A 113,587-nucleotide genomic window follows, 5' to 3' on the forward strand; every position below is an offset into this window, starting at 1 on the left:
TCAAAAATGAAACGAAATATCGATTGGGAAGATCTTCGACTGTTCCTGGCGGTCGCGAAAGCAGGCGGCCTTGCCGGAGCGGCTGACAAGACCGGCGTCAGTTCCGCAACGCTCGGCCGCCGGGTTGCCGCTCTGGAGAAAAGCCTCGACGTTCGCCTTGTGGAGCGCGAGGCGCGAGGTTACCAGCTGACCGCTGCCGCACATGATCTCCTGCGCTACCTGGAAGACATGGACCAGACCGCCCGCAGCATCGATGCGTGGAAAGAAGGAGAAGGCCTGCGCCGGAGGATCCGGATATCGGCGGGAGACTGGACCGCGCGGCTGCTCATCGACAACCTGTCGTCCTTCTGGACCCCTGACGCCGGCTGGCTGCCGGAAATCCTTGCGGATCTCAGAAACCGGGACATTGCCCGCCGGCAGATCGATATCGGTATCCGCAACAGCCGGCCAAAACAGGCCTGGTTGGCAGGACAGAAGGTTGGAAAGGTCCAATATGCCGCCTATCAGGCTGCAAAGGTTGCAAAGGGTGCAGGGCTTGGTTGGGTCGGGCTGGTGGAAGACGATGCCCATTCGCCGACGGGCCTCTGGTTGAAGGAGAACCATGGCACTGATGCGGTAATCACCGTCAACAAGGCCTCGCTTGCTCTTTCACTCGTACGAAAAGGCAATGCCCGCATGCTGTTGCCGACCTTTGTCGGCGATGCCTATCCCGATCTGATGCGCATCGAAGGCCCGTTTGACACCATGGAAACCGAGCGGTGGCTGGTCATGCATCAGGACGAGCGTCATGAACCAACAGTTCGCCAGGCCGTATCCGCTCTCACGAAGTTCTTGAAACAGAACCCGATTTTGTCTTCGTTCTCCTGAATAATTCACAGAACAGTGAAAGCAGAAATGGGTGAAAGCCTGGCTCCTTGAATCAATTTTAACGAAGCTCCATATTTAATCATGAAAGGAACCGGTTGGTTCCGGTCCGGATGCCTTGAAAGGGTCCGGGCGCAAGGTCGCTTCGACAAGGACTTTGAGGATGTCACGCATGTCAGCGTTTTCTAGCCCGTTCATGCTCGGGTTCGACGATATCGAGCGCGTGCTCGATCGCGTCTCCAAGGCCGCCAACGACGGTTATCCGCCCTATAACATCGAGAGACTTCCGAAAACAGAAGATCAAGGCGATGTCATTCGGATCACCCTGGCGGTGGCAGGGTTCACACGAGAGCAGCTTGAAGTCTCGGTAGAAGAGAGTCAGCTGGTCATCCGGGGTCGTCAGGTAGACGACAAGACCCGGCAGTATCTGCATCGCGGCATTGCCGCCCGTCAGTTCCAGCGGGCCTTTGTCCTGGCCGAGGGGATCGAGATCCTCGGAGCCGACTTGAAAGATGGGCTCCTGTCCATCGACCTGGCACGCCCGGAACCGGAGCGTGTCATCAGAAAAATAGAAATCTCCAGCGGCGAATGAACGCTCGTCGGCCAACATATGGAGAATGACTGATGCAAAACCCCAATAGCCCGTCATGGGCAGACCGCACGCTACTTTCCGAATTCATGTCGGTCGATGAACTGACCGAACTGGGCACCGGAGATGTCGCCTACATCAAGCCGATCAAGGCCCGGGATCTGAAGGAAATGTTTCCGGATGTCCCGCCGCTGCACGACAACATGACGCTTTACGCGCTTCTCAACGCGGACGGTACGCCGATCCTGCTGGCAGACAGCCGCGAAGCTGCCGTTGCCAATGCCTTTGAAGCAGAACTGGAAATGGCGTCACTGCACTGACGTCAACTGACAAGACTGCGAAACGAATGCGACACCGGCCATCTGGCCGGTGTTTTGTTTTTGAGGCCCTGTATTGAGCGGGCACCGGTTTCACTGCTTCACAGGTGAGCGCTTCCAAATGGTGAAGCTCGGGGCCTTTGGTTATCGAATGAAGGTATTCCCCACAAACGAAACGCCCGCAGAAGCAGGACTTCTGCGGGCGCTCTTGTGTCGGGCAGGAGGCCGGCGCCTGATCAGGTGAGGGCCGGTTCCCGGGTTTCGGCCTTTGCCTTGGCTGCAGGTTCACCGCCATCTGCGGGAGGTGTCTTCGGTCGTTCGGACGGTCCGGTGGAGGAGGTCGCAGGCGGTTTGCGCCAGGGCTGGCTCTTGTACCAGCCAGCCACATAGGCAACGGCAATCAGCGCCAGGAAACCGAGCAGGTTCGACAGGATCTGCGGAAGCCATTCGCCGCGGCCCCAGACCATGTCGCGCAGGATGCCCGCAGCCTGGGCAATGACCAGGCTTGCCATGAACACGGGCAGTGACTGCTGTCCGACCTTCTGGACAACGCGCACGAAGCGGCCCCAGATCTCGCCATGTCCGAGAAGGCGTCTGCCGTGCTCGCCCGCGGCAACCCAGGCCAGATAGGCAAGGGCAAGGAAGTGCAGGTAGCGGAACAGGCCGAATTCCGTCTTGATCCAGAGCGGCTTGATGATCTCGCGGATTTCGCGGGCCCAGACCAGGTTCAGGTGATTTTCCTGATAGGCGCGGAAGTAGGCGAAGGGAACCGTGGCAACAAGCACCACCGCGCAAAGCACGATCAACGTCTTGCTGACGGGAGGTGCCGGTATCCAGCCGCGCATGAACGCAAAGCCGGTGAAGAACAGCATTTGCCAGGCGAAGGGATTGAAGAACCATTCCCGGTCCGACCAGGGCTCGGCCGGCAGGCTCAGAAGGTCGAACTGGGCAGCCAGCCACAGGCCGATCGACAATGCGAAAGCGCCCGGCACGGAATAGCGGGCGACAAGCATGATCGCCGGGATCAGCGACAGGATCACCACATACATCGGCAGAATGTCGAAGTAGTTTGGCACCCAGGTCATCGTCAGCAAGCCGGGCAGGGCCATTTCGGCGTTGTCATAGAGATGCAGGAGGTTGAGCGAGGCGACATAATTTTCTTCCAGGCCGCAGCACTCAGCCAGGTAACCGCTGTTCTGAAGCATGACAAGGCCGACGGCGAGGACCAGGAACTGGCCGATATGCGCCCAGTACACCTGCCACATGCGGTGCAGGATGCGTGCTGCCCCCATGCCCCAGCCATGAACGTCGAAGATCTTGCCGAAGGCGAGCGCGGAGGCCATGCCCGAACAGAAGACGAAGATTTCAGTCGCATCGGAAAACCCGAACCGGGCGGGAATCCAGAGCGTCCACCAGTTCCAGGGCAGGTGGGCAACGTAGATAATGAACATTCCAAGGCCGCGGAAGAAATCTAACCGCGGATCGCGTGGGCGTTTCGTTTGTGTGTGAGCGTTCACGTTGGGTCCAGAGATAATTGGTCAGTCGAGTGCCGGCAGTGGGTCAGACCGAGCCGGTGGCCCTGAGTTTTTGGTCTTCCATCACTCGGTGGGCGCGGTGCATTTTGTCGCATATTTCAAGACGTTGTTCGGCGAATCTGTCCAGTGCACCGCGTTTGTGCGTCCGGCTGTTGAGCAGCCGTTCCGCATCTTCCGGCATGCCTGCCCGCAGGGCTGCATCGATTGTGATTCGCTCGAAGACATCGCGCTGAGCGTGCGAGCCGCCGACCATGTATAGATTGTCTCTCGCCGAGTCCAGCAGGGCAAAGGCGGAGGCATAATTGCCCTTCCGGTACTGTTCCAGGCCGAGGCCGGTCGGCAGTCCGGTTTCCGCGGTGATCCGGCCAAGATCCGTTTCGGTTTGCGCCCGTTCCTTCAGTCCGGTCAGCAACCGCTCGGCACCCATGCGGCGGCCACCGTTCAATAGGGCCAGCAGGTAATGCAGGTCGGCGAAGACATTGCAGCCGTCTTCGGCGCGCTTGTCGGACAAAAGTGCCAGCTCGTCCCAGCGAGGGCCGGTATCGACCCCTTCAAGCTCCAGGCGAACAAGCAGCGAGGCCGCATTGGAAATGTCGCGGTAGTCGTCGGTCTTGTCCTTGCGGATGTCGGTGTCATAGAGCGCAAGTGCCTTGTCGGCCTGGCCCTGGTCCAGATACATCAACGCCAGGTGCCACCAAACGTGATAGCCGAAGTTGTTGCAGTGGGCCCAGCCTTCCGGCTGTGTTTCCAGCCAGCCGGCCCCTTCTTCGGAGCGACCGGTCATGTCGTGCACATGGGCGACGGCGTGAAGGCCCCAGGCATCATCGCGGGCAAATTCCAGTCCCTTGCGGCCGGCAGCTTCTGCCAGGCGGTAGTCGCCGGTTTCTTCCAGAGAAAACGCCCGGCAGCCAAGCATGTAGCCATAGGCCGGGTGGGTTTCGCCATAGGCCGCATGCACCCGCTCGATCGACTGGCGCATGCCCGTGGCATCGCCCAGCACGAAGCGGATCGCGTGAACCAGTTTCATGATCAGGGCATCTTCGGGAACCGTCACCAGCACGGTATCTAGAAGGTCGGCAGATCTTGTGGGATATCCCTGCAACCAGGATCCGAGGGCGTCGACCACGGCAAGTTCGCGTGCCGTGACCGGCGTATGCTGGACCGAGGTTCTGGCAATCGCCAGGCATTCCTGTGCCGTCGCGGTCAGTTCCTTTCGGCCAAGCAGCAGGCAGAAAATCCCGCGTGCTGCATGCCCAAGCGCGAAGTCCGGCGCCAGGGCGAGGCATGTCTCGAGATGTTGGGGAGTAGTCCTGCCATGCGCCAGAAAGGCTTTCACGGTCTCGTTCCAGGCGGTCAAGGCTTCCTTGTCCGACAGGGTAAGCTCATATCCGAATTGATCAGTTAGACGCATAACAGGCCTTTTTGTTTCTCATTCCGGTCCTCTGAAACCGGGTCCCGCCAACTGCGGCTGTAAATGGCCGGATGGCTGAATTTCCTATCCAAAATCCGCAGGCGGCACTTGAACTGCAAAACACAAAAAGGTGTTGGCAATGTGTAGGTGAAGAAAAGATACCTTCGTTGCGAAATTAAGGCGGGAAGTGCAAGTCTTCGTATCGGGGTTTTAAAGTCGGATCTGCGCGGGAGCAGGAACACATGGCCTTGGCCATCGGGAAAACTCAAGCAGCCGTCGTCGCCATTGCGGGCGGCCTTCTGGCCATGGTCGCACTGGGGGCCTATGGCGAAGCCGGACCGCGCCAGGCCGTGGCGGTCCTGATCGGCGGTCTCGCAGGCCTGTCGCTCTATCATGCAAGCTTTGGTTTCACGGCCGCATGGCGACGGATCGTCACCGAAAAACGCGGCGGTGGGCTCAGGGCGCAATTCGTTCTCATTCTTCTGACCAGCGCGGTTTCCTTTCCCCTGATTGCCTGGGGGCATGCGCTTGGCTGGCCCACGGGCGGCTTCGTCTTTCCCTTCGGGGTGGCGGCTGCCTTCGGTGCCTTCCTGTTCGGTCTCGGCATGCAACTGGGCGGCGGCTGTGGATCCGGCACGCTGTTTACCGCCGGTGGCGGCTCCACCCGCATGATGATTACCCTGGCGTGCTTTGTCCTCGGGTCAGTGGCTGCCACGGCGCATCTGCATCTCTGGGGCCGCTTGCCCAAATTGCCGCCGATGTCCCTCATCCGGGAATTCGGTCCGCATGGCGCTTTTCTTCTGACCGCGCTCATCCTCGGCCTGTTGGCAATTGCAACCATCATCATAGAGCGGCGCGCTCATGGCTCGATTGCCCAACCGAAGCCGACAGTTTCGTTTCTCAGTGGTCCCTGGTCCCCCATGCTGGGTGCGGTGATGCTGGCGATCGTCGGCATTGCCACATTCGTGGTGATTGGACGTCCCTGGGGCATCACCTCTGCCTTTGCGCTTTGGGGCGGCAAGCTTTTTCACGCGGCAGGCGTGCCGGTGGACAGCTGGCCCTACTGGACCTGGCAGCGCGGAGCTTTGGAAAACCCCGTGCTGCGCGACACGACCTCCGTCATGGACTTCGGCATCATTCTGGGTGCAATGGCGGCAGCGGGCCTCGCCGGACGCTTTGCTCCGGTCTGGCGTCTGAACCGCCGCGACGTGCTGACGGCGATCGCGGGCGGGTTGATGATGGGCTACGGCGCCCGCCTGGCGTATGGCTGCAATATCGGTGCTTACCTGGGCGGTCTGGCGTCGGGCTCGCTGCACGGCTGGCTGTGGCTGGTCTTTGGCTTCCTCGGCAGTCTTGCCGGAACCCGCGTGCGCTTGCGGCTTGGCATGGACTGAAGACGTCCTGAAGCACACCGCATTGTGACGCGTTCGTGAGGCAGGCCCCGCTAGAGTGCGCGGCATTGCAACATCGCCTGCGGGAGAAAGAAGATGCGTCTGTTTGCCCTGGTTGTCGTCACAAGCCTGTTTGCCGTCGGATTGGCCAGAGCGGACAGCCTGACCGATCGCGAAGGCTGGCAGGTCCTGCCCACGACCAAAAGTTACCCCGCGCTGGTTGATGATCTCAAAAGTGCGATCGAGGGAGAAGGCATGTTGCTGGTAACCCAGGCCAGTGCCTCGGACGGTGCGAAGGGCAGGGGAATTACCATTCCCGGCAACCGCATCATTGGCGTCTATCGCAATGATTATGCCGTCCGGATGCTGGAAGCCTCTGTTGCCGCGGGTATCGAAGCACCGATCCGGTTCTATGTCACCGAAAACACCGACGGCACCGCAACGCTTTCCTGGAAAACGCCCGGTTTTGTCTTCGCACCCTACATGGACGAGGGCGGCCCGGCCTTGCAAGAACTTGCAAGGGAACTCGATCAGGTCTTCACATCTATCGCCGACAAGGCTGTTGCCGCACAGTGACAGTCCTGTGAATTGCGTAATCGATTGGCAACCACGCCTTGTTTTTGGGCTTGTGAAACTGTCTGGGCGACCCCACACTCTTAGTGTGTTCAACAACTGAAAGGAGGTGTGCCCATGTCTAATGAGTATCGGTGCGTGGCCCAAGTGTCTGGGCGGAATCGAACGGTGCTGGAGCAGCCTCTGGTAGTGAGAGATTTCGCTGGGATCTGATCCGGGACTTGTGTCACGTCGATCTCATGGGAGGGCCGCTAGCGCGGCCCTCTTTTGTTTTTGAAGCCTCGTTGGCCTGTTGAGGGCCTACCTCGTTCCATATTTCAGACGGTCATCCCGGACGCAGCGCAGCGGAGATCCGGGATCTTGGGGGCTGGACAGCCGACCGGCGTCCTGACGGAACTCAGATCAGGCCGACAGACTTGCGTACATCCTCGTCGCGCAGCGAGCAATCCACACCCCGGTAGGCATCGCCCGCGGGCGTGCACAGCCAGCAGATGGCTTCACCGACCCAACTGGCCGGAATATGTACCGACGGATCCAGCTGGCTGACCGGGTTCAGTCCGGAGGCCTTGATATCGACCTGCATCTGCGTTGCGACCGTGCCCGGGCTGAGGCCGACGATGCGCAGGCCCTTGTCACCGAATTCCTTGTCCGCACAGCGGGTGAGGGAAAGCGCAGCCGCCTTGGAAGCACAGTAATGGCTCCAGCCTTCCAGCGCACTGACCGCAGCTCCCGAGCTGATGTTGACAACGGTACCGACACCCTTGGCCAGCATATGCGGCGCCACGGCACGCAGGCCGTAGTAGACGCCCTTCACATTGATATCGATGACCTTGCCCCACTCCGCCGGATCACTGTCCTCGATCCGGGAGATCGGTTCGATCACGCCGGCATTGTTCACCAGGATGTCGAGGCCACCATAGGTGTCGATGGCCGTCTGTACTGCCTTGACCACCTCGTCATAATCCGCGACGTCGCAAACGACTGCCGTCGCATCGCGGCCTTCCGCGCGGATTTCGCCGGCGATGCGTTCGATATCCGTGCCGGAGCGTGCCGCCAGAAGGACCTTGGCACCATATTTCGCCAGGCTGCGGGCGGCAGCTTCTCCAATGCCTCGGCTCGCGCCTGTCACCAGGGCAACTTGTCCCGACAAATCAAACATGTAACGTTCCCGTTCTGGATGGGCCTTTACGGCCTCTGGACCTGCCGGTATTCGCGGACGTTCGCACAAACGCCGGAATGCGGGCGGGTTCTGACAAAGGTTCGAGCGTCCTGCATTCAGCGGAATTCAGGAGGCTCTGGTTGATCGACAGCGGACATTAGTGCGGTCGGCCGTGAGAATAAACAGCTTGTTTGCAACAGCATCGTGCGGCATCTGCACGAATGATCCAGCCAGCGCGCACAGCGTATGCCGGTCAGTTCGCAAGGAAACAGGGGAAGCCGATGGCGGACACGAAGCGGAGTTTGCAGACGATCCTGCGCCAGCTCTATTTTGGCGACACGGTCGGGTCGCGGGCCTTCCGGTATGCGCTTTTGCTGTTCGACCTGGTCACCATCGGTTATTTCATCGTCTCGTCGATGATTGACAAGGACCGCATCCATCATGAGCTGGATTATGCGATCGCCGCGGTTCTTGCGCTCGACTATGTTGCGCGTCTGATCGCCGAAAGACGGCGGACCAAATACCTCTTCAGCTTCACATCGCTTGCTGATCTTGTGGTGATCGTCTCTCTGGTCGCTCCGGCCTTCTTCGAGAATTTCGCCTTCCTGCGCGTTGTGCGCATGCTGCGGCTGATGCGCTCCTATCACCTGCTCAAGGAGCTGCGTCAGGCGTCGAAATGGTTCCGCCGCAACGAGGAGATTTTTCAGTCGGGCATCAACCTGATCGTCTTCATTTTTGTCGTGACGGCCCTGGTCTTCGTGGTCGAGAACGACCGCAACGCCAACATCAACAACTATCTCGACGCGCTCTATTTCACCGTAACCACGCTGACGACAACCGGCTTCGGCGACATCACCATGACCGACAGCGTCGGCCGGCTGATGACGGTGGTGATCATGATCTTCGGCGTCGCCCTGTTCCTGCGACTGGTGCAGACGATCTTCCGCCCGGCCAAGGTCAATCTGTCGTGCCCCGATTGCGGTCTCAACAGGCACGATCCGGATGCGGTGCACTGCAAGCATTGTGGCCGAATTCTAAATATTCCGACTGAAGGCACATGGGACTAGCCACCTTGCAGGCCTTAAGCCCTCTCGCCGATTTGTGAAGACGAACCGCTGGACAAACGCTGTCCGGGAGCCATCCTTACCGGCGGAGCGGGGCAATGGTTTTTACCGTGCAAGGAGCACTTCATGTCATTGGCGACAGTTACCGGTTTTTCCAGACGCCTCGGCCTGCTGGCGGGCATCGTGGTTCTGGCTCTGGGCGCGTTCGGCGCACCATTGCAGGCGGCAGGCACCGCGGCCTGCGGCGAGGAAAAACCCTGCGACGTCACGAACGGCGAATATTTCATCCACCTGCCGGAGAACCGGCCGGCCGACAAGCCTCTGGGTGCAATCTTCTTCCTGCATGGCCATCGCGGCAAGGCGATCAACGAGATCCGCAACCAGAGCTTCCGCAAGATGGCGGACGATCTGGGTGTTGCCTTCGTTGCGGTTCAGGGCATGAACGGCACCTGGTCTTTCCCGACAGCGCCGCGCAACCTGCGGAACGAACCGGCGTTCTTCGACAGCGTCCTTCAGGATCTGTCCGACCGCTTCGGCATCGACCGAAGCCGCACCATGCTGTCCGGCTTTTCTTCCGGCGGTTTCATGACCTGGTACATGGCCTGCGAGGATTCCGGCATGTTTGCAGGATATGCGCCGATTGCGGGCGCCTTCTGGGAACCTTTGCCGCAGTCCTGCGTGACGGAGACCCCCTATCTTTTCCACGTGCATGGCACGTCGGACACGGTTGTGCCGCTCGAGGGACGCTGGCTTGGCGGGGGCAAGTGGAAACAGGGGGACGTTTTCAAGAGTTTCGACGTCTGGCGCCGCAAGGACGGTCTCTCTGAAACCGCGCCGAAGACCCATACCGAAGGCAACCTCACCTGTGAAACCTGGCAGCCGAAACACGGCTTCCTGGAGCTTTGCCTCCACGACGGTGGCCACAGCGTGAGCGCCAGCTGGATCAAACGCGCCTGGAACGAGCTTGCCGAGATGAAGGGCTGGACGACCTAGGCAAGAACGAGGCGTGCGCTGAGCCAAGTTGGATTTCAAGGCATGACGAACTGGATGGGGGCACCAAAGATGGTTGGATATTCATAGGGTTGGAAACTGACCTGCCGCAAGAAAACCCTCTCCGTCGTCCTCCCGGGCGAGCACCGCGAGACCCGGGGTCTGCTCGTTTCCAGGGCATCAATTGTCTCGCAACCGCTTCTCCTGGCGCTTAGGTGCGTTGATCCCGACACTCCCTTTGCCCGGTCTGGGCCATTCCTCTGCCTGCCAGACGTTCTTTTCCGAACGCCCCTCCTTCCCGTTTTCTAACGAGAAAGTGAGGCGGCTTGTCCGGGGGGCTGATGCTGGCTTGTTGACGGCGCCCATCAGCCTGTGGCCTTTACCGGGAAACGTCATTTTGAAGGTGAGCCTTGTCCCAGCCGTCTCCTGCCGCATCCGGCGCCTTGTCCGGCCTTGTTGTCCTCGACCTTTCCCGCATTCTCGCCGGACCGACCTGCACCCAGATCCTGGGCGATCTCGGTGCGGAGGTGATCAAGATCGAACGGCCGGGCCGGGGGGACGACACGCGCGGTTGGGGACCGCCCTTCCTGAAAGATGGTGAGGGCAGGGAGACCGGCGAAAGCGCCTATTACCTTTCCTCCAATCGCAACAAGGCGTCCGTCGCCATTGATCTCGCCAGCCCCGAAGGGCAGCGGCTGATTGCCGATCTGGCGGCAAAGGCCGACATCCTGGTGGAGAACTTCAAGGTCGGCGACCTGAAGCGGCGTGGGCTTGACTATGACACGCTGAAGGTCCGCAACCCGCGCCTGATATATTGTTCCATAACCGGCTTCGGGCAGACCGGCCCCTACGCGCAGCGGGCAGGATATGATTTCCTGATCCAGGGCATGGGCGGGATCATGTCGCTGACAGGCTTTGCGGATGAGGATGGCGGTACGGAAACCAAATGCGGCGTCGGCATCGCCGACGTCATGTGCGGGATGTATGCGACCGTCTCCATCCTCGCTGCACTCAACCACCGCAACAGCACCGGAGAAGGTCAGTCCATCGATATCTCGCTGCTGGATGCCCAGGTTTCCTGGCTGATCAACCAGGGTGTGGCCTATCTTACCTCCGGCAAGGTGCCGGGCCGCCTCGGCAACGGCCATCCCACCATCGTTCCCTACGAGACGTTTCCGGCAAGCGACCAGTCCTTCATTCTGGCGGTTGGCAATGACAGCCAGTTCCGCAAGTTCTGCAAGGTTGCCGGTGCGCCGGAACTGGCCGAAGATCCGCGTTATGCTAGGAATGCCGACCGGGTGCGCAACCGTGCGGAGCTGGTCCCGAAGATCCGCCGTCTGACAATCGAGAAGGCCGCGGCAGAGTGGATTGCCGAGCTTGAAGCTGAAGGCGTTCCCTGCGGCCCGGTGAACGATCTGGAACAGGTTTTTGCCGATCCGCAGGTGCTGGCGCGCCAGATGCGCATCACCCTGCCGCATCCGCTTGGCGGCGAAGTCGACCTGATCGGCTCGCCCATCAACCTGGAAAAGACGCCGGTTGCCTACCGCAGCGCGCCACCGCTTGTGGGAGCGGATACTGCGGATGTTCTGACCCGTCTGCTCGGACTTGGTGCAGACACCCTTTCCGATCTTGCCGGCAGAGGCATTCTCGACCTCGGCCCAACCCCGCCAGACACGGCGACTGAAGGACACAGCAGCAAATGACCACCGGTGCGGATATCATCGCAGGCAAACTTCAGGCGGCAGGCTGCCGTCACGCCTTCGGCATTCCGGGCGGCGAGGTGCTAGCCCTCATGCAGGCGCTGAACGAGGCGGGCCTCAACTTCGTGCTGGTGAAGCACGAGAATGCGGGTGGCTTCATGGCCGAAGGCGGCTGGCATGCCGACGGCGCGCCAGGCGTGCTTCTGGCAACGCTCGGGCCGGGAGCGGCCAATGCGGTCAACGTCGTTGCCAATGCCTGGCAGGACCGGGTGCCGCTGATCTTCCTCACCGGGTGTGTCGACCAGGGAGAGGCGGAAAGCTACACCCACCAGGTGTTCGATCATCAACAGTTGCTGCGCCCCATCGTCAAGGCCAGCTTCTCTGCTCGCCTGGGGGCGCTGGACGTGATGATGGAAAAGGCACTGGCCATTGCGCTCGACGGCCAGCCTGGCCCGGTGCACATCGACGTACCGATCCGTGTTGCCGAGGGGGACACACAGGAAGCCTGGAGCCGTGTGTTCCAGTCTTCACCGGTCGCAACCGCACCGGTGCCCGGCCCGGATCTCGACACTGCGCTGGACCTTTTCAGAAAGGCCGAACGGCCGATTGCGATCGCCGGTGTCGATGCCGTCAACGAGGCAGCTTCGGCTGCAATTTCCGAATTCTGCGAAGCGTTTCAAATCCCCCTTGTCACCAGCTACAAGGGCAAGGGCCTGCTCGACGAAAACAATCCGCTTGCCCTTGGCGGAGCCGGCCTCTCACCCAAGGCCGATGGCCTGCTGCTGCCGCTCATCAACAAGAGCGACTGCATTCTGCTGCTCGGCTACGACCCCATCGAGATGCGCATCAACTGGCGCAATCCGTGGGATGCCGACGCGCCTGTGGTCGATATCACCCCGGTGCTGCGCACCCATGGCATGCACAGCGTGCGATCAACGCTGCGCAGTGCCGTGCAGCCGGCGCTGGATCTATTGGGCGCTGCGCGCCAGCCGGCAAAGCCCTCCTGGCCGGAAGGCGAACCCGCCGCCGTCCGGGCCGAGCTGGACAAGGCCTTCGCACCAGAAGCGTCCGGCTGGGGCCCGGGCACGGTCTTCCACACGCTGCGCGCGGCCTTGCCGGCCGACACGGTGGCAACTGCCGACAGCGGTGCTCACCGCATTCTTGTCAGCCAGATCTGGCGCTGTCCGATGCCTCGTCAGATGCTGCAGTCTTCCGCGCTCTGCACCATGGGCTGCGCCGTGCCGCTGGCCATGGGCCACCGCGTGGTCGAAGGGGCATCCCCTGTGATTGCCTTTGTTGGCGACGCAGGTCTGGAAATGTGCCTTGGTGAACTTTCCACCCTGCGTGACCTCAAGATACCCGTCATCATCTGTGTGCTGGTCGACACAAGCCTGTCGCTGATCGAGTTGAAGCAGCGCTCCAGCCAGCGCCCGAATGTGGGTGTGGATTTCGGCGAAACGGATTTCCCGGCCGTCGCCAGGGCCTATGGCGGCCACGGTGTGTGGGTGGAGGATGCAGAAACTTTGCACCGTGAGGCCGAGGACGCGCTCGCCCGCGAAGGTTTCACCCTGCTGGCCTGCCGGATTGAGCGGCGGGCATATGACGGGACGTTTTAGAGAGGGCTAGACCTAGCTGAGATTTGCGCAATGTCTCTGGACGTCACGATTTGATTAGCCAGTGGAAGGCATCCCGGAGAAAGGCCTGGCCGTTTTCGGACACCGGGGTGCCGTGCGCGATCAGAACCCTCTTGCTGGGCCAGTCCAAGATTTGCCGCACGGCAAACCGGGCGGCATCCCGGTTCGTGAAAGCGAGCCGGAATTTCCGTGGAACGGAAGGCGTTTGCCTTGTCATCAGGTCGAGGCGGGCTACCAGGGCACGCCATCCCTTGAACCAGCCCGGTGAAAACTGCTGCAGCAGATCCGCGAAGATAGCCGTGCCACTGGCCCGGTGGAACAATACGGCTTCGCTGGTAATCTGGTTCCCTGGAACCACCACGACATCAATCTCTGCCTGCCAGCCGGGCACCGTGATGCCGGCGAGTTCGCCAGCGAAGACAAGATCCGGGCGCTTTTTACGCAGACCCGGTGGTGCGAGAATTGCGGCGTCGGGATAGGCCTGCTGCCATTCGGCAAGGAAGGTGTCATGCAGACTGTTCGGCGGAACGATGTAGCGGACCGTGCCGAGCGCATCGACGGCAGAACCGAGCTCCGGAGAAAAGGCAACGGGCGACCAGACGACTAACCCTTCGCTGGAAAGGCGGATGATCACCATGCGCGTGGGATAGTGAAATCCGGCAGCGGCTCTCACCGTCGGGCCTTCCGCAATCCAGATTTCCGGTCCGAATTCCTCGAGCATCGCCTGGCTCCATTATTTACACGAGTATAAAATTACACTAGAGTATAAAAATGACAAGTCTGAAACGCACCGAGCGCTCGCGCGTACTCATCCTCGATGCTGCGGAAATCGCGTTTCGCGAACTTGGGTTCGAAGGGGCTACGGTTCATGTGATTGCCGAGCGCGCAGGGCTGACGCGCAAGACCGTCTATAATCTCTTCGGGTCGAAGGAAGACATTGCTCTCAGCCTCATAGCGCGGGTGGAAGCCCGGGACACAGACTATCGTGACCGCATGGCCGAGGGGCAGCATGCGGTAACGTTGCTCGAAGCGGTGTTGATAGACAGTGCCCATTGGTGCATGGCCAACCCCGCAGTGGCGCGGCTTGCACTGGTGCCGGTTCAAAGACCTTCCCTCGAGCCACCGTCAGACCGCCCCTCGTTTCAGGGGCTCGTGCGGGACATCCTGGCTCTCGGCCAGGCCCAGGGGCTGATCCGCAAGGATGAAGGGCCGGAATTCATGGCCCTGATCATACTGGGTGTCTATGGACAGGCCATGCTGAACGGTTTGCAGGCCGGCGTGGTTCCAGAGGCAGACATTCGCAAGATTGTGCGTCTTGTGGTGGAGGGCATTGGCGGAGTGACTGCCTGATGCATCCATGTGTAGCGACGCTGCCATTATTACCTAGTTCGCTAGCCTCCACGACGGGGCGAATTTTAATCAGTCTGGCAAGAAACCCTTAACCATCGAGCCTGAAACCGCCTGCCAAGCATTGTTACCCACTATCGGTGGTCGTGGGTGTCACACAATTTCCCCTATTCGCTGTGTCTGATTCACTTTCCGTGGGATGAGGAGTGATTGATGACGGAGAAGCGTGCCAGAACTGGCTACCCCTCTTTGGTGGTGGCCATATGTGGTTTTGTTGCACTTGGAGGTGTAATCGCGGTGCTCAGTGCCTGGTCGTTCGTCGGCCAGCGGCTGAAGGAAAGCCGCGACGCTGCACTTGCTGAAGCCGTCTCGGTCAGGGCCAGGGGCGTTGGGCTCGATTTTGCCCGTGAACTACACCAGGATTGGCGCAATCTTCGGCTTGTTGCGGTTGAGATGACAGGGCGCGGCGAGCCTGCCGTCAGAACAGCATTGGATCTGATCGTCGCCGAAAAGGAGCGTATCTCCTGGGCCGGTCTAGCGTCGGTCGATGGAAAGGTCCTGACGGCCTCGTCCGGCATGCTGGAAGGCGCCGATGTTTCTTCTCGTCCGTGGTTCACGAACGGCCTTGGCGGAGATTTCGCCGGGGATGTTCATCCGGCCGTTCTTCTGGCGGAGCTGCTACCTCCCATCGGAAACGAGCCGAGGCGCTTTCTCGATATGGCAACGCCTGTAACGGATGAGTTCGGGTCGGTCGAAGGGGTGTTGGCCTTCCATATCAATCACCACTGGGTCGAGCAGTATCTGTCTGAAACCGCCCATTCCATGGGGCTGGATGTCTATGTGATCGATCGGACAGGGAACATTGTTGCACGAACAGATGGCCTTTCCGAGCCGATCGACAAGCTGCAGAGTTTTCGGTCCGCAATGACCGGTGCCCGGCAAACCGGGGTGGAGAAATGGCCGGATGGCGCAACTTACTTCACGACAGTGATCCCGGTGCTCGGCTATGCGGACCTGCCCGCATTCGGCTGGAGCATGATCGCGCGCATCAATAACACTGCGCACCCCATCGGCGAATTCACGAACCTTTTCATCGTCTACTTCGTGACCCTCGGCATCGTCCTTGCCGCTCTTACGGCCTTGTTCATCCTGATTTTCGTTCGCCCTTTTCGCAAACTGGCAAAAACCGCCAGGGCTGTCATGCGCGGTGAGGACATCTACCCCTATGAAGCAAGGACCACGGCGGAAGCGAGCGTGCTGAGCGCTGCTGTCGCGCGGTTACAAAACAAGATGCAGCCGTAAGATCTTGTGCTGTCAGCGCTGTGGCGCTGACAGCCTTTGTGCAAGGTCACCAAGCAACGCGCGGTACCGGGTTTTGGTTACGCCCGGGGCTTCTCCCGTGGTGTAGAAGCGGCGTAGCAGGGCTTCATGCTGTTCCGGTTGCGGCTCCAGCAGGAGGCGGGCGCCGTCGTCGTCCGGCATCGTCACGATGGCATTGACGATGCCAACACCGTCGATTTCGATCCGGACCGGGGTATCGTCGGGTATCGACGCACCACGGATCCTGACGGAGTTCTGCGTCAATCCCACGATCCAGACTCGGGTTCTGCCAATGCCTGAATGAAGAATGGCCCGTTCGGGTTTGTCCTGGAAATGGATCTCGCGCCTGGGAAGTTCCACGCAGACAATCATCGTCACGCCGAGGACAATCAGGTTGTAGAACGTCCAGAACATGATCACGAGCTTGCCATCGCCTGCGTCATTATACGCAAAGTGGTCGGAGATGATGCCGAGCAGCAAGCCGATAATGGTCAGCAGGAAGAACGTGCCGAAGAGGCCAATCAAGCGCCACTGAACGACCACCCGGCTTCTGTCGCCGCCTTTTGCGGTCACTGAGAAGGGATGTCCCTTCGGAAAGAACAGTCCCGTGAAGGCGGCCCTGGTAATCGGCACTGCGCCGAGCAGCTGGCTGATGTCGTTGACGATCGGAACGACCAGGCCTCCGGACACAAAGTTCAAGGTGATCAGGATCCAGAGGTAATAGGTGCCGAAATAGCGCAGCACTTCCTGCAAGGTCGCATCGACAACCATGATGTTGAAGTACCAGTAGAGCAGCGGGTAAACGAGGATTGCGATCCGGAACGGAAAGTTCGTCGTCCAGTAAAGCACGCTGTCGATCACGCTCCATCGGTCGGCAAGCCCCAAGCGATTGTTGGAAAAGGGGCCGAACCGGCTGCGGGCGATCTGCATCATGCCGAGACACCATCTGGCGCGCTGGCTGATGTATTCCTTGAGACCTTCCGGTGCGAGGCCCTCGGAAAGGGCTTCATTCAGGTAGACCGTGTTGTAACCGGCGTCCTTCAGGCAAAGCGTCAGAAGGAAATCCTCTGTAATGCTTTCCGTCGAAAACCATCCGATTTTCTGAAGCGCGTTCCAGCGGATGACGGAAGAGGTTCCGCAACAAAAGGCAATGCCCCAGGCATCACGCGACGGCTGCAGGTAGTCGAAGAAAAAGCGTTGTTCGTCCGGATAGGATCGGCTGAGGCCGAGATTGTGCTGGATCGGATCCGAGTTGAAGAAATGTTGCGGCGTTTGAACCAGTCCAACCTTTTCATCCTTGAGAAGAGCGACCGTTCTTTTCAGGAAATTGCTGTGTGGAACGAAGTCTGCATCAAGGACGGCAATGAAACTGGGCGCTGTATCTTCTTCGGCCATTTGGCGAAGCGCATGGTTCATGTTGCCTGCCTTGGCCCCCGTGTTTTCGGGCCGGCTGACGTAGGTAACCCCTTGCGCAACACAGTAGTCCTTCAGCCAGTCGCGCCTGCTGTCATCAAGCACATGGACGCTGAAGTCCGGATAATCGAGGGCAAGTGCTCCAACGATCGTCCGTTCCAGAACGTCCCGCTCTTCGTTGTAGGTGGGAATGAGAACGGCCACCTTTGGAGCGGGCTCGGGTTCCCACCAGTCTTGCTGCCGGTCCGCCTCCTGCTTGCGGTCGCGGTGCCTCGACAAGATAAGAAATGCACTGAGCGAGGACAGGCACGCTGCGCATTCGATCGCGAAGAAGGACCAGCTTGCGAGGCAGTCGAAGGTCAGATCCAGCGGTGCGAGCGTGTAGGCGGCGCGCCAATACAGATACCGCGCTGTCAGCACGGCGCAGACTGCAAAGAGCAGGGCCCTATGCCAGGTTTTTTCCCGGGACAGAAGCAAAGGAACAAGCATTCCAAGCGCCAGCACCAGGTTGAGCTGCACGATGCTGGAAACGGTGTCGCTTAGGTAAAGGACCGGGAACATCTCAGAGCCAGAGGGTGCGCAGGAAATCGAGAGGTCTTGCTTCGAAGAAAACCCGGCCCGTCCTCCCGATCGCACAGGCAAGTGCCGGATCTTCGCGGATTGCGGGCACGACAAGCGTCACGTCGAAGCGCTGCAGGTGTCTTTCGCTGGGCGCAACGGCAAGGTTTCGGTAAATCGTCTCTGCCCCGGAACCGGCCAGACGCGTGATTGTACCCTCCAGAACCTTCTGGTCGTTGCTCACGCGAAACTTGGCAAGGTCTCCGATCTTGAGGCGGTTATAGACGGATTCAGCGACACTCAAGGTGATGATCGTGGAGGTGCAATTCACCAGGCGCATCAATGGCTCGCCTCGTTCAACCGTCTCGCCGTTTGCTGTCAGCACTTCCCAAACGGTTCCGTCGACGTTCGAAATGAGTTTCGAGGAGGCCAGCCGGTTCACTCTCAGCCGCTCGACATTGATGCGATTGTCCAAGGCCTTTGCCTTTTCCTTTTCCGCATTGAGCAAGGCCTGGTTTTCGGACTGGTCCAGTGTCAGTTCCGAAATGCGTTGTTCGGAGTAGGGAGCATCATTGTAACCATCGCCCAGAAACGTTCCGTCTTGTGCCGCCTGCAGTTCGATTTCGACAACGGCCGCCCGCTGGCGTGCACTTTCCAGATCCTGCGCTGCAACCCTTTGCGTCGCTCTGATCCGCTCGAAGGAGGCTGAAGCCTCCAGGCCGCGATCTGTCAGCTGTTTAGAGCGCTGGAAAGCCGCCTCCGCCTCATCCCCCCTGGCTTCGGCGGCACCGATTTCGAAGGTCAAGGCACGCAGCTCCGCTTGAAGCTGCAGGATCCGCTGCTGCTGATAGCGCTCCGATCTCGCCTGCAAATCACTGACGGACTGTTCGATCGCGGCTATCACGGTCGACAACCGGTCGACCTCGGCTGTCGCAAACGCCTTTTCGCGGATCATGTCGTTGAGGTAGATGTTGTCGACAAGGGGATCATCGATCGACCCCAGTTGTTCACCCTCCGCTACAGACGATCCAAGCAGCCGGTGCTCCAGCGTCAGTTGTCCGGCTGTCGGCGCCCGTACCGTTGTGAGCCTTGCATTGATAACCGCATCTGCGCTGGTGCCTGACAACTGCTCCCCTGCAATCACAAACCCCGCGGCGACGATGACCAGGCCTGCAAGCAACAATCTCAGAATCCGCATCTGACCTCTCAAATGAGTCTGTCGAGAATGAATGCCCCCAGCGCAAACTCCCGTATCGCGTGAAGCGTGTAAAGGGAGCTTCTTTGCATTAGTTAATATCCCGGGCCTGTGGAAAGAATACCAATCTATTCAAGCGACAAGGAGGCTTAGGCGAATTCGATCAAAGGTTGTAGAGGGAGGGAAATCGAAGCATTCCTGCATCCCGTGGCGCATGAGCGAGGCACGTCCTGATCCCGAAGGACAGTTTTGCAGACCCTTCAAGCCGACCTGACTTCACAGGTTTTCTGGCAATTGCAGCGGTTTAAGACGCAAGGCAATTCAAGCGTCAATTCATTGAGTATCGACTTCTTGTAATCAGCCCGCCCGTGCGGCGTTCCAATCCGCAAGGTGCCGCAGGATTGGCACCAGGGCGAGGCCATCGCGTGTCAATGAATAACCGGTTGCAACATGTGCCGATCGGGACACCAACCCATCTTTTTCAAGTTCGCGCATTGCTCGAACGAGCACTCGACGGCTTGCAAATTCTAGGCGGCGCTGAATGTCCGGTAGGCCGCTATCCTTCTCGGACAGTACAATCAGGATCGACGCTTTCCACTGTCCGCTCACGGTCTGGAGGCCGGCTGCAAGATCACACCATCCGTGGAGGTTCCCTCGGTTTCGCTCCTGGATCGTCGACCAGGTCCGGCGGGCTGTGTCAAAATTGTCAGACTGGTCCATGCGCGGGAAACTCCGATAGGTGTCTCCCGAAACATGGAGACCACGCGATGTCAGTACAAGTTTTCACCGGATTTCATCACTCTGCGATCCGCTCCCCGAACCTTCAGCGTTCTGTTTCCTTTTATGAGGAAATCGGTTTCCACCAGGTGCACGACTGGAGACTGCCGAGCTATGGCATCGATCGCGCGATAATGATGCAGGCACCTGATAGGAAAAGCTGGATTGAATTGTTCGACCTGAAGGCCGAGATCCCGATGCAAGGTGTTGGTGCGCAGCAGGGGCAAAAGGTTTCGACGGGTGCGCTCGCACACCTCTGCTTGAGCGTGACGGATCTTGATCAGGCTTGCGTGCGGATTGTCGAAGCCGGTGCGAGGCATCTGCACGGCCCGGAAGCACTGACACTGGGCCAACCCGAAGTGCGGGTTCGCAACGCAATCTTTGAAGGGCCGGCCGGCGAGATCATCGAACTCTTGCAGCCGGTCCGCTTCCCTGGCGACCAGCCGGCCTAGCGAAAATCAGAAATCTCAACGACAGCAATTTGCCCCGCGCGTGTGGACAGCGGGTCCGCCGCAGTTGACCCCCATGATGGTTCCGGCAATCCTTCATCCTGACGCGGGGATTTTCGCTGCGGTGAGGGGGAGATGTGCATGAGCCGGGAACGCATCACGGAAACAATCGCCTGGCAGTCGGCCGATCCGCATCTGACCGGCAATTTTGCGCCAATCGGCAGCGAGATCGATGCGGAGGGGCTGGAAGTGATCTCCGGGCGCATTCCGGAAGAACTGCTGGGAACATATATCCGCAACGGCCCCAACCCTCGCTATGAGCCCGTCTCCTACAATTATCCGCTGGAAGGCGACGGCATGTTGCACGCGATCCGCTTTGAAGGCGGAAAGGCGAGCTACCGCAATCGCTATGTGCGCACCCGCGGTTTCGAGATCGAGCATCAGGCAGGTCACGCGGTCTTCGGCGGCGTGATGACGCCGCGCCCTGTTGATCCTGCCTTGCTGGGGCCGGAGGACGATCCGGACAATCCTTTCAAGGCGTCCGCCTTCATTGGCGTGATGCAGCACGGCGGCCAGTTGCTCGCCCTTGGCGAGTGCGAACCGGCCTGGGAGATCGGCCCGGATCTGGAAACGCGCGGCCCCTGGACGGCAGGCACCGATGCGCCGATCCTTATGGGGGCACACAACAGGGTTCATCCGGTTACCGGCGATCTCTATGCCCTCAGTTACGACTTCGCCTCGCCCACGGTCACGCTGCATCACGTTGGCCGCGACGGCAAGCTGCGCCGAAGCTTCGACATCACCCTGGCAGCACCGAGCATGATCCACGACTTCGTGCTGACCGAGCGCCATCTGGTGCTGCTGATCGGCCCGCTGGTTTTCGACATGGAAGCGATGATGTCCGGCGGATCCATGCTGCAATGGAAGCCGGAGATGGGAACGCGCATTGCCGTGCAGCCGCTGGATGGTGGTGCTGTGACCTGGTACGAGGCCGAGCCGTTTTTCGTCTTCCACTTTGCCAACGGTTTCGAGCGCGGCAGCGACATCGTCATCGACTATGTGCGTCACCAGAAACTCTATCTTGGGTATGGCGAACCCAACACCCAGCCGCCGACACTTCAGCGCCTGGTGCTGGACACGGGAACGGGCCGGGTGCGTGAGCAGGCCTGGTTCGACAAGGTGGCGGAGTTCCCGAGGATCGATGACCGCAGGAATGCGCTTGCAGCACGCTATGTCTATTCCCCGACCCTGACCGACACGTTGACCGGCGGAAACGGCGCATCGGCGACATTCAACTGCCTGTTGCGGATCGATACGGAAACCGGGGACGTCAGCGCTCATGACTTCGGCAACCGCATCGCCGGTGAAGCTGTGTTCATTCCGCGTGGTGAGGCCGAAACCGCCGGCTGGCTGGCAACCTATCTCTATGATCCCGAAACGCAGACGAGTGAATTCGTGCTCCTGGACGCTGAAGGGGTCGGCGACGAACCGATCGTCCGACTGCGTCTGCCGCAACGGGTGCCGCAGGGCCTGCACGGAACCTGGGTCCCGGGCTAGGCGCGCGCGTCGAGGCCCGTTAATCCCGCCCCTTGTCCCAGGCCTTGAGCTGGTCTACGGCCCGTTTGGGGCCAAGGGTCAGGCGGTAGAAGTCGAAGAGACCCGGACGCACCGAGGCGAAAAAGTAATTGAAGTGAAGCGCAAAGAAGCGAAAGCGCAGGTGACGGAACCTCTTTGCGGTCATTCGGTCCGGAATGCACACGCTGTACCGTCTGGGTTCCGGCAACGTCTCGCCCGATGTGTTCTGCTGCGCATACCGCGCCACGGGCGTGGTGCGGCCACCGCAGAGCGGGTCATGCGGACCGTAAAGATCCGTCCAGTCGACACCGGACCGTGCCACCGCCGTCATGGCATCGCCAAAGCCGTCTTGCGCCCCGAACCCGCCGAGGCAATCGAACGCCGGTCCCATCGTGACAAAAGAGAAGCCGCCGGGGCGCCGAACGATGTCCGGCTGCCGGCGCAGGACAGCGGCAAGAATGTAGATCGCCACGAACGTGCCGCAGCTGTGCGACACGAACACCAGGTCGGTATCTTCGTCCGCTTCCGCGGCCGCGGCAACGATGAGGTCGGCGCTTTCTTCGATACGGGCGAGCATTTCGGGGTGGTTGTTCCGGGCAAGCCGGGCCATGAAGTGCCAACTGTTGACCAGGTACCGAAAGTAGGACTTGGGTTCCAGCCAGGTCATGAGCAGGTAAACCGCGAGCATCCACGCCGCGCTGCCTCCCAGCAAAACGGACCAGGCGATTTCTTCGGCATGGCTTTGCCGAACCGCTGCGCCCACATTGCGCAGAATGACCGGTGCCAGAAGAATGGGTGGCAGCAGGCTGGCCAGTAAATAGAGAAGCAGTCCTACGGGGGGATAAAGACAGAAGACCCCATGCGCCCAGTTGCTTTTCAATGCAGCCCGATATCCGCCCGCCTGGGCGATCATCATGAAGGACCGGATGGCATCTGCAATCGTGCGTGGCCAGGAGCGCCGAAAATCGGCCTTGATGACGTCCCGCCAGCCAAGCTGCACAAACGTTGTCTCGACACGGCTGTCCGGCCAGTCGACATGCCCGCTCCAACTGGCCGTGGTGCCGCCGGGATCAAGACCTTCGCTGAGCTGGGAAAGGGCACCGTTCATCTTCCGGATCTTCAGGAAGGTGTCGAACTCCTTGCGGAGCAACGGGAAGCAGTAACGGGCCGGACGCAAATCATAGCCAGGAAAATAGATCACCAGTCGGTTCAGGCGGTTCTTTATTTTTCTCTCCTGACAATACTGCTCGTTTAGCCGGTCTTTGCGAGCCGGCTATTATTCTTGTTCGGACAGGCTCCATCGACTTCCCCAGCCTGCGGATCCAGCATGCACCAAACGACATGGAGGCGGCACCTGGCAAGGTCTGTTCCCCTCTTTGCCCACTGGACTTTCGTTTCGCCGTCATTATGCTGCACCTGCGAAAAGAAACCCCGGGCGGGAAACGGGGTCGCGGGAGGATGAAACAGATGATCATCTGCCGGACGAAGGCGGAGATGCGCGAAGCCGTGCAAGGCTGGAAACGCGCGGGTGAAACCGTCGGGGTGGTGCCGACAATGGGCTATCTGCATGAGGGCCATCTCGGCCTCGTGCGCATGGCGCGGCAAAAGGCAGACCGCGTGGTTGCCACCATTTTCGTCAACCCCACCCAGTTTGGCGCCAATGAGGATCTGTCGAGCTATCCGCGTGATGAAGCGCGTGATCTGGCGCTTCTGGAGGCGGAAGGCCCCGACGCCGTGTTTCTGCCGAGCGTTGAGGAAATGTACGGCGCCGGCGGAGATACCTTCGTCGAGGTTCCGGGCCTCTCCGCCATTTTGCAGGGCGCTCTCAGACCCGGTCATTTCCGGGGTGTCTCTACGGTCGTCACCAAGCTCTTCAACATTGTCACGCCGGATTTCGCCGTTTTCGGCGAGAAAGACTATCAGCAGCTCACCTTGATCCGGCAGATGGTCCGTGATCTCGACATGCCGCTGGAAATCGTGCCGCACAAGACGGTGCGTGAGGAAGACGGGCTCGCGATGTCGTCGCGCAACGTTCGCCTGACTGCGGAGCACCGGGCCGACGCTGTCCAGCTCAGCCGGTCGCTCAGCGCTGCGGAGGAACTCGCGAAATCGGCCCCGGCAATTTCGGTGCTGGAAGCTGCTGTCCGCAAAAGCCTTGCCGAAGCGCCCTCGGGAAAGGTGGAAAGCGTCGACATCCGCGATGCGGAAACCCTTGAAGAGCTTTCCGGCATGCTTGACCGCCCGGCCGTGGTGCTGCTGGCCGTGCGCTTCGGCACCGTTCTCCTGATCGACCAGCGGGTGATTGCACCCGCCGCCTGATAATCCGTCTCAAGCCCCTTATCGAAAGGACGCCGCATGAGCACCCAAAAACCTGTTCGCCGCATCACTGCTCCGCAGATCACCCGCCGCAAGGGCGGAGACCCCATCGTCTCGCTGACCTCCTATCACGCGCATACGGCGGCCATCGTCGACAAATACGCCGATTTCATCCTGGTGGGCGACAGCCTCGGCATGGTCATGCACGGCATGGAATCCACCGTCGGCGTGTCGCTGGAACTGATGATCATGCATGGCAAGGCCGTGGTGCGCGGCACCAGCCGGGCGCTGGTAGTGGTCGATATGCCGTTTGGCACCTATGAGGAAAGCCCATCGGTGGCCTTCCGCAACGCTGCCCGCGTGATGAAGGAAACCCAGTGCGGGGCCGTAAAGCTTGAAGGCGGCGCCCGCATGGCCGAAACCATCCGCTTCCTGAGCGAGCGAGGCATTCCGGTGATGGCCCACATCGGTCTGACGCCGCAATCGGTCAACGTCATGGGCGGTTTCAAGACGCAAGGGCGCGACGAGGACAGCTGGGCCAGCCACGAGGAAGATGCAAGAGCCGTTGCCGAGGCGGGGGCTTTCGCGCTGGTTCTGGAAGGTATGGTCGAGCCGCTGGCGGCGAGGATCACCAAACAGATCGCGATACCGACCATCGGCATCGGAGCGTCCGCGGAGTGCGACGGTCAGATCCTGGTGCTGGAGGACATGCTCGGCCTTAATCCGACGCCCCCGAAATTCGTCAAGGTATATGGCAATCTCGGTGGCCAGATCGAGGCAGCGGTGAAAGCCTATTCGGAAGAGGTCAAGGACCGCAGCTTCCCCGGTGAGAGCGAGGTTTACCGGTAGAGGCCAGTTTCTCACCTCTCGGCTTGTCATCCCGGTCACAGTGAAACGGAGATCCGGGATCGTGGCGCCCGTGCCTTGCCCTTTGAGCGCATGCCCACGCCGTGCGCCGGTGGCTCTCCGATCCTGGCTCGGGCTGACGCTTGGCCGGGATGACGATGGAGAGGTTTGTTTTCCGGCGCTATGCGATGGAATGAAATTAACGCCCGATTTCCGGCTGCAATGAATTCTCGCCAGGCGTAAAGTCGGGTCATGCTTATGACCCGACCCAGTTTCGACACGCTCTATGAAGCGCTTCTGAACCGTGATCCGTCCTACGACGGACGCGTTTTTGTCTGTGTAGCTTCTACCGGAATTTTCTGCCGGCTTACCTGCCCGGCGCGCAAGCCGAAGCGGGAGAACTGCACCTTCCATGACACCGTGTCCGAATGTTTTGACGCCGGCTTCCGCCCTTGCAAGCGCTGCCGTCCGACCACGCCGGAGGCCACTGCCGACCCGGTGGTGAAACCGTTGATCGAGGCACTGGAAAAGCGTCCATCCTACCGCTGGGGCGAACCGGATCTCGTGCGCATGGGGTTCGACCCTTCAACGGTGCGCCGGGCCTTCAAGCGGCATTTCGGCATGACCTTTCTGGAAATGGCGCGCCAGCGGCGCCTGCAGGAAGGGTTCTCGACGCTAGCCGACGGCGGCAAGGTGATCGATGCGCAGATCACGGCCGGGTTCGACTCGCCGAGCGCGTTTCGCGAAGCCTTTGCCAGGATTCTTGGCCAGTCTCCCGGGGTCTTTTCCACCAAGCCCCTGCTTTTCGCCGACTGGGTGGCATCGCCGCTCGGTCCGCTGATTGCCGTCACCGACAGGACCCAGCTGCATCTGTTGGAATTTCTCGACCGAAAGGCCTTTCCGACAGAGTTCAGGAAGCTGCAGACCTACGCCAAGGGTGAGATCGGCTTTGGGCGAACGGAGGTCACCGACCAGATCCAGGGAGAACTCGATCGTTTCTTTGCCGGAACCGGCGGTCAATTCCAGACAAGGCTTGCTCTACACGGTTCTGCCTTCACGCGGGATGTCTGGCGCGAACTGCTGACCATTCCGCCTGGCGAGACACGCAGCTATTCCGAACTGGCAAGGGCGCTGGGGAGGCCGGAAGCTGTGCGGGCGGTTGCCCGGGCCAATGGCGCCAACCAACTGGCTCTCGTCGTGCCGTGCCACCGGGTCATCGGGGCGGACGGTTCCCTCACCGGGTATGGTGGGGGGCTCTGGCGCAAGCAACGCCTGATCGAACTGGAGCAGAGCTACCGGCAGACCCCTGCTGTTTGACGGTGCTCGCCTTGCCCTCGTTTTGGTTCGGCGTGTTAGCGGTCGAAGCGGACTGGCACCTGCATGTTCATGCGCGCAACACGAATATCACCCGGAAACTTGGGCATGGGCGAAGCCCTGCGCACCATGTCGAGCGCGGCCTGGTCCAGCACCGGGTGCCCGGAGGACCGGGTCACGCGAATGCCGGAAACAGCGCCGTTGGATGAAATCGTGAAGCCGACACTCACCGTTCCCTCCAGCCTCTGACGTTTCGCTTCACGGGGATAACGTTTTGCGCGGCGCAGTTTGGCCACAACCTTGCCCTGATAATTGGACGTTGCTTTGGTGCCGCCATCCTTGGTACGGGCATCCGCCCGGCCATTGGTGCTGGATTTCGCGCTCTGGCTGGTGACGCGTTCACCACCCTTTCGGGCGCTGGTTTCCGCACCCTTCCTCTGCGCTTTCACAACCTTCCTGGGTTTTTCCTGCTCTTCGATCTTGGGAGCTTCCGCATTTCGCACCGGTGGCCTGGGCTTGCGGTTCGGTGTCTGCGTGACCTCGGCCAGCGGATCGGCAACTGGCTGTTGCACTTCGGTTTGCGGGTCCACCGGCTGAACTGTCTCAACCGGTGCGGCTGGCTCCACCCGGTCAACTTCGACAGGTTTTTGCTCCGGTGCCGGCTCGACTGGGTCGACCGGCTTGACCGGTTCCGGTGTGACACTGCCTTGCAACGTTTCGGACGCCGTCGCCACCTCCGGCGTTGTCGCCGGCGCTTTCACCGGTGCCAATGAAGTAACGCCTGCGACCATCGGAACGGACGGAACAGGTTCTGAAGCTGGCGTGTCAGGCACTGCCTCGGCAACGGCCGGGCTTGGCTGCACCTCTACCGGTTTCACCGGCGTGCCGGACCGCACCTCGGGCTTTGCGGTGTTCACCTGTACGTCTTCGATTGGCTCTACGTCCGGCTTCACGTCCTCGACAGGCTGAGGATCGGCTACGGCATCCACTTGTGCTCCGGCTACAAGATCCTCGATGGACCCGATCACCGAAACGCCGCCGCCTTCAGAAGCTGCAATGGAGATCTCATTCGGATCTTTCGCGAAAAAGGCGGCGCCGGTGCCGTGCAGCACCAGAGAAAGGATGGCCCCGGCAGCCAGGAAACGCGCGAAACTCACTTTGAGCCTCTTCTTGTTATGAGCACGATGTCGGTGCGTCCGGCATCCTTCAGCTCGCGCAACACCTTTTCCAGGGCGTCCGCCTTCAGCGTGCCGTCCGCAGCCACCTTGATCGGGCCGTCTTTGCCGCCTGGCTCATCCTGCTGCGCAAGCCAGTCGGCAACGCCGACTTCGGCCTCTCCGGCAAAGGTGCGGCCTTGCGGGTCAACAATGAGTGCGCCGGTGGACCGGATGGTCTCGTCTTCCAGTATGTTCAGCGGCGGTTCGATTTTCCTGGCATCGTCCCGGGCAACCGACCCTGCAAACAGGAAGAAGATCAGCATCAGGAAAACGACGTTGATCAGCGGAATGGTGTTTTCCGGCGGTTCGCGGCGCTGTGGGGATTTCATGCGCATGAGGTCACCTATTGTCCCGTCACCAGAACGCTCTTCAGCCCGCTTCTGCGAACCTCGGACATGACATCAACCACGTCCTGGACGTTTGCATCCGGGCCGGACCAGATCGCGACGACACTGTTTTCCTTGAGCGCGGAAAACAGTTCCGCCATGTCCGCCTTCATCAGGGGGCGTCCATTCAGGTCCAGCTTTTCCGACGTGTGAATACGCAGGTAGGCGGGCCTTTGCGCCGCGCCGCCACCTTCAGCACCGCTGGAAATGTCCAGCGACTGGTACCGTGTGAAGCTGGACGCCAGCATGAAGAACAGCAGCAGCAGGAAGATGACGTCGATCAGCGAGGTCAGGCCGACGGGCTTGCGCCGCACTCTTGCTTTAAACTGCATGCCTCGTCTCCGAAGCCTCCAGGGCCACGATCCGGGCCGCACCGCGTTCGGCGATCGCCCCGGTGAAGAACGCCGTGACCAGCGCTTCCATCTCGGATTGCTCCGCCTCGATACGGCTGTCGAACCAGCCGACAATGGCCGACACGGGTATTGCGACCGAAAGACCGACGGCGGTCGTCAGCAAGGCTACCCAGATTCCACCGGCGAGAACGGAAGGGTCCACCGCCGCGCCGGCGCCCTGCATGGCCTGAAAGGCCTCGATCATGCCGAGTACGGTCCCCAGAAGGCCGATCAGCGGTGCTGTCTGCGCGATCATGTCGAGCGGGCGAAGGTATGCCCTCAGCGTGTTGATCCGCTGGATGCAGATCCGCTCGACGTCCTCTTTCAGAAGCTCGGTCCTGGTTTCGCTGCGAGCGCTGCCCTGCACGAGCTTCAGCATGATGTCGGCAACCACGGATTTTCCACCAGCCGCCATCGTTTTCGCTTCCTGAGGCCGGCCGTCCAGCCAAAGGTCCAGCGCCTTGCGGGCGATACCGAAACGGCCGACACCCAGATACAGGAACTGCAGCAGCTTGGCGGCAATCAGCGCTGCCGCCACCAGGGAAAGGGCAAGCAGGAACAACACCACCGGGCCGCCCTGATCGACGAGGCCGGTCAACGGAGACAGGAAGTGCGGCAGGGCCGCGGTAGGGACATCAGGCATTTTGATCACGCTTGGGTTTTCATCAGAGGATCAGGTCGATTTCCGACCGCGAGTCGATCCGCAGCAGCGGCAGGCAGTCCTGTTGGGCGGTGTCCTGAAGGTCACATGCGCGCACCTCGTTCACAAGGACGCGAGAGATGCCGGTACAGTCTCCCTTGGCAACGTCATATTGCCGGACACGCGTCTTCCCGGTGGGGAGATCGCCGAAGTCGATCGCCGCATAGCCGGAAACGCCGTCGGACGTGTCGAACATCACCAGGTCGAGGCCAAGGGCGTTTACGGGAGTTGGCAAGGTGTTGCGGATGACGAAGGTCAACCGGCAGGACCCGTTGACCGTCTCCGCATCGTTCAACTGGACGGAGATCGCTTCGCTTGTCTTGGAGGCGGTTTGGGACGCTGCCTGAGACGCCGATTGCGCATTGGCTGCGGCAGCAAACTGACTGCTCAGCATCAAGGCGAGCGCCACCGTCCGAACCGGCGCCGAAACCAAAGATCTCTTCATCCCTTCGCTCTCCCGTAGCAGCTCGCGGCCTGGCTCCGGAAAGGAACTTCGGCCGCGCGCCATTCGAGTTAAAGACTTGTCTCCAGGGCAGCACGTGGGTGGCATCGACGAAGCCGGATGGGGGTATCAATCCGCGAAAAGGGCTGTCCTGTCGGGACGCACGAAACGCACGATTGGCTTTCAGAGCTGCTGGAGATTTTTGAAGGCTGAGGCGGTCTGCGCGATCATCATCAAGACCGTCGCTGCCCTGGCTAATCGATCTTTACACCGAAAGCAGCGGGTGAGGGAACCGGTCTGGATTAAAAAAGTTGAATTTTTAATTCAGAATTTAAACAGGTCACCGGCGATGCCGGGACACAGACCATTTCAGCGCCTGCCTGGCGAGCCTGCAGGCCGCAGACTTGCCGTCCTGAAGTACCTTTCAGAGCACTCGTCAGAAGACTGGTAGATGAAGGTGGGTGGAATGGAGAGCGCTTGTGGGCGCAGCTAAACCCGATCGAAGCACGCAAGCCGCCAGTTCGCTGCTGACCCTTGGCGGATGAGCCGTTGCCAGTCGTCCGTTGCCATCGATCGCCGAAATGACAGAAAGCAAACCGAGTCTGTCTCTGTCGAGAGAAACGGCATTGCGGGAAGCGTCAATTCTCTTCTCGTTATACCCAAATTGAAAGAGAGTGGATTTACAGGTCACATTTAGAGTTTATCTTGCGGCGAACCAAAAATATTCGCCCAAATGGCTAGCCTTCAATCCGGATCGGTTTCCATTGGGCATATCAGCAAAGGGAGCGGCATGCCTCTGATCAATTACGTAACCCGGGTCCAGTTCGGTTTTGGCGAGCTTGCCACGTTGAAGGAGGAACTGGCGCTCGCCGGAATTTCGCGCCCGCTCGTAGTGACGGACAAGGGCGTGCGCGGGCTCGGATTTCTCGACAAGATTGAAGCCTTCCTCGGCGAGGAGCTGGCAGGCGTCTACGACGAGACCCCAGGCAACCCGAATGAGGCGGCCGTTCGTGTCGCGACTGACTTGTTCAAAGAGGTTGAAGCCGACGGAATTATCGCCATTGGTGGCGGATCGGCGATCGATCTTGCAAAGGCGGTTGCCATCCTCGCCGCACATGGCGGCGCCCTGACGACCTATGCGGTCATCGAGGGGGGCCTGCAAAAAATCACGGCCAAGACCTGGCCGACCATCGCCATTCCGACAACGTCAGGCACCGGTAGCGAAGTTGGACGCGGGGCGATTGTGATACTGGATGATGGCCGAAAAGTCGGCTTGCTGTCTCCATTCCTTGTTCCGAAAGCCGCGATTGTCGATCCGGAATTGACCATGACGCTGCCGCCCGTTTTGACTGCAGCCACTGGAATGGACGCGATCTCGCACTGCATCGAGACCTATCTTGCCCCGTCCTTCAATCCGCCGGCAGACGGCATCGCACTTGAAGGACTGCGCCGCGCCTGGGCGAATATCCGCAAGGCGACGGAAACACCGGATGACAAGGACGCCCGCGCCAACATGGCAATCGCCGCAACCATGGGCGCGATGGCCTTCCAAAAAGGGCTGGGCTGTGTGCACAGCCTCAGTCATGCGCTCGGCGGGCTCAATCCGAAACTGCACCACGGGACCTTGAACGCGGTGTTCATGCCTGCGGTTCTGGAATTCAACAAGGCGGCCCCGACATCCGTCAGCGAGAACAAGTATGCCCGGATGGCCGATGCCATGGGGCTGGCAACCGGTACGGATATCGGCGCGGCCATCAAGGAGATGACGGCGGCCATCGGGTTGCCCGTCAGCCTGTCGGAGCTGGGTGTTTCCGAAGATCTCTTCGACAGCATCATTCAGGGTGCATTGGCCGACCACAGCCACAAGACCAACCCTATTGACGCAACCGCCGACGACTATCTCAGGATGCTGCAAGCTTCTTATTGAAGGGACCGTCTCTGAAACTCCCTTGAGCGCTCTCCGGACCACAGCACCGCCCAGAATCGCCCAGAACCGATGTGTCGGTATTTATGGAAGCTGGCGGTCCGGAAAGCGTCCCTTGGCCGGACGTTCGGCAGACCCTTGACGTCGTCCTGGGAGCTGCCGTTAGGCTCGGGTCGAACGAAGGTCTATAACCAGGAAATGTATCGTCCGTCTGGTTGATAGATAAGTAAATGCGGTCGCTGCGTGAACAGGATACGATGGCCGGCGCAAGAGTAATGGATCTAAAACTTGAACCTTGCGCCGAGGACCGGGCCGTGAACGTCAAGGGCGTCGAGTCCGGCGACATCGTCGAACCGCCACCCGATATACCGGTAGCCTGCGAAAAGATCGACGTTCTTTATTTCATAGCCGATGGCACCAAACAGCTGCCATGTGACGTCCGACTGGCCGGTACCAATGTCGCCGTAATAGCCGACGGACCATCGGTCGGCGAATTTGGTTTCCCCGCGCAAACCAACAACGGCATCGATAACCTGTCCCTGGCCAGACGCGCTGGCATTGAAGTTGCCAAGCGAGAAATCGAGATCGGTATTCAGCCACAGGTAACGAAAGCCGCCGAAGCCGGCGATCGCTGTGCCTGGTGTGTCGATGATCTTGTATCCGAGAGCGTTGGTCGTGATGAAGCCCTGGATGGTCGCATCCAGTTTCGCGTCGAAAGTTCTTCTGACGATCTTCGCTGTTGTGGTCTTTGACCCTTCCAGGTTCATGTAGATCAGGTCGGAATAGACACCGAAGCGGCCCTTCTCGGCTGCGATTGACGTCATCACCGCAAAGCTCAGGTTCTTGATCACCTGGTTGAACGGCATGCTGATATCGTCGCCCGACGCGGTTTCTCCGCCAAGTCCTGCCATCCAGAAATAGGGAGTGACGCTGAAATTCCATCTGTCTTCCACGATTTGCGTGGGGGTAACCGTCGGCTCGGCCGCAAGGTCGGCAGCGGAGGCTGGACCTTGCAATGCAATCAGTGAAACCATGGCGACAGCGTAGGCAAAACGGGTCTTCAATTTTCTACCTTCTCACTTTGCATTCGAACCACGAAACGTCCTTTGGTTACGTCCAGCTTGATGAAGGTAATCGAGACAAGTCCTCGATTTAGTTTCAAGTCTTAAGAAAAAATTCTGAGCAGAAAGCGTGTCACATAGTTATCTCGCGCGCAAATATTACATCGTACGTAACGTTACGTAGTTTCTTCAGGCGTAAATCTGCGTATCTTAATGTTGCTTTTTCTCGTTTATTAAAACCTACGCAGGGGAAGGTGGGTTTCGGGAAGCGTTCCCAGCAGTTACGCGAAAAGTGACTGATCAGTTTCAGTGTGGGGGGAGGTGGAGATGCGTCCATTTAAAGGCTTGATGACGAGCGTTCTCGGATTTGCCCTTTTGCTCGGCATCACGGTGCAGGCAACTGCACAGTCGACGTCCGGCGCGCCGAATGCCACCACTACCCTCAACGGATTGCAGTTGCCACCACCTTCTCAACCATTCGGCGGCAAGATCGACACGCTTGCCGCAGATTCCACTCAGTGGTGGCCGGCGCGCGTTGTCCCGCCTGTCGAAGCACCTAATGTGCTTCTCATAATCACTGACGATTCCGGTTGGGGTATTCCAAGCACATTCGGTGGCGTCATTCCTCACCCGACTATGGATGCGCTTGCAGCGGACGGATTGAGCTTCACAAGCATTCACTCGACCTCGCTCTGTTCGCCTACGCGTGCCGCGCTCATCACAGGGCGCAACCATCACAATGTCGGCTTCGGCGTTATCTCGGAACAGTCGACGGGGTATCCCGGCTACAACAGCATCATCACCGAAGACAAAGCCACGGTGGGCAGGATCCTTCTCGACAACGGCTACAACACGTCGTGGTTCGGCAAGGACCACAACACGCCCGCCTTCGAGGCCAGCCAGAGCGGTCCCTTCGATCAATGGCCGACCGGCATGGGATTTGAATATTTCTATGGCTTTGTTGGCGGAGATGCCAACCAGTGGCAGCCGAACCTTTTCCGGAATACGACCCAGATCTATCCCTTCGATGGCAAACCCGGCTGGAACCTGATGACGGCGATGGCGGACGATGCTATCGACTGGATCACCCGGATGCACCAGATCAATCCGTCCAAGCCGTTTTTCGTCAAGTTCGCGCCCGGCGCCACCCATGCGCCCCATCACCCGACCAAGGAGTGGGTCGACAAGATCAGCGCCATGCATCTCTTCGATGATGGCTGGAACAAGCTCCAGGAAACAATCTTCGAAAACCAGAAGAACATGGGACTGTTTCCGAAAGATGCGAAAATCACGCCTTGGCCGATCGACCACATCAAGAACTGGGATCAGCTCACGGATGTCGAGAAGAAGCTCTTCATTCGCCAGGTCGATGTCTTTGCCGCCTATTCGGCCTATATGGACGATGAAATTGGCCGCGTCGTTCAGGCTCTGAAGGATATCGGCGAATACGAAAACACCCTGATCATCTACATCAACGGAGACAATGGCACGAGCGCCGAAGGCGGCCTGCTCGGCACGCCAAATGAAGTTGCCTATTTCAATGGCATCAATGCCATCCCCGCCGAAGAGCAGATGAAGTGGTACGACGTCTGGGGAACAGAAGCGACCTACAACCACATGGCTGTCGGCTGGACCTGGGCGTTCGACACGCCTTACCCCTGGATGAAACAGATCGCCTCGCAGCTCGGCGGCATCCGGCAGAACATGACAGTCACCTGGCCTGCGAAGATTACCGACAAGGGTGGAAGGCGCGATCAGTTCCTGCATGTGATCGACGTGGTGCCGACCATTCTCGACGTTGCCGGTATCGTTCCTCCGCAAACCGTCGACGGCATCACCCAGGCTCCGATGGACGGCAAAAGCTTTGCCTATCTGTTCGACAAGGCGAATGCCGGCGCACCTCCACCCCGTGACACCCAGTATTTCGAGATGTTCGGTCAGTGGGGCCTCTGGCAAGATGACTGGTTCCTTGCCACAAAGGTGAACCGCGCTCCCTGGGATGCTTTCGGCGCTGCCAATGAGGATCCCCTGAACAATCAGGTGTTCGAACTTTACAATCTCAAGACCGATCCGACGCAAACGACGGATATTGCCGCGGAGAACCCTGACAAAGTTCGGGACCTGAAGGAAACGTTCATCAGGGAAGCAACCAGATACCAGGTGTTTCCTCTTGATGCGTCGGTTGGCCCGCGCGTAGCGGCACCGCGTCCAAACATCACCGCGGGCCGTGACGAGTTCGTCTATACCCGCCCCATGACCGGATTGCCGCAGGGCGATTCACCGAGCATTCTCAACAGCTCCTACGCGATCACTGCCGAACTGACTGTTCCAGAAGGCGGCGCCGAAGGCATGATCCTGACATCGGGAGGCCGCTTTGCGGGCTACGGTTTCTATCTGCTGGACGGGAAACCCGTGTTCCTGTGGAACCTGGTTGATCTGGATAGGATCAAATGGGAAGGCAAGGAAGCACTCTCCCCGGGAAAACACACGCTTGAATTCGACTTCAAGTACGACGGATTGGGGGCTGGAACGCTTGCCTTCAACAACATGAGCGGGGTCGGCCGCTCCGGCACAGGCACGCTCAAGGTCGATGGCAAGGTGGTCGACACCAGGAAAATGGAAAAGACCATCCCGATCATCCTGCAATGGGATGAAGCGTTCGACATCGGCTCGGACACCCTGACCGGGGTGAATGACGCCGACTACAAGCCGCCATTCCCCCTGACCGCCAAACTCGACAAACTGACGATCAAGGTTGACCGGCCAAAGCTTTCCGAGGCGGACATTGCCAAGCTGAAGACGGCCACACAAAGAGCAAGCGATTGACCTTTGTGATGTGTGGACCTGTCGGCAGTCACTCTGGCGGGTGCCATGTGCGTGTGTATGGAAGTCGCGCCTAAAGAGACAGTTGGGGGCCAACAGGTAGTTAGGTTTCAACATCCCTCTATCGGGCCGCTGACATTCGGCTTGCAACCCCATGTTGAACCCAAGTGTTCTCCGAACGAACAAGGTTGGTCAAAGGAGAACAGAAATGGGAACTGTGCAATTTGATCCGAATGCATTGGCGTGCCCAGCTCGGAATGCGGGTCGAAAGGTTTGCGTCAAAAACCGTTGAAACAACGTCAGATCTGGGCAATCCGCTTCTTCCTCGATCGGGAGGAACGCATGATAGATCGTGCGTTGTTTGATCTTGCAATCGACAGCAAGCTGCGCGGCTGCGACCTCGTGACGATGAAGATTGGAACGCTCGTCACAGGAACCGAAATCCGATCCCGAGCGAGGGTCGTTCAGCAAAAGACCGGACGTCCGGTTCAATTCGAAATAACTCCAGATGTGACGGCGAGCTTGCTCGCGTGGCTCGAACGGCGCGGCGGATCGGTCGACGACTATGCCGTCCCTAGCTGAGTTGACCATACCGATCATTTGAGCACTCGCCAGTATGCTCGCCTGGTGGACGAATGGGTGACCGCAATTGGACTGCGCCGTGAAGACTACGGCACTCACTCGCTTCGGCGTACCAAGGCCGTGATGATCTACAAAGCGACCGGCAACCTTCGCGCCATACAAATCCTTTTGGGGCATACCAAGATCGAAAACACGGTCAAGTATCTGGGCGTAGACATCGAAGATGCACTGGAGTTAGCGGAACATACTGGGATTTGAAAACGTCCGGCCCCGCACACTGCGAGGTCGCGCACAACATGGTGATTTCCTATATTTGGAATGCCGCCTACCGGCAGATTGGACGTTCGACAGACCCTTGACGTCGTCCTGGGAGCTGCCGCTGCGTGTACTGGATACGATGGCCGGCGCAAGAGTTATGGATCTAAAACTTGAACCTTGCGCCGAGGACCGGGCCGTGAACGTCAAGTGCATCGAGTCCGGCGACATCGTCGAACCGCCACCCGATATACCGGTAGCCTGCGAAAAGATCGACGTTCTTTATTTCATAGCCGATGGCACCAAACAGCTGCCATGTGACGTCCGACTGGCCGGTACCAATGTCGCCGTAATAGCCGACGGACCATCGGTCGGCGAATTTGGTTTCCCCGCGCAAACCAACAACGGCATCGATAACCTGTCCCTGGCCAGACGCGCTGGCATTGAAGTTGCCAAGCGAGAAATCGAGATCGGTATTCAGCCACAGGTAACGAAAGCCGCCGAAGCCGGCGATCGCTGTGCCTGGTGTGTCGACGATCTTGTATCCGAGAGCGTTGGTCGTGATGAAGCCCTGGATGGTCGCATCCAGTTTCGCGTCGAAAGTTCTTCTGACGATCTTCGCTGTTGTGGTCTTTGACCCTTCCAGGTTCATGTAGATCAGGTCGGAATAAACACCGAAGCGGCCCTTTTCGGCTGCGATTGACGTCATCACCGCAAAGCTCAGGTTCTTGATCACCTGGTTGAATGGCATGCTGATATCGTCGCCCGACGCGGTTTCTCCGCCAAGTCCTGCCATCCAGAAATAGGGAGTGACGCTGAAATTCCATCTGTCTTCCACGATTTGCGTGGGTGTAACCGTCGGCTCGGCCGCAAGGTCGGCAGCGGAGGCTGGACCTTGCGATGCAATCAGTGAAAGCATAGCGACAGCGTAGGCAAAACGGGTCTTCAACATTTTACTTTCTCGCTTTGCAGGGTGGCAGTTTTCGGGTGGAAACCGCAAGTTCGTATCCTTGGAATGGATTACGCTGGCCGAAGGTCTCGTACAGCGGCAATCCTGACTTGGCCGCGGCCCGCAGCGAAGGTCAGGATTGGATGTGACGGGGCTAAAGTACGGTCATTGGATTGCTTCGATTTCTGTCGGCTGCCAGGACTTGTCGAAAAAGGCCGGCAATGGACTGTAGAGACGAAGGATCGTGAACCAACCTTTGTCCGGATCGGTTTGGATCCAGTTGCCGCGCTCCACGCCATCCGGCTGCTCTGGACCGAAATAGACCACCGTGCTGCCATCTTCCGCAGCCACAGCCGCCGGGCTCGGATAGGACTGGCTGCCGGCACGGGGATATTTCTGCGGCGTCTGCAACATCGAGCGGGTCTGATTGTCGTAAACCGTGAAGGACCAGAAGGCCGCGGCTGGAATCCCCTTCGGCAACGCGACCTTGTAGGTTTTGTTCCCGTCAAAGGGCTTGCCGCTGGAATCGACGAAAGCCATCAGATACTGCGAGCCGACTTCCGGAATGCGCATGATCATGCCCGGGCTGTCGAGCGTATAGGCGTAGTAGAATGCCGTGCGGCTGTCGAGCGTGCGCGCACCGGTCGGCGGGAAGGGCTTGAACATGCCGTCTTCAAACAGCGGTGGAGGCGTTTCAAAAAAGGCACCCCCTTCGAACAGCATGTTCCCCCAGTTTGAGCCTTCGTAATAGGCCCATTCAGGATGTTTCATGGCAAATTGCCATTGCAGGGCACGCCCGAAAGCCTGGCCTGTCTGAGCCGCATCCCCGAGGATCTTTTGCATCCGCTCGTCCGGCGCGAACGCCTTCCCGTGGACGATGCCGATGGCGGCGAGTTGCCCGGCGAGCTCCACATCGTAGCTCGTCGCCGGCTCGTTCTGGACATTCTCGTTGAGCAAGTCGAAGAACCCGGCGTCGCTCGGCGGAATGGTGTTGAAGGAGAGGCCACTGGCTTCGATGAACTTGGTTTCCGGGATCTTCGGCTCGCCGGCAAGCCGGACCTTACCCTCCAGCGCCTCGGCGATCGGCGTGCCGAAACTGCCCGGTTTGTAGGGATAGAACTTCAGGTTCTGCTTGATGTTATCGACTGCGGGTTTCGGGTCGTTGCCCCCGGCGATGAATGCCCTCATGGCATAGAGCACCGTGTTGGTCTTCGCGTGGGCGGTGAAATAGCCACCTTCAGGCAACGGTCCGTCATAGTCCGGCCCGACAATCAGGTATTTCCCACCAAGACCCCGGTCCGGCCCCGGCTTGCCGATATCGATCACCCACTGAAACCACATGTCGTTGAGCGCGCCGAGACCGTCCTTTGGCTGGTCGATGACCACCGGACCTTCTGAGAGGTCGAGATAGGCAAGATAGTAGACGGTGTCGGCATTTGCCGTCAGAAACAGGGACTCGGACCCCATCAACTCGGAGAATATGAGGACATCGCCGCTTCCGGCTCCGGCGCTCTCCATGCCCTTCTTGATCGCAAGAGCCGATGCGCCGCGGAAACTGTTGTTGTAAGCGTTGAGCGCGCGGGTGAAATCGATGGTATCGAATACGGTTTGAGCAGTCTTGTCGGTTGGGGTGCCCTTGTTGAATTCGAGTGTCCCGATACGCGTATCGACGGATTCGGGCGCCGACAGGGACTTGAGAACCTCAGATGGAACTTCCGCTGCTGCGATTCCTCCGGAGCCGAAGGAAACCGCAGTCAACAGGACTGCAGCAACCCTGTGTGCGATGGAAATCTGCATTTCATCCTCCAATAGAAATTCGACAGTCAGACAAGCTACGTCACATGCTTCAATTGACCTCGTCATTTCACGACAGACAGTTGAATTTGGACAATCACGCCTTGCCCATGTTCCTTTCGCGAAATTGGCTGGGTGTGACACCGGCCCACTGCCGGAAGGATCGCGAAAAATTGGACGTATCCTGAAAACCGACTTCCAGAGCGATGTCGTGAATTCGATTGCACGGATCTTCCAGCAGATGCAGCGTTTTTTCGAAACGGACCCGAGACAGAAGTTCGGAATAGTCATGATCACGCGCAGCGAGCCTGCGCTGCAGCGTACGCGGATGAACCCCCAGCGCAGCTGCCACTTCTTCCAGCCCACAACGGCCTTCCGGCAGGAATGTTGCGATGACCTGCCTTAAAGAGCCGAGAAAATCGCCACTTGGAACGCCTGCATCGAACGCCTCTTCATCCCGCGCGTTCGAACCGCAGGAATGTGGTTGACGCAAAGGCCTGCTAAGCAAGTTCTGCGAAAAAGAAAGACCATTAAACTTCGAATGACGAATTTCCGCGTCGCCAAATTCCTCACGAAGTGCAGATGCATTCTCGAGGTCATCGATCTTGACTATTTCGGGCTGCCAATGTCGCCCGGCTGCAAGTCGAATGACATCCCGCATCAACAGCAGTGCGCAGTCACGGGCATAGCGGCTGCCACAATCCGGTTTCTGCAGGTAGCTATGGAGAAAAAAGGCGAGATTGTTTCTATCGCGTTCCCACCAAATGCGTTCCGCGGAACTGTAGAGGGGAAACATCAAGTGAAACTTGCCCAAAGCATCGTGCAATGTCAGCGACCGTCGAACACTCCGGCCAAAGGCCCCCAAGCTCTCCACACCAATGTTTCTGCCAACAAGGATCCCGAAGTCCTGTTGGCCAATCTTTCTGGCCCCGCGAGCCAGAAACCTGTGTGCGAGATGCATCGGAACGAACGCTTCGCTATTTCTGCGCACGATTGACGACATCAATTCGCTATCGACACCCGTCTCGACTGTCGCACCTGCAGCTTCCAGAAACTCAACAAAAGGAAGATAGGCGCTACCTCGAACTTGCGGAATCGGCCCCATAAATTCCCCCCCCCCCCTGAGAAAACCGCCACACTATATTACGCTACGTAAGATGTGATTTCTATAAGTATTATTTTAGGTGACTGCGATCAGTGGTTGAGGTCGTGACCTTTGAAACAGGACGGCTGATTAAGAGAACCACCGCTCCCAAGCCGCCAGTCCGGTCGCGGCCCATTCCCGACACCTACCGATATGTATTAATTGCCGAACTCGTATTGTTGAGCGCTAAGCCAGCTGCCTGAACGCAGCTTCAGAATTCCTTCATCTTCGACGGATCGAACCCGTCAATGATGCTCTCTCAGTCAGGTCAGGAAGGCCTTGAGGCTGTTGAAGGTTTGCACAATGGTTCTTGGCGCCAGTTCTGCAAGAGGGGCGCCTTCAGCCTCAGGCTTGGAGATCCGGGTCTAGAACTGAACAATCTCATCCGCGTTCTGAAGCGGCCCCCGCCATCGAGCGAAAGCTGCACGTCCTGCGCTCAATGTTTGATGCGAGAAGGCGGAGAAACTCTCGCTCACAACTCACGTCTCAAACGCTAAGTGGCGATGATCCGAGTTGCAGCGAATTTTGTGCGGGATGAAATCAATCGGGACAAGCCGTGGAAAGATCGCCAAGTTGATGGGCTGGCAGACCTGGCAATAAAAAATTAGTAATTTCAATGTCTTGGAAAGAGAAATGGCGGACAGAGAGGGATTCGAACCCTCGATACGGTTGCCCGTATACACGCGTTCCAGGCGTGCGCCTTCAACCACTCGGCCACCTGTCCGTCGCAAGCGTCACCCGCTTGAGTGGGGCGCAATATACCCATGGCGCGATCAAGTGCAAGCACTTGAACAAGTTTTTTTTTCGGTGCCTGGCCGCTGTGGATTGTCGAGGGGTTGCGGGGCTTGGACGAGCTGCAAAAAACGGCTGTAACGTGCCATGCAGCCGGCAATGCCTGGACCGAAAAAATCTTTCCTGTCATGGCAGTACCAAGGCGGTTTGTCTGCGGCTGGAGGCTGGCCGGGCGCATGTATGGCCGCGCAGAATCAGCGTCTGGTGTTTTCGAAGGTCGAGAGACGTCTCGCCGACAAGATCATGGCACGGCTTGGTCTCTGTGCGGGAAGATAACCTCGCTTGGGGTTCGGCGTTGCGATAGGCCGGGGAGACGAGGCGGCCACGGTGTGACACAAGTCTGAGCAGGCGGCTTTGTGCTTGCGTATTGGGGAAATGCTGCACTGCAACTACCGCGCTACCTGAATTTATTTCGAAGCATTTGAAACGAAAGCACTTGCGAAAGCCGGGAACCAAAGTCACAAGAATGTGTTGAATATCAAATCTTGTTCCTGCGCGGGGTGATATTACCCTAAAGGAATGCTCAACATCCGGCGGCTAATATTTGAAGGCCTGACTGGAGCGAGCGCTCCGTTTAATATTTTGGCAAAGCTGAAAGCAAAGCGATGATCAGTGTTTTGAAGTTTTTATTCCGCATCCTCGGCTACGGCTTTGTCGCCGTCGCGATTATTGCCGGCATTTCTGATGCCAGTTCTTCCATTGCCCTGTCCGAAATCCGTCTGGCCCAACTTGGCCAGGTCTGGCAGAACCTGTCGCCTGCCTCTCTCGAAATGGCGGAAGCCCACATCGTGGCGTCTTTTGACCCGACGGTCTGGCAGACCCTGAAAGAGACTGTTCTGACCTGGCCGGTCTGGGCGGTCTTCGCTCCGATCGGCCTGGCGCTGCTTTGGCTGGGAGCCAAGCGCCGCAGCCAGCGTGCGCTTTACGCCTGACGCGGCTTCTTGCAGCACCAGACGAGGTGTCGCAAAACGGCAGTTTCAGCTCACACGCGAACACCGTTGCGTGACGGGCCTCTTGGAAAGCGGGCGCAGCTGCGCCACATTAGCTCCTGAAATAAGCCGACTGCTTCCCGGGATCCTCGAGAGGCTTTGTTGGCATGTGTGGGAGAAAGCCATGTCGTTCATGACGATGCTGACCAAGAAATTTTCGCTGCCGGCCAAGGACGAGGCCCTGCCGGGGCGGTCCGAGGCGATCCGGCCGGCTGAGCCGCATTTCGTCAATGGACGGCCACTCGCAGGCCCCTATCCGGACAACATGAAAACCCTTGTGGTCGGAATGGGCTGCTTCTGGGGCGCTGAACGCCTGTTCTGGCAGCTGCCCGGTGTCTATGTCACCGCGGTCGGCTACGCGGGCGGATATACGCCCAACCCGACCTACCATGAAACCTGCACCGGGCGCACGGGCCACACGGAAGTGGTCCTGGTCGTTTATGACCCGGCGGAGATTTCCCTCGAAGATCTTCTGAAGGTCTTCTGGGAAAATCACGACCCGACCCAGGGCATGCGCCAGGGCAATGATACCGGTACCCAGTATCGCTCGGCCGTCTACGTGAGCGAAGGCGACGACCTTGCCGGAGCCGAACAGTCGAGGCAAGCCTATCAGGCCGCCCTGAAGGCCGGTGGCGTGGCAAGCTCCATCACGACGGAAATCCGGGAGCTGGATACCTTCTATTTCGCCGAGGATTACCATCAGCAGTATCTGGCCAAGAACCCGGCCGGCTATTGCGGGATCGGCGGCACGGGCATCTCATGCCCGGTCGGGCTGGGCCAGACCGCCTGACGGCAGTCCGATCGCTAGCTTGGTTCCGGTTGAATTCAAGACGGGGCAGTGCCAGTGACGGCGCTGCCCCGTCTTTTTGCATTCTCCGGCGCCTGAAGCCGGCAGTGTTTCAACCGTTTCCCTGCCGAGGTTGGCCATATTGAAAGCCAGCTGGCGCGGGTCAAGAAAGTCAGGATCTAAATAAGTACAATTTCGTACATAGCTTATATCTTTCAATACTCTAGGGAAGTTTCAGGCTTTTTTAAATTTGCGCTGCGAGGATTGACCTGACGCATAGGCGTTTAAGGATCGACTTCGTGAGCCGTTCGGCAAAAATTTTTGCAACCGGATACTTCCTGGCCAGCTGCCTGTTGATGCTCGTCGGCTCGTTGATGCCAGCGCGCGAAGGGCCGGTCGCGGTATTCGCATGGCCCTGGGGTGAAAGCGCGGTCAGTGTCATCGCCAGATCGGGTGGCCCGGTACTGTTCGTCGGGGACAGAAGCTGGGTGGCGCTCACCGAAGCCGGTGAACAACAGTCCATCGCAAATCTTTACCGGTCAGGCGCCGGGTTTGTGGCGTCTTCCTTCATCGCGCAAGCCTGTGCGCGATTGAGCGGTGTCTCCCTGGAGCAGTTGAAATGAACGGTGTGGAAATGTCTCAAGCGGATCAGATGTCGGTTCAGCTTTCCGGTCTGGACCAGTTCCGGCAGAAGTTTGCGCGGATGCTGATCCATTTTATCTGGGTGAATGTCTTCCTGGTCATGGGAACGGCCTGGTGGGTAGGCTATGTTTCGCTCGTGGCGGTTTGCGGGGCAGCCTTGCTCCTGGGTGTTGCGGCCACCGGTACATGGATCAAGTTCGGAGCCGGCGTCGAAACGCGTCTTGCCACCTCCATGTCCCTTGCCGGGCTGGTTGCCCTGTTCGTGGCCGCTCTGGCGACGCCGGATGGCCAGATCACCTATCAGCTCGACGCGCATATGTATTTCTTCGCCGTTCTGGCGATCCTGGCCAGCTGGGTCGACTGGCGGGCGCTGGTTGCCTATGCAGCCGTCGTCGCCGTGCACCACCTTGTCCTGAATTTCGCCATGCCCTGGGCCGTTTTCCCCGGTGGGGCGGATTTCAGCCGCGTGGTCTTTCATGCGCTTGTCGTGGTTGCGGAAGTCGGCGCACTCTGGTGGATGACCGACAGCCTGGCACGAGCGTTTGCCGCTTCCGACAAGGCACGCGAGGAGGCAGAAGCCGCTCGCGCCCAGGCAATGGTGCTGCAGCACCGGACCGCTGAAAATGACGAAATGGAGCGCGCCAAGCAGAAGGTCATCAACGAACGCATCATGGCGTTTGAAAGTGATATCGCTGCCAAACTGGACGGTGTCGGCCTGAAGGTGCGCGAAATGCGGGATGCCGCAACCGAGCTGGGAACCGTTGCCGAAAACACCTCGTCGCGTGCAGGCTCCGTATCGGATGCGTCCGAAACGGCGTCCTCAAACGTGCAGATGGTTGCTTCCGCCGCAGAAGAGCTGTCGTCCTCGATCGCGGAGATTTCGCGCCAGGTCGAACAGACCACCGGCATCGTCAACCGGGCGACGGAAAATGCGCAAACCAGCAACAGCAAGGTCGCGGGCCTTGCGAATGCGGCCAATCGGATCGGCGAGGTCGTCACGCTGATCCAGGCGATTGCCGAACAGACCAACCTTCTGGCTCTCAACGCCACCATAGAGGCGGCCCGCGCGGGTGAAGCTGGCAGGGGCTTTGCGGTTGTTGCTGCCGAAGTGAAGGAACTGGCGACACAGACGTCCAAGGCAACGGAAGAAATCGGCGCCCAGATCGCGGCGATCCAGGCGGAAACCAAGGACGCGGTGGAATCCATCGGAGTGATTGCGACGACGATGGACGAGGTCAACAGCTATACGGCCGCCATCGCTGCCGCCGTTGGCGAACAAGGCGCGGCGACCCAGGAAATCTCGCGCAATGTGGCGGAAGCCGCGGACGGCACAGGACGGGTTGCAAACAACATCGACGGTGTGCGGGAATCTGTCGAACGCACCAGCCACTCGGTCGGTTCCATGGTCGAGGCGGCCGAAACCCTCGATCTGGAGACCCAGGACATGCGCCGGGCAATCACCGCCTTCCTGAAGGATGTCGCGGCCTGAGAGTACGGCCGCAACAGATCGTGATCTTCTGAAACCGGCGGCCAGTCCGCCGGTTTTTTCGTTCTTGGGGTGCTCTCCTGTCCTGCATGCTTGACCTGATGTCGCTTGAATGCCATGAGCCGCCCCTAACGAACCAGCGTAGCGAATGAAAACGTGCCACGCTGGCAGCATTCTTCACCCTTGCGGACACTGACGCCAAACGATGCCTGCATCCTCCTTCGCGCCCGGAACGGTCCTGCTGCTGGACCTGTTGAAGCAGCGGTCTGCGCTGTTGTTTGAGGCGCCGGATGAGGTGATCACTTGCTCCCGGCTCGAGGAGGTTCAGGGCTGCCTCGAACAGCTTGAGGCCGCCCAGACGGACGGGCGCCATGCGGCAGGCTACCTTGCCTATGAACTGGGTTTTGCCTTCGAGGAAAAGCTGCGGCAACGGTTTCATCAAACAGAAGAGCCGTTGCTCTGGTTCGGGCTGTATGGCGCGCCGGCGGAACTGGGTCTCGACGAAGCCAAAGCTATGCTGGAAAGCGTGGCTGGCGACGGCGAGGCTGCCATCGGCAAGCCGGAGTTCGATATGGACAGGGCCGCTTACGATACGGCCTTTGCCCGCGTCCGCGACCATCTGGCGAAGGGCGACATCTATCAGGTCAACCTGACCATGCGCGCGCGGTTCCGGCACCAGGGGGCTCCTGAACGGATCTTCCAGACCCTTCTGCGTCGCCAGCCGGTGGAATTTGCCGCTTTCCTGCGTCTTGAAGACCGGACGATCCTGTCTCTCTCGCCGGAACTTTTCCTGGAGCGACAGGGCACCTGCCTGCGGACCAAACCCATGAAGGGCACCGCGCCCCGAGGGCGTTACGCTTCCGAGGACGCCACGATTGCGCGCACGCTCTCAAGCGATCCCAAGCAGCGGTCCGAAAACACCATGATCGTCGACCTGATGCGCAATGACCTGTCGCGCATCGCCGACACCGGCACGGTCAAGGTGACCAGGCTGTGCGAGGTGGAGCGCTACCAAAGCCTTCACCAGATGACCTCGACGGTCGAAGCTGAAGTTCCTGATGACGTCGGCTTTGCACGCATCGCCGAACATCTCTTCCCCTGCGGTTCGATCACGGGGGCTCCGAAACTCAGCGCCATGCAGATTGCCCAGGATCTGGAAACCGGCCCGCGTGGCGTCTACACCGGTTCGATCGGCTATCTCGCGCCTGGAGGCGATTTCCGGCTGAATGTCGCCATCCGGACGCTGGTGCTGCGAAACGACGGCAGCGGCGAAGCCGGAAGCGGGTCCGGCGTGATCTTCGACAGTGGCGCGTCTCCCGAATACGACGAATGCGCCTTGAAACTGAGGTTCATGAGCGAGGACACGCCCGGCTTCGATCTGATCGAGACGCTGGCTTATCACCCGGGCGACGGCTATTTGCTTCTGGAACGGCACATGCAGCGCCTGCAGGCCTCATCTGCCTATTTCGGCTTTCCTTTCCGCGAAGAAGACGTGCGTGAGGAGCTTCTGCAGCATGTTCGCACCTTTGCCGGTTCCAGGCGTGTGCGGCTGTTGCTGTCGGCGGATGGCGGCATTTCGGTCACGTCGACGGATCTTCCGCCGGCCGGTCAGGAGGCCGTTTTCAATCTGGTGATTGCGCAAGAAACCACTTGGTCAACAGACAGGTTCCTGTTCCACAAGACCACCAACCGGGCCTTCTACGATGACACGCGCCAACGGTATCAGGCGGAAACCGGTTGCCAGGAGGTGCTGTTCCTGAACGAGAACGGCTATCTCACCGAGGGCAGCTACACCACTCTTTTCGTGAAACGGAACGGCAACTTGCAGACGCCTGCGCTTCGTCACGGGCTTCTCCCCGGCACCTTCCGGGCGGGGCTTCTGGAATGTGGTCTGGCAAGCGAGGCAGACCTTACGCTTCAGGATCTGCAAGAGGCCGAGGAAGTCTACGTCGGCAATTCCGTGCGCGGTCTGATACGCGCTCGCCTGCTTTCGGAACAAGCGAGTGGTTCGTGGCACATGGAAGCCGGGCAACACAATGAAACCACCCGCAAGGCAGGGTGATAACCGGTACGCTAAGAGAGCAGCGCTGACATCTCAGGCATTGTCCCAGGGAATGACTGTCAGCTCCGGCCAGAGGGCCTTCATCCGTGCTGCCTTTTCCGCATAGGTTTCCGGGTTCGGCTGTGTGTAATTGGGCACCAGCCGCATGCCGAACAGGTTGGCAAGGCCGAAAGGTGCATGCAACACCATGCGCCCGTCCTCTTCGAGCCGTGCCGCCACCGAATGGGTGCGCGAGGCATAGGTCGTCAGCGAATCCATGGCACAGTCGAGAGGGCGGTATGGCCTGCCGAAACGGCTCTCGTACCACAGGTGGACACGAGCCTGATTTCTTACTTCCAGAAGGCTCGCCAAGTCGGGCAGGGCCTGGTTGACCTTGCCGATAACATCGTCCTCAGCCTCATAGGATAGATCGGTTCCGTCGAAATAGATGATGTCGAAATCCTTGATGCCGTGCAGCAGGGGGCGGTTGGTGAGGACGTTCCAGACAGTCTGGTAGATACCGCCCGACACCAGCCAGGCATCAGGAAGGGCAAGGTTGCGGACGGTGGCCAGGATTTCCATTACATGAGGCACGGTCCTGAGGATCTGCTCAAGACCTGCCAGCCGCGTCTCCTCACTGGCGGCATAGGGATCGCCCAGCCTTGCGTCGCGTACATCCATCTGCAAATCGGCGGTCATTTCCGGATCCTCTTTTCGCGAAGGGGCAACCTATCCGATTCTCAACGTATCGCGAGCCGTGCATGATGGGGACCATGCACGCGAATGTGTCCTCCGCAGATATGCGCGCTACCGGATGAGGGGCACCGACTTGACATGAAGCAGGTAGGCGCCATCTCCTTCGGAGACGTTTGGTTTTTTCAGGAATTGCCGATGTACCTCTTGCCACGCACACAAATGATCGCCGCACTGGCCGCTTGCGGGGCGGTGCTTGTCACCGCTCTGCCATCCGCTGCCCAATCCGGACGGCCGAATTCCACCGCAATGTCCTGCGGACAGGTTCAGTCCATGATCAATCAGCGTGGGGCCGTCGTGCTCAGCACCGGGCGCTATACGTTCGACCGGTATGTGGCCAACCGGAGCTACTGCCAGCATGGCGAGGTCACGCGCCGGGACTACATTCCAACGAGGGACAATGCGAAATGCTACGTGCTTCGCTGTATCAATCCCCAACCCTGGCGGTATGACTGAGCCGTATCCGGGGTGGTTGCCCTCCCGGACTTCAACAGGAGACGTCATGTGAACCGACTTTCCAGAAACGTATGTTTCGGCTTCCTGGCGTTTACCTGGCTCGGGGTCACTGCCGCCGTAGAACCGGCCATGGCACAGGCCGGGCGTCCGGACACGCGTTCAATGACATGTGCCCAGGCTCAGGAACTGGTCAGGAAAAGTGGCAGCATCGTCCTGACGACCGGCCAGTCGACCTTTGACCGCTTCGTTGCAAACGGTAGCTATTGCCGGCCGCAAACGGGGCAGGTCCGTGCGAAATTTGCTCCCACGCGCGACAATCCGCAGTGCTCCGTCGGCTACAGGTGTTTCCAGAACCGGACGCAGCGATAAACGGGATCCTTCTGCAAAAACAGGATAAAGAGGCACAAGTCTTAACCGCCTTGCAGGCTTTTCTTGCTATTTCATGCGCGGACGGGGCAGCGCTGTGTTGCATTTGGAAACCGTTTCACAAATATGAAATACGGATTACCTACTGCTGGAAATCATAGCCATTTAATACATGACTTCGCCTGAATACTCAGGAAAGGCCTTGCGATGAACGAGAATAATACAAGAAAACAACTGTTAATTGCGAAGTCCACACTTCAGGCAGGCCTGTTTATGTGTGCGGCTCTTGTCCCTGTGCTGCAGGCGGAAGCGCAAACCAGGCGTCAGCCCGATACCACGCAACTGACCTGTGACCAGACGCAGGACCTGATCAAGAGATTCGGGGGCATCAATCTGAAATCAGGCCCTTACAAGTTCGACCGGTTTGTCGTCGGTCGGAACCAGTGTTTCTCGGGCCAGACGGTGCGGCCGACATTCGTGCCGACCAAGGACAACCCGAAATGTTCCGTCCTTGTCTGTGCAGAGATGGGGCAGGCCCGCCAGTAAAAAGGCCGCGCGATGGTGTTCGCGCAGCCCCTTTTTCCAGTCTTGCGAAACGCCGGTTCAGCCTCTCAGCGTGCCACCGGTTGCCTTCTCGACATTGGCAATGATCTTCTTTGCCACGGCGTCGATTTCCTCGTCCGTAAGGGTCTTCTGACGCGGCTGCAGTGTCACGTCGATGGCGACTGACTTCTGGCCCTCCGGCACACCCTGACCTTCGTAAATGTCGAATAGCGTGACATCGCTGATCAGCGTCTTTTCCGCGCCACGAGCCGCTTTGAGCAAGGCCTCGGCCGAAATGTCCTTGCCGACAAGGAACGCGAAGTCGCGTTGAACCGGCATGAGGCCACTGACATTGAGGGCACCCTTCGAACGGCCACCCTTGCCCTTGGGTTCGGGCAGCGCATCGAGGAAGATCTCGAATGCGACCAGCGGTCCTTCAATGTCGAGCAGCTGCAGCGTGCGCGGATGAACTTCGCCGAACACCGCCAGAACGTTTTTCGGGCCAAGCTTGAGACAACCGGACCGGCCCGGGTGGAACGTTGCCGGGGCATCTGCAGACACCATCAGTTTGTCTACCGGTGCGCCGATGGCCGCCAGCGCTGCTTCGGCGTCCGCCTTGGCGTCGAACACGTCAACGGCCTGGGAAACACCCGACCAGTGCCGGCCTGAACCCTGAAGCTTCGCAGACCCGCGGCGCACGCCGGTTGCGACCATCTTCTGGCCTTCCGGAGTATCGTTCTCGAACACCTGACCGACTTCGAACAGGGCGACGTTGCCATAGCCCCGGTCGGCATTGCGCTGTGCCGCCAGCAAAAGGCCGGGAAGCAGGCTCGGGCGCATGTCGGACATCTCGCTGGAAATCGGATTGGCCAGCGCAAGCGCAGCGCTGCCGCCACCGAAGAGTTCAGCGTGATCCTTGGCAATGAACGACCAGGTAACCGCTTCATTGAAGCCACGGGCGGCCAGTGCCCGGCGCGCCTTGTTGCGGCGGATCTGTCCGGTGGTCAGCACCTTCTGGCCGACGGTACCGGTGCGTGGCAGTGGTGTGAACGGAACACGCTCCAGACCGATGATGCGCACAACCTCTTCCACAAGGTCGGCCTTGCCTTCGATGTCCGGTCGCCAGCTGGGCGCGGCCACCTTGACCGTGTCACCGGCGCCGGAGATCCAGAAACCGAGCGACTTCAGGGTGACGTTTGCTTCAGCAGGCAGAACATCGACGCCGGACAGGCGCCTGATTTCCGAATAGGGGAAATCGATGATGTTGCTGGTATCCGGCACGGAACCGGCCTGCACCGTTTCGGACGGCTCGCCGCCGCACAGGTCCATGACCATGCGCGTGGCATATTCCAGACCCGGCATCATGTAGTTGGGATCGACACCACGTTCGAAACGATAGCGTGCGTCCGTATTGACGCCGAGCTTGCGCCCTGTGGCCGCAATGTCGTCCTCGTCCCAAAGGGCGGATTCGATCAGCACGTTGACAGTCTCTTCCGTGCAGCCGGAAGGCTCGCCACCCAGGATGCCACCGAGACTTTCAACGCCGTTGTCGTCGGAAATGACGCAGATCGTGTCATCGAGCTCGTAGCTCTTGCCATTGAGGCCGTCGATCTTCTCGCCCTGCTTGCCGCGGCGGACAACCAGATTGCCGTGAACCTTGTCGGCGTCGAACACGTGCAGCGGCCGGCCCTGATCGAAGGTGATGTAGTTGGTCATGTCGACGAGGGCGTTGATCGGACGCAAGCCGATGGCGGTCAGGCGGTCCTGCAGCCATTTCGGCGAGGGACCGTTCTTCACGCCCTTGACCAGGCGCAGGCCGAAGGCCTTGCACATCGGCTTGGTGTCGCCGAAATCGAGCGTCACGTCGACCGGGCAGGGGAAGCTGCCGCGAACCTGTTCGTTGCTGCGTTCCTTCAGCTTGCCGAGGCCGGCTGCGGCAAGATCACGGGCAATGCCGTATACGCCGGTGCAGTCCGGACGGTTCGGCGTGAGGCCGATTTCGATGACCGGCTCATCGAGGCCGGCCCATTCGGCATAGGCCATGCCGACCGGCGCATCCGCCGGCAGGTCAATGATGCCGTCATGTTCGTTGGAAAGTTCCAGCTCGCGCTCCGAGCACATCATGCCGAAGCTTTCCACGTCGCGGATCTTGCCCACGGAAAGCGTGACATCAAGGCCGGGAACATAGTCGCCCGGCTTGCCGAGCACGCCGACAAGGCCGGCGCGGGCATTCGGCGCACCGCACACAACCTGCACCGGGTCGCCCTCGCCGGTGTCGACCTTCAGGACGCGCAGCCGGTCGGCATTCGGGTGCTGTTCGGCTTCCAGAACCTTTGCGATTCTGAACGGCTTCAGGCGGTCGGCGCGGTTGGTGACTTCCTCGACTTCCAGGCCGATCAGGGTGAGACGTTCAACGATCTCTTCCAGGCTGGCGTCGGTTTCCAGATGCTCCTTGAGCCAGGAAAGGGTGAATTTCATCTTTCGATCTCTTCAAACTTGGTGCGGTCTCAGGACCGCGAAACGGGACGTGGAGGCCTCAGTTGCCGAGCCGGTCCACTTCGGGAATGATGGTCGCAGCGCCGTAGTTTTCGGCAAAGCGGCGGCCGATGTCGGAAAAGTCGCGGGTCCAGCCGCGCACGATCTCCGGCGTGATCTGCTGTTTGGTGGCAATCGCCTGGGCAGCTTCCGTCTCGATCCGGTCCCGCAGGATGCCGAGTTCGACCTGGGCGGCATATTCGGCCCGGTACTTGCCGAGCCAGCCCATGGCCACAATCAACACCATCACCAGAAGGGCCGCGGTGCTGGTCAGGCCGGCCCACTTGGCGGTACCGCCGATCCGCCGGTCGCTGGCGATCAGAACGATCGAAGCAATGGTCAGGAACGCCACGATATAGATTGCCTGCAGGAAGCTCTGGTACTTTTCGGCCGAGCTAGCCTCGTGGCCGGCACGCAGACGCGTGATCCGGTCACGGAGATAAAGCAGCGCGTCGGCTTCGGTGCCCAGCTTCTCCCGGAAATAGGTATCGCAGAACCGCAGCCGGCCCCGGTTCTCGATCTTGTCCGCGCAGGCCTCGAGGAACGAGGTCGGTGTCGCGACGCGTGTTTCCTGGTCGCTGGTCTGCGCGGCTGCCGGCAACAGGGCGGCAACGGTCAGCATGGCGGCAAGAACGATGCGGATCAGCAATGACATGATGGCGCCCCCAAATTCAGGCGGTTAACTGGACAGACCGCCGAACAGTGTCGGCAGGTCGAGTGGGCGGAAGCCGTAATGCTGGATCCAGCGGACGTCGGCGTCGAAGAAGGCGCGCAGGTCCGGCATGCCGTATTTCAGCATCGCGATGCGGTCGATCCCCATGCCCCAGGCAAAACCCTGGTAGACATCCGGGTCGAGGCCACAGTTGCGGATGACGTTCGGATGAACCATGCCGCAGCCGAGAATTTCCAGCCAGTCTTCGCCCTGGCCGATCTTCACTTCGCCGCCGGATCGGTCACACTGGATGTCGACTTCCATGGACGGTTCGGTGAACGGGAAGAAGCTCGGGCGGAAGCGCATCTTGATGTCGTCGACTTCGAAGAAGGCCTTGCAGAATTCCCGCAGCACCCATTTCAGATGACCGAAATGGCTGTCCTTGTCGATCACGAGGCCTTCCACCTGGTGGAACATCGGCGTGTGGGTCTGGTCACTGTCGCAGCGATAGGTCCGGCCCGGAATGATGACGCGGATCGGTGGTTCCTGATTACGCATGGTGCGGATCTGCACCGGCGAGGTGTGCGTGCGCAGCAGCAGCCGTTCGCCGTCTTCCTTCGGATTGAAGAAGAACGTGTCGTGCATCTCGCGCGCCGGGTGGCCTTCTGGAAAGTTCAGCGCGGTGAAGTTCAGCTCGTCTGTCTCGATGTCCGGACCTTCCGCAATGGAAAAGCCCATGTCGGCGAAGATCGCCGTCAGTTCGTCGATGACCTGGCTGACCGGGTGAATACGGCCGGTCTCCGCCGGTGTTGCGCGCAGCGGCAGCGTGATATCCACCTTCTCGCTGGCCAGCCGTGCTTCCAGGGCCGCTTCCGCCAGCACATCCTTGCGGGCGGCGATGGCGTCGGTGACCTTCGCCTTGAGGCCGTTGAGGGCAGGGCCCATCACCTGGCGCTCTTCAGGGGTCATCTTGCCGAGCGTTTTCATCTGCTCGGAAATTGAGCCCTTCTTGCCAAGGGCGGCAACGCGGATGTCTTCCAGGGCGGCTTCGGTCCCGGCGCCTTCGATGGCGGCCAGAAGATCGGATTCAAGTGTGTCGAGGTTGGACATGCGTACTCGGTCGTCGGTTCGCGCGGTGCGCGCGGAGGTGTCGAAACAGAAAGTCGGGGTCTTTTAGCGAATAATGGCGGTGATTGCCACGGCCTCATGCGCATTATTGCGTGAGTTCCCGAAGAGAAGAAAAGCGCCGGAAATAAAGCGCGTTAGCGCGTAAATCGACCGCAGGCGGGGCCCTGCAGCTCGATGAGGCGCACGTCGATCCCGGAAAGAGGCTGAGAGCCACTGCAAAGGCCGGAACGGCGGATATGTGCGGTAAGGTCGCTCATGGGGCGTCAATGTAGCGAAAGGCGAGGCGTTGGCAAGCGGAAAAGGAGAGGCAGCCTTGCGCCTCAATCTGGCCAACACGTAGCGGCGAGCCCCAGGCACCGGAACTCAATCCCCACCCGGGCGTTTACCTTTGAACTCCCTACTGTTTGCCAACGTCCGTGGACAGAAGGGCGTGGGCAGGCAACTGAGGGGGTAACATGGCACGTGGAAGAGATGCGGGCAGTCCGGAAAAGATCCCGCCAATGGGCTGGCTGGATATCAGCTACCGGGTGTGGAACGCGGTCCAGCGCGACCACATCGACCTGATCGCCGCCGGCGTTGCCTTCTACGGTCTTCTTGCGATCTTCCCGACCATAACTGCGTTCACGGCGCTGTCAGGGCTTGTGGTTGAACCTGTCGAGGTCAGCCGTCAGCTTGAAATGATCGAGAACTTTCTGCCGAAGGAGGCGTCGCAAATCATTCTGGCGCAGGCCGCAGATGTAGCAGGCAGCGAGAATGCGGGGCTCGGCTTCGCCTTCGTCATCGGTCTGGGCATCGCGCTCTATTCCACCTCCAAGGGCATGGCCAGCCTCATGGAAGGACTTAACATCGCCTATGACGAGGTTGAGAAGCGGGGCTTCATTGCGCTGAAAGCCCGAACCTTCGTGATGACGATCCTGCTTGTTTTCGCTCTGGTGCTGGGGTTGGTGTCCGCCCTTCTGCTGCCGGTTGTCTTCAGTTATCTCGCCTTGCCGGACTGGTTGGAGAAGGTTCTGTCATCGGCCCGCTGGATCATTCTGGGATTTCTGACCGTCACCGGTCTTTCCTTCGTTTACAGGTTCGGGCCGTCTCGAAACGATGCCAAATGGAAGTGGATCACGCCCGGGGCGGTCATCGCCTGCCTCTTGTGGCTTGCCGCATCCTACGGGTTCTCGGTCTATGTGGCGAACTTTGCCAGCTACAACAAAACGTTCGGCAGCCTTGCCGGCGTCATCATCCTGCTGATGTGGCTCTGGATTTCGGCGTATATCATCTTGCTCGGGGCCGAGTTGAATGGCGAGATGGAAGCGCAGACCCGCCGCGACAGCACCGTTGGTCCGGACCGGCCAATGGGCACACGTGGTGCCGTGAAGGCCGACATACTGGGCAAATCCATTGCAAGTGCTGAGTAGAGGTGCGCGATGAGCGAAAAACGCTCACACCTCCACCATATCGGCTCCTTTCGGTCTGCCGATGGAGCCTTGCAACTCCTCCCGCAGCCAGTCGCCGAAAGCCTTCTTGGCCTTTGTCTGAGGGGCGTTTTTACCGCTGACCAGCCAGTAGGCGCTGCCCGTGGCGGGGCGCTCGGGGAAGGGGGCAATCACCTGGCCGGACTTCACTGCATATACCGCAAGCGTTTCCCAGGCCAGAAACACCCCGTGGCCGGCGATTGCCGCATCCAGGCACAGTGAACCGTCTGAAAAGGTCGGGCCGTCCTGCAGGATACTCTCATCGAGGCCGAAGAGATCAAGCCAGGTTTTCCAGGTAAACATTTGTCCGGGGTCACGGATGATCGGCAGCTTGCCGATGTCCTTCGGCTCCTTGATCTGTCTGGCCAGCGCCGGGCTGCAGACGGGAAACACCCGCTGGTGCAGCAACTGCTCTGCCTTGACGCCCGGATAGGGTCCCTTGCCGACACGGATACACAGATCGACATCGCTCATGTCCGGATCGACCAGGTCCACCGTCGCTTCCACCCGAACCCGGATGCCTGGATGCATCTTGTTGAAGTTCTTGAGATGCCAAACCAGCCATTTTCCGGCGAAGACCGGGGCAACCGAAATCGTCAACGCATCTTCCCGTCCGCGCTGGGTGGTGGCGATCGCGGTCGAAAGCGAGGACATGGCGCTGGTCAGATGTGGCTGCATTGCAAGCACATGAGCGGTTGGCAACAGCAAACGGTTCTGCCGCTCGAACAGTTGCACGCCAAGCTGGGCCTCGGTCTTGTGAACCTGCTGGCTGACGGCGCCGACGGTTACGCCAAGTTCGTCCGCGGCCGCCTTGACAGAGCCCAGCCGGGCGACGGCTTCCACGGCGCGAAGACCGGAGAGGTGAATGCGATTGAGGTTTTTCATTTTAGAAAAGCTAAACTGAAAATCAGAATAAGTCGATTTTTTTAGAGAGTAGTGGCGTCTATATAAGGAGCATAGCTAAATTCAAAGAAGGAATTTGGCCATGCAAAAAACAATAATAAGGAGAATGAAACTCATGATGAAACTGTTTATGCGCCGACACCTGACGGCTCGTCCGGCTTCCGCATATGACCGCACCGACCCGATGTCCCATCCGGCAATCGTGCGCATGTCCCAGCGTGAACTGGCCGACCTTCCGCTCAACCGGCGCTAAGGCTGAAGACCGGCTGAAAGGCCGGTCCCCAAACCTTCCGATCGACCCTCCGCAAGGACAGGCCGGTTGGACAAGACTACCAAACCAGAAAACGGCGCCTGGGCGGCAAGCCCGGCGCCGTTTCTGTCTTTGGGAGGCAATCCCGCATTTTAGTGCGTTCGCTATCTTGCCTGGTGATCAGGTCGACCGGCTTCCTGTCCGGTTCGGATCAAACGGCGACCGGTTGCCTGTCGGCATATTGCGCGACGCCATGGCCGAACGACCAGTTCTCAAGCCTTGTCTCGACCAGGTTGATGAAGATGTCTGCGGAACGGATGCCGACTTCGCGGGCCAGGCCCTTTGCGATCCGGGCAAACAGCGCTTTCTTCTGGTCGACGCTGCGCGTATCGCTGACGGTCAGCTGGATGATGATCAGATCATCCGACCGGTCGATATTCATGAAGTGGCGGCCGAACAGGAAATCTTCGCGTGGATGTTCGGTGATCATCATGAACTTGTCGTCCTGCGGCACGCCGAAGGTCTCGCGCATTGCCTGATAGATCTCGTCCAGGATTGCTGATTTCTGCGCAGCGGTCCTGGAGCCTTTCAGCAGGGAAACATTGGTAAGCGGCATCTTGTCCTCCGTCATTCGGTGATGCTGCCAACCTTATTGCCGCATCAAAGATAACAGAAACAAATCTTTGATATTTCAAAAATGATAAATTAGAATGATTGCATGACCGATCTCGACATGGATCTCTTGCGCGCTTTTGTTCGAGTTGCCGAAACAGGCAGCTTTACCCGGGCAGGACAGATGACGGGGGCAAGCCAGTCTGCTGTCAGCGTCAAGATCAAGAAACTGGAAGACCGTCTCGGCAGCGCCTTGCTCAGCCGATCGCCCCGGTCCGTCCGATTGACGAGCTTCGGTGCTCGTTTTTTAAGTGACGCCCGCAGTCTGATCGACCTGCATGACAGGGTGACGGCCCGCGTTTCAGGTCCTTCCGTTCAAAAGCGGCTTCGGTGCGGTATCAGCGATCACGCGGCGGGTGGCCGCCTCCCGGAGATTATCGCCTCCCTCAGCAAGGCCTTGCCGGAACATCGTCTCCATGTTGCGGTCGGTTATTCCGATACGCTGTACAACGACTTCAAGGCAGGTCTGTTCAGCGCGATCATGGTGCGCTCCGAGGACGTCGAGGGCACGGGTCATGTGGCTTTCGAGGAAAATCTCGTCTGGACAGCCGCCAGGGATTTCACCTGGGAAACCGGTACGCCGTTCCCCTTGGTGGCGCTTTCGGAAACCTGCGCCCTCCGGCGCCTCGCAACTGGCACGCTCAAGGATGCGGGGATCGCTTTTGAAGACGCCTTCACCGGCACCGGTGTCGGTGCCATACAGGGGGCGGTCAGCGCAGGGCTCGGCATTGCCTGTCTCGACCGGCGAAATATTCCGGAGGGATGCCGCGAAGTCGGGGAATTCTATCGGCTGCCAGAATTGCCGAAAACAAGGATGACGCTTTTCTGCCGGGAAGACCCGACAATTGTCTCGGCTATCCTTCAGGTCTTCCGGGAGGCGGCGTAAGCGCTCTCCCGGGGCGTGTTGATCAGCTCAGAAACGAGCTGATCAGGCCTTCTTCACGAACTCCGTCAGGATGACGATCCGCTGATCGTTCACGCGGCCTTCGATCTGGGAGGCATTGTCCGCAACGAGGGAGATGTTGCGCACGGCGGTGCCGCGCTTGGCGGTGAAGTTGGCGCCCTTGACCTTGAGATCCTTGATCAATGTCACCGTGTCGCCAGCGGCAAGAACAGCGCCGTGCGTATCCTTGTGGACCACGCCGTCGTCACCTTCTCCCGCGCTGCCGCCAAGGCCGGCCTTGGCCCAGGCAAGCGTTTCGTCGTCCAGATACAGCATGTCCAGAAGATCGCGAGCCCAGCTCTCGTCGCGCATTCTGGAAAGCATGCGGTAGGCGACAACCTGAACCGGGGGAACCTGGCTCCAGGCGGCTTCGTTGAGACAGAGCCAATGCTTCGGGTCGTTATCGGCGGCACCTGAAATCTGGTCGGCACATGTGGCGCAGGCCAGAACCGCCATGTCGGCCGTGCCATCCGTGTCGGGGCCGACATCCAGCGGCCGCAGCGCCTCGGTAGCGCCGCAGAACTCGCAAACGTTGCCGGCGCGGTCGGAAAGGGTCTGTTCAATACTCATGGCAAGGCCTTGCTGGGACTGGCGCGTCGCGCCAATCGGTTTCTCACTCGTCCATCTTCAGGGCCTGGATAAAGGCTTCCTGCGGGATCTCGACCTTGCCGAACTGACGCATCTTCTTCTTGCCGGCCTTCTGTTTCTCGAGCAGCTTGCGCTTACGGGTGGCGTCGCCGCCATAACACTTGGCAGTCACGTCCTTGCGCAGGGCGGAGATGGTCTCGCGGGCGATCACGCGGCCACCGATGGCTGCCTGGATCGGTATCTTGAACATGTGCCGCGGGATCAGCTCTTTCAGCTTTTCGCACATGGCGCGGCCACGGCGTTCCGCCTGGCTGCGGTGCACGAGCACGGAAAGCGCATCCACCGGCTCTTCGTTGACCAGGATCGACATCCTGACCAGATCGCCGGCCCGGTAGTCCGAAATCTGATAGTCGAACGACGCGTAGCCCTTGGAGATCGACTTCAGGCGATCGTAGAAGTCGAACACGACTTCGTTGAGCGGCAGGTCGTAGGTTACCATCGCGCGGGAGCCGACATAGGACAGGTCGATCTGAAGACCGCGCCGTTCCTGGCACAGTTTCAGGATGCCGCCCAGATACTCGTCCGGCGTCATGATGGTTGCGCGGATCCAGGGCTCGCGGATTTCGGAAATCTTCACCACATCCGGCATGTCGGCCGGGTTGTGAAGTTCGACTTCCGCACCGTCCGTCAGGGACATCTGGTAGACCACCGACGGCGCAGTCGCGATCAGGTCGAGGTCGAATTCGCGGTAGAGCCGTTCCTGGATGATTTCCAGGTGCAGCAGACCGAGGAAGCCGCAGCGGAAGCCGAAGCCGAGAGCTGCGGATGTTTCCATTTCGAACGAGAACGAGGCATCGTTGAGGCGCAGCTTGCCCATGGCAGCGCGCAGATCCTCGAAGTCGTTCGCGTCGACCGGGAACAGACCGCAGAACACGACCGGCTGAGCCGGCTTGAAGCCCGGAAGGGCTTCCGTGCAGGGTTTCTTTTCCAGGGTGATGGTATCACCGACACGGGTGTCGGCCACTTCCTTGATGGACCCGGTGATGACGCCGATCTCGCCGGCCTTCAGCTCGTCCACTTGCAGAAATTTCGGGGTCATGACGCCGACGCGGTCGACATCATAGGCAGCGCCCGTACCCATCATCTTGATCTTCTGGCCCCGCTTCAGGGAGCCGTCGATGACACGGACGAGCACCATCACGCCGAGATAGGTGTCGTACCAGCTGTCGACCAGCATCGCCTTCAGTGTCGCTTCCGGGTCACCTTCCGGAGGCGGCAGCTTGGAAACGATCGCTTCCAGCACGTCATCGACACCAAGGCCGGTCTTGGCGGAGATCATGCAGGCTTCTGACGCATCAATGCCGATCACGTCCTCGATCTGTTCCTTGATGCGGTCCGGTTCGGCCGCAGGCAGGTCGATCTTGTTGAGGACGGTGACGATCTCATGATCGTTGTCGATGGCCTGATAGACGTTGGCGAGCGTCTGGGCTTCCACACCCTGAGAGGCGTCGACCACCAGCAGCGAGCCTTCGCAGGCCGCCAGCGAGCGGGACACTTCATAGGCAAAGTCCACGTGGCCCGGCGTGTCGATCAGGTTCAGCGTATATTGTTCGCCGTCCTTGGCATTGTAGATCAGTCGCACTGTTTGCGCCTTGATCGTGATGCCGCGCTCGCGTTCGATGTCCATCGAATCGAGCACCTGCTCGGTCATTTCGCGGTCGGTCAGCGTGCCGGTCATCTGGATCAGGCGGTCGGCCAGCGTCGACTTGCCGTGATCGATATGAGCCACGATGGAAAAGTTGCGGATGTTGGAAAGCTTCTTCGTCGTCATGGCCGCCCCTTTACCATTGCAATTCGATTTCGCCTAGTAGATTGAAGCCTTCGGGCGTTGAATTCCGGTGCTTTTTTGCACCCTCGGGCGAATGCCGGGTTTCACCGCTTCGGCAGGGATATGGCGCCTCCGGCAAATGACGTAGCCCGCAGGTGACATTTGTCGTGGCAAATCAACCTCAAAGTGTGATCTAGATTGCATCGGCACTGATGTGTCGAGCAGCCTGACAAGAGAGCATGATGTTGATCCGTAATGCAGAACCGAAGGATGTCCCGTCGATCCTGGCGCTTTATAATCAGGCTGTGCGCGAGACGACGGCTGCCTGGACAAATCGTGAGGAAACGCTGGACGACAGGCTGACCTGGTACGAAGGCCGGGTGAAGCAGGGATTGCCGGTTCTGGTGGCCGTGGACGATGCAGATACCGTTCTCGGGTTCGCCAGCTTCGGGCCGTTCCGGCCTCGCGAAGGGTACCGTCTGACGGCGGAACATTCCGTCTATGTCGACCCGGCGGCACAGCGGCGCGGCATTGGGAAGGCGCTTCTGGAGCGGTTGGTCGAAATTGCCACCGACATGAAATTACATGTGCTGGTCGGCGTCATCGACGGGGACAATTCTGCCTCCATCGCCCTTCACGAGAAACTTGGTTTTCATGTTGCCGGCCGTCTGCCGGAAGCCGGCACCAAGTTCGGCCGCTGGCTGGATCTGGTCTTCGTTGCCAGGGTTCTGGGGCCGATGCAATCGCCGAACGCCTAGGCGTCACCCAGCCGGTCTCAATTGGCCGTCAGCACCGACCGGCAGTCATTCGGCAGGGCTGCCAGGGCCATGGGCCGTTTCTTGACCACTTTCGGAGGTTCTCCGGGCTTGGGGGGATTTTTGGGAACCCAGGGTTCGTCGGACAGCCAATAGGCAAGGTCCGCGCCACAGCCATCGCCCGGGGGCGGCGGGTTCTGGTTCTTGCAGCCGGCACTGCCTGCAGGGCAGGAAAGGCGTACGTGGAAGTGATAGTGATGTCCCCACCACGGCCGTACCTTGCGCAACCAGGCGCGGTTGCCGCCCTTCTCGAAATCGCACAGAGCCTTCTTGATCGTCGGGCTGACGAAGATGCGTGCAACACGCTGGTCGGATGCGGCGCGCCGGATCAGCCGAGCATGGTCATCTGACCATTTCCTGGGGTCGACACGCCGGTCTGCACCCTTGACGTCCATCGGACCGATCAGCATCGAAATAGCGGAGATGTCTTCGCGTTCCTGAGCGGTCAGGCGCCGGTTCGGCATTTCCGTCAGCCAGATATCGGCATCGAGGCCAATCTGATGGCTGGCATGGCCGGATGTCATCGGCCCGCCGCGCGGCTGCGCGATATCGCCGACAAGCAAACCGTTCCAGCCGACCTTGGGGGCATCGCTGGCCAGATCCTTGAGATAGTCGATCAGGACAGGGTGGCCCCAATTGCGATTGCGCGACAGACGCATTGCCTGCCAGGTCGGGCCATCCGTCGGCAGTTCAGCTCCGCCTGCAAGGCAACCCTTGGCGTAGGATCCGATCGAGCGGGCTTTCAGTTGAGCAGGTCCGGTGGCGGCGCCGAAATAGTCTCGTGCTGGCTGGTCCCCATAAAGCACCAGCTTGGGCTTGTTCGCGACATAGCCTTCCGGCACGTCGCGTTTCTTTACCGGGACAGGCACACCGGCCACCAGTTCGACGGTCGGCGAATAGTCCTCGGAGACAGGATCGGCCGGTTTGGCTGTCGGTACCGGCGCGGCTGACGCGACGAGACAGGAAACCTGGAACGCGGCTGCAAATGCCATGAAGCCGGACACCGAAGGTGCCCAGCGATTTCGCTTGCCTGTTTTCCCCGTTCTCACGTCGAAACCTCGTGCGCCAGTCTGGGTGTTCCGCCGTCGTTGCTCCCGCCGCGACGATCACCTCACTCGTCAGGCAGCATGCACCAAATCGGGTGCTTCCGCATCCGATTCGCTATTATCCACATGCGCCGCAATCATGTCGGCGAACGCGTCGAGGAATACCGTGTTGTCGCGGATCACCCTGTCTGCAGCACCATTCAGCGTGATGATGTTGCCGGGACGGGCATTGTCGATGTCTTCGGCTTCCGGTGGAAGATCGGCGTCGAGCCTGTGATAGGTCACGTTCGGCAGTTCTGCAAAGAGCTGCCGTGCCTGATCGGAGGTCGTCTGGCTTTGCGCGTCGGCCAGGATCGACATCAGCGGCGCGCCCTTGGAGGGCTGCAGCCAGCCGAGGGCACCCCAGCCAACGGCGTCCTTGTAAAGGAACGACCGTGCCGGTGCCCGGCCGGTGCCAAGCGACAGGATGACGATCTCGTCGTCGCCCCAGCCAAGATTGCGGGCTTCCAGATACGCTGCCACTGTCGGGTCCTTCATGAAGACCGTTCCATCGATCAGGGCTTCCTCGCGCCGGCGGCTGAGATTTTCAACGCGTGCCGGTTCGAAATACGAGGGGGTGGCGGTGGTCGCACGAACAGCTTGCCAGAAATAATAGTCATCCGGCCGGCCGCTGCTGGCTTCAAGGCCGTTTGTCAGGAATACGGGTTTGCGCTGTTCCAGATCGTAGGCGGTCAGGACAAGGTGGGTCAGGCCGCTGGCCATGGAGGTCCAGCCGAAGCGTTCCTTCAGCAGCTTTTCAAGCGGCCGCGGATCGTAGGTCTCGTCGAACAGGCCAAGCGAACTGGTGACGGTTCTGGCCAGTCGTGCCGAGATTGATGATTTGAAGATTTCCCGCGCGTCGCGTTCGAAGAAGCTGCGCAGCTCATCAATGGTCGCGGCAGGTGCGCCGGCGGTGCCGCCTGGGCGTGGTGCGGATAGGCCTGCAGCAATGAGGCCGCCGGTAGAAGAACCGGCCATCAGATCGAAAACCTGGTGCAGCGGCTCGCTAACGCCGCGCTGGCTCAATCGGCTTTCAAGTGTCTCAAGCAGCCGAAGCGGAATGAGGCCACGAATGCCGCCGCCGTCAATGGAAAGAATAAAACGTTTTTTCTGGGTCATCGGATTCCCCGGGATCGTCGCAATGGAAGGCGCTACATCTCTCCGAGAAGACGGGAGACGCTTTTTGCTTACCTTTAGAATGTTGTCATCAATTGCGACACTGCAATGGCAAAGCGAAAAACAGGCGGACGATTTTTCGAAATTGGCGAGCAAGAAGTTAAACCGACTTCGCTAATCTGCGAAGACCGACCGCAGTTTTCCTTTTCTTTCGACGGCCAGCAGCCAGCCCGGGTGCTGGATCACGAAACATTCACCAGGAAACTGGAAATGGTTTCAACCAGCAGGTCCGGGCATTCCCTGTGAGGCGTGTGCCCTCTTCCTTCCAGGATGACCTTTTGTCCGCCGGTGCTATTGGCGATGTGTTCCGGGTGGCGGGTTGATCCGTATTCGTCCAGTGCGCCGTGGATCGCAAGGGTGCTGCAGCGGACACCGGCAAGCGCATCGTCAAGGGACCAATGGGCGAAGGCGGGCGAAAGCCATGACTCCGTCCAGGCATCCAGCACCCAGCGCGCCTTGTCGCCGTGATAGAGCGCAAGTCTGTCGAAGGCGCCGGGATCGGCAAACGCGGTGCGTGCTTCGCGCACACCTTCCAGGGTGCGGTCCTCGATAAGCGCCTGAGCGGCAATCGTGACCAGGGCCGTGACCTTCTCGGGATGCTGTGCGGCCGTATGCACCGCCATGCCACCACCGACGCTGTGCCCACAGGCAACAAATCGCGTGAGGTCCAGCTGCTCGCACAGCGCGGGCACAACCGTTCTGCCTTCATCCGCAATGAAGCTTGCGGGCAGGATGTCTTCGCGCACCGACGACTGGCCGAAGCCGGGCCTGTCATAGGCAATCACGACCCGTCCGCTGGCCACGGCAAGGCGTTCGGGAAAATCACGCCAGAGGGCGATACAGCCAAGAGAATCGTGAAACAGGAGCACCGGCACCTTGCCGGGCAAACGATCTTCAGGTGTCCAGCAGCGAACGTGAACGGTGGAGTTGCCGACCGTGACGGCGCGCGTTTCGACATGGACGGTGCCGGACAAAAGAGTGGTCAAAGAAGAAAACCTTTCCATTCGCATTGAAGGGCTGTGCCGGAAAACGGCGGAACGGTCTGTCAGGATTCGCATGGGGGATGCGGTTTCCCGCCGAGGCTTATCGCAGGCCATGCACCTGCAACAAGCCTCTCTTTTCGAACTAATCTGTCTTGGCTCTTTATCCCGCGCGGTCTTTCGGACTAGGATCGTGCCGATTTTCCAACCTTCACAGGAAGTTCCATGAATATCGATCTGCTTCGCCGACTTTGCGAAACGCCGGGTGTACCGGGTCACGAACACCGGGTCCGCGACCTGATTCAGGCGGAAATCAAGGGCTTGTTCGACGAGGTTACCGTCGACCCGATGGGTTCGCTGCTTTGCCGCCGCGACAGCCGCAAGGCTTCCAAGAAGGGGACCCCGAAGAAGGTCATGCTTCTGTGCCACATGGATGAGATCGGCTTCCTGGTCTCACATGTCACGGACAAGGGCTTCGTTCACGTGCAGCCCGTTGGTGGCTTCGATGCCCGCAACCTGTTCTCCCGCCGCGTACTGGTGTCTACCGATGAAGGCGACTTCAAGGGGGTGATGAACCCGGGCGGCAAGCCGATCCACATCTCTTCTCCGGAAGAGCGCAAGAAGGTGCCTGAGCCCAAGGAATTCGTCATCGACATGGGCCTTGGCGAAAAGACCAAGGAGATCGTCAAGGTCGGCGACATGGTGACCATGGACGAGCCGCTGATCGAGATCGGCGACAAGGTCGTCTCCAAGGCGCTCGACAACCGCATCGCCTGCTGGCTCGGCATCGAGGCGATCAGGGGTCTGGGCAAGGCCAAGCATGATTGCGAAATTCATGTCGCCTTCACCTGCCAGGAAGAAGTCGGCCTGCGCGGCGCGCGCACCGCGTCCTTCGCCATTGCGCCGGACATCGGGCTTGGCATCGATACCACGCTTGCCTGCGACACGCCGGGCGTTCCCGAGCAGGACCGCACCACTGTGCAGGGCGAAGGCTTCGGTCTGCACGTAAAGGATTCCAGCTTCATCGCGGACCGCGACCTGGTGAAGGAAATCGAAGCCATTGCGGTCAAGGAAAAGATCCCGTTCCAGCGCACCATGCTGGCGGCTGGTGGCCAGGACGGCGCGGCTGCCCAGCAGGCGGCTGCCGGTGCCAAGGCAATCGGCATCGTTGTCGGCACCCGCTACATTCACACGGTCACTGAAATGATCGACAAGGGTGACCTTCAGGCGGCTCTGGACATCATCGTCGCCTACCTGAAAAAGGCGTAAGGCATGGAAAAGGGGAGCTTCGGCTCCCCTTTTTAAGTCAGGTGTCAGATCTGGTTTTTTCCCACCTGCGTCATTGCCGGACTTGATCCGGCAGTCCGGTCCAGCCCACGTCCCAACCGGAGCGTACGCGGAAGGGCTGCCTGCTCAGGCTACCAGGCCGAGGAGGTTCGAAACCTGGTCGCCGGTGCCTGCATAAAGCTCGCTGACGGCAGCGCTCTGGTAGCTGAAGGAGCCGTTGTCGAAGTTGCCTTCGATGGAAGAGGCGTTTGCGGTGCGGACGGACAGCCCGGTTTCGCTGTCGTAGGACACCCGCTCGAAGGATACGAACTGCGCGGAAACGGTTTCACCACCGATTTCGGCTTCAATGGTGGTCGTTGAAATCGTCGCGCTTTCGTAGGCGACATTCGCCGAAGCGCCGCTTTCCTCTTCACCAAGAGCCACCTTCAGTTTGCCGGCAGTCTTCTGATAGTCCTCAACGGTCGCCAGCGCGCCGTCCTTTTCCTTGTCGTCGTCCTTGCCTTTGCCTTTTTCGACCGCATCCTGAAGGGCGGCGATCACGACCGCGTCTTCCTCGGCCTGTTTGCTGGCTGCTTCCAGAGCATTGACGGCGGGGGACTTGTCGTGGCCATTCCGCTGGCCGATCTCGTGGCCGTAGGCGTTGCCCTTGGGATCGTTCTTCTGGCCTTCAGCGCCGCCATTCGAAAAGGAAGCCGTAAAAAGGCTCGCGCTTTGCGTAGTGGTTTCGATGGAAATCTGCATGGCTTCGGATCCCGGCTTGTCCGGCCCTTTCTGGTCCGGCACAGTTGCAGAAAGCATCCTGCAAAACCGTTAACAGGCTATTAACCAATGCAAGGCCGTCTTCAGACCGGCATTGCCGGGCCAAATGCCTTTTCCAGAAACCGCCCGCCCAGCACCATGCCGCGCTCGTCAATCGAATGGCCGAGGCCGGCCAAAAGGTGCAGGCTTGAGGAAACCCCGGCATCGTCAAGCGCCTTTTGTGCTGCCTGGGCATGATAGCTGGCAACGACATCGTCTTCCTCGCCATGGACAATCAGCACCGGGCTCTGTGTGTTGACCGGACCCAGCTGGCCGGCTCCCGGCAACAGTCCGGAATAACCGATCAGGGCCGCTGGTGGAGACGGGCGGCGCAGGCCGCATTGAAAGGTCATCATGGCTCCCTGGCTGAAGCCGACCAATGCCAACGCGCTGCCGTCCAGCGAATGGCGGGCCAGTTCGTCGTCCAGAAACCGGTCGAGCACCGGTTGAGCGGCCTGCGCGCCGAGGCGGTATTCATTGGGATCGCGCTCCTGGAGTGCAAACCATTGCCGCCCGCCAAGCGCTTCGAAGGGAAGGTGTTCAGGAGCGTTCGGCGCAACAAAAGCCGCATCGGGAAGCTGTCCCTGCCAGGCGCGCCCGAGGTCGATCAGGTCAAGACCATCCGCGCCGTAGCCATGCAGGATCACAACCAGCTGACGGGCGGGTTTGCCGGAGGCCGGTGCAAGACGTTGACCGTCGAGAAGGGGAGGAAAGGTGCCTGTCACTTTTGGGGAACCTGATTATTCGGCTGGTGTCTTTCGGTCGGCCGTCTCGGAAGGTGACGGCAGTCTTTCCTGAAGACGCATGAAGGGAAGGGCGATCAGCATGGCGGCGAGGATCAGCACGCCTGCCAGGGCAAACGGCGCGCCGGGAAAGGAAATCGCCGCCTCAGGACCTGAAAACGTGGCAAAGACCTGGGTCATCACCAGCGGGCTCACCACCATGGAAAGGCCGGCGGCACTGGCAATCAGGCCTTGCAATTCGCCTTGCGCATTGTCCGGGACACGGACCGACATCAGACCGGTGAAGGCAGGCGTCGCCATCGCACCAAGCGCCGCGAACGAGATCAGCAGATAGGCCATCCAGCCGGTATCGGCGACGGCGAGACCGGCAAAGGCCACGAGGTTGGCGGCCAGTCCGATGAAGAGTGTCCGGCCGGGCCCGAGCTTTGGTTCCAGGACACGGATCAGGTATCCCTGAACGAAGGCAAACCCGACACCGACGGCCGCAAGTGACAGACCGATGTCTCCGGGGCTCCAGGAGAAGACCTCCTCCGCATAGTAGCTCCAGACGGACGGGTAGACGTAATGGGCGATGTCGAACAGGAAGATGGCCAGAAGCAGCGTGCGCACCGCCGGATAGGCGGCGATCTGCTTGAAGGCCCCGAATGGATTGGCCCGTTTCCAGTCAAAATCTCTTCTGTTTTCGTCCTTCAGCGTTTCCGGCAGCATGAAATAGCCGAAGAGGAAATTGACGAAGGAAAGGCCTGCGGCGGCATAAAAGGGCGCACGCGGTCCGTATTCGCCGAGGTACCCGCCGATCATCGGCCCGAGTACGAAGCCGACACCAAATCCGGCCCCGACAAGGCCGAAGTTCTTGGCCCTGTCTTCCTTGGACGACACGTCGGCAATAAAGGCTGATGCGGCCGAGAAGGTTGCTCCGGCGACACCCGACAGGGTTCTGCCGATGAACAGCACGGCCAGATGCCAGGAGAAGGCCATGATCAGGTAGTCGACGGCCATGGCGAACATGGACACCAGCAGCACCGGACGGCGGCCAAAGCGGTCGGACAGATTGCCGAGCGTCGGACCGAAGGCGAACTGCATCAAGGCGTAGACGACGCTCAGTGCACCGCCCCAGCGGGCGGCTTCGCTCACGGGCAGCGAGGTGAGTTCGGTCAGGAGCGAGGGCATGACCGGCATCATCAGGCCGATGCCCATGGAATTGAGAACCAGCGTGACCAGGATGAACCCCAGCGCGCTGCGTTTGGAGATACCGGACCGCAACTCTTTTCCCGCCAATCCCGTCAGCTGAAGGACGGTGACCTTACCCGATTACTCGGCGGCCACCAGCGCCGGCTGTTCCCAGTTGCCTTTTTCGATATCGGCAATCTGCTTGTCGATCTGGGCAACCACGAACCGGGAGAACGGCCCCAGGTGCACATAGAGCGCAAGCATCATCATGACCGGCTTGATCGCCCTGAAATTGGTGAAGGCGGTCTTGATCAGGGTTTTCCAGAAGGGCCCGCGATAGGTGGTTTCCTTGAAGGTCATTGCCAGGATAAGACGGCCGAACAGCTTGATATCGTGGAAGAACCCGGCGCCGAAGATCGAGCCGTTAGCGCCGCTCATGTCGAGCATGGAAGCCACCTTCTGAACGCGGCCGAAGTAGGCTTCCGGACCATATACCCGGTCGATGACCTGCTTGAAGTCTTCCAGGATCTGCGCGCGCGGGCGCACTGTGGTGAAGTTGAGGCCGGCGGTGCACTGATCGCCATGTTCCGTATCCGGATCATCGGTGGCGAAATCCGCATGCAGACGGCCTTCCTTGGCGAGCCGGCGCGTCAGCTGGGTGTTCGGCAGGGCATAGAGCAGCCCGGTCATCGCGACAGGGATCGCGGCTTCCTCGATCAGTGCCGAGATCTCGTCCGCCACCTTGTCGCTTTCCTCGTCGAAGCCGACAATGAAGCCGGCCAGCACGAAGATGCCGGCATCGTAGATCTTGTGCACGCTCTTGGCGATGTCGCGGCGTGTGTTCTGTTTCTTGCGTGTCGCGACCAGAACGTCCGGGTCCGGGCTTTCGATGCCGATGAAGACCGAGAAATATCCGGCCTGCTGCATCATCTTCAACAAGGCTTCGTCGTCCGCCAGATTGAGGGAAGCCTCGGTCGACATTTCGAACGGGTAGCTGCGTTCCTTCTGCCATTTCGCCAGTTCGGGGAGGAAGCCCTTCACGGCCTTCTTGTTGCCGATGAGGTTGTCATCGACGAAGTCGACGTGACCCCGGTAGCCAAGTTCGTACAGCCGGTCGAGTTCGGCCAGCATCTGGTCGTTGGTTTTGGTGCGCGGCACGCGGCCATACAGCTCGATGATGTCGCAGAATTCGCAAGTAAACGGGCAGCCGCGCGAATATTGCACGCCGATCTGGACATAATCGTCGAATCTCAGAAGGTCAAAGCGCGGTACGGGACTGGAGGAAACGTCTGCCTTGAATTTCTCGGCCGAAAAACGGCCGTTGCGGACCCCTTCCTTCCAGGCGTCGACAAAGGTGGTGAGAATGCCTTCGGCTTCCCCAAGGACCAGGAAGTCGGCCGCTTCATAAACTTCCGGAGAAGAGGTTGCGTCCGGACCGCCGACCACGACGGGAACATTCTTTTCCTGCGAACGGCGGATGACGGCGAGGCAATCGGCCTGCTGAGGCAGCATGCCGCCGGTCATCACCATGTCGGCCCAGGCGAGATCGTCGTTCGTCAGGGCGCCGGTGTTGCGGTCGATCAGCCGGACATTCCAGTTCTCCGGCAGCATTGCCGCAACTGTGATCAGGCCGAGAGGAGGAGCGGGATATTTGGCGCCGACCATTTCGCAGGTCGCACCATAGTTCCAGAATGACCCGGCATTGAAGCGCGGATACACCAGCAGAACATTGCATTCCGACATTAACGGTCCCTCCAAACGGACACTCGTTCCCAACGGCGACACCGTAACAACTTTACGCCCCGGCACAACCGCTTTGAATGTCCTTGCACGAATTCACTTGCCGTCCGCGCGGACAGACTGTCACGTCTGGCTGGCGCCTGGCTTGCGGATGTGAAAAACGAGTCCATTCACATCCTTGCCGAGTTCCTTGCGCAGAATATCCCGTTTCTCCCGCGCATAGAGAAGGCCCGCGGCCTCTGCGCAGCGCTTTAGATATTCTGGCCGGTGGGCGTAGCGCCCCGTAGCATCCACGCGGTAGTCCGGCCCGTCCGACGTATCGAGATGCTCGACGCTCGCGACGAGCATGCCATCCGGGGCTAGGGCTCCTGCAAGCGCCTGCATGAAAGGCTCCAGATCGCCGAGATAACACAGCGTGTCGACACAGACTGCCAGATCGAAGTGCGCCGGCAGGTCGGAGGACAGAAATCCAACGAGCTCACCCTCGACCAGGAAGTCGTAGACCTTCAGTGCCGCGGCCTTGCGCAGCATGCCCGGTGACAGGTCGATGCCGGTGAGCCGGGCACAGTGGTCGCGGATCAGTGGTCCACAAAGGCCGGTCCCGCAGCCAAGGTCGACCACATGGGCAAACGGCAAGTCACGCTCCCTGGCCAGCTCCGCGACTTCCTCGGCAACAAGCTTCGGCGCCTGGTAGCCGAGCCCGTTCAGGACGTCGTCAAAGCTTTCCGAAAAGCTGTCGAAATGATCCCGGACATAGTCCGCGGGGGCAAGCGACAGGTCTTCTCCGCGGATCGCAGCAAACTGATAGCGGATGACCGGGTCGTCCGGGAAGGTTGCAACAAGCATCTCCATATGCCGTGTGGCGACCTCGGCCCGTCCAAGCGCGCACAGTACGCGCGGATGCCAGCCCTTGTCGCTCCAGACGTCTGGCGGGAACTGCAGACACCGTTCGAAAGCGTCTGCCGCTTCCTCTCTTTTGCCGGCAAGCATCAGCGATATGCCGAAGTTGTGCCAGCCGCTGTGATTGTTCGGGTCGAGGCGCACGACTTCTCGCAGCATGGGCAGAAGCTCGTCGTTGTTGCTGGCTTCCTGCAGCATCATCGAGATGTTCTTCCAGGCTTCCTCGTGGCGGACTTCAATTTCTACTGCGCGCAAATAGGCCTTCAAGGCTTCGTCCTTGTCGCCTGAAAGCTTCAGGATGTTGCCGAGGTTGTTCCAGGCGGAGAAATTGCGCGGGTTCCTTTCCAGGGAGGCATGGATAAGCGCAACCGCATTGTCCGCCTTGCCGGCATCGAAATGCAGCAACCCCAGGAAATGCAGGCCGTCCGCATGGTCGGGATCTTCCGATAGCACATCCTTGTAGGCGCTGAGGGCGGCTTCCAGATTGCCGCTGCGGTGGGCGGAGATGCCCTGTTGTAATCTCTCGTCAATTTGCATCTGAAAAAAATCCAATAAAAAAGGGCGGTCGAACCGCCCTTGTACCCGGTAATGACCTGTAAGTGACCTTACAGGACTTTCAGGTCTTCAGCCACCATTTGACCGCGGCGCCACTCCAGGTCGAATGCCACAAGCTGGCCTTCCTTCAGAGTGTCAATACCGGACCGGCGCAGGGCCGAGATGTCGACAAGGATGTCCTCGCCGTCCTGCGGTTCGATCGTGCCGATACCTCGGCGCTGATCAAACCATTTCACGTTTCCATGTAGCATGGAGTCTTCTTTCCAATTCTTGGCATCTTGGCATACGACGGCTTCCATAGCTGCCTTTTTCAACGCCTTGATGACAGTGTTGATGATAATACTAAAGTACTTTTCAGACCCTGCTCGGAACTGGACATCGACGTGCGCAGTCTTTTCGCGACTGCCTCACTTCAAGAAGCCGTTCCATTTGGCGGAGGTCTGGTTGCCCGGTAAAAACACCCGGGCTTTTCCATAGTGTCTATTAGTATGGTAATGAAATTGTTAATTTCAAGACCTGCTCACCGATCGAGCTTCCCAAGTATAACATATTTGAGGATATCGACGACTTGTTCGGAGGTCTCGGCGACCGCAAGAGCAGCTGCGTCAACTTCCTTGAGCGGGTGGGTCAGCGACGGGTCATGAACGACAATCAGAGACTTACCGAGCGCGGCAGCATAGCCGGCATCGAAGGCTGCGTTCCATTGCTTGTATTTATCGCCGAAGCGGACCACGACGATGTCGGCTTTTTCCAGCAGCGTCCGCGTGCGGATCGCGTTCACCTTCGCGCCCTTGTGGTCGTACCAGAACTTGTTGTCCTCACCACCCAGGATGGTCGCGCCGCAATCGTCACTGGCATCGTGATCCGTCACAGGAGAGGAAAATTCCACCGGCAGCTTGAGTGCGGATGTGCCTTCCATGATCCTGTCACGCCAGTCGGTATGGATTTCGCCGGATAAGTAGACGCGCCAGGTGGTCATAAGGTTCTCCCATGCAAGCTTTTGAATTATGTGGCGAAAATCCCCGCCTTGTTGTGACCCGAAACTGGGGGCTGAACCAGGCAACGTCAACCCCTGCGTTCATTTGCCCCTCGGTGGAATGGGCCGGGAGACTCGACAAGCCTGCGCAAAAACTGAAGGGTAAACCGCCGCAAAACTGAGATTGCGGTCCGTAATTTTAAGGAGCTCATTCATGTCTGCACTTTTGCTCGGAGACGAGGCACCGGATTTCGAAGCCGACAGCACGGATGGTCCGATCCGTTTTCATGAGGCGATCGAAGGGTCCTGGGCGGTTCTGTTTTCCCACCCCAAGGATTTCACGCCGGTCTGCACCACCGAACTGGGAATGACCGCCAAGCTCAAGGACAAGTTCGCAGCCCGTGGCGTCAAGGTTTTCGGCGTTTCGGTCGATCCCATCGAGGATCACCATGCCTGGGTTGGTGACATCGCGGATACGCAAGGCGTTGCCCTGAACTTCCCGCTGATTGCCGATCCGGATCGTAAGGTGGCCACCGCATACGGCATGATCCATCCCAATGCCAATGACACGCTGACCGTGCGGTCGCTGTTCGTTATCGGCCCGGACAAGAAGATCAAGCTCAAGATCGAATACCCGGCCTCCACGGGCAGAAACTTCGATGAAGTCATCCGCGTGATCGACAGTCTGCAGCTCACCTCCGCCCACAAGGTCGCCACCCCGGCCAACTGGGTGTCCGGTGAGGATGTCATCATCGTCCCGGCGGTGAGCGATGAAGAGGCGAAGGAGAAATTCCCTGAAGGCTGGAAAACCCTGAAGCCTTATCTGCGCGTCGTGCCGCAGCCCAAATAACGGCTGAAATGAACGGATGAAACGGCTGGCGGCGCATGAAAAAAGGCGCCGCCGTGTCAGAGTCTGGTCAGGGCAGGGACCTGCGTCGGGATCACACCGTCTCCAACAAGGCCTTCAGGGCAACACGGTAGTCCGGATAGCGGAATGTAAACCCAAGCTCATCCTTGACGCGCTGGTTGGAAACCCGCTTGTTTTCGCCGTAGAAGGACCTGGCCATCGGTGTGAGATCCGCGGTTTCGAACGGGATCTCGGGCGGGGCTTCGACGCCGAGCAGATCCGCGGCAAAGGCCACCACATCCTGCGGCGGGGCCGGTTCATCGTCCGTGACGTTGAAAACCCGCGTCGACGGCTTAGCCATGGCAGCCTTCAATGCGCCCGCAATATCGGCAACGTGAATGCGGTTGAAGACCTGACCCGGTTTCACCAGCCGCCGCGCCGTGCCCTTCCTGAAATTCTCGAATGCATTCCGGCCCGGGCCATAAATGCCCGAAAGGCGGAAAATCTGCACCGGCAGGTCATTCTGTTCGGCAAATGCCAACCAGGCCTCTTCTGCCGCGACACGCTGGACGGAGCGTTTGGAAACGGGGTTGAGCGGAGTTTCCTCATCGACCCAGGCACCGTCGTGATTGCCGTAGACACCGACTGTGGAGAGGTATCCTATCCAGCGCGGTTTCGCACCGACAATCTCATTGGCGTACTGGTTCAGCACCGGGTCGCCGGCCTCATTCGGAGCAATCGAGACCAGTATATGCGTCGCTTGCTTCAGTGCTTCGGCAACGCCGTCGCCTTGAGAATTGCCGTCGAAGAGAAACGGTTCGACACCCAGTGTCCGGAGCGCCTCCATCTTGTCCGAAGAACGCGTTGTGCCGCCGATCCAGTCGAACTGGTCACGCACTTCTTCCACGAACGCCTTGGAGGAAAACCCGGTGCCAAAGATAAACAGACGCATAGGTTCTAAAGCTCCAGATGCTTGCGGCGGATTTCATAAAGCGCAACGCCCGTGGCAACGGCCAGGTTCAGGCTGTCAGCCTGTCCGACTTGCGGAATGCGGATCAAGGTACGGCAGGCGGCTGCCATGTCGTCTTCCAGGCCTTTCTGCTCGTTGCCCATGACCAGCAGAACCGGCTCGGCATAGTCGGGCGTGCGATAGTCGACCGATCCCTTCAGGTGGGTGGCCGCGACGGTGCCGGGCCACTTTTCGGCCAGTGACTTGAATTCGTCCTTGCCGAGTTTGGCCAGCGGCACATGAAACAGCGAGCCCATGGTGGCGCGCACCGCTTCAACCGCGAAGGGATCCGTGCAATCGCCGACCAGCATGACACCTGCGCCGCCGACCGCATCGACCGTGCGGATGATCGTGCCAAGGTTGCCCGGATCGCGCACCCGGTCGAGAGCGACCCAGAGCGTGGTACCGGCGGGATCAATGTCGCGGGCTCCCAGAAGCTTCTGCTCGTAAACACCGACAACCATCTGCGGATTGTCCTTGCGCGTCATCGCGGACATGACGGCGGTCGAAGCTTCCAGGATCAGGGCGCCGCGCGCCTTCGCGGCAGCAGCAGCCTTCTGCGCGACAGGATTGTCCCGCGCTTCCGGGCCGAGCGCGAGATAACGCACGCCCCAGCCGGCTTCCAGCGCATCGGTGGCCAGCTTCAGGCCTTCGGCCACGAACAGGCCCGACTGGCTGCGGTGCTTGCGTTGCGCGACGAGCCCCTTGATTTCCTTGACGATCGGGTTGGAATGGCTGGTGATCTGTTTCACCGCCCCCTGGCGTTTTTCGATCATCTGCTGCTCCAGCGCGAAAAGAGCGACGTGGACAGCGCGCGCTTGCCGTCCTCCTCGCGGATGACCAGTTCGCCGGATTCCAGCAGGCCGCCTTCGGTGTCCAGGGTTTCGGCCATGAGTTCGTGAATGGACACGAAACTGGAGCGGATCGCATAGGCGGTCAGGATCATGAACAATGCGTCCTTGTCCAGAAGCTGCTTCAGGTCCGCGAGCATGCCGGGCAGGCTGGTGTAGATGTCCCAGACCTCGCCCTTCGGGCCGCGGCCGTATTTCGGTGGGTCGAGAATGATGCCGTCATAGGTGTTGCCGCGCCGCACTTCGCGGGCAACAAATTTCGAAGCGTCCTCGCAGATCCATCGGATCGGCAGATCTTCGAGACCTGACATCTCCTGGTTCTCGCGGGCATAACCGATCGCCTTCTTGGAGGCGTCCACATGGGTCACCTGCGCCCCTTCCGTCGCCGGCAGCAACGAGGCAAGGCCGGTGTAGCCGAAAAGGTTCAGGATCTTCAGCGGCTTTTCCGGTGCGCGCTCGCGTTCAGCGCGGATCTTGCCGTTGACCCAGTCCCAATGGGCGGCCTGTTCGGGGAAGACGCCAACGTGGCGGAACGACATGAAACGACCGTTGTAGCGAACAGGGCCGTATGACATCGGCCAGGTTTCCGGCACGCTTCCGGAAAACTTCCAGCGGCCCGGGCCTTCTTCTTCCGTGTCGCCGGAAAAGACGGCATCGGCGCGGTTCCAGACACTTTCCTTCTGCCGCCGGGCCCCCATGGCCTGCGGTTCCGGACGCACGATGGTGAACCGGCCATAACGCTCCAGCTTTTCGCCCTGGCCCATGTCCAGAAGCCGATAGTCCTTCCAGCCCTTGGTTTCCAGGATCACCGGCCAGCTCTGGTGTGCAGGCTCGCCGGACGGGGCATAGGTGGAGGCACTGGTCTGATCCGCCACGGGTCTCACTCGTTTTCTGTCAGGTTTGAAGTTGTTCCGCCATAGAACATCCTGCCTTCTTTTGAAAGTAGATTAGACGTTCCTTTGTGGTCGAAAAGGTTTCCTGGCCGGCTTTTGAACCCCTCCGGTCCAAAGGTTTCGTGACCGGCCACAACAGCACCGCAAAGGCAATTTCCCGCTGCCGTCGGCGATCCTGTCGAGCGCAAAAGAAAAGGGCGGGGAGCCGAAGCTCACCCGCCCTCTTCGGTCAGATGTGTGCGATCAGGCCGCGGCAACCTCGGAGAGGAACTGCTCGACTTCACGCTTCAGTTCGTGGGTCTTCTGGGTCAGTTCTCCGGAAGCCGACAGCACCATGTCCGCAGACGAGGAGGTCTGGTCAACGGCCTGCGAAAGCTGCGACATGGAAGAGGACACGGCACCGGTTCCTTCCGCCGCGCGCTGCACGTTTTGCGAAATCTCCGCGGTGGCGGCACCCTGCTGTTCGACAGCCGATGCGATGGCCGTGGTGTAGGTGTTCACCTCGGTCATGGTTTCCGCGATCTCGCCAATGGCAACGACGGATTCCTTGGTCGCGTTCTGGATCTCGGTGATCTGGCTGGAGATCTCCTCCGTTGCCTTGGAGGTCTGGGTGGCCAGCTCCTTCACCTCGGCAGCAACAACCGCGAAACCTCTTCCGGCTTCACCGGCGCGTGCCGCTTCGATGGTGGCGTTGAGGGCCAGAAGGTTGGTCTGTTCGGCAATCGCCTGGATGAGGGTCACCACTTCGCCGATCTTTGTGGCGGCTTCCGCCAGCCCTTCGACCTTCTGGTTGGTGATCCGTGTTCCGGTGGTGGCCCGGTCGACGATTTCTGTCGTCTGGGCAACCTGGCGGGAGATCTCGCCGATCGAAGCCGCCAGTTCTTCGGCGGCGCTTGCCACGGTCTGAACGTTGTTGGTGGTCTCGTTGGACGATGCTTGCGTTTCGCTGGCGTAGCCGGCGCTGTCCCGGGCGATTTCCGTCAGGGCCTGTGCGGTGTTGTCGAGGCCGCCTGCCGTGGTTTCCACGGAGCCGAGCGCTTCTTCCGCCTTGGTGCGGAATGAATGGATCAGACTGTCGATACGGGCCTGGCGTTCCTGGCGGGAGGCTTCCTCGCGGGCATTCTGCTCCTGCAGCTGAGCGCGTTCGACAGCGTTGTCGCGGAACACCTGCACCGTGCGGCTCATGTCGCCGATCTCGTCGCCACGATCGATGCCCGGGATCACAACTTCATTGTTGCCGTTTGCCAGGCGGTCCATGACGCCGGTGATCGTGCGGATCGGACGCGTGATGGCCAGGTTGAGAATGAAGGCAAGACCGATGCCGCCCAGGATGGCGAGCAGGATCGTGACGGCAATCTGGACCTTTGCAGCCGTGGCGGCGGAATTGGCGGCCTGCGACTGTGCAGCGGAGATGGATGTGATGTCGGCACTGACCTTGCGGGTCAGGTCGTCAAGGTCCACTCGTTTGGCGGCCAGATCTGCCTTGGTGACAAGCATCTCGCGGAAAGACTTGTCGAGCGTTGCAACGGATTCAGGGATGGCGTTGATCGCGTCTGCGGCGGAGGGAAGGATCATGGCGTATTTGACCATGTCTTTTTCCAGGCCCTGCAGATTGGCGATCTGTTCTTCCACGGCCGACTGGTCGCTGACACCAAAGGCGCCGAAGAGGTAGAGTGTTTCCGCACGGGCGGCCAGCGCCATCTCATTCAGGCTGGTGGCTTTCTCGGCAATGGAGCGCACCGTTGCAAGGCGGGTGGAGGCGGTCAGTGCGTCGGTCTTTGCCTTGGAAACGACCGGGTGGACTTGCCCGAGAATTTCTTCTGTAAAGCCGTTCATCCCGTCGATTGCATTGCCGACGGCCTGGCGTGCTTCATAGGCTTCGGAAAAGCCGAGATCCTTGGTGAGGTTCTCCAGAGCCGCGTTGAGCTTGTTCGCCTGCGAGGCCAGCTTGCTCACGGTCTTGCGGTCGATACCGTCGATCTGCTTGTACTTCATCTGCTTCGTGGAAGAGACGAGGTTGCGTGCGGTGTCGATGGCTGAGGTAAGATCTTCACCGTCAATGTTGCCGCTGCCCTTCAGGTAAAGCATGTGAACCTTGACGACTTCGTCTTTCAGTTCGAACACGGTTCTCTGAAGCTGATTGGCATCGTCCAGCTGGCTGTTCGCCGCGAAAGCTTCGGCGCTGATGCGTTTTTCTTCCGTCAGAACGGCGTCACTGATGTTGGTCGCCAGTGCTTCCAGATCATTGGTGCTTTTCTGAAGTGTCGCGATACGCTCGGCCTGCTGCACCGTCTGCTCGGCGACCTGATCGAAAGTGGTCGAGAAACTGGAGACCGCGTCCTTGGCCCCCGCAACCTGAGCTTCAGAGGCGGTGTCGCCCGCAATCTCGTTGGTCAGAACGTCCAGTTCGCCTTGCAGCGTCGCCACACCTTCAAGCACGGAATTGCGAAGGTCTGCCGAAGGATTGTTGAGATAGTCTTCACGAAGCAGGGACGTTGCCTGGACCTGTCCGGCAACCTTGGCCGCCTGATCGGCAACGACGAACCGCGCGGACAGACCATGGATGGCCAGAAATCCCACGCCACCTACGACTGCCGTCAGCAGCAAGACAGCCAGAAAACCGCCGCCGACCTTGAAGCCAAATTTCAAGTCGGTCAGAACTTTCAATATTCGTTTCATTTTATCCCCGCACAGCCGGAACAACTGCATTGTCGTTCTGTCAGTATTGCGGAGCGCAATGAACATTAGGTAAATCACGCATTTTTAGCTTCAGGTAATATTTAGCTGAAGAAGAAATGCGTCATTTTGAAAGTCTGGTTTAGGTGTCGCAAATATATCGGCAAGCTAGAAGAAGTTCGGGTTGTATAATTGATTTATACATGCTGGCCGCCGTTGATGTGAATTTCTGCTCCACTGACGTAGGAAGACTTCTCGGAGCACAAGTAATAGATCGTGTCGGCAACTTCATTCGGCAGGCCAAGGCGGCGGAGCGGAATGTCTTCTATCATCTTTTCGGTGCCAGGTGACAGGATGGATGTATCGATTTCGCCCGGTGCGATTGCATTGACGCGAATGCCGTGCGGACCGAAGTCGGCCGCCATCTCCCGCGTAAGCGATGCGAGGGCTGCCTTCGAGGTGGAATAGGCGGTACCGGCGAAGGGATGCACCTTCATGCCGGCGATCGACGTTACGTTGACGACCGAACCCTTGGCATTCTTCAGTTCCTTGAAAAGGCCCCGGCCGAGAAGGATGGGGGCAAAGAAGTTGACCTGAAAAACGGTGCGCCATTCGTGCATGGCCGTTGTCAGCGAATCCAGACGTTCCCCGTCGGGGCCCTTGGGGCTGATCCCCGCATTGTTGACCAGCGCATGAAGGCGTGAACCGTTGGGCTCCAGACGCTTGCGGATTTCCTGGGTGGCAAACCCGAGGTTTTCCGGATCGGAAAGATCCACCTGGATATGGTCCTCAGGCCCCATCGGCCATGGACACTTGTCCGAAAACGCCTGCCGGGAGCAGGTGATCACCCGCCAGCCTTCCGCGGAAAACCGCTTGACGGTGGCATGTCCGATGCCGCGGCTCGCGCCTGTCAGCACGAGTGTCGGACGCTCGTCGGGGATACCCTGGCCGGTCATGTTATTTCCCTGCTGGCGTGCAAAAGTCGTGGAAAAAGTTGACTCTTGCAGTCGAGTTTCGTTATTGCGCTGGAATTCGTCAATGCCAATATGTTCGCATATGAGGACGCGCGCCGGATCCTACAATGATCATTTGCTCCTGTAACGTACTGTCTGACAAGCAACTTCGCGAAGCCGCGGAAGAAATGCGTGCAGACCCGAATGGCAAGGTGCCAACGCCCGGAGCGGTGTTCCGTCATCTGGGGTGCAGGCCACGTTGCGGAAGCTGTTTTCCGTCGGTCATTGACATCATTCACGAAAAAAGTTCTGAAGAGCAACCAAAGTCGGAAGAGTCGCCTGCAGAATTGAAGCAGGCTTCAAACCGCTAGGACTTACCGGCCCCTGCCAGAGAAATGGCTTGGTCCGGAACATGGATTTCGATCAACATCCGGGCACATGTCCAAGTGACAGAGCACCCCGGGGGGATCTCGCAGGGAGAGGGTCATGAAGGGCGAAGCGCGCGTAATCGAGTATCTCAACAAGGCCCTGCGGCACGAGTTGACGGCAGTGAACCAGTATTGGGTCCATGCCCGACTGCTGGCCGACTGGGGCTTCGGCAAGCTGGCCGACAAGGAACTGGCGGAAGCTGAAGAAGAGCGTCAGCATGCACAGGATCTGATGGATCGGATCATCTTCCTAGAAGGCCTGCCCAATCTTCAGACCCTGGACCCGCTGCGGATCGGCCAGTCGGTCAAGGAATGCCTGGAAGGCGACCTTGCAGCGGAATACGTCGCGCGGGCCCTTTACCACGAAGCCCGCGAAGTCTGCCGCGAGCTCGGCGACTATGTTTCCATGGCGCTGTTTGAACAGCTTCTGAGCGACGAGGAAAGCCACATCGATTTCCTCGAAACGCAGCTCGAACTGATCGAACGGATCGGCATTGACAACTATTCCCTGCTGCAGGCCAAGTCTGCGGACACCGCCGAATAAGCACCAGGGTTCACAAACCTGATTTCCGTCTGCCGTCGTCGGAGCCAACCCGGCAACGGCAGACATCTTCTGTCTGCCATCAGAAGACTATTTAGGCGGCTCAGTTCTTCCGCGCGTTTTGGCCGTACGCCCTGTTCGCCGACAATTGCACCGATGTGACCTCCTTCTCAGGCGCAGCCGTTGCCTGATCCGCTTTCATCAAGAAAATGTACCTTGCCACCGGCTGCGTCAGCGTCTTCCTCGTCGTGCGTGACAAGCAGGACGGGCAAGCCCTTTTGTCTGGCTGCGTCGAAGACCAATGCCCGGATGTCAGCTCGCCGGGCCTTGTCGAGGCTCGAGAAAGGTTCGTCCAGCAGCAGCGCATGCGGCTCGGCAAGAAGCGTTCGCATCAAGGCGACGCGGGTCTGCTGACCGCCGGACAGCGTCGCAGGGTCCCGGCTACCGAAGCCGGAAAGCCCGACATCGGCAAGGGCCTGTTGAGCCATGTCCCGGCGGAGGGATCTTTTGCGGATTGCAGCGGGAATGGCGAACATCAGGTTCTGCAGCACGGACATATGCGGGAACAACAGCGGCGTCTGGAACATCAGGCCGATATGTCGTTCCTGTGCAGGCAGAGGTGTCAGATCCTTGCCATCAAGCATCACCTTACCACTCGCCTTGAAATCCGGCCGGAGGAAACCGGCAATGAAGTCGAGCAGGCTGGATTTGCCGCTGCCGCTTTCGCCCATCACGGTGAGTACTGTTCCCGGTTCTATCCGGCAGTCGATCCCAAGCAGGGGCGCTCCGTCCAGGTGGAGGGTGACGTCCTGAAGAACCAGGCCCAATGGCTCGTTTGGGGTTTGCATTGCTTGCCTCACCTTTCCAGCCGCATGGCGGCCCGGTTGCGATGAAGCAACGCCGGTAACAGTGCGGCCAGCGTAAATCCGGCCAGTGGTATGCCAAGTTGCAGCAGGGCCAACAGCGCAGTTGCCTGCCGGCTGCCTCCGCTGGCAAGAGCGACGCTCTCGGTCGTGACCGTGGCGACCCGTCCGGCACCGATCATCAAGGTCGGCAGATACTGGCCGACGGAAACCGCGGCTGCCACGGCAAGCGTTACCAGAACAGGCCGCAGCAGCAATGGCAAACGGATCTGCCAGAAGATGCGGGCACGCGACGCGCCGATGGAGGCTGCGGCCTTGGCAAAGCGCGGATCGAGACGGGCCCAGGGATCGCTCAAGGCCAGGAAGGCGTAGGGCAGGACGAATACCAGGTGGGCCAGCAAAACAGCGGAGAATGTGCCGCTGAAATCCGCTGACAGGAAAAGCAGCTGCAGACCGAACAGAAAGCTGATCTGCGGCAGCAGCAGCGGCAGGAAGACGAGTGTCTTGAGGCGGCGCGAAGAGGTCGACTTGCGGTGATCGCGCGCTTCCAGAACCCAAAGTGTCAGGGCTGTTGCAACAAACGCGGAGGCACAGGCCAGAGCGACGGTCGTACCGAGAAGCCCGAGGCTCATGCCGAGGGTGTCGGTCATTTGCATGACATTCCAGGCCTGCGGCAAAACAGAGGGAAACCACCACGAGCGGGCGGCAGACCAGATCCCGAGCAGCAGAAGCGAGAGGATCATGGCCATGATGATGAGTACCATCACCAGAAGTCCGCCATATCTTGCCGCACGCTCGCGCAAGTGACGATGCCCTGTGACGAGGCGGCGCCTGGAGGCCGAGGCGACCAGCCGTTCGCCTGCCAGATAGGTGGCCAGAGCAGTCGTACTGACGGCAAGTTGCAGCAACGCCCCGGCAGATGCCATCAGACGTTTGGTCAGATCCGGGTCGTTCATCCAGCTGACGAGACGCGGGGCGAGAGGAGCCGGTGTCGTTGGCCCAAGGATAGCGGCGACATCAACGACGGATGTGGCATAGGCGACCACTGCCAGCACCGGCAGGCGGATGAGCGGGTAGATCTGCGGCAGAACGATCTTGAAGAAGGTTGCAACACGGCCATAGCCAAGGCTGGCACCTACCTTGAAATACTCCTGAACGTGAGGGCGGTTTAGCGCGGCGAGCGTCATCAGGAACAGAAAAGGCACTTCCTTGGCGACAAGACCAACCGTCATGGCGATGCCGAACGGATCGTTGAGGATCAGAACGTCGGGTGGCCTGGTCCAGCCAGTCGCCCAGGGCGAAACGAGGCGAACCAGAAAGCCCGATGGCGCAATCAGAAAAGCAAGACCGATGGCCGCCGCCGCGTGTGGTACCGAAAGCAGTGGCGACAGAAACCGGGTCAGGCGCCGGAACGCCGCCGTTCCGGACCAGCCTGCCACGAACAGGAGCACGATCGCCAGCGACGCGATCGAGGCCGTCAGGCCGGTGGCAATACTGAGCCAAACGGAGGTCAGCAGACCGGGTTGTTGGAACAGGTGCCGGACAGGTTCAAGGGAGAAGCTGTTGTGGCCCAGCGCGGGCAGGTAACCGAAGGCAGGCAGGATCGTACCCGCCAGGCCGGCGAGAACCGGCCCGGCCAGAAGAACCGACACAAGGATGATCGGTATGGCCGGGACGGCTTTCGGCTGGGTTGCCACGTACTCCGGCTCACTCGGCGCCGAAGCGGGTGGTCCAGGCCTCTTCAAGCGCACTGACCCAGCTCGGATGCGGTTCCGGCAGGACCGGGCCGAGCTGTTCGGGCGTCAAGGTCGCAGGCCCAAGGTCGAGCGTATCGAAGAGAACCTTTTCGGTTTCAGGCAGTCCGGCAACGTTCAGAACCGTCGGGTCGCCCCAGATACCGGGATCCTGCTTGCGGGCCTGTGCAGCGGGTGACAACAGGAAGTTGGCGAAGACTTTGGCACCTGCCTGGCTGGAACTGTTGAACGGAATTGCAACGAAGTGGGTGTTGCCGATGGTGCCGCCATCCAGAACGAAGGTGCGCACGCTGGGCGGCAGTTCGCCGTTGGCAATTGCGCTCGAGGCATCGGACGGATTGAAGGAAAATGCAATATCCAGTTCTCCGTCGGCAAGCAGCTGGCGCATATGCGCTGCATCCTTCGGGAAAGCGCGGCCCTGGCGCCAGAGCGAGCCGTTCAATGCGTCCAGATAGGCAAACAACGGTGCAGTCATTTCTTCGAAGCGGGCTTCATCCACCGGTTTCGTCAGAGCGGCCTTGTCCGGAACCGTGCTGACGAGAACCTGTTTCAGAAAGGTCGTGCCATAGAAATTGGGCGGTTGCGGATAGGCAAATCGGCCCGGGTTCGCCTTGGCGTAGCTCAGCAGCGCATCGAGTGTCGCGGGTGGGGTGTCCAGGCGGGCACTGTCATACATGAACACGAGCTTGGCCATCCCCCACGGGCTTTCCTGGCCATCCGTAGGCACGGTGAAATCCTGGGCGACCGTCGGCTTGTTTTCCACGTCGACGTAATCCCAGTTCGGCAACGTCTGCGCCCATCCAGGTGCTGCCAGCAGGCCCTGTTCCTTCATGGCCGCGAAATTTTCGCCGTTGATCCAGACCAGATCGACCGCGCCGCCAAAGACCTTGCCAACCGATTTTTCGGCAAGTACCTGTGAGACCACAGATGCGGTGTCACTGACCTTCACCTGAAGCACGCGAACGTCAAATTCATTTGCCACTTCCCGGGCAGCCCAGGCGATATAGGCGTTGATGCGCGGCTCGCCGCCCCAGGCGTGGAAATAAACGGTCTCGCCTCTGGCCTCATCCAGCACTGCCTGCCACGCCGGATCATTGGCCGCTTCCTGTGCAGAAGCAGCCACCGGTGCCATCAGTGATCCGAGAAGACCAAGCGTTGCGGCAAGCATGCGTTTCATCAGAATTTCCCCTGTTGCGGATCGTGTCCGTTCCTCGTTCCCTCGCGCAAGGCGCATGGCACGGTCAAGACAAGGCTTTGTGAACGATGAGTGTTCGTGTCCGTTAGGTTCCAGTGCAAATCAGACCGGCAGGATATGGGTGTCCTTGATCTCTTCCATGACGGCGTAAGTATGTGTTTCACGCACGCCCGGCAGCGCCAAAACCACATCAGACAGGAAGGCCCGATAGGCTTCCATGTCCTTGACGCGGCTTTTCATGAGGTAGTCGAAGCCGCCTGCCACCATGTGACATTCCATGATGTCGGTCGAGCGTTCGACGGCAATCTTGAAGGCGTCGAAAATTTCCGGTGAGGTGCGGTCAAGCCGGATTTCGACGAAGACCAGCAAGCCCCGGTCCACCATCTTCGGATTGAGGCTGGCGGAGAAGTGCTCGATGTACCCTTCGCGCACCAGCCGCTTCATGCGTTCGGCGGTCGCGGTTGCCGAAAGATGCACCCGTTCGGCAAGGTCCGTATTGGTAATGCGGCCGTCCTGTTGGAGAACCTTCAGAATCCTCCGGTCTGTTGCATCAAGCATGGCGAATTTCCCTAGAAAAAAGAAATTTGCAGAGAAATACACGGAGATTGGCTTCAAAAACAGCGAAAAGCGGACTTCGATTCAAGATATTTTGGAGACATCTAGTGACCTGGCCCCGCGGGGCCCCTTTGGGAGGCTCTCATGACCGCAACTGTTGCAGCCATGAAGACAATCAATTCGACCGAACTCGAGCCGTTTCGCCCGGCTTACGCCCCCGATGACAAGACGCTTGTCGAAGCGCTTCTGAAGGAAGCCAACACCGACCCCGTGGTGGAGAAACTGATCGACCAGCGCGCCCGCGGTTATATTCAGGACATGCGCTCGGTCCAGGTCGGTCTCGGCGGCGTGGAAGACTTCATGCGCGAATTCGGTCTGACCACCCGTGAAGGCCTGGCCATGATGGTGCTGGCGGAAGCTCTGCTGCGCGTTCCGGACGCAAAGACCGCGGACAAGCTGATAGAGGACAAGCTGGCGGCAGCCCGCTTCGACGATCCCTCAGGCCCGAAATCCGACACATGGCTTGTCTCCGCCTCTTCCTGGGCGCTGGGCGTCACCTCTCGTCTGCTGCACCCGGGCGACACGCCCCAGTCGATCCTGTCGAGCCTCGTCAAGCGCATGGGCATGCCGACCGTGCGCATGGCAACCCGCAAGGCAATGCGCCTGCTCGGTCATCAGTTCGTGCTTGGAGAAACCATCCAAAAGGCTCTGGAACGCGCCAGGACCCAGGAAGCGAAGGGCTATCGCTATTCCTATGACATGCTGGGCGAGGGCGCGCGCACCCAGAAGGATGCGGAGCGTTACTTCCAGTCCTATGCCAAGGCGATTGCCGCCATCGGCAAGGCCGCCGGTGACAAGAAGCTGCCGGACCGTCCGGGTATTTCGGTGAAGCTTTCCGCGCTGCATCCGCGCTATCAGGCCGTCAACGGCGAACGCGTGCGCGACGAACTCCTGCCGAAGCTGCGCGAACTGGCGCAGATGGCCAAGGACCACAACCTGAACTTCACCGTCGACGCTGAAGAAGCCGACCGGCTGGAGATCTCGCTGGATATCATCGCGGCCATGCTGACCGATCCGGTCACCGAGGGCTGGGATGGCTTTGGACTGGCGGTTCAGGCCTATCAGAAGCGCGGCATTCACGTGATCGACTGGCTGGTCAACGCAGCCCGCAAGACCAATCGCAAACTGATGGTGCGCCTCGTAAAGGGCGCCTATTGGGATACGGAAATCAAGCACGCCCAGGAAGGCGGTGCGGAAGGCTATCCGGTGTTCTCGCGCAAGGCCGCGACGGATCTGTCCTATCTGTGCTGCGCCAAGCGGATGCTGGCGGCACGGGATGTGCTCTACCCGCAGTTCGCCACCCACAACGCACTGACAGTTGCCCAGATCATCGAACTCTCCGGTGGCAAGGCGGAAGGGTACGAGTTCCAGCGGCTGCATGGCATGGGCGAAAGCCTTTACAAATCCGTTGTCGAGCGCGACGGCTTTCCGTGCCGGATCTATGCCCCGGTCGGTGGTCACAAGGACCTCTTGGCCTATCTCGTCCGCCGCCTTCTGGAAAACGGTGCCAACTCCTCCTTCGTCACCATTGTGGGCGATGCCTCCGTGCCGGTTGAAAAGATGCTCAAGCGGCCGAAGGAACTGCTGGATAGCGGCCACCATTCCATCAACCGGTCGATCCCGCTGCCGAAGGACCTTTACGGCGACAGCCGGCAAAATTCCGACGGCGTGGAATTCGGCTGTGCGGCAGAACGCAATTTGCTGACGTCCGGCATGGCGAAAACCACAGCACCGTTCACCGAAGCCGTCCCGCTTGGAGCAGGTCTGAAACCGTCGGGTGACGCCAATCCGGTGTTTGCCCCGATGGACGGCACGACCAAGGTCGGCACGGTGCGCTTCGCGGACAGCGAAACGGCCCGCCTTGCTGTCGAAAATGCCCAGAAGGGGTTCGAGAAATGGTCGCGCAGACCGGTTGAAGAGCGGGCGGCTGCCATCGACAAGGTTGGCGACCTGCTGGAGGCAAACCGGGACCGCCTGATGACGATCCTCTCATTGGAAGCCGGCAAGTGCCTGACCGATGGCATTGCCGAAATCCGCGAGGCAGTCGACTTCTGCCGATACTACGCGGCCGAAGCCAGAAACCTTTTCGGTGAAGGCAAGCTGATGCCCGGACCGACAGGCGAGGAAAACCGCTACCGCTATCGGGGACGCGGCGTCTTCGTCTGTATTTCGCCGTGGAACTTCCCGCTGGCGATCTTCCTCGGCCAGATCAGCGCTGCCCTGATGGCGGGCAATGCCGTTGTTGCCAAGCCGGCGGAACAGACACCGCTGATCGCTTTTGAGACCGCCAGGTTGATGTATGAGGCCGGTGTCCCGGAAGATGTCTTCTACCTGCTCCCGGGAGAAGGCGATGTCGGTGCGGCGCTGACGTCCCATCCGGCCGTTGCAGGGGTAGCCTTTACCGGGTCGACCGAAACCGCATGGCTGATCAACGGTACGCTGGCTGCAAAACGCGGCCCGATCGTTCCGCTCGTTGCCGAAACGGGCGGCATCAACGCGATGATCGTCGATGCCACGGCCCTGCCGGAACAGGTCTGCGATGACGTCATGATGTCCGCCTTCCGCTCCGCCGGTCAGCGCTGCTCGGCACTGCGTCTGCTTTATGTGCAGGAGGACGTCGCCGATCATCTGCTGGACATGCTGGAAGGCGCAGCGAAGGAACTCAGCCTGGGCGACCCGCGGCTGCCGTCGACAGACATCGGTCCGGTGATTGATGAGGAAGCACGCGACAATATCCTCTCCCATGTCGACGACATGAAGGAGAGCCAGAAACTGCGCTACGCCGGCAAGACGCCACACGGCAAGCTGGCCAACGGTTCCTGGGTCGCCCCGCACATCATCGAACTGGACAAGGCCGAGGCCCTGACACGGGAAGTCTTCGGCCCGGTCCTGCATGTGGTTCGATACAAGGCGGGCGATCTCGACAAGGTGCTGAACCAGATCGCGGGCACGGGATACGGCCTGACGCTTGGCGTCCACAGCCGTATCGATGCAACGGTGAAGAAGGTTGTTGATCGCCTCTCCGTGGGCAACGTCTACGTCAACCGCAACACCATCGGCGCGGTTGTCGGCACCCAGCCCTTCGGCGGCTCCGGCCTGTCCGGCACCGGCCCCAAGGCCGGCGGCCCGGCCTACCTGACCCGGTTTGCCCTGGAACAGGTGGTCTCCATCAACACCGCCGCCGCCGGCGGCAACGCCAGCCTGGTGGCAGCCTCGGACGATTGACGAGCAAGGCCTTCTCGGAGCTAAGCATAGTCCGATTTGCAACCTGGATTTCGCCCATATACGGACCGGTTCCCTTCCCCCTTGTGGGGAAGGGGTAGGGATGGGGGTGAACCGCAAAGCGGTAACTAGGGCCGTGGCTTCATACCCCCACCCCTAACCCCTCCCCACAAGGGGGAGGAGGACTCGGCTGCGGCAAGGTGTGGGACAGGGGACTTCTGAAGCGTCAGTCCCTCCTGTGTCTTCCCATAGTTCGACCACGGGATTCATGCCGTTTTCTCTCCTGAAGGGAAGGCCGTGCAAGGCTGAAATGCGGAGCTAGGTTCCCCGCGGCTTCGCCCTGCGCGTTGCCTCGGCTGCGGTCGGGTCGTCCGGCCAGGGGTGCCTGGGGTAGCGGCCTTTCATGTCGGCTTTCACATCCGCCCAGGAACCCTGCCAGAAGCCGGGGAGATCCTTCGTGATCTGGATCGGCCGTTGTGCCGGGGAGAGAAGTTCCAGGATCAGCGGCAATCTGCCGTCGCAGACGCTTGGGTGCTCCTTGAGGCCGAAGAGTTCCTGCACGCGAATGGAAAGCGTCGGACCTGCGGCCGCACCATAGTCGATGGGCACCTTGCTGCCTGTCGGGGCGGTGAAGTGCGATGGGGCAAGGCTGTCCAGCCGCGCAGCCGCATCATAGGGCAGGAGCACTGCAAGCGCATTGCCGAGAAGCGCGGTGTCGATTACCCCCAGGCTCGTGCAGCCGGCAAGATAGGGCTGCAGCCAGGTTTCCAGGGTTTCCGTCAAGGTGCCGTCGGAAAGGTCCGGCAGATCCTGCGCGCCGTTCTCCCGGGCATAGGCGACACGTTTCTTCAGCCGTTCCTGTTCCTTGCTCCAGGGCAGGCGGGAGACGCCGCGCCGGCGGATCTCGGCAATCAGGGCCCGTTCGACAGCTGCCGGATCTGCTGACTGGATCTGGACGGACTTCAGTTCAACCGCCTTGTAGCGGGTGACACGCCGCGCCTTCAGCGCACCATCTCCTGTCAACTGGACTTCATCCTGCTCGACGATGTCTGCAGCAAACAGGTCTTCGATATCGGATTTGGAAATTGGCGCGCAGAGCTGGATACGCCCGCTTGCCGCCTTGCCCTGAATATCGGCAACAGTCAGGAAGGCTTGCCGGGAAAGGGCATGTTCCGCCTCCAATTCTGCGCCACGGCCGTTCGCAAGGCGGAAGCGTCCTGTCTGCCCGCGCTGCTGGGCCACCCGGTCAGGATAGGCAAGGGCGAGCAGAAGTCCGGCGCTTTCCGGGTCTATCTCCCTGCCTGTGCCGCCTGCCTGCTTCAGCCAGCGCTCGGCAAGTTGGCGGCCGTCTTTTACACGTTGGCTCTTGTCGTGGCGCAAAGCCTGCAAACGCGCACGCAGGTCGGGATCCCGGCCGCCAAGACCCGGTTCGGACAGCACCAGCGCGATCATCGCGGCGGTAAAGCCGAGATCGCGGGCAACGCCTTCGATCACCATGTGCGCGAGGCGCGGATGCAGCGGGAGCTTCGCCAGTGCCTTGCCGTCATTGGTCAGACGTCCGTGGTCATCCAGAGCGTGCAGATCCTGAAGCAGAGCCTTTGCTTCGCGCCAGGCCGCAAGTGGGGGCTGGTCGGCAAAAGCGAGGGCTGCCGGATCGAGTGTTCCCCAGGCCGCCAGGTCCAGCACCAGGCCGGTGAGATCCGCTTCCAGGATTTCCGGAGCCTCTGCCTGTTGCAGGGCCACGGTCTGGGCTTCGTCCCAGAGCCTGTAGCAGACACCGGGCTCGGTACGTCCGGCGCGGCCTCGCCGTTGATCAGCGGAAGCGCGGGAGACGCGCACGGTTTCCAGCCGGGTCAGTCCGGTCTGCGGTTCATATTTCGGCACCCGTGCCAGACCGCTGTCGATAACGACACGCACACCTTCGATGGTCAGCGAGGTCTGGGCGATGGCACTGGCCAGCACGATCTTGCGGCTGCCGGCATCGGCCGGCCGGATGGCTGTGTCCTGGGCTTTGGCGTCCAGTCCGCCGTAAAGTGGTGCCACCTGGCAGCCTGCCGGGAGCTTGCCCTCCAGCATCTCAGCGGTGCGGCGGATTTCGCCCTGGCCTGGCAGAAACACCAGAATGGAACCTCTTTCTTCCACGAGGGCTTGCCGGATCGCCCTCACCATCTGCGGCTCCACGCGCTCGTTGGGTGTTCGCCCCAGGTAACGCGTTTCAACCGGGTAGCTGCGCCCCGTGCTTTCGATGACGGGCGCGTCGCCAAGCAGGCGTGAAATTCCGGCAGCATCGAGCGTGGCTGACATGGGCAGCAGACGCAGGTCGTCGCGCAGTGCAGCCTGCACATCCAGCGCCAGCGCCAGCCCGAGGTCGCCGTCAAGCGAGCGTTCGTGAAATTCGTCAAAGAGAATGGCGGCAACGCCCGTCAGTTCCGGATCGTCCAGGATCAGCCGGGTGAAAACACCTTCCGTGATGACCTCGATCCGGGTACGGGCGCTGACTTTCGTTTCCATGCGCACACGGTAGCCGACGGTCTCGCCTGGCTTTTCGCCCAGTTCGGCTGCCATGCGGCGCGCAGCGGCACGGGCAGCAAGACGCCTCGGTTCCAGCACCAGGATCTTGCCGTCGCCGCGCCAGGTCGCGTTCAAAAGAGCCAGCGGCACGCGGGTCGTCTTGCCCGCGCCCGGTTCGGCAACAAGAACCGCGTTCAGCCCTGTATCAAGCGTTGCCAGAAGCTCCGGCAGGACACCGTCGATCGGCAGTGGTGCCGCGAAGGCTGGGGCAGAGGACATGACGGGCCCGGGTCAGCTCGCGCCCGATGCGGCGCCTGCAGTCCATTGCCGTCCTTGCATGTCGACGGCAAAGGCTTCCGGCGCGCGTGCGAAGGAGGCAAGGCCTTCCAGGGCCGGATCGGGATGCCGGACGATGAAGGTCGGTATCTTGGCCATCAGGGCCTCGTGGGGCGCCTTGGCCTCAAAGGCGGCGCGGAAGCCGCCGTCCGTGAGGAAGCGTGTGATCCGCGATGTGACACCGCCAGTCAGATAGACGCCGCCCCGTGCCAGAACCGCGAGGGCAAAATCACCGGCCACACGGCCAAGGGCCCTGGCAAAGACTTCCAGCGTCTTCACCGCTACCGGATCGTTTGTCTCTGCGGCCGTTGTGATGCTTGCCGCCGTTGTGAAGTCGCGGTCCGCGCCCATATAGGCGGCAACACCGCGGGCAAGGCGGGGAAGGCCGGTGCCGCTAAGGACCTGTTCGGCGCCAAGCCGTCCACCGACGAGTTCGATATGCGGCCAGATGGCAACGTCTTCCGGGGTTACCGGCCCGAGTTCCACATGTCCACCTTCGCCCGGAACGGGAACCCAGGTCTGGGCGGCATAGATCATCGCGGCGGCGCCGAGGCCCGTGCCCGGACCGAGGACGAACTTGGCGCTCTCTTCGCGGATCGTGCCGGAGCCGACCTGTTCGATATCGCTGCCGCTATATCCTGGCAAGGCCAGGGCCTGCGCTTCGAAATCGTTGAGCACGATGACTTCGTCCAGACCGAGGTCGGCGATCATCTTCAGCGGCTCGATCACCCAGGCCGCGTTGGTGAGGGGGATCCTGTCACCGGTGACGGGACCGGCGACCGCGATGATTGCCGTGCGTGGTTTCGGATCGGTTTCCGGCAGCACCACTTCGCGGATCGCGGAAGAAATGTCGGGATGATCCGCGGTCGCCGTCTTGCCGCACATGCGGGTGGGCGCCTCAGCGTCGTCAACCAGAGCGAAACGGGCGTTGGTGCCGCCGATATCGGCAACCAGAACCGGATAGGCAAAGGATTTGGTGTTCTTGGAAAAACTCATGAGGACAGGGAGCCAACTTCAGGTGTCGCGGATGTGGTCTTGAGGCCCTGCAGACGGGCGGAGCGCAGCAGGATATCCGCGGTCGACGGATTGAGCGCCATCGGCATGTCATAGACCACTGCAAGGCGCATCAGGGCTTTCACATCAACATCATGCGGCATGGGCGACAGCGGATCGACGAAGAAGAACAGGCCCTGGAGCTTGCCTTCGGCAATCATCGCGCCGATCTGCTGGTCGCCGCCCAGCGGGCCGCTTTTCAGCCTTGTGACCTTGAGATCCGGACAGGCTTCCAGAATGCGGCCGCCCGTGGTGCCTGTGCTGACAAGTTCGAAAACCGCGAGTTTGTCCTGGTGCCGTCTGGCGAACTCGACCATGGCGTCTTTTTTGGCGTCATGCGCGACAAGCGCAAGAGTGGGCGTGGCAGGCATCAGCGGTCCTCTGGGGTCTATGCAATCCGGATCGATTGAATAGCCGAAAGCTGATCGAAACCAAAGTCCCGGGAGACCAGTTCGTCCCCGGAGGGAACCGGACGAAAAGGCACCCTGGCAGGAAGCGACAGCGGCGGGGAAGTGTTTAGCCTTTCAAAGCGCTTTAGGCAAAGGAAGATGAACGGGCGGGCGCAGAACCTGTTCCCGGTTGGCAGATCACTGGCAGGGAGCAAAAGAAAATGCCGCGTCCCGGCCCGGAACGCGGCAGGCAATAAGGAGAATGGAGACGTGGCGATCAGTCGAACAGATTACAGCGGATCGGTTCGCGGCCGGCAACGCGCTGGAAGTAGGGATCGGGTTCCGGCAGATGCAGCCCGGCGATCTCCATCACCAGCTTCATCCGGATCGCGTCTGCAAAGCCTTCCTGACTGCGAACGGGGATGGCGAAGGAGCCCGGGCCGCCGATCACACAATCCTCGTAATAGTGGTCGAGGTTGAGCATCGCCTGCCAGGTGTTCTTGTTCGACTTCATCATCAGAGGCAAACCGTTGATGGTCACGCCGGAGGCAACCATGCGGTCACGCATGGCAGTTACGGAGCCGCCCTGGTTGTTCGGGCCGTCACCGGAAATGTCGATTACGCGGCGCAGGCCTTCATACTGGTTGTTCTGAACCAGAAAGACCGACTTTTCGAGCGCCGAAGCGATGGAGGTGCGCTGGACCTGCCGAAGCGGGGCCTCGGCAATCTTGGAAGCGAAGTGTGCTGCCGAGCTTGCATCCTGGATCACCGTCCAGTCGGCGACGATGAAATGCTCATCGACCCCGCCCCATTCCATGTAGGTCACGGCAACGCGGCCGATCGGACCGACCTGAATGGCGTCAAGAAATTCCCTGGAGGTGAGAGCGGCAACATACCCGGCGCGCTGCACTTCCTGTTCTTCTGTATCCATGGATTGGGAGATGTCGACGGCCAGGACAAGTTCGACGTCCACTTCGTTGGCCGGATCATAGCTGTATTGTGAAGAAGCCATCAGAGCCGGACGGTAGTCTCGGGCTGCGGCTGGGGCGGCGAAAAGAAGTGCCGCACAAATAAGTGACAGTAAACTTGTAACCGTCAGTGCACAGTCTGTTTTGGTTATGTCGAGACGCATGGTTTTTCTCCTTACTTCAGCCTTGCGGCTGGGTGGCCACGTCTCCCCTGTTTATTTTGTCGTTGAATTCCTTATCTTTCCGTTTCTCGTGATTCCTAACAAGGCATTGGCTGAATGCCTTGGATGAGCTTGGAAATTTACTTAGCAAGCTACATGCCAAACGTAGCGTAATATTCCTTGGCTGGCAAAAGTAATGTGCACGGAGTGCATGTTCTATCCACAGGCGCGGGATATCTTCCGGATTTGCTAGGCAAATTTTTCATCCGTGGATACGCGTTGGGATTTACGTATAGGTAAGGTGGTGATTTCTTGAGTTATTTCAATCCGCCTTATCGGTCACATTTTTGCGCGAAACTGTGAGAAACTCGGGCGAGAGAACCTGTTTGAGACCCAAAACAGCCGACGTTTCAGCAACTTCTGAAGCGCCTGACATGCGCGTTCCGATTAGCTGTTTTTCGGTCGGAAAGACGCAGGTTTTCAAAGTGGGGGACAAATCCACCGGCAATTATTGCCGTGCAGCTAGGCAAATTTTGCCGGGTTGTTTCTGAAAATCGGCAGCTTTGGGCAGAATTTGCCGCCGTTCAGAAGTGGTACTCGGCGCTGATTGCTGCCCAGAAATGCAGCAATCAGCCAGAAAATTGGCAGTTTTTTTAGTTGACGGCAAAGGCAAGGCTGGTCATGATCTGAAGAAATTCTCACTTGGTGAAGAATTTTTCGGCCGGCCTTCGCGGCCCCGGAAAACAAAAGCTCCGAAGAGAGCAGGGCATAGCCGGACCGTTGCGGTCAACCGCTTCGCATGGCTGGACAGGCGGGTGTTTCATCTTGCGGGATGCAATTCCATCAAGCCGGGCGTTTTGAGAGTGGTTGAGTATCCTGTCCGCCGGAAGGCGTGCGCAAGGGCTCTGGAGGGGAAGGTTTCGACGCGGAATGCAGACACGCGACGACGACTGGACATCATATATGGCCATCCGGGCGGCCTGGCTGTCCTTTGTTGGAGGCCGTACGCAGGGCGAAATCGCCTCGCAGCTCGGCGTTTCGCCTGCCAAGGTGCATCGCCTGATCGCTCATGCGCAGAAAGCCGGTTTCGTCAAATTCCAGGTCGATGGTCGCCCGATGGAATGCCTCCAGCTTGAAAAGGAGCTGACGGAGCATTTCGGCCTGACGAACTGCATCATTGCTCCCGATCTTGGTGGCGGCGACGACGACAGCGCCCTCAGGGCCGTCGCGGTGTCCGCGGCACAATTCCTGTCCGGGATGCTTGGTGGGTCAAACGTCACGCGTCTGGGCGTTGGCATGGGCCGCACGCTGACCGCGGCTGTCGAAGCGTTGCCGAAAGTGGCAAGAACCGATCTCGAAATCATGTCGATCTGCGGATCGCTGACGCGCACGCTTGCTGCCAACCCCTATGACATCGTCCAGAAGATGCAGGAACGCACAGGCGGCATCGGCTATTATCTGCCGGTTCCCTATTTTGCCGAAAACCAGGACGAAAAGGCAATGTTCCTGACCCAGCGCAGCGTGCAGGACCTGATGGATCGCGCGCGCCAGTCGGATGCCTTTCTCATCGGCATCGGTTCGGTCGAGAACGAGGGCCATCTTGTCCAGCGCGGCATGATTTCCAAAAAAGAACAGGAAGATTTGCTGTCGGGCGGCGCCGTCTGTGATTTGATGGGGCGCTTTCTGACGATCGAGGGAAAATTGGCCCCGGATCCGCTCGGCGATTGTGCCGTGGGTCTGCATTTCGACGAAGTGCGCGGGCGCCGCGTGATTGCGCTGGTAGGTGGGGAGAGCAAGGTGGATGCCACGCTCGCGGCCCTGCGTACCGGTGTCATTACCGACCTTGTGGCAGACGAGACCCTTGCGAGGGCTCTGACGGCACGGGCCGGATTGCAGCTGGCACAGTCCGCATGATGCGGCTGGGTCACGAGGGGAAACGGGCCGGCCAAAAGGCAGGCCCCCGCATGTCGGAGGACATATAAGTGAAAAAGCTTCTTACCATCGGCACCGCGCTTGCCGGCCTGGCCTTTACCGCCGTGGGCGCATTGGCAGCCGATATCAAGCCGGCAGTGCTTTACGATCTGGGCGGCCGTTTCGACAAGTCGTTCAACGAAGGCGCATACAACGGTGCTGAAAAGTTCAAGGAAGACACCGGCGTCGAATACCGCGATTTCGAAATCCAGAACGACAGCCAGCGCGAGCAGGCCCTGCGCAACTTTGCCAAGCGCGGCATGAACCCGATCGTCGCTATCGGCTTCTCTCAGGCAAACGCCGTGGAAAAGGTTGCCAAGGAATTCCCGGACACGCAGTTCGCGATCGTTGACATGGTCGTCGACCTGCCGAACGTGCGCTCCATCCTGTTCAAGGAGCAGGAAGGCTCCTACATCGTCGGCATGCTGGCTGCGATGGCGTCCGAAACCGGCAAGGTCGGCTTTGTCGGCGGCATGGACATTCCGCTTATCCGCAAGTTCTCCTGTGGTTACAAGCAGGGCGTAATGGCTGCGAACCCGAAGGCGGAAGTCTTCGAGAACATGACCGGCACCACCGGTGCGGCCTGGAACGATCCGGTCAAGGGTGGCGAACTCGCCAAGTCCCAGTTCGACCGTGGCGCTGACGTTGTCTATCACGCTGCCGGCGGCACCGGCATCGGTGTTCTGCAGGCTGCTGCTGACGCCGGCAAGCTCGGCATTGGCGTCGACAGCAACCAGAACAACCTGCATCCGGGTTCCGTCCTGACCTCCATGCTGAAGCGCGTCGACATTGCCGTCTACCAGGCGTTCGAAGATGCGGCCAACGACAGCTGGTCTTCCGGCTTCGAAGTCCTCGGCCTCAAGGAAGGCGGCGTCGACTGGGCGCTGGACGACAACAACGCCGAACTCGTCAACGACGAGATGAAAGCAAAGGTCGAAGAAGCGACCCAGAAGATCATCTCCGGCGAGATCGAAGTTCACGACTACATGGCCGATCAGTCCTGCCCGATGTAAGGCAGTCGTTTTGGACCTCCGCGCGATACCGTGCGGAGGTCCACCTGTATTTCTAGCGTGCCCAACCCGTTTTTTCGGAGGACAGGATGCTCCGTCTCACATCAGGCGTCATTGCTGCGGCCTGCGCTGTCTTCATGACAACAACCGCAACTCTGGCCGAACCGGCCATCGTTTATTCCGTCGGCGGCAAGTTCGACGGGTCTTTCAACGAAAGCGCCTTTGCCGGCGTGAAACGGTTTCAGGACCAGGGCGGCGACGTCAGGGAATTCGAGTTGGAGCGTGATGCGCAAAGCCTGCAGGCACTGCGGAACTTTGCCAGCCGGGGCGCGTCCCCCGTTGTCGCAATCGGTTTCAACCAGGCCAACGCGCTTGGCCAGGTGGCTCCCAATTTTCCAAAGACGGATTTTGCCATCGTCGACATGGTGGTCGATCAGCCGAACGTGCGCTCCTATGTGTTCAAGGAACATGAGGGGGCCTATATCGGTGGTCTGCTGGCCGGCATGGCCTCCAAGAGCGGCACAATCGGTTTTGTCGGCGGCATGGATATCCCGATCATCCAGCGGTTTCTGTGCGGCTACAAGCAGGGCGGCCAGGCCGCAAGGGCGGATATCAGGGTTCTGTCCAACATGACGGGCGATACGCCGGCCGCTTTCGCGGATCCTGTTCGCGGCGGCGAACTTGCCATCGGCCAGATCAATCAGGGCGCCGATGTGATCATTCAGGCAGCGGGCGGAACCGGCATTGGTGTGCTGCAGGCAGCTGCCGACAAGGGCGTGCTCGGCATGGGCACCGACAGCAACCAGAACGGCCTGCACCCGGGCAAGGTTCTGACGTCCATCCGCAAGCGCGTGGACAACGCCGTCTACGACAGCTTTCAGGCGGCGAAGGACGGCACCTTCGAACCCGGCATCAAGGTGCTGGGCGTCGCGGATGGCGGCATGGACTGGGTGCTGGACGAAAACAACAAGGACCTGATCACGCCGGACATGAAAGCGGCGGCGGATGCCGCCGTTGCGGCCATCTCCGACGGCACCGTCAAGGTTCATGACGTCGTCACCGACGGAGCATGTCCTTTCTGATCGGGACACCGCGAGGCAGCGGCGAGGGGCAATAACAATGACAAAGAAAAAGAAAAACAGTCAGGCCTGGGGGAACGCATGAGCGATACGCCGGCAATCGAACTGCGCAAGATCAACAAGCGCTTTGGCCCGGTTCACGCCAACAAGGACATTGACCTTGTGGTGAAGAAGGGCTCCATCCACGGTATCATCGGAGAGAACGGGGCGGGCAAGTCGACGCTCATGTCCATTCTCTACGGTTTCTATCAGGCCGATGACGGCGACATCCTGGTGGACGGCAAGAAGGTCACGATATCGGACTCGAAAGCCGCCATCGGCATGGGCATCGGCATGGTGCATCAGCATTTCATGCTGGTCGACAATTTCTCGGTTCTGGAAAACGTGGTTCTGGGCGCCGAGGACAGCGCGCTCCTGTCCGGCGGCATCAATCGCGCCAAGACAGAACTCAAGCGGCTGGAAGAAGAATACGAACTGCGGGTCGATCCTGACGCCCTGATCCAGGATCTGCCGGTTGGTCTGCAGCAGCGGGTGGAGATCCTGAAGGCGCTCTACCGCAGCGCGGAGGTTCTGATCCTTGACGAACCGACCGGTGTTCTGACGCCGGCCGAAGCCGATCACCTGTTCAAGATCCTCGAAGTTCTGAAGAACGAAGGCAAGACGGTTCTCCTGATCACGCACAAGCTGCGCGAGATCATGGCGGCGACCGATACTGTTTCGGTGATGCGCCGCGGCGAGATGGTGGCAACGCGCGAAACCGCGAACACCTCGATGGAAGAACTGGCCGAGCTTATGGTCGGCCGCAGCGTGCTGCTGCGTGTCGACAAGAAACCGGCGCAACCCAAGGCTCCGGTGATGGAGGTCGAGAACCTCACGGTGACCGACAGCCGCGGCGTGCAGGTGGTCAAGGACGTTTCCTTCAATGTGCGTGCGGGAGAGATTGTCGGCATCGCCGGTGTCTCCGGCAACGGCCAGTCGGAACTGCTGGAAACGCTCGCGGGCATTCGCCGCGCCACCAGAGGTACGCTGAAGATCAACGGCGAGACAATCGATCTGGGAACGAGCACGCTCGACGCTGCCGACATGCGCGCCAAGAACATGGGCCACGTGCCGGAAGACCGGCACCGGATGGGCCTGATCAATTCCTTCTCCGAATACGAGAATTCGATCCTTGGCTACCATCGCGACCCGGCCTACTCCCGGGGCCTTCTGATGGATCTTGCTGCCATCAAGAAGAACGCCGTGGCCGAGATCGAGAAATACGACATCCGCCCGCCCAACCCGATGCTGAAGACCGCCAATTTCTCGGGCGGCAACCAGCAGAAGATCGTGCTGGCGCGCGAGATCGAGCGCGATCCGGAAGTGCTTCTGGTCGGTCAGCCGACGCGCGGCGTCGATATCGGCGCCATCGAGTTCATCCACCGCCGGATTGTGGAAATGCGCGATGCCGGCAAGGGCATTTTGCTGGTGTCGGTGGAACTCGACGAAATCCGGGCGCTGTCCGACCGGGTGCTGGTAATGTTCGACGGCAAGATCGTCGGTGAACGCGGCGGCGATGCGGAAGAAGGCGAACTTGGCCTGCTGATGGCCGGTGTGGAAGATAACAACAAGATGGCTGTTGAAGGAGGCGCCCGATGAGTGCCGGTCAGCTCCCGCGCTGGGTCGATTACGGCCTGATCCCGTTCCTGAACCTGGCCGCCGCCTTCCTGGTGTCCGGCCTCGTCGTTGTCCTGATCGGGGAAAACCCGCTGGACGCGGTGCAGCTTCTGGTCTGGGGCTCCATTGGCTATGGCGAAGGCATCGGCTTCACGCTGTTCTATGCCACCAACTTCATCTTCACAGGCCTGGCCGTGGCCGTTGCCTTTCATGCCGGGTTGTTCAACATCGGCGGTGAGGGCCAGGCCTATATCGGTGGTCTAGGGGTCGCCATTGCCTGTCTGGCGCTGGACCACATCGTTCCTTGGTACATCACCTTGCCGTTTGCCATCATCGGCTCGGCGCTGATGGGGGCCGCCTGGGCGTTCATCCCGGCCTGGCTGCAGGCCACCCGCGGCAGCCACGTGGTGATCACCACGATCATGTTCAACTTCATCGCCTCGTCGCTGATGGTCTATCTGCTCAACAACGCGTTGAAGAAGCCAGGCTCGATGCAGCCGGAAACGCGAACCTTCGAGGATGGCGGCCGTCTGCCGTTCCTGAACGACATCTTCCCGTCCTTCGGCTTCGGCTATGCGCCGGTCAACCTGTCGCTCTTCGTGGCGCTGGCGGCTTGTGTTCTGGTCTGGGTGCTGATCTGGCGCACCAAGCTCGGTTTCGAGATCCGGTCCTTCGGTGCCAACGCCACAGCCGCGGTCTATGCCGGCATCTCGCCGGTGCGCACCATCGTCATCACCATGCTCATATCCGGTGGTCTTGCAGGCATGATGGCGATCAACGAGATCATGGGGTCACAGCACCGTCTGCTGATCGATTTCGTGACCGGCTACGGCTTCGTCGGTATCGCGGTTGCCCTCATGGGGCGGGCGCATCCGGTCGGCATCGTTCTGGCATCGATCCTGTTCGGCATGCTCTATCAGGGCGGCGCGGAACTTTCGTTCGAAATGCCCAATATCACGCGAGACATGATCATCGTCATCCAGGGCCTTGTGATCCTGTTTGCCGGTGCGCTTGAGCACATGTTCCGCCCGGCCATCATCAAGCTGTTCACGCCCTCCCGGGCTCTTGCCGAGAAGGAGGCGTGATCATGTTCGAGATCGTGATCCTGACACTTGATTCCACAGTCCGCCTGTCGACACCGCTTCTGCTGGCCTGTCTGGCAGGGCTTTACTCGGAACGCTCCGGCGTGGTCGATATCGGCCTGGAAGGAAAGATGCTCGGCGCAGCCTTTGGGGCGGGTGCGGTAGCCTACATGACCGGAAACGCCTGGATCGGCCTTCTGGCGGGCATGGCGGTTTCGATCGGCCTGGCGCTGATCCACGGCTTTGCCTCCATTACCAACCGCGGCAACCAGATCGTTTCCGGCGTCGCCATCAACTTCCTGGCAGCGGGCCTGACCGCGCTGCTCGGGCAGACATGGTTCCGCCAGGGCGGTCGTACACCCTCACTGCCGGAAGGCGGACGGTTTAGGGACATCGTTTGGCCTTACGCGGAAGAACTGCGCGATGTTCCGATCATTGGCGGCATCTACAGCGAACTGCTGTCAGGCCACAACATCCTGGTCTACGCGGCTTTCGTGGCCGTGCCGCTGACCTGGTGGGTGCTGTTCCGCACCCGTTTCGGGCTGCGCCTGCGTGCGGTCGGGGAAAACCCGGCGGCCGTTGACACGGCCGGCATCTCCGTCACCTGGCTGCGCTACCGGGCGGTCATCGCCTGCGGTGCCCTGTGCGGTGTTGCCGGAGCATATCTTTCCATCGCCCAGTCCTCCGGCTTCATCAAGGACATGACGGCGGGCAAGGGCTTCATCGCGCTGGCGGCCCTGATTTTCGCCAAGTGGAAACCGGCCAACGCCATGTTGGCCTGCCTGTTGTTCGGCTTCCTCGATGCTGTCGCCATCCGGATGCAGGGTCAGAAATTACCCGGTATCGGCGAGATTCCGGTGCAGTTCTTCCAGGCACTGCCCTATATTCTGACCGTGATCCTGCTTGCAGGTTTCATCGGCAAGGCAATCCCGCCGAAGGCGGCTGGCATTCCGTATCTCAAGGAGCGTTCATGAGCGATCTGGACGCGTTGTTCGAGGCCGCAAAAGCGGTTCGTGAAAACGCATATGCACCCTATTCAAACTTCCTGGTCGGCGCGGCCTTGCGTGCACCGGACGGCACTGTTTTCATCGGCTGCAATGTGGAGAACGCTTCCTACCCGGTGAGCGTTTGTGCAGAAGGTGGGGCGGTCAGCGCCATGATTGCCGCCGGTTACCGCGAAATTGCGGAAGCCGTCGTCATTGGCGATGCGGCCCTGTGCACGCCCTGCGGCATGTGCCGCCAGCGTCTGAAGGAATTCGGCACGGACGATCTGGTTGTCCATGTCGCGGATCTCGACGGTATCCGGCGCAGCTTCACGATGGATGAGCTGCTGCCTGCCGCCTTCGAACTGGAATACACGTCAAAATAAGAAGGACTGACCCACAATGAGTGGTTTCGGCCGTGAATGCGCGGAGATCGTCCGCGCAGCCCGGGAGGGCTCGTACAAGATTGGCATGATCCTCGGCTCCGGCCTCGGCGCGCTCGCCGAGGAAGTCGAGGACGCTGTTCGCATTCCCTATTCGCATCTGACCGAATTTCCGGTCTCCACCGTCACGTCCCATTCCAGCGAGCTGGTTGCCGGCACGCTGTCCGGGGTGCCGGTGGTGATCCTGTCGGGCCGGGCCCATTATTACGAGGGCGGCGATCCGACGGTCATGCGCACGCCGGTGGAAACGCTGAAGGAGCTCGGCTGCGAGATCCTGCTGGCAACCAATGCGGCTGGTTCCCTGCGCCAGGAAGTTGCTCCCGGCTCGCCCATGCTGATTTCCGACCACATCAACTGGTCGGGCATGAACCCGCTGATCGGTGAAGAGGACGAAAAGCGCTTCCTCGATATGAGCACCGCCTACGATGCGGACTTGCGTGCAGCGATGAAGAAAGTCGCCGAGGAAACCGGCGATCCGGTTGCCGAGGGCGTTTACATGTGGTTCTCCGGCCCGTCTTTCGAGACGCCTGCCGAAATCCGCATGGCCAAGACACTGGGTGCGGATGCGGTTGGCATGTCAACCGTGCCGGAAGTCATCATGGCCAGATTCCTGGGCATGCGCGTCGCGGCCATGTCGATTATCACCAATTACGGCGCAGGCATGCAGACGCACGCGCTGTCTCACGACGAAACCAAGTCCGTCGCCTTGCAGGGTATGGAACGCATGAAACAGCTGGTGCGGGCATTCGTGAAGGAGATCGGCCAATGACTGACATGATCGAACACGCCAAACGGGCCCTCGGGCTCGTCGACCTGACCAACCTCAACGACGACTGCACGTCGGCGGATATTTCCAAGCTGACCGGACGGACCGTGACGGATCACGGGTCGGTTGCGGCTGTCTGTGTCTGGCCGCGGTTCGTGGCGCAGGCCGCGCAGGAACTGACCGGCACGGGCGTGAAGGTGGCGACCGTGGTCAACTTCCCTGAAGGTGGCGAAGATACGGAAGCTGTCCTGGCCGAGACGAAGCAGGCACTTGCCGATGGAGCCGACGAGATCGATCTGGTCATGCCCTACAAGGCTTTCTGCGCTGGCCGCAAGGGCTTTGCGGAAGAGCAGATCATCCGCGTGAAGGCTGCCATTCCGGAACCGGCACTGCTCAAGGTCATCCTGGAAACGGGTGAAATCAAGGATCCGTTGCTGATCCACGCAGCCTCCAACATTGCCATTGGGGCGGGTGCGGATTTCATCAAGACTTCGACCGGCAAGGTTGCCGTCAATGCAACGCTGGAAGCAGCCGAGATCATGCTGACCGCGATCGAGGAGGCCCGGCGCGACAACGCCGAGCGTGTGATCGGCTTCAAGCCGGCCGGTGGTATCCGCACCGCCGAGGACGCGGCTGCCTACCTGGCGCTTGCCGACAAGATCATGGGCCAGAACTGGGTATCGGCACACACGTTCCGCTTTGGTGCCAGTGGTCTTCTGGATGCCCTGATCTCGACGATCGAGGGTCAGGAAATCGTGGACCACTCCCACCACGGCTATTGAGACGGCTTCAAGAAGGACAACAAATGCTGCCGCAAGAACTCATCAGAAAGAAGCGCGACGGTGGAACGCTGGACGCGGCGGAGATCCAGTTCTTCGTCAAGGGCCTGGCAGACGGCTCGGTCACGGAAGGCCAGGTGGCCGCGCTCGCCATGGCTGTCTTCTTCAAGGGGCTGACCGTCGACGAACGTGTGGCTCTGACGCTCGCCATGCGCGACAGTGGCGATGTCATGGACTGGTCGGGCATCGACGCGCCGATCCTGGACAAGCATTCCACCGGCGGCGTTGGCGACAACGTCTCCTTGATGCTGGCGCCGGCGCTTGCCGCCTGTGGTGCCGCCGTACCGATGATCTCCGGTCGTGGCCTGGGTCACACGGGCGGCACGCTGGACAAGTTCGACAGCATCCCGGGCTATCAGACGCAACCGGACAATCTGCTTTTCAAGAAGGTGGTCAAGGAAATCGGGTGTGCTGTCATCGGCCAGACCGGCAACCTTGCTCCGGCCGACAAGCGCTTTTATGCCATCCGCGATGTGACCGGCACGGTGGAGAGCATCGACCTGATCACCGCGTCGATCCTGTCCAAGAAGCTGGCAGCCGGTCTGCAGGGACTGGTGCTGGACGTGAAGTGGGGCACGGGCGCTTTCATGGCAACACTTGAAGATGCTCGTGCGCTTGCCGAAAGCCTGGTGCTGGTCGCGAACGGGGCGGGTTTGAAAACGACGGCTCTCCTGACCGACATGAACGAGCCGCTGGCGTCTGCCGCCGGCAACGCGGTTGAAATGCAGAACGCCGTCGACTTCCTGAAAGGCACGGCAATCGACAACCGCCTTTGGGATGTCACCGTGGCACAAGGCGGCGAACTGCTTGCCTCGGGTGGCATTGCCGCTGATGCAGAGGCCGGTGCCGGCATGATGCGTGAAGCGTTTCAGAGCGGCAAGGCGGCTGAGAAGTTCGCCCAGATGGTTCATGCGCTTGGCGGACCTGCCGACTTCATGGAAAAGGCGGAACTTTATCTGGCCAAGGCGTCGGTGGAAGCGCCGGTCTATGCCGAACATGACGGCGTCATTACGAGTGTGGATGCCCGGGCAGTAGGCGTCGCGGTCGTCGCTCTTGGCGGTGGACGCCGGGCGGCGGCAGACGTGATCGATCCGTCCGTCGGCCTGACCAGCCTTGCCGGTGTCGGCAACACCGTAGACGCGGATGCGCCCTTGGCGATTGTCCATGCCAGAACCGAGGCAGAGGCCGAAGAAGCAGCCGTCGCGGTGCGCAAAGCCTACACCATCGGCTCCGCAGCTGATGTCATCGACAGGCCGAGCGTCGTCGAGCGCATCGCGCCCTGACCGGGAAAATGCGTGCCGGGCGAATGGTCGCCCGGAACCTCTCCGGCTGAACCGGCCGGCAATGATAAATTTGAGGAGATGTCCATGCCTCGTGCAATTCTGTGCGTTCTGGACAGTTTCGGTATCGGCGGTGCCGCGGATGCGGAAGCCTTTGGTGATGCCGGGGCCGACACTTTGGGCCACATCGCGGCGCGTTGTGCAGCCGGTGAGGGCGACAAGGACGGTCTGCGCTCCGGCCCCTTGAACGTTCCCAACATGGACCGGCTCGGCCTGGGCGCGGCAGGGCGTCTGTCCACCGGCAAGGACGTGCCGGGCCTGGATTTCGATGGCGAGCCGGTAGGCCTGTGGGGCTATGCTGCCGAAGTTTCCAACGGCAAGGACACGCCGTCCGGCCATTGGGAAATCGCGGGTGTGCCCGTGCGCTTCGACTGGGGCTATTTTCCGGAAACGATCCCGACCTTCCCGGAAGAGCTGATTGCAAAGATCAGCGAGAAGGCAGGCCTCAACGGCATCCTGGGTGACAAACACGCTTCCGGCACGGTGATCATTGCCGAACTTGGCGAAGAGCACATTCGCACGGGCAAGCCGATTTTCTATACGTCGGCGGATTCCGTCATCCAGATCGCCGCCCACGAAGAACACTATGGTTTGGAGAAGCTGTACGAACTTTGCGAGATCGCGCGTGAATTTGCCGATCCCTACAACATCGGCCGGGTGATCGCGCGACCCTTCGTCGGCGAAACTTCGGACACTTTCCAGCGCACCGCCAACCGGCGTGACTATTCGGTACTGCCGCCGGAACCGACCTTGCTCGACCGTCTGACCGAGGCAGGGCGCACGGTCTATGGCGTCGGCAAGATATCCGACATCTTCGCGCATCAGGGCGTTGCCAGGGTGCTGAAGGGCGCAGGCAATGACCAGCTGTTCGACAAGACGCTGGAGGCCATGGACCAGGCTGCCGATGGCGACCTGATCTTCGCCAATTTCATCGATTTCGACTCCCTCTACGGTCACCGCCGGGATGTTCCGGGATATGCAGCCGCGCTTGAGCATTTCGACCGCCGCTTGCCGGAAATGATTGCCAGGATGACGGACGGTGATCTCCTGATCCTGACGGCCGATCACGGCTGCGATCCGACCTGGCGTGGCACGGACCACACCCGCGAACATGTCCCGGTGATCGCAACCGGTCCGGGTCTCGAAGGCAGAAGCGTCGGTGGTCGCAAGACCTATGCCGATATCGGTGAAAGTATCGCCGATCATCTGGGCATCGCGGTCGGTCCGAACGGCACGAGTTTTCTGTAACCGCATCCGCATTCCGGCAATCCGGTGAATCGGGCACAATAACCGCGGGCCACTCGTCCGTCCTTTCTGCGGAAAGACGGAGAACCGGCCCGCCACACACTCGAATGAGGACCCGCGGGACATGAGCGACGCCATCACGGTACCGAAGGCGGAATTGCATTGTCATATCGAAGGCGCCGCGCCACCGACCCTGGTCAAGCGCCTTGCCGACAAGCGCGGCGAGGATGTTTCGGCCGTCCTCGACGGTAACGGCAAATACATCTGGTCCGACTTCACCACCTTCCTGAAAGCCTATGACGTTGCAAGTTCGGTGTTCCGGACACCGGCGGACTACGCCCTGCTTGCAGAAACCTATTTCCGCATGCTGGCGGCGGAAGGGGCAATTTATGGCGAGATCTTCATCTCGCCAGACCACGCTCAGGCCGCCGGCCTGTCCTACCGCTCCTATGTCGAGGGACTGGCTGCCGGGATCGAGCGCGCCAAGACAGACACCGCCATCGAAGGCCGGATGATCGCGATCGGCGTACGCCATTTCGGTTCGGCCTCCGTCGAACGGGTCATCAAGGAAGTGATCGGCAATCCGCATCCTCTGGTCACGGGCTTCGGTCTGGCCGGGGACGAACGCTCCGGCCACCCGGCCAATTTCGCGAAGGCCTTCCGCATGGCGGCGGATGCAGGGCTGGGCACGACAGCCCATGCGGGCGAGTTCGGCGGTCCGGACAGTGTGACCGCGGCACTCGAATTCCTGCGTGTGAAACGTCTCGGCCACGGAGTGCGGGCGATCGAGGACAAGGATCTGGTCAAGCGCCTTGTCGACGAGGAGATCGTGCTGGAGGTCTGCCCCGGGTCGAACATCGCTCTGGGCGTCTACACTCACCTGCGCTTCCACCCGGTCAACATGCTGCGCAAGGAGGGCGTGAAGATCACGCTCAACTCCGACGATCCGCCCTTTTTCGGCACCACGCTCGGCAAGGAATATTCATCGGTCACCGAAACCTTCGGATGGAGTTTCGATGATCAGATGGAAGTCACCCGCACTGCCATCGAAGCCGCCTTCTGTGATGAGCCCACACGCAAAAGGCTCCTTGTACGACTGGAAAGCGCAAAGCAGGCGCCGACGGGTTGAGGCAGGTCTTCTGCAACATGCCGGATGCGCCGCACGCTGAATACACGCCAGATTTGTTTCAGGCGAGGTCGCTTCGCTCACGCTGATGTCTGGTTTCCGGACCGGCGTACAGCTTTGCTGCGCTTGTCCGGAATTACGCCGGCCATAGGCGCGGCTGCTTTGCATTGGCTCGGTTCAGCGAGAATTCTAGTGAGCTTTCTGGCCTCTCGCCCTCTCATCCCCAAAACCTCATCCTGAGGAGGACCGACAGGTCCGTCTCGAAGGATGGGCGGCATACTCCGGAACAAGCGGCCCATCCTGCAAGACGCCGCTGAAGCGGCTCCTCAGGATGAGGGGAGAAGGGCGATGAATGCCGAAGGTAATGGCGTCAAGCCCCCTCAGATTTCCCCGCCGGTCTCGTCCACTTCCGTGCGCGGATCGAGGCTTACCGTTTCCGGGGTCGTAATCTGCGCGGTCGAGACTGCCATCACGAAATCGGACTTGTCTTCCTGTGGCAGCGAAGCACGCTGACGCATGCGCCAGAGGGCAAAGAGCATCATGGAAAGATGTGCTGCCGCCGTCACCTGGAAGAGTGCGCCCGGATAAGTGAAGGTCATCAAGCCCGAAGCGAGCAACGGTCCAAGCATTGTACCCGCCCCGAAGATAAGCAGAAGACCGCCGCTGATCCTGAGAAAGTCACCTGGCTCTGCGTGGTCGCTCGCGTGGGCGACGATCACCGGATACATGGAATAGACCACGCCGCCGAAACCTGCGATCAGAAGAACCGTGAGGGTCGGATCGGTGCCGCCGAAGAATGACAGACTGGACCCGAAACTCATGGCGGTTACGGCGAGACCGACCAGCACAAGGCGCCGGTCAAGCCTGTCGGACAGCATGCCGACCGGGATCTGCACCACTGCGCCGGCCAAAAGCGCTAAACTCATCATGATGGCAATCTCCGGTACGTCCAGTCCGATGCGAAGTCCATAAACCGCACCCAAGGTGCCGAAGGACCCGTTTGAAATGCCGACCATGAAAACCGCGACCACTGCGATCGGTGAATTGCGCCAGAGTTTTTTCGGGTCCAGCCGCGCCTGTGTCAGGGGCTGGGGCGATGCGGCGGTGGACAGCGCTGTCGGCAGCAGTGATAGCGAGTAGATGATCGAACCGAGAACGAAGAAGAAGAAGCCGGTCGGATCGCCAAGCGTCAGCAACATCTGTCCGGCGGTCGTCGCCCCCAGGTTGATCATCGTATAGATGCCGAAGATCCGCCCGCGCGTTTCGCTGGTCGAGCGTTCGTTCAGCCAGCTTTCCACGATCATGGCAGCGCCGGAAAAGCAGAAGCCGGTGATCGCCCGCAGCACGATCCAGACAGCGGCATCCATGAACAGGAGGTTCAGCAGAACCGAGATGCCCGCCAGCGAGGCAAGCGCCCCGAAGGCCCGCACATGGCCCACACGCTTCACGATGACCGGCACGGCCAGACAGCCGCTGACATATCCGACTGCCCAGCCGGTGCCGAGCAGACCGAGCGAGGCATCGGAAAAGCCGTTGGCGAGACCGGCAAGCGGCAACAGGAGGCCGTGAAGGCCGCCGGCGAGCAAAAGCAGTCCGGATCCGACGAGAAGGGCGGCGATTGAGACAACGGCAGACATGAAACTTCCGGTGTGGGGTGGTTGAAAGGCTTGGGTTCAAATCACACAGATGATGACCAATGACGAACCGGTTTGACAAGGTTATGGTGGGCAGATAGGCGAGGGCAGCGTCTTTTCACACAATCCTTTCCAGATCCGGCGATCTCCATGACCGATACCCAACCAGCCTTGTCCCTGTTCCGGCCGCAACATGTTCGGGAAAAAGCCTATGAGCTTTTGAAGCTCGCCACAGATGGCAAACTCGCCCATGTCGAAGCGGTTCCGGACCGGCTCGAAACAGCCCTTGCCACGGTGCTTGAAACAACCCGGGAAAATTATCCGGATTTTCACATTCCACCCTACGGCATCTGGCGGAATTACGAGGCCGGCGGCTTCGACCGCTGGGGTGCGCTGGCGAATGCGCGCGGGTTTGAAACCGCCGAAGAAATGCTTGCCGCTGCAGCCGACCTTGCCATCCTGGGTACCTACATGAAAACCCGTCATCCTGAGGGCTGGGTCTTTGAAGACCGGATGACGGACACCAAGGCAACCGGTCAGGAGGCTTCGGCACTGGCCGCCTTTCACATGTTCGCGGCAGGTTCCTTTTCCGGTGAAATGACCGATCCCTACCGCGTCGATGCGCAGACGCTTGTGCAGATGGACCGGATGGAACTCGCAGAAGGCCTGCATTGGGACGCGAGGGAAGATGACGACCTGCTCGAGGCGATGCAGCGCCATCTGAAACGCTTCGGTGAAGCGCTTGCCCTGCGGCCGGACCTTTTCGGGGAAGGGGACGAGACCCGTCCCGGCCGTCTTGCAGTCCGGATGGCAAAGGAAAGCGATGGTGTGGTTTCGGCAAGGGATCTGCTCGACCGGTTGCTGGAATCGCTTTGTCCGCTCTGGGACGGTGGTGCCAGCGAAGGAAGCATGGTCTATGGCGACAGCTTCGAGCATTACCAGCGGGGCGCGGTTTCCGAGAGAACTGTTGTGCCGTTCCATCAGGCTGCCCAGGAGATGGTCTATTCACTGATCGAACCTCTTGCCTGGGCCGGGTTTGAAGTCTCCGGACTGGAGGCACTGACGCCGCCGGCCGATCCTGCCCACGCGGCCCTGTTCCTTGACGCCGGTGTCCTGAAAATTCTCGAGCCGGACACGGTGCTGTCAGCAGAGGCCGAACGCGACAGGATGGTCGAAATCCGGGCTGTGGCGCTTGCCCTGACCGACAGGCTTGCCGAACTGCTGCGGCACGAACTCAAGGTTCATCAGGATCAGTTGCCGCTCACCTGCATCCTGGAAGGCGGAACCAGCCGGGCTGGCGGCATTTATTTGCAAGGACACCCGCAGGAAGCGAAAAAACTCGGGCACTTCATGAACCCGGGGTCTGTTTTTTGGTTGCCGTTCGGGGCATAGGTCCCGAACATAAAAAATCATGAGACCGGGCCGGTGTTATGGCCCCATTGAGAAGAGAGGCAGATATGTCCGGAGCCACTGTCATCAGCCACCCGCTGGTTCAGCACAAACTGAGCATCATGCGCGACAAGGGAACGTCCACCCAGGGGTTCCGGCGCTTGCTGCGGGAAATCTCCACGCTGCTCTGCTATGAGGTCACCCGCGACCTGCCGCTCGTCTACCAGACCATCGAGACGCCGCTTGCCGAAATGCAGGCGCCGACCCTGGCCGGCAAGAAGCTGGTATTCGCTTCCGTTCTGCGCGCGGGCAACGGACTTCTGGAAGGCATGCTGGATCTGGTTCCGTCAGCGCGCGTGGCGCACATCGGGCTTTACCGCGATCCGCAGACCCTTCAGCCGGTGGAGTATTACTTCAAGGCTCCGGAAGACCTGAACGAGCGTCTGGTGATCGTGGTCGATCCGATGCTGGCCACCGCCAACTCGGCGATTGCAGCGGTTCAGAAGCTCAAGGAGCGCGGAGCCAACAACATCCGCTTCCTCTGCCTGCTCGCGGCACCTGAGGGCGTCAAGAATTTCACCGAGAACCACCCGGACGTGCCGGTCTACACCGCCTCCATCGACGAGAAGCTGAACGAGAAGGGCTATATCGTTCCGGGCCTTGGCGACGCCGGCGACCGTATGTACGGCACGAAGTAACCGGCCGACAGAACAGACGGCTGAAAGCGCGGAGGGAAACTTCCGCGCTTTTTTGTTGCGCTTGGGCGTGCGGTGTCTAACCTTTTGTAAAAAAAGGGGAGGCGACATGATTACGGTCTTTGGTTCCATCAATCTGGATCTGGTCGTTGCCGTGCCCCGCTTGCCGACTGCCGGCGAAACGGTGAGTGGTCGCGATCACCAGACATTTCCAGGTGGGAAAGGCGCCAACCAGGCGCTGGCTGCCAGGCGGGCAGGGGCCGACGTTCGTTTCATCGGCGCGGTCGGACAGGACAGCTTTGCCGAACTCGCGCTGCTTAATCTGCGCGAAGCCGGCGTCGATCTTTCAGGCGTTCGCACCATGGCCGGGTCGACTGGCCTTGCCCTGATCGGTATCGATCCGGCAGGGGAAAACCAGATCATCGTCGCCAGCGGCACCAATGCGCGTGTCGAAGCCTCCTGGCTGGAAGGCGGTTTTGGGCCTGGTCAGACACTGCTCGTTCAGGGAGAGGTGCCTCTGGTTGAGGTGATCGAAGGTGCCAGGCTTGCCCGGGATGCGGCAGGCACGGTCATCTGGAACCCGGCTCCTGTGCCTGAGGGTGACCTGAGTGCCTGTCTGGATGTTGCCGGTGCGATTGTGGTCAATGTGAGCGAGGCAGCAGAGATCGGAGGTCGTCTCGGCATTGCCGGTGACACGGAAACATTCGCGCTGAAGTTGGCGGAAGGTGGCCGGAACGTCATCGTCACCCTTGGTGCGGACGGTGTTCTCGCTCGCACGCCAACCGCCCGCTATCGCTTCGCTTCTCCTGCCGTCAACGCGGTGGATACGACCGGTGCGGGCGATGCCTTTTGCGGCGCCCTGGCTGCCGCTCTCGATCGCAAGACGTCCTTCGAACGTGCCTTGAAGGAAGGTGCCGCCGCCGGTGCGCTTGCCTGCACCGTGACAGGGGCCCAGTCCAGTGCACCGCATCTGGAGGACATTGCCCGGCTGGCCGACACGATTGCCTGATGCTGTTTTACAGGCCGCTAAGGAAACCGTGATAATCAGGGGGTTCACGCAACGTCGAGACCCTGCATGTCGCGCTTTGTCATCATCTTTCTGGCCTGCATGGCAATCGTTCCGCTTGCGGCGTATCTGCTGGAAAGCAGGCTTGAAGTGCTGGTGAGCAGCGACCCGGTTGCCGAAGATCAGGACGTGGACGAGGCCGGCGAGCGAAGCCACCGAATATCGGCCAACAGGCAGGGGCATTTCGTGGCGGATGCCTATCTGAACGGCCGTGCGGTGGACATGCTGGTCGACACCGGTGCAACCGTCACCGTTTTGCCGGAATCGCTTGCCGAGAGCATCGGCATCTTCCTGAATTCGGCCGACTACAAATACGCAATCCAGACGGCAAACGGCACAGTTCGTGGCGCCAGGGCGACCATTGACAATTTGCGCATTGGAAAGATCCGGCTACGCAATGTCGACACACTTGTGTTGAAAGATCAAAGCCTCGGGGAACCCCTGCTCGGCATGTCCGTTCTCAACCAAATGAAGCGGTTTGACATCTCCGATGGCACGCTTGTACTGGTGCAGTGAATTGTCATACCGTGTTTAGGTAATTACCCAGTTCCGTTCTTCTTCCTTGCTTTGAGAGGCATTGATGTTTCCGAAACCGCGTCCGAAATTGGTTCCGAACACTTTTGAATATGAATCCTTTCCAATGGTGAAGCCCACGGGTTTCCGTGAATACGATGCGCGTTGGCTTTTCGAAAAGGAAATCAATCTGATGGGCATGCAGGCGCTCGGTATGGGCATCGGCACGCTCATTCACGAACGTGGCGTGCGCCCGGACATCGTGGTGGGTCATGATTTCCGGGGTTATTCCTCCTCCATCAAGATGGCGGTGATCAACGGCCTTCTGGCGGCTGGCATCAACGTGCACGACATTGGCCTGGCCTTGTCGCCGATGGCCTATTTCGCGCAGTTCGCGCTCGATGTTCCGGCGGTCGCCATGATTACGGCGTCGCACAACGACAACGGCTGGACCGGCGTCAAGATGGGCATCGACCGTCCGCTGACCTTTGGTCCCGATGAAATGGGCCGGCTGAAGGACATCGTTCTGGAAGCGGCCTTCGACCTGAAGGGCGGCGGCAGCTACCGCTTCGTCGACGGTTTCCCGGATGTCTATTTCAAGGATCTCACCGACCGGGCCAAGCTGAAGCGCCCGATCAAGGTGGTTGCGGCATGCGGCAACGGCACTGCCGGCGCCTTCGCGCCGAAGATCCTGGAGGCGATCGGCGCCGAAGTCATCCCGCTTGATGCCGAGCTGGATCACACCTTCCCGCGCTACAACCCGAACCCGGAAGACATGAAGATGCTCCACGCGCTTCGTGACAAGGTTCTGGAAGTCGGTGCGGACGTCGGACTTGGTTTCGATGGCGACGGCGATCGCTGCGGTGTCGTCGACAATGAAGGCGAGGAAATCTTCGCCGACAAGGTCGGCGTGATGCTTGCGCGCGATATCTCCGCGCTTCATCCCGGTGCTCAGTTCGTGGTCGATGTAAAATCTACCGGCCTGTTCCACACGGATCCGGTGCTGAAGGCCAACGGCGCCAAGACCGACTATTTCAAGACCGGTCATTCCTATATCAAGCGCCGTGTCACCGAACTGAATGCCATGGTCGGGTTCGAGAAATCCGGCCACTATTTCTTCAACAAACCGATTGGCCGCGGCTATGATGACGGCCTCGTTTCGGCCATTGCCATCCTCGACATGCTTGACCGTAACCCGGACAAGACGATGGCAGACCTGCGCCGGGATCTTCCCAAGACCTGGGGGTCGCCAACCATGGCTCCCAAGTGCGACGACGAAATCAAGTACGACGTCGTCGACCGGGTTGTCGCCCGTTTCCAGGATATGAAAGCCAAGGGCGAAACGGTTGCCGGGCAGTCGATCACCGACCTGATCACCGTCAACGGCGTTCGCGTCGTCAGTGAAGACGGAACCTGGGGTCTTGTGCGTGCCTC

Annotated in this window: 101 protein-coding genes, 1 tRNA gene and 1 pseudogene (1 of these 103 cut by a window edge); 53 read left to right on the top strand and 50 right to left on the bottom strand. The window is 60.0% G+C overall.

Features of this window, described 5'->3' with window-relative positions; all coding sequences use genetic code 11:
• The first annotated feature begins 6 nt into the window (after window positions 1-6).
• The 3 genes from ACVDG9_RS02320 (at window position 7) to ACVDG9_RS02330 (ending at window position 1,773) form a co-directional block, all read left to right on the top strand.
• Window positions 7-867 carry a LysR family transcriptional regulator gene (locus ACVDG9_RS02320; RefSeq protein ID WP_228870017.1) on the top strand — a complete coding sequence of 287 codons (861 nt, stop codon included), beginning with the start codon at window positions 7-9 and terminating at the stop codon, window positions 865-867.
• A 160-nt stretch (window positions 868-1,027) separates the two neighbouring features.
• Window positions 1,028-1,456: an Hsp20 family protein gene (locus tag ACVDG9_RS02325; RefSeq protein WP_006934007.1), complete on the top strand. Its 429-nt coding sequence runs from the start codon at window positions 1,028-1,030 to the stop codon at window positions 1,454-1,456.
• Between the two features lie 32 nt (window positions 1,457-1,488).
• Window positions 1,489-1,773 carry a BQ00720 family protein gene (locus tag ACVDG9_RS02330; protein WP_031268868.1) on the top strand — a complete coding sequence of 95 codons (285 nt, stop codon included), beginning with the start codon at window positions 1,489-1,491 and terminating at the stop codon, window positions 1,771-1,773.
• Between the two features lie 233 nt (window positions 1,774-2,006).
• Here the strand turns inward: ACVDG9_RS02330 and ACVDG9_RS02335 are convergent, their stop codons facing one another.
• A complete protein-coding gene (locus ACVDG9_RS02335) occupies window positions 2,007-3,287 on the bottom strand; it encodes an OpgC family protein (RefSeq protein ID WP_208984388.1) in 1,281 nt (426 codons plus the stop codon).
• 43 nt (window positions 3,288-3,330) lie between these two features.
• Entirely contained in the window at window positions 3,331-4,716 is a 1,386-nt protein-coding gene (locus ACVDG9_RS02340; protein ID WP_055657352.1) for a tetratricopeptide repeat protein, read from the bottom strand.
• A 242-nt stretch (window positions 4,717-4,958) separates the two neighbouring features.
• On the opposite strand from ACVDG9_RS02340, the gene ACVDG9_RS02345 reads away from it, so the two are divergent.
• On the top strand, window positions 4,959-6,110 hold the full coding sequence (locus ACVDG9_RS02345) for a YeeE/YedE family protein (protein ID WP_447237207.1): 1,152 nt from the start codon (window positions 4,959-4,961) through the stop codon (window positions 6,108-6,110).
• Window positions 6,111-6,203: 93 nt separating this feature from the next.
• Window positions 6,204-6,683: a DUF302 domain-containing protein gene (locus ACVDG9_RS02350; protein ID WP_168691468.1), complete on the top strand. Its 480-nt coding sequence runs from the start codon at window positions 6,204-6,206 to the stop codon at window positions 6,681-6,683.
• A 394-nt stretch (window positions 6,684-7,077) separates the two neighbouring features.
• Here the strand turns inward: ACVDG9_RS02350 and ACVDG9_RS02355 are convergent, their stop codons facing one another.
• Entirely contained in the window at window positions 7,078-7,839 is a 762-nt protein-coding gene (locus ACVDG9_RS02355; protein ID WP_447237208.1) for an SDR family oxidoreductase, read from the bottom strand.
• A gap of 281 nt (window positions 7,840-8,120) precedes the next feature.
• Between ACVDG9_RS02355 and ACVDG9_RS02360 the strand changes: the two genes are divergently transcribed.
• From ACVDG9_RS02360 to ACVDG9_RS02375, 4 genes are all read left to right on the top strand, one after another.
• Window positions 8,121-8,906: an ion channel gene (locus tag ACVDG9_RS02360; protein ID WP_447237209.1), complete on the top strand. Its 786-nt coding sequence runs from the start codon at window positions 8,121-8,123 to the stop codon at window positions 8,904-8,906.
• A 123-nt stretch (window positions 8,907-9,029) separates the two neighbouring features.
• Complete coding sequence (locus tag ACVDG9_RS02365) at window positions 9,030-9,896, top strand: CE1 family esterase (protein ID WP_447237210.1); 867 nt, start codon at window positions 9,030-9,032, stop codon at window positions 9,894-9,896.
• A gap of 407 nt (window positions 9,897-10,303) precedes the next feature.
• The gene (locus tag ACVDG9_RS02370; RefSeq protein ID WP_447237211.1) at window positions 10,304-11,596 is read left to right on the top strand and encodes a CaiB/BaiF CoA transferase family protein; all 1,293 of its coding nucleotides are present in this window, start codon (window positions 10,304-10,306) and stop codon (window positions 11,594-11,596) included.
• A complete protein-coding gene (locus ACVDG9_RS02375) occupies window positions 11,593-13,209 on the top strand; it encodes a thiamine pyrophosphate-binding protein (protein WP_447237212.1) in 1,617 nt (538 codons plus the stop codon). Before ACVDG9_RS02370 ends, ACVDG9_RS02375 begins: the two co-directional genes overlap by 4 nt.
• Window positions 13,210-13,252: 43 nt before the next feature.
• Here the strand turns inward: ACVDG9_RS02375 and ACVDG9_RS02380 are convergent, their stop codons facing one another.
• Window positions 13,253-13,948, bottom strand: coding sequence for a DUF4336 domain-containing protein (locus ACVDG9_RS02380; RefSeq protein WP_447237213.1), 696 nt, complete (start codon window positions 13,946-13,948; stop codon window positions 13,253-13,255).
• Between the two features lie 50 nt (window positions 13,949-13,998).
• Between ACVDG9_RS02380 and ACVDG9_RS02385 the strand changes: the two genes are divergently transcribed.
• Both ACVDG9_RS02385 and ACVDG9_RS02390 read left to right on the top strand, forming a co-directional pair.
• Window positions 13,999-14,577 (top strand): TetR/AcrR family transcriptional regulator, encoded by a 579-nt coding sequence (locus ACVDG9_RS02385; protein WP_447237214.1) that lies wholly within the window; start codon window positions 13,999-14,001, stop codon window positions 14,575-14,577.
• Window positions 14,578-14,787: 210 nt separating this feature from the next.
• Window positions 14,788-15,876 (top strand): cache domain-containing protein, encoded by a 1,089-nt coding sequence (locus ACVDG9_RS02390; protein ID WP_447237215.1) that lies wholly within the window; start codon window positions 14,788-14,790, stop codon window positions 15,874-15,876.
• 12 nt (window positions 15,877-15,888) lie between these two features.
• Here ACVDG9_RS02390 and ACVDG9_RS02395 read toward each other — a convergent pair whose 3' ends face one another.
• From ACVDG9_RS02395 to ACVDG9_RS02405, 3 genes are all read right to left on the bottom strand, one after another.
• Window positions 15,889-17,868 carry a glycosyltransferase family 2 protein gene (locus ACVDG9_RS02395; protein ID WP_447237216.1) on the bottom strand — a complete coding sequence of 660 codons (1,980 nt, stop codon included), beginning with the start codon at window positions 17,866-17,868 and terminating at the stop codon, window positions 15,889-15,891.
• A gap of 1 nt (window position 17,869) precedes the next feature.
• Window positions 17,870-19,063 carry an HlyD family secretion protein gene (locus ACVDG9_RS02400; protein WP_168686445.1) on the bottom strand — a complete coding sequence of 398 codons (1,194 nt, stop codon included), beginning with the start codon at window positions 19,061-19,063 and terminating at the stop codon, window positions 17,870-17,872.
• 354 nt (window positions 19,064-19,417) lie between these two features.
• A complete protein-coding gene (locus ACVDG9_RS02405; protein ID WP_152504761.1) occupies window positions 19,418-19,780 on the bottom strand; it encodes a winged helix-turn-helix transcriptional regulator in 363 nt (120 codons plus the stop codon).
• 47 nt (window positions 19,781-19,827) lie between these two features.
• On the opposite strand from ACVDG9_RS02405, the gene ACVDG9_RS02410 reads away from it, so the two are divergent.
• Both ACVDG9_RS02410 and ACVDG9_RS02415 read left to right on the top strand, forming a co-directional pair.
• The gene (locus ACVDG9_RS02410; RefSeq protein WP_447237217.1) at window positions 19,828-20,289 is read left to right on the top strand and encodes a VOC family protein; all 462 of its coding nucleotides are present in this window, start codon (window positions 19,828-19,830) and stop codon (window positions 20,287-20,289) included.
• Window positions 20,290-20,427: 138 nt separating this feature from the next.
• Window positions 20,428-21,843 (top strand): carotenoid oxygenase family protein, encoded by a 1,416-nt coding sequence (locus ACVDG9_RS02415; protein ID WP_447237218.1) that lies wholly within the window; start codon window positions 20,428-20,430, stop codon window positions 21,841-21,843.
• Window positions 21,844-21,862: 19 nt separating this feature from the next.
• Here ACVDG9_RS02415 and ACVDG9_RS02420 read toward each other — a convergent pair whose 3' ends face one another.
• Window positions 21,863-23,062 carry a hypothetical protein gene (locus tag ACVDG9_RS02420; protein WP_447237219.1) on the bottom strand — a complete coding sequence of 400 codons (1,200 nt, stop codon included), beginning with the start codon at window positions 23,060-23,062 and terminating at the stop codon, window positions 21,863-21,865.
• Window positions 23,063-23,328: 266 nt separating this feature from the next.
• On the opposite strand from ACVDG9_RS02420, the gene panC reads away from it, so the two are divergent.
• The 3 genes from panC to ACVDG9_RS02435 all read left to right on the top strand — a co-directional run bounded on the left by panC (window position 23,329) and on the right by ACVDG9_RS02435 (window position 26,340).
• The gene (gene panC / locus ACVDG9_RS02425; protein ID WP_447238277.1) at window positions 23,329-24,180 is read left to right on the top strand and encodes a pantoate--beta-alanine ligase; all 852 of its coding nucleotides are present in this window, start codon (window positions 23,329-23,331) and stop codon (window positions 24,178-24,180) included.
• 36 nt (window positions 24,181-24,216) lie between these two features.
• Complete coding sequence (gene panB, locus ACVDG9_RS02430; protein WP_022999661.1) at window positions 24,217-25,026, top strand: 3-methyl-2-oxobutanoate hydroxymethyltransferase; 810 nt, start codon at window positions 24,217-24,219, stop codon at window positions 25,024-25,026.
• A gap of 249 nt (window positions 25,027-25,275) precedes the next feature.
• Window positions 25,276-26,340: a bifunctional transcriptional activator/DNA repair enzyme AdaA gene (locus ACVDG9_RS02435; RefSeq protein ID WP_447237220.1), complete on the top strand. Its 1,065-nt coding sequence runs from the start codon at window positions 25,276-25,278 to the stop codon at window positions 26,338-26,340.
• Between the two features lie 35 nt (window positions 26,341-26,375).
• Here the strand turns inward: ACVDG9_RS02435 and ACVDG9_RS02440 are convergent, their stop codons facing one another.
• From ACVDG9_RS02440 to ACVDG9_RS02460, 5 genes are read right to left on the bottom strand one after another with little or no spacing between them, the layout of a single operon-like run.
• Window positions 26,376-27,494, bottom strand: a complete 1,119-nt coding sequence (locus ACVDG9_RS02440) for an energy transducer TonB (RefSeq protein ID WP_447237221.1) — start codon at window positions 27,492-27,494, stop codon at window positions 26,376-26,378.
• Window positions 27,491-27,883, bottom strand: coding sequence for an ExbD/TolR family protein (locus ACVDG9_RS02445; protein ID WP_447237222.1), 393 nt, complete (start codon window positions 27,881-27,883; stop codon window positions 27,491-27,493). Before ACVDG9_RS02445 ends, ACVDG9_RS02440 begins: the two co-directional genes overlap by 4 nt.
• A gap of 14 nt (window positions 27,884-27,897) precedes the next feature.
• On the bottom strand, window positions 27,898-28,272 hold the full coding sequence (locus ACVDG9_RS02450) for an ExbD/TolR family protein (protein WP_062490614.1): 375 nt from the start codon (window positions 28,270-28,272) through the stop codon (window positions 27,898-27,900).
• Complete coding sequence (locus ACVDG9_RS02455; protein ID WP_209018008.1) at window positions 28,262-28,975, bottom strand: MotA/TolQ/ExbB proton channel family protein; 714 nt, start codon at window positions 28,973-28,975, stop codon at window positions 28,262-28,264. The genes ACVDG9_RS02450 and ACVDG9_RS02455 overlap by 11 nt, the downstream gene beginning before the upstream one ends.
• Window positions 28,976-28,997: 22 nt before the next feature.
• Window positions 28,998-29,477, bottom strand: a complete 480-nt coding sequence (locus tag ACVDG9_RS02460; protein ID WP_447237223.1) for a hypothetical protein — start codon at window positions 29,475-29,477, stop codon at window positions 28,998-29,000.
• 787 nt (window positions 29,478-30,264) lie between these two features.
• Between ACVDG9_RS02460 and gbd the strand changes: the two genes are divergently transcribed.
• Window positions 30,265-31,401 carry a 4-hydroxybutyrate dehydrogenase gene (gbd, locus tag ACVDG9_RS02465; protein WP_447237224.1) on the top strand — a complete coding sequence of 379 codons (1,137 nt, stop codon included), beginning with the start codon at window positions 30,265-30,267 and terminating at the stop codon, window positions 31,399-31,401.
• 278 nt (window positions 31,402-31,679) lie between these two features.
• Here the strand turns inward: gbd and ACVDG9_RS02470 are convergent, their stop codons facing one another.
• Window positions 31,680-32,462 (bottom strand): hypothetical protein, encoded by a 783-nt coding sequence (locus ACVDG9_RS02470; RefSeq protein WP_447237225.1) that lies wholly within the window; start codon window positions 32,460-32,462, stop codon window positions 31,680-31,682.
• A 324-nt stretch (window positions 32,463-32,786) separates the two neighbouring features.
• On the opposite strand from ACVDG9_RS02470, the gene ACVDG9_RS02475 reads away from it, so the two are divergent.
• Together ACVDG9_RS02475 and ACVDG9_RS02480 are read left to right on the top strand one after the other, a co-directional pair.
• A complete protein-coding gene (locus ACVDG9_RS02475) occupies window positions 32,787-35,285 on the top strand; it encodes an arylsulfatase (protein ID WP_447237226.1) in 2,499 nt (832 codons plus the stop codon).
• A 205-nt stretch (window positions 35,286-35,490) separates the two neighbouring features.
• Window positions 35,491-36,122: pseudogene (locus ACVDG9_RS02480) on the top strand (tyrosine-type recombinase/integrase).
• A 163-nt stretch (window positions 36,123-36,285) separates the two neighbouring features.
• Here the strand turns inward: ACVDG9_RS02480 and ACVDG9_RS02485 are convergent.
• The 4 genes from ACVDG9_RS02485 to ACVDG9_RS02500 all read right to left on the bottom strand — a co-directional run bounded on the left by ACVDG9_RS02485 (window position 36,286) and on the right by ACVDG9_RS02500 (window position 40,730).
• Window positions 36,286-37,071: a hypothetical protein gene (locus ACVDG9_RS02485; RefSeq protein WP_447237227.1), complete on the bottom strand. Its 786-nt coding sequence runs from the start codon at window positions 37,069-37,071 to the stop codon at window positions 36,286-36,288.
• 162 nt (window positions 37,072-37,233) lie between these two features.
• Window positions 37,234-38,865 (bottom strand): DUF1254 domain-containing protein, encoded by a 1,632-nt coding sequence (locus ACVDG9_RS02490; RefSeq protein ID WP_447237228.1) that lies wholly within the window; start codon window positions 38,863-38,865, stop codon window positions 37,234-37,236.
• 94 nt (window positions 38,866-38,959) lie between these two features.
• A complete protein-coding gene (locus ACVDG9_RS02495; RefSeq protein ID WP_447237229.1) occupies window positions 38,960-39,967 on the bottom strand; it encodes a helix-turn-helix transcriptional regulator in 1,008 nt (335 codons plus the stop codon).
• A gap of 673 nt (window positions 39,968-40,640) precedes the next feature.
• Window positions 40,641-40,730: transfer RNA gene (locus tag ACVDG9_RS02500), tRNA-Ser, on the bottom strand.
• Window positions 40,731-41,415: 685 nt separating this feature from the next.
• Between ACVDG9_RS02500 and ACVDG9_RS02505 the strand changes: the two genes are divergently transcribed.
• The 5 genes from ACVDG9_RS02505 to pabB all read left to right on the top strand — a co-directional run bounded on the left by ACVDG9_RS02505 (window position 41,416) and on the right by pabB (window position 46,764).
• Window positions 41,416-41,730 (top strand): hypothetical protein, encoded by a 315-nt coding sequence (locus ACVDG9_RS02505; protein ID WP_145903647.1) that lies wholly within the window; start codon window positions 41,416-41,418, stop codon window positions 41,728-41,730.
• A 181-nt stretch (window positions 41,731-41,911) separates the two neighbouring features.
• The gene (gene msrA, locus ACVDG9_RS02510; RefSeq protein ID WP_447237230.1) at window positions 41,912-42,577 is read left to right on the top strand and encodes a peptide-methionine (S)-S-oxide reductase MsrA; all 666 of its coding nucleotides are present in this window, start codon (window positions 41,912-41,914) and stop codon (window positions 42,575-42,577) included.
• A 296-nt stretch (window positions 42,578-42,873) separates the two neighbouring features.
• Window positions 42,874-43,197 (top strand): hypothetical protein, encoded by a 324-nt coding sequence (locus tag ACVDG9_RS02515; protein WP_022999673.1) that lies wholly within the window; start codon window positions 42,874-42,876, stop codon window positions 43,195-43,197.
• The gene (locus ACVDG9_RS02520; RefSeq protein ID WP_055657396.1) at window positions 43,194-44,705 is read left to right on the top strand and encodes a methyl-accepting chemotaxis protein; all 1,512 of its coding nucleotides are present in this window, start codon (window positions 43,194-43,196) and stop codon (window positions 44,703-44,705) included. Before ACVDG9_RS02515 ends, ACVDG9_RS02520 begins: the two co-directional genes overlap by 4 nt.
• Window positions 44,706-44,907: 202 nt before the next feature.
• A complete protein-coding gene (pabB, locus tag ACVDG9_RS02525; RefSeq protein WP_447237231.1) occupies window positions 44,908-46,764 on the top strand; it encodes an aminodeoxychorismate synthase component I in 1,857 nt (618 codons plus the stop codon).
• A gap of 33 nt (window positions 46,765-46,797) precedes the next feature.
• On the opposite strand, the gene ACVDG9_RS02530 is transcribed toward pabB, so the two are convergent.
• Window positions 46,798-47,442, bottom strand: a complete 645-nt coding sequence (locus tag ACVDG9_RS02530) for a nucleotidyltransferase family protein (protein ID WP_447237232.1) — start codon at window positions 47,440-47,442, stop codon at window positions 46,798-46,800.
• 135 nt (window positions 47,443-47,577) lie between these two features.
• On the opposite strand from ACVDG9_RS02530, the gene ACVDG9_RS02535 reads away from it, so the two are divergent.
• The 3 genes from ACVDG9_RS02535 (at window position 47,578) to ACVDG9_RS02545 (ending at window position 48,864) form a co-directional block, all read left to right on the top strand.
• On the top strand, window positions 47,578-47,952 hold the full coding sequence (locus ACVDG9_RS02535) for a hypothetical protein (protein WP_022999677.1): 375 nt from the start codon (window positions 47,578-47,580) through the stop codon (window positions 47,950-47,952).
• Between the two features lie 48 nt (window positions 47,953-48,000).
• On the top strand, window positions 48,001-48,321 hold the full coding sequence (locus ACVDG9_RS02540; protein ID WP_447237233.1) for a hypothetical protein: 321 nt from the start codon (window positions 48,001-48,003) through the stop codon (window positions 48,319-48,321).
• Window positions 48,322-48,591: 270 nt separating this feature from the next.
• Window positions 48,592-48,864, top strand: a complete 273-nt coding sequence (locus ACVDG9_RS02545; RefSeq protein WP_022999679.1) for a hypothetical protein — start codon at window positions 48,592-48,594, stop codon at window positions 48,862-48,864.
• A 57-nt stretch (window positions 48,865-48,921) separates the two neighbouring features.
• On the opposite strand, the gene pheT is transcribed toward ACVDG9_RS02545, so the two are convergent.
• Genes pheT through pheS form a run of 3 tightly spaced genes read right to left on the bottom strand, consistent with a single transcriptional unit; the run spans window position 48,922 to window position 53,158 of the window.
• Window positions 48,922-51,339: a phenylalanine--tRNA ligase subunit beta gene (gene pheT, locus ACVDG9_RS02550; protein ID WP_022999680.1), complete on the bottom strand. Its 2,418-nt coding sequence runs from the start codon at window positions 51,337-51,339 to the stop codon at window positions 48,922-48,924.
• Between the two features lie 58 nt (window positions 51,340-51,397).
• On the bottom strand, window positions 51,398-52,051 hold the full coding sequence (locus ACVDG9_RS02555) for a hypothetical protein (RefSeq protein WP_022999681.1): 654 nt from the start codon (window positions 52,049-52,051) through the stop codon (window positions 51,398-51,400).
• Between the two features lie 24 nt (window positions 52,052-52,075).
• Window positions 52,076-53,158 carry a phenylalanine--tRNA ligase subunit alpha gene (gene pheS / locus ACVDG9_RS02560; protein ID WP_168686433.1) on the bottom strand — a complete coding sequence of 361 codons (1,083 nt, stop codon included), beginning with the start codon at window positions 53,156-53,158 and terminating at the stop codon, window positions 52,076-52,078.
• 473 nt (window positions 53,159-53,631) lie between these two features.
• On the opposite strand from pheS, the gene ACVDG9_RS02565 reads away from it, so the two are divergent.
• Window positions 53,632-54,585, top strand: coding sequence for a YihY/virulence factor BrkB family protein (locus ACVDG9_RS02565; protein ID WP_447237234.1), 954 nt, complete (start codon window positions 53,632-53,634; stop codon window positions 54,583-54,585).
• 24 nt (window positions 54,586-54,609) lie between these two features.
• On the opposite strand, the gene ACVDG9_RS02570 is transcribed toward ACVDG9_RS02565, so the two are convergent.
• Complete coding sequence (locus ACVDG9_RS02570) at window positions 54,610-55,527, bottom strand: LysR substrate-binding domain-containing protein (protein ID WP_447237235.1); 918 nt, start codon at window positions 55,525-55,527, stop codon at window positions 54,610-54,612.
• Between the two features lie 133 nt (window positions 55,528-55,660).
• Between ACVDG9_RS02570 and ACVDG9_RS02575 the strand changes: the two genes are divergently transcribed.
• On the top strand, window positions 55,661-55,798 hold the full coding sequence (locus ACVDG9_RS02575; RefSeq protein ID WP_167579506.1) for a hypothetical protein: 138 nt from the start codon (window positions 55,661-55,663) through the stop codon (window positions 55,796-55,798).
• 208 nt (window positions 55,799-56,006) lie between these two features.
• Here the strand turns inward: ACVDG9_RS02575 and ACVDG9_RS02580 are convergent, their stop codons facing one another.
• A complete protein-coding gene (locus ACVDG9_RS02580) occupies window positions 56,007-56,411 on the bottom strand; it encodes a tautomerase family protein (protein ID WP_447237236.1) in 405 nt (134 codons plus the stop codon).
• 102 nt (window positions 56,412-56,513) lie between these two features.
• Between ACVDG9_RS02580 and ACVDG9_RS02585 the strand changes: the two genes are divergently transcribed.
• Window positions 56,514-57,353 (top strand): LysR family transcriptional regulator, encoded by an 840-nt coding sequence (locus tag ACVDG9_RS02585; protein ID WP_447237237.1) that lies wholly within the window; start codon window positions 56,514-56,516, stop codon window positions 57,351-57,353.
• A 42-nt stretch (window positions 57,354-57,395) separates the two neighbouring features.
• Here ACVDG9_RS02585 and ACVDG9_RS02590 read toward each other — a convergent pair whose 3' ends face one another.
• On the bottom strand, window positions 57,396-57,980 hold the full coding sequence (locus ACVDG9_RS02590; RefSeq protein ID WP_062490586.1) for a PhnA domain-containing protein: 585 nt from the start codon (window positions 57,978-57,980) through the stop codon (window positions 57,396-57,398).
• 43 nt (window positions 57,981-58,023) lie between these two features.
• On the bottom strand, window positions 58,024-59,829 hold the full coding sequence (lepA, locus tag ACVDG9_RS02595) for a translation elongation factor 4 (RefSeq protein WP_022999689.1): 1,806 nt from the start codon (window positions 59,827-59,829) through the stop codon (window positions 58,024-58,026).
• Between the two features lie 236 nt (window positions 59,830-60,065).
• Here lepA and ACVDG9_RS02600 point away from each other — a divergent pair, with 236 nt between their 5' ends.
• Entirely contained in the window at window positions 60,066-60,584 is a 519-nt protein-coding gene (locus ACVDG9_RS02600) for a GNAT family N-acetyltransferase (protein ID WP_447237238.1), read from the top strand.
• A gap of 17 nt (window positions 60,585-60,601) precedes the next feature.
• Here the strand turns inward: ACVDG9_RS02600 and mepA are convergent, their stop codons facing one another.
• The 3 genes from mepA to ACVDG9_RS02615 all read right to left on the bottom strand — a co-directional run bounded on the left by mepA (window position 60,602) and on the right by ACVDG9_RS02615 (window position 63,888).
• Window positions 60,602-61,633, bottom strand: a complete 1,032-nt coding sequence (gene mepA / locus ACVDG9_RS02605; protein WP_022999691.1) for a penicillin-insensitive murein endopeptidase — start codon at window positions 61,631-61,633, stop codon at window positions 60,602-60,604.
• A 126-nt stretch (window positions 61,634-61,759) separates the two neighbouring features.
• Entirely contained in the window at window positions 61,760-62,845 is a 1,086-nt protein-coding gene (locus tag ACVDG9_RS02610) for a patatin-like phospholipase family protein (RefSeq protein ID WP_022999692.1), read from the bottom strand.
• A 239-nt stretch (window positions 62,846-63,084) separates the two neighbouring features.
• Window positions 63,085-63,888: an alpha/beta fold hydrolase gene (locus tag ACVDG9_RS02615; RefSeq protein WP_447237239.1), complete on the bottom strand. Its 804-nt coding sequence runs from the start codon at window positions 63,886-63,888 to the stop codon at window positions 63,085-63,087.
• Between the two features lie 219 nt (window positions 63,889-64,107).
• Here ACVDG9_RS02615 and ACVDG9_RS02620 point away from each other — a divergent pair, with 219 nt between their 5' ends.
• Window positions 64,108-65,151, top strand: a complete 1,044-nt coding sequence (locus ACVDG9_RS02620; protein ID WP_022999695.1) for a M42 family metallopeptidase — start codon at window positions 64,108-64,110, stop codon at window positions 65,149-65,151.
• Between the two features lie 144 nt (window positions 65,152-65,295).
• Here the strand turns inward: ACVDG9_RS02620 and ACVDG9_RS02625 are convergent, their stop codons facing one another.
• The 7 genes from ACVDG9_RS02625 to ACVDG9_RS02655 all read right to left on the bottom strand — a co-directional run bounded on the left by ACVDG9_RS02625 (window position 65,296) and on the right by ACVDG9_RS02655 (window position 72,054).
• Window positions 65,296-65,967 (bottom strand): hypothetical protein, encoded by a 672-nt coding sequence (locus ACVDG9_RS02625; RefSeq protein ID WP_447237240.1) that lies wholly within the window; start codon window positions 65,965-65,967, stop codon window positions 65,296-65,298.
• 44 nt (window positions 65,968-66,011) lie between these two features.
• Window positions 66,012-66,692: an alpha/beta hydrolase gene (locus ACVDG9_RS02630; RefSeq protein ID WP_447237241.1), complete on the bottom strand. Its 681-nt coding sequence runs from the start codon at window positions 66,690-66,692 to the stop codon at window positions 66,012-66,014.
• Window positions 66,693-66,707: 15 nt separating this feature from the next.
• The gene (locus tag ACVDG9_RS02635) at window positions 66,708-67,973 is read right to left on the bottom strand and encodes a TCR/Tet family MFS transporter (protein ID WP_447237242.1); all 1,266 of its coding nucleotides are present in this window, start codon (window positions 67,971-67,973) and stop codon (window positions 66,708-66,710) included.
• 48 nt (window positions 67,974-68,021) lie between these two features.
• A complete protein-coding gene (locus ACVDG9_RS02640) occupies window positions 68,022-69,623 on the bottom strand; it encodes a B12-binding domain-containing radical SAM protein (RefSeq protein ID WP_055657417.1) in 1,602 nt (533 codons plus the stop codon).
• 120 nt (window positions 69,624-69,743) lie between these two features.
• Window positions 69,744-71,057 (bottom strand): tetratricopeptide repeat protein, encoded by a 1,314-nt coding sequence (locus tag ACVDG9_RS02645; RefSeq protein ID WP_447237243.1) that lies wholly within the window; start codon window positions 71,055-71,057, stop codon window positions 69,744-69,746.
• 68 nt (window positions 71,058-71,125) lie between these two features.
• Window positions 71,126-71,326 carry a cold-shock protein gene (locus tag ACVDG9_RS02650; RefSeq protein WP_031268890.1) on the bottom strand — a complete coding sequence of 67 codons (201 nt, stop codon included), beginning with the start codon at window positions 71,324-71,326 and terminating at the stop codon, window positions 71,126-71,128.
• 269 nt (window positions 71,327-71,595) lie between these two features.
• Complete coding sequence (locus tag ACVDG9_RS02655) at window positions 71,596-72,054, bottom strand: YtoQ family protein (protein WP_022999702.1); 459 nt, start codon at window positions 72,052-72,054, stop codon at window positions 71,596-71,598.
• Between the two features lie 211 nt (window positions 72,055-72,265).
• Between ACVDG9_RS02655 and ACVDG9_RS02660 the strand changes: the two genes are divergently transcribed.
• Complete coding sequence (locus ACVDG9_RS02660; RefSeq protein WP_022999703.1) at window positions 72,266-72,901, top strand: peroxiredoxin; 636 nt, start codon at window positions 72,266-72,268, stop codon at window positions 72,899-72,901.
• A 91-nt stretch (window positions 72,902-72,992) separates the two neighbouring features.
• On the opposite strand, the gene ACVDG9_RS02665 is transcribed toward ACVDG9_RS02660, so the two are convergent.
• The 5 genes from ACVDG9_RS02665 to ACVDG9_RS02685 form a co-directional block, all read right to left on the bottom strand.
• A complete protein-coding gene (locus tag ACVDG9_RS02665; RefSeq protein ID WP_447237244.1) occupies window positions 72,993-73,850 on the bottom strand; it encodes an SDR family oxidoreductase in 858 nt (285 codons plus the stop codon).
• A gap of 5 nt (window positions 73,851-73,855) precedes the next feature.
• Complete coding sequence (locus ACVDG9_RS02670) at window positions 73,856-74,683, bottom strand: TrmH family RNA methyltransferase (RefSeq protein ID WP_022999705.1); 828 nt, start codon at window positions 74,681-74,683, stop codon at window positions 73,856-73,858.
• Window positions 74,680-75,633 (bottom strand): class I SAM-dependent rRNA methyltransferase, encoded by a 954-nt coding sequence (locus ACVDG9_RS02675; RefSeq protein ID WP_022999706.1) that lies wholly within the window; start codon window positions 75,631-75,633, stop codon window positions 74,680-74,682. The genes ACVDG9_RS02670 and ACVDG9_RS02675 overlap by 4 nt, the downstream gene beginning before the upstream one ends.
• 261 nt (window positions 75,634-75,894) lie before the next feature.
• On the bottom strand, window positions 75,895-78,330 hold the full coding sequence (locus tag ACVDG9_RS02680) for a methyl-accepting chemotaxis protein (protein WP_447237245.1): 2,436 nt from the start codon (window positions 78,328-78,330) through the stop codon (window positions 75,895-75,897).
• Window positions 78,331-78,524: 194 nt separating this feature from the next.
• Complete coding sequence (locus ACVDG9_RS02685) at window positions 78,525-79,283, bottom strand: SDR family NAD(P)-dependent oxidoreductase (protein ID WP_022999708.1); 759 nt, start codon at window positions 79,281-79,283, stop codon at window positions 78,525-78,527.
• A gap of 125 nt (window positions 79,284-79,408) precedes the next feature.
• Here ACVDG9_RS02685 and ACVDG9_RS02690 point away from each other — a divergent pair, with 125 nt between their 5' ends.
• Together ACVDG9_RS02690 and bfr are read left to right on the top strand one after the other, a co-directional pair.
• A complete protein-coding gene (locus tag ACVDG9_RS02690) occupies window positions 79,409-79,651 on the top strand; it encodes a (2Fe-2S)-binding protein (RefSeq protein WP_062490562.1) in 243 nt (80 codons plus the stop codon).
• Between the two features lie 115 nt (window positions 79,652-79,766).
• Window positions 79,767-80,252: a bacterioferritin gene (gene bfr / locus ACVDG9_RS02695; RefSeq protein WP_022999710.1), complete on the top strand. Its 486-nt coding sequence runs from the start codon at window positions 79,767-79,769 to the stop codon at window positions 80,250-80,252.
• Between the two features lie 167 nt (window positions 80,253-80,419).
• On the opposite strand, the gene ACVDG9_RS02700 is transcribed toward bfr, so the two are convergent.
• The 4 genes from ACVDG9_RS02700 to ACVDG9_RS02715 all read right to left on the bottom strand — a co-directional run bounded on the left by ACVDG9_RS02700 (window position 80,420) and on the right by ACVDG9_RS02715 (window position 84,619).
• Window positions 80,420-81,097, bottom strand: a complete 678-nt coding sequence (locus tag ACVDG9_RS02700) for an ABC transporter ATP-binding protein (protein ID WP_289807406.1) — start codon at window positions 81,095-81,097, stop codon at window positions 80,420-80,422.
• 8 nt (window positions 81,098-81,105) lie between these two features.
• Window positions 81,106-82,809 (bottom strand): ABC transporter permease, encoded by a 1,704-nt coding sequence (locus ACVDG9_RS02705; protein WP_447237246.1) that lies wholly within the window; start codon window positions 82,807-82,809, stop codon window positions 81,106-81,108.
• A 10-nt stretch (window positions 82,810-82,819) separates the two neighbouring features.
• Window positions 82,820-84,043 (bottom strand): ABC transporter substrate-binding protein, encoded by a 1,224-nt coding sequence (locus ACVDG9_RS02710; RefSeq protein ID WP_447237247.1) that lies wholly within the window; start codon window positions 84,041-84,043, stop codon window positions 82,820-82,822.
• Window positions 84,044-84,163: 120 nt separating this feature from the next.
• Complete coding sequence (locus tag ACVDG9_RS02715; RefSeq protein ID WP_022999714.1) at window positions 84,164-84,619, bottom strand: Lrp/AsnC ligand binding domain-containing protein; 456 nt, start codon at window positions 84,617-84,619, stop codon at window positions 84,164-84,166.
• 141 nt (window positions 84,620-84,760) lie between these two features.
• Here ACVDG9_RS02715 and putA point away from each other — a divergent pair, with 141 nt between their 5' ends.
• Window positions 84,761-87,901 carry a bifunctional proline dehydrogenase/L-glutamate gamma-semialdehyde dehydrogenase PutA gene (gene putA, locus ACVDG9_RS02720; RefSeq protein WP_447237249.1) on the top strand — a complete coding sequence of 1,047 codons (3,141 nt, stop codon included), beginning with the start codon at window positions 84,761-84,763 and terminating at the stop codon, window positions 87,899-87,901.
• A gap of 315 nt (window positions 87,902-88,216) precedes the next feature.
• On the opposite strand, the gene hrpB is transcribed toward putA, so the two are convergent.
• The 4 genes from hrpB to ACVDG9_RS02740 form a co-directional block, all read right to left on the bottom strand.
• Complete coding sequence (gene hrpB, locus ACVDG9_RS02725) at window positions 88,217-90,688, bottom strand: ATP-dependent helicase HrpB (protein ID WP_447237250.1); 2,472 nt, start codon at window positions 90,686-90,688, stop codon at window positions 88,217-88,219.
• A 12-nt stretch (window positions 90,689-90,700) separates the two neighbouring features.
• Complete coding sequence (locus ACVDG9_RS02730) at window positions 90,701-91,741, bottom strand: ROK family protein (RefSeq protein WP_447237251.1); 1,041 nt, start codon at window positions 91,739-91,741, stop codon at window positions 90,701-90,703.
• Window positions 91,738-92,169 (bottom strand): methylglyoxal synthase, encoded by a 432-nt coding sequence (locus ACVDG9_RS02735; protein WP_022999719.1) that lies wholly within the window; start codon window positions 92,167-92,169, stop codon window positions 91,738-91,740. The genes ACVDG9_RS02730 and ACVDG9_RS02735 overlap by 4 nt, the downstream gene beginning before the upstream one ends.
• Window positions 92,170-92,464: 295 nt before the next feature.
• A complete protein-coding gene (locus ACVDG9_RS02740) occupies window positions 92,465-93,319 on the bottom strand; it encodes a DUF1194 domain-containing protein (RefSeq protein WP_209170519.1) in 855 nt (284 codons plus the stop codon).
• 927 nt (window positions 93,320-94,246) lie between these two features.
• Here ACVDG9_RS02740 and ACVDG9_RS02745 point away from each other — a divergent pair.
• The 12 genes from ACVDG9_RS02745 to ACVDG9_RS02800 all read left to right on the top strand — a co-directional run bounded on the left by ACVDG9_RS02745 (window position 94,247) and on the right by ACVDG9_RS02800 (window position 106,859).
• On the top strand, window positions 94,247-95,230 hold the full coding sequence (locus ACVDG9_RS02745; RefSeq protein WP_022999723.1) for a sugar-binding transcriptional regulator: 984 nt from the start codon (window positions 94,247-94,249) through the stop codon (window positions 95,228-95,230).
• Between the two features lie 68 nt (window positions 95,231-95,298).
• Window positions 95,299-96,300: a BMP family lipoprotein gene (locus ACVDG9_RS02750; protein ID WP_022999724.1), complete on the top strand. Its 1,002-nt coding sequence runs from the start codon at window positions 95,299-95,301 to the stop codon at window positions 96,298-96,300.
• An 86-nt stretch (window positions 96,301-96,386) separates the two neighbouring features.
• Window positions 96,387-97,379: a BMP family lipoprotein gene (locus ACVDG9_RS02755; protein ID WP_022999725.1), complete on the top strand. Its 993-nt coding sequence runs from the start codon at window positions 96,387-96,389 to the stop codon at window positions 97,377-97,379.
• Between the two features lie 78 nt (window positions 97,380-97,457).
• Window positions 97,458-99,014, top strand: coding sequence for an ABC transporter ATP-binding protein (locus tag ACVDG9_RS02760; RefSeq protein WP_077290885.1), 1,557 nt, complete (start codon window positions 97,458-97,460; stop codon window positions 99,012-99,014).
• Window positions 99,011-100,117 carry an ABC transporter permease gene (locus ACVDG9_RS02765; protein WP_206904042.1) on the top strand — a complete coding sequence of 369 codons (1,107 nt, stop codon included), beginning with the start codon at window positions 99,011-99,013 and terminating at the stop codon, window positions 100,115-100,117. Before ACVDG9_RS02760 ends, ACVDG9_RS02765 begins: the two co-directional genes overlap by 4 nt.
• Before the next feature lie 2 nt (window positions 100,118-100,119).
• Window positions 100,120-101,088, top strand: coding sequence for an ABC transporter permease (locus ACVDG9_RS02770; RefSeq protein WP_031268896.1), 969 nt, complete (start codon window positions 100,120-100,122; stop codon window positions 101,086-101,088).
• Entirely contained in the window at window positions 101,085-101,483 is a 399-nt protein-coding gene (gene cdd, locus ACVDG9_RS02775) for a cytidine deaminase (protein ID WP_022999729.1), read from the top strand. The genes ACVDG9_RS02770 and cdd overlap by 4 nt, the downstream gene beginning before the upstream one ends.
• A gap of 16 nt (window positions 101,484-101,499) precedes the next feature.
• Window positions 101,500-102,309 carry a purine-nucleoside phosphorylase gene (locus ACVDG9_RS02780; RefSeq protein ID WP_022999730.1) on the top strand — a complete coding sequence of 270 codons (810 nt, stop codon included), beginning with the start codon at window positions 101,500-101,502 and terminating at the stop codon, window positions 102,307-102,309.
• A complete protein-coding gene (gene deoC, locus ACVDG9_RS02785; protein ID WP_447237252.1) occupies window positions 102,306-103,088 on the top strand; it encodes a deoxyribose-phosphate aldolase in 783 nt (260 codons plus the stop codon). The genes ACVDG9_RS02780 and deoC overlap by 4 nt, the downstream gene beginning before the upstream one ends.
• A gap of 23 nt (window positions 103,089-103,111) precedes the next feature.
• Window positions 103,112-104,428, top strand: coding sequence for a thymidine phosphorylase (deoA, locus tag ACVDG9_RS02790; RefSeq protein ID WP_447237253.1), 1,317 nt, complete (start codon window positions 103,112-103,114; stop codon window positions 104,426-104,428).
• Between the two features lie 84 nt (window positions 104,429-104,512).
• Window positions 104,513-105,733 carry a phosphopentomutase gene (locus ACVDG9_RS02795; protein WP_055659335.1) on the top strand — a complete coding sequence of 407 codons (1,221 nt, stop codon included), beginning with the start codon at window positions 104,513-104,515 and terminating at the stop codon, window positions 105,731-105,733.
• A gap of 121 nt (window positions 105,734-105,854) precedes the next feature.
• On the top strand, window positions 105,855-106,859 hold the full coding sequence (locus ACVDG9_RS02800) for an adenosine deaminase (RefSeq protein WP_022999734.1): 1,005 nt from the start codon (window positions 105,855-105,857) through the stop codon (window positions 106,857-106,859).
• 377 nt (window positions 106,860-107,236) lie between these two features.
• Here the strand turns inward: ACVDG9_RS02800 and ACVDG9_RS02805 are convergent, their stop codons facing one another.
• Window positions 107,237-108,493, bottom strand: a complete 1,257-nt coding sequence (locus ACVDG9_RS02805) for an MFS transporter (RefSeq protein WP_022999735.1) — start codon at window positions 108,491-108,493, stop codon at window positions 107,237-107,239.
• A gap of 147 nt (window positions 108,494-108,640) precedes the next feature.
• Between ACVDG9_RS02805 and ACVDG9_RS02810 the strand changes: the two genes are divergently transcribed.
• From ACVDG9_RS02810 to ACVDG9_RS02830, 5 genes are all read left to right on the top strand, one after another.
• On the top strand, window positions 108,641-109,882 hold the full coding sequence (locus ACVDG9_RS02810) for a DUF1688 family protein (RefSeq protein WP_447237254.1): 1,242 nt from the start codon (window positions 108,641-108,643) through the stop codon (window positions 109,880-109,882).
• A gap of 65 nt (window positions 109,883-109,947) precedes the next feature.
• Entirely contained in the window at window positions 109,948-110,577 is a 630-nt protein-coding gene (gene upp / locus ACVDG9_RS02815; RefSeq protein WP_022999737.1) for a uracil phosphoribosyltransferase, read from the top strand.
• 106 nt (window positions 110,578-110,683) lie between these two features.
• Window positions 110,684-111,583: a ribokinase gene (locus ACVDG9_RS02820; protein ID WP_447237255.1), complete on the top strand. Its 900-nt coding sequence runs from the start codon at window positions 110,684-110,686 to the stop codon at window positions 111,581-111,583.
• Window positions 111,584-111,649: 66 nt separating this feature from the next.
• A complete protein-coding gene (locus ACVDG9_RS02825; RefSeq protein ID WP_209170526.1) occupies window positions 111,650-112,156 on the top strand; it encodes a retropepsin-like aspartic protease family protein in 507 nt (168 codons plus the stop codon).
• Between the two features lie 64 nt (window positions 112,157-112,220).
• On the top strand, window positions 112,221-113,587 hold the 5' portion of the coding sequence (locus ACVDG9_RS02830) for a phosphomannomutase/phosphoglucomutase (protein WP_031268898.1). The gene runs 133 nt beyond the window's last position; only the first 1,367 of its 1,500 coding nucleotides appear in the window; it begins with the start codon at window positions 112,221-112,223; its stop codon lies beyond the right edge, outside the window.

Source organism: Roseibium sp. RP-7 (genome assembly GCF_053005225.1).

Bases quoted from the DNA above. Each gene is read 5' to 3' on its own strand.
- ACVDG9_RS02320 (WP_228870017.1), top strand. From the start codon at position 7: ATGAAACGAAATATCGATTGGGAAGATCTTCGACTGTTCCTGGCGGTC.
- ACVDG9_RS02325 (WP_006934007.1), top strand. From the start codon at position 1,028: ATGTCACGCATGTCAGCGTTTTCTAGCCCGTTCATGCTCGGGTTCGAC.
- ACVDG9_RS02330 (WP_031268868.1), top strand. From the start codon at position 1,489: ATGCAAAACCCCAATAGCCCGTCATGGGCAGACCGCACGCTACTTTCC.
- ACVDG9_RS02340 (WP_055657352.1), bottom strand. From the start codon at position 4,716: ATGCGTCTAACTGATCAATTCGGATATGAGCTTACCCTGTCGGACAAG.
- ACVDG9_RS02345 (WP_447237207.1), top strand. From the start codon at position 4,959: ATGGCCTTGGCCATCGGGAAAACTCAAGCAGCCGTCGTCGCCATTGCG.
- ACVDG9_RS02350 (WP_168691468.1), top strand. From the start codon at position 6,204: ATGCGTCTGTTTGCCCTGGTTGTCGTCACAAGCCTGTTTGCCGTCGGA.
- ACVDG9_RS02355 (WP_447237208.1), bottom strand. From the start codon at position 7,839: ATGTTTGATTTGTCGGGACAAGTTGCCCTGGTGACAGGCGCGAGCCGA.
- ACVDG9_RS02360 (WP_447237209.1), top strand. From the start codon at position 8,121: ATGGCGGACACGAAGCGGAGTTTGCAGACGATCCTGCGCCAGCTCTAT.
- ACVDG9_RS02365 (WP_447237210.1), top strand. From the start codon at position 9,030: ATGTCATTGGCGACAGTTACCGGTTTTTCCAGACGCCTCGGCCTGCTG.
- ACVDG9_RS02375 (WP_447237212.1), top strand. From the start codon at position 11,593: ATGACCACCGGTGCGGATATCATCGCAGGCAAACTTCAGGCGGCAGGC.
- ACVDG9_RS02380 (WP_447237213.1), bottom strand. From the start codon at position 13,948: ATGCTCGAGGAATTCGGACCGGAAATCTGGATTGCGGAAGGCCCGACG.
- ACVDG9_RS02385 (WP_447237214.1), top strand. From the start codon at position 13,999: ATGACAAGTCTGAAACGCACCGAGCGCTCGCGCGTACTCATCCTCGAT.
- ACVDG9_RS02390 (WP_447237215.1), top strand. From the start codon at position 14,788: ATGACGGAGAAGCGTGCCAGAACTGGCTACCCCTCTTTGGTGGTGGCC.
- ACVDG9_RS02395 (WP_447237216.1), bottom strand. From the start codon at position 17,868: ATGTTCCCGGTCCTTTACCTAAGCGACACCGTTTCCAGCATCGTGCAG.
- ACVDG9_RS02400 (WP_168686445.1), bottom strand. From the start codon at position 19,063: ATGCGGATTCTGAGATTGTTGCTTGCAGGCCTGGTCATCGTCGCCGCG.
- ACVDG9_RS02405 (WP_152504761.1), bottom strand. From the start codon at position 19,780: ATGGACCAGTCTGACAATTTTGACACAGCCCGCCGGACCTGGTCGACG.
- ACVDG9_RS02410 (WP_447237217.1), top strand. From the start codon at position 19,828: ATGTCAGTACAAGTTTTCACCGGATTTCATCACTCTGCGATCCGCTCC.
- ACVDG9_RS02415 (WP_447237218.1), top strand. From the start codon at position 20,428: ATGAGCCGGGAACGCATCACGGAAACAATCGCCTGGCAGTCGGCCGAT.
- panC (WP_447238277.1), top strand. From the start codon at position 23,329: ATGATCATCTGCCGGACGAAGGCGGAGATGCGCGAAGCCGTGCAAGGC.
- panB (WP_022999661.1), top strand. From the start codon at position 24,217: ATGAGCACCCAAAAACCTGTTCGCCGCATCACTGCTCCGCAGATCACC.
- ACVDG9_RS02435 (WP_447237220.1), top strand. From the start codon at position 25,276: ATGCTTATGACCCGACCCAGTTTCGACACGCTCTATGAAGCGCTTCTG.
- ACVDG9_RS02445 (WP_447237222.1), bottom strand. From the start codon at position 27,883: ATGAAATCCCCACAGCGCCGCGAACCGCCGGAAAACACCATTCCGCTG.
- ACVDG9_RS02450 (WP_062490614.1), bottom strand. From the start codon at position 28,272: ATGCAGTTTAAAGCAAGAGTGCGGCGCAAGCCCGTCGGCCTGACCTCG.
- ACVDG9_RS02455 (WP_209018008.1), bottom strand. From the start codon at position 28,975: ATGCCTGATGTCCCTACCGCGGCCCTGCCGCACTTCCTGTCTCCGTTG.
- ACVDG9_RS02460 (WP_447237223.1), bottom strand. From the start codon at position 29,477: ATGAAGAGATCTTTGGTTTCGGCGCCGGTTCGGACGGTGGCGCTCGCC.
- gbd (WP_447237224.1), top strand. From the start codon at position 30,265: ATGCCTCTGATCAATTACGTAACCCGGGTCCAGTTCGGTTTTGGCGAG.
- ACVDG9_RS02475 (WP_447237226.1), top strand. From the start codon at position 32,787: ATGCGTCCATTTAAAGGCTTGATGACGAGCGTTCTCGGATTTGCCCTT.
- ACVDG9_RS02485 (WP_447237227.1), bottom strand. From the start codon at position 37,071: ATGTTGAAGACCCGTTTTGCCTACGCTGTCGCTATGCTTTCACTGATT.
- ACVDG9_RS02490 (WP_447237228.1), bottom strand. From the start codon at position 38,865: ATGCAGATTTCCATCGCACACAGGGTTGCTGCAGTCCTGTTGACTGCG.
- ACVDG9_RS02495 (WP_447237229.1), bottom strand. From the start codon at position 39,967: ATGGGGCCGATTCCGCAAGTTCGAGGTAGCGCCTATCTTCCTTTTGTT.
- msrA (WP_447237230.1), top strand. From the start codon at position 41,912: ATGTCGTTCATGACGATGCTGACCAAGAAATTTTCGCTGCCGGCCAAG.
- ACVDG9_RS02520 (WP_055657396.1), top strand. From the start codon at position 43,194: ATGAACGGTGTGGAAATGTCTCAAGCGGATCAGATGTCGGTTCAGCTT.
- pabB (WP_447237231.1), top strand. From the start codon at position 44,908: ATGCCTGCATCCTCCTTCGCGCCCGGAACGGTCCTGCTGCTGGACCTG.
- ACVDG9_RS02530 (WP_447237232.1), bottom strand. From the start codon at position 47,442: ATGACCGCCGATTTGCAGATGGATGTACGCGACGCAAGGCTGGGCGAT.
- ACVDG9_RS02535 (WP_022999677.1), top strand. From the start codon at position 47,578: ATGAAGCAGGTAGGCGCCATCTCCTTCGGAGACGTTTGGTTTTTTCAG.
- ACVDG9_RS02545 (WP_022999679.1), top strand. From the start codon at position 48,592: ATGTGTGCGGCTCTTGTCCCTGTGCTGCAGGCGGAAGCGCAAACCAGG.
- pheT (WP_022999680.1), bottom strand. From the start codon at position 51,339: ATGAAATTCACCCTTTCCTGGCTCAAGGAGCATCTGGAAACCGACGCC.
- ACVDG9_RS02555 (WP_022999681.1), bottom strand. From the start codon at position 52,051: ATGTCATTGCTGATCCGCATCGTTCTTGCCGCCATGCTGACCGTTGCC.
- pheS (WP_168686433.1), bottom strand. From the start codon at position 53,158: ATGTCCAACCTCGACACACTTGAATCCGATCTTCTGGCCGCCATCGAA.
- ACVDG9_RS02565 (WP_447237234.1), top strand. From the start codon at position 53,632: ATGGCACGTGGAAGAGATGCGGGCAGTCCGGAAAAGATCCCGCCAATG.
- ACVDG9_RS02570 (WP_447237235.1), bottom strand. From the start codon at position 55,527: ATGAAAAACCTCAATCGCATTCACCTCTCCGGTCTTCGCGCCGTGGAA.
- ACVDG9_RS02575 (WP_167579506.1), top strand. From the start codon at position 55,661: ATGATGAAACTGTTTATGCGCCGACACCTGACGGCTCGTCCGGCTTCC.
- ACVDG9_RS02580 (WP_447237236.1), bottom strand. From the start codon at position 56,411: ATGCCGCTTACCAATGTTTCCCTGCTGAAAGGCTCCAGGACCGCTGCG.
- ACVDG9_RS02585 (WP_447237237.1), top strand. From the start codon at position 56,514: ATGACCGATCTCGACATGGATCTCTTGCGCGCTTTTGTTCGAGTTGCC.
- ACVDG9_RS02590 (WP_062490586.1), bottom strand. From the start codon at position 57,980: ATGAGTATTGAACAGACCCTTTCCGACCGCGCCGGCAACGTTTGCGAG.
- lepA (WP_022999689.1), bottom strand. From the start codon at position 59,829: ATGACGACGAAGAAGCTTTCCAACATCCGCAACTTTTCCATCGTGGCT.
- ACVDG9_RS02600 (WP_447237238.1), top strand. From the start codon at position 60,066: ATGATGTTGATCCGTAATGCAGAACCGAAGGATGTCCCGTCGATCCTG.
- mepA (WP_022999691.1), bottom strand. From the start codon at position 61,633: ATGGCATTTGCAGCCGCGTTCCAGGTTTCCTGTCTCGTCGCGTCAGCC.
- ACVDG9_RS02610 (WP_022999692.1), bottom strand. From the start codon at position 62,845: ATGACCCAGAAAAAACGTTTTATTCTTTCCATTGACGGCGGCGGCATT.
- ACVDG9_RS02620 (WP_022999695.1), top strand. From the start codon at position 64,108: ATGAATATCGATCTGCTTCGCCGACTTTGCGAAACGCCGGGTGTACCG.
- ACVDG9_RS02625 (WP_447237240.1), bottom strand. From the start codon at position 65,967: ATGCTTTCTGCAACTGTGCCGGACCAGAAAGGGCCGGACAAGCCGGGA.
- ACVDG9_RS02640 (WP_055657417.1), bottom strand. From the start codon at position 69,623: ATGTCGGAATGCAATGTTCTGCTGGTGTATCCGCGCTTCAATGCCGGG.
- ACVDG9_RS02645 (WP_447237243.1), bottom strand. From the start codon at position 71,057: ATGCAAATTGACGAGAGATTACAACAGGGCATCTCCGCCCACCGCAGC.
- ACVDG9_RS02650 (WP_031268890.1), bottom strand. From the start codon at position 71,326: ATGCTACATGGAAACGTGAAATGGTTTGATCAGCGCCGAGGTATCGGC.
- ACVDG9_RS02655 (WP_022999702.1), bottom strand. From the start codon at position 72,054: ATGACCACCTGGCGCGTCTACTTATCCGGCGAAATCCATACCGACTGG.
- ACVDG9_RS02660 (WP_022999703.1), top strand. From the start codon at position 72,266: ATGTCTGCACTTTTGCTCGGAGACGAGGCACCGGATTTCGAAGCCGAC.
- ACVDG9_RS02665 (WP_447237244.1), bottom strand. From the start codon at position 73,850: ATGCGTCTGTTTATCTTTGGCACCGGGTTTTCCTCCAAGGCGTTCGTG.
- ACVDG9_RS02670 (WP_022999705.1), bottom strand. From the start codon at position 74,683: ATGATCGAAAAACGCCAGGGGGCGGTGAAACAGATCACCAGCCATTCC.
- ACVDG9_RS02680 (WP_447237245.1), bottom strand. From the start codon at position 78,330: ATGAAACGAATATTGAAAGTTCTGACCGACTTGAAATTTGGCTTCAAG.
- ACVDG9_RS02685 (WP_022999708.1), bottom strand. From the start codon at position 79,283: ATGACCGGCCAGGGTATCCCCGACGAGCGTCCGACACTCGTGCTGACA.
- ACVDG9_RS02690 (WP_062490562.1), top strand. From the start codon at position 79,409: ATGATCATTTGCTCCTGTAACGTACTGTCTGACAAGCAACTTCGCGAA.
- bfr (WP_022999710.1), top strand. From the start codon at position 79,767: ATGAAGGGCGAAGCGCGCGTAATCGAGTATCTCAACAAGGCCCTGCGG.
- ACVDG9_RS02700 (WP_289807406.1), bottom strand. From the start codon at position 81,097: ATGCAAACCCCAAACGAGCCATTGGGCCTGGTTCTTCAGGACGTCACC.
- ACVDG9_RS02710 (WP_447237247.1), bottom strand. From the start codon at position 84,043: ATGAAACGCATGCTTGCCGCAACGCTTGGTCTTCTCGGATCACTGATG.
- ACVDG9_RS02715 (WP_022999714.1), bottom strand. From the start codon at position 84,619: ATGCTTGATGCAACAGACCGGAGGATTCTGAAGGTTCTCCAACAGGAC.
- putA (WP_447237249.1), top strand. From the start codon at position 84,761: ATGACCGCAACTGTTGCAGCCATGAAGACAATCAATTCGACCGAACTC.
- hrpB (WP_447237250.1), bottom strand. From the start codon at position 90,688: ATGTCCTCTGCCCCAGCCTTCGCGGCACCACTGCCGATCGACGGTGTC.
- ACVDG9_RS02730 (WP_447237251.1), bottom strand. From the start codon at position 91,741: ATGAGTTTTTCCAAGAACACCAAATCCTTTGCCTATCCGGTTCTGGTT.
- ACVDG9_RS02735 (WP_022999719.1), bottom strand. From the start codon at position 92,169: ATGCCTGCCACGCCCACTCTTGCGCTTGTCGCGCATGACGCCAAAAAA.
- ACVDG9_RS02740 (WP_209170519.1), bottom strand. From the start codon at position 93,319: ATGCGTCTCGACATAACCAAAACAGACTGTGCACTGACGGTTACAAGT.
- ACVDG9_RS02745 (WP_022999723.1), top strand. From the start codon at position 94,247: ATGCAGACACGCGACGACGACTGGACATCATATATGGCCATCCGGGCG.
- ACVDG9_RS02755 (WP_022999725.1), top strand. From the start codon at position 96,387: ATGCTCCGTCTCACATCAGGCGTCATTGCTGCGGCCTGCGCTGTCTTC.
- ACVDG9_RS02760 (WP_077290885.1), top strand. From the start codon at position 97,458: ATGAGCGATACGCCGGCAATCGAACTGCGCAAGATCAACAAGCGCTTT.
- ACVDG9_RS02765 (WP_206904042.1), top strand. From the start codon at position 99,011: ATGAGTGCCGGTCAGCTCCCGCGCTGGGTCGATTACGGCCTGATCCCG.
- ACVDG9_RS02770 (WP_031268896.1), top strand. From the start codon at position 100,120: ATGTTCGAGATCGTGATCCTGACACTTGATTCCACAGTCCGCCTGTCG.
- cdd (WP_022999729.1), top strand. From the start codon at position 101,085: ATGAGCGATCTGGACGCGTTGTTCGAGGCCGCAAAAGCGGTTCGTGAA.
- ACVDG9_RS02780 (WP_022999730.1), top strand. From the start codon at position 101,500: ATGAGTGGTTTCGGCCGTGAATGCGCGGAGATCGTCCGCGCAGCCCGG.
- deoC (WP_447237252.1), top strand. From the start codon at position 102,306: ATGACTGACATGATCGAACACGCCAAACGGGCCCTCGGGCTCGTCGAC.
- deoA (WP_447237253.1), top strand. From the start codon at position 103,112: ATGCTGCCGCAAGAACTCATCAGAAAGAAGCGCGACGGTGGAACGCTG.
- ACVDG9_RS02795 (WP_055659335.1), top strand. From the start codon at position 104,513: ATGCCTCGTGCAATTCTGTGCGTTCTGGACAGTTTCGGTATCGGCGGT.
- ACVDG9_RS02800 (WP_022999734.1), top strand. From the start codon at position 105,855: ATGAGCGACGCCATCACGGTACCGAAGGCGGAATTGCATTGTCATATC.
- ACVDG9_RS02805 (WP_022999735.1), bottom strand. From the start codon at position 108,493: ATGTCTGCCGTTGTCTCAATCGCCGCCCTTCTCGTCGGATCCGGACTG.
- ACVDG9_RS02810 (WP_447237254.1), top strand. From the start codon at position 108,641: ATGACCGATACCCAACCAGCCTTGTCCCTGTTCCGGCCGCAACATGTT.
- upp (WP_022999737.1), top strand. From the start codon at position 109,948: ATGTCCGGAGCCACTGTCATCAGCCACCCGCTGGTTCAGCACAAACTG.
- ACVDG9_RS02820 (WP_447237255.1), top strand. From the start codon at position 110,684: ATGATTACGGTCTTTGGTTCCATCAATCTGGATCTGGTCGTTGCCGTG.
- ACVDG9_RS02825 (WP_209170526.1), top strand. From the start codon at position 111,650: ATGTCGCGCTTTGTCATCATCTTTCTGGCCTGCATGGCAATCGTTCCG.